General features: G+C 65.6%; 122 protein-coding genes (2 of these 122 cut by a window edge). 60 read left to right on the top strand and 62 right to left on the bottom strand.

Translation table 11 applies throughout. The features are described 5' to 3' along the window. The 10 genes from ACO056_RS07205 to ACO056_RS07160 form a co-directional block, all read right to left on the bottom strand. Positions 1-74 carry the 5' portion of an SDR family oxidoreductase gene (locus ACO056_RS07205; RefSeq protein WP_421853941.1) on the bottom strand. It extends 844 nt beyond the left edge of the window, so 74 of the gene's 918 nt are visible here — the first part of the coding sequence; its start codon is at positions 72-74; its stop codon lies off the left edge, out of view. After that, a complete protein-coding gene (locus ACO056_RS07200; protein WP_421853938.1) occupies positions 71-1543 on the bottom strand; it encodes a carotenoid oxygenase family protein in 1473 nt (490 codons plus the stop codon). Before ACO056_RS07200 ends, ACO056_RS07205 begins: the two co-directional genes overlap by 4 nt. 137 nt (positions 1544-1680) lie before the next feature. After that, entirely contained in the window at positions 1681-4194 is a 2514-nt protein-coding gene (locus ACO056_RS07195; RefSeq protein ID WP_421853935.1) for a TonB-dependent receptor, read from the bottom strand. 122 nt (positions 4195-4316) lie between these two features. Then, a complete protein-coding gene (locus ACO056_RS07190; protein WP_421853932.1) occupies positions 4317-5105 on the bottom strand; it encodes a CmcJ/NvfI family oxidoreductase in 789 nt (262 codons plus the stop codon). A 123-nt stretch (positions 5106-5228) separates the two neighbouring features. Further along, a complete protein-coding gene (locus ACO056_RS07185) occupies positions 5229-6170 on the bottom strand; it encodes a Gfo/Idh/MocA family oxidoreductase (protein WP_421853929.1) in 942 nt (313 codons plus the stop codon). Then, the gene (locus tag ACO056_RS07180) at positions 6167-7009 is read right to left on the bottom strand and encodes a class III extradiol dioxygenase subunit beta (RefSeq protein WP_421853926.1); all 843 of its coding nucleotides are present in this window, start codon (positions 7007-7009) and stop codon (positions 6167-6169) included. Before ACO056_RS07180 ends, ACO056_RS07185 begins: the two co-directional genes overlap by 4 nt. A 1-nt stretch (position 7010) precedes the next feature. After that, on the bottom strand, positions 7011-7433 hold the full coding sequence (ligA, locus tag ACO056_RS07175; protein ID WP_421853923.1) for a protocatechuate 4,5-dioxygenase subunit alpha: 423 nt from the start codon (positions 7431-7433) through the stop codon (positions 7011-7013). Further along, positions 7430-8449: an amidohydrolase family protein gene (locus ACO056_RS07170; protein ID WP_421853920.1), complete on the bottom strand. Its 1020-nt coding sequence runs from the start codon at positions 8447-8449 to the stop codon at positions 7430-7432. The genes ligA and ACO056_RS07170 overlap by 4 nt, the downstream gene beginning before the upstream one ends. Beyond that, a complete protein-coding gene (locus ACO056_RS07165) occupies positions 8446-9324 on the bottom strand; it encodes a DUF1932 domain-containing protein (RefSeq protein WP_421853917.1) in 879 nt (292 codons plus the stop codon). The genes ACO056_RS07170 and ACO056_RS07165 overlap by 4 nt, the downstream gene beginning before the upstream one ends. Before the next feature lie 62 nt (positions 9325-9386). Continuing rightward, positions 9387-10541, bottom strand: coding sequence for a LysR family transcriptional regulator (locus ACO056_RS07160; RefSeq protein WP_421855352.1), 1155 nt, complete (start codon positions 10539-10541; stop codon positions 9387-9389). A 104-nt stretch (positions 10542-10645) separates the two neighbouring features. Here ACO056_RS07160 and ligK point away from each other — a divergent pair, with 104 nt between their 5' ends. The 3 genes from ligK (at position 10646) to ACO056_RS07145 (ending at position 13393) form a co-directional block, all read left to right on the top strand. After that, entirely contained in the window at positions 10646-11320 is a 675-nt protein-coding gene (gene ligK, locus ACO056_RS07155; protein ID WP_421853914.1) for a 4-carboxy-4-hydroxy-2-oxoadipate aldolase/oxaloacetate decarboxylase, read from the top strand. Next, positions 11313-12383, top strand: a complete 1071-nt coding sequence (locus ACO056_RS07150) for a 4-oxalomesaconate tautomerase (RefSeq protein ID WP_421853911.1) — start codon at positions 11313-11315, stop codon at positions 12381-12383. The genes ligK and ACO056_RS07150 overlap by 8 nt, the downstream gene beginning before the upstream one ends. Before the next feature lie 113 nt (positions 12384-12496). After that, a complete protein-coding gene (locus tag ACO056_RS07145) occupies positions 12497-13393 on the top strand; it encodes an amidohydrolase family protein (RefSeq protein ID WP_421853908.1) in 897 nt (298 codons plus the stop codon). Here ACO056_RS07145 and ACO056_RS07140 read toward each other — a convergent pair whose 3' ends face one another. Next, positions 13394-14923: an amidase gene (locus ACO056_RS07140; RefSeq protein WP_421853905.1), complete on the bottom strand. Its 1530-nt coding sequence runs from the start codon at positions 14921-14923 to the stop codon at positions 13394-13396. Positions 14924-15108: 185 nt separating this feature from the next. Here ACO056_RS07140 and ACO056_RS07135 point away from each other — a divergent pair, with 185 nt between their 5' ends. The 3 genes from ACO056_RS07135 to ACO056_RS07125 all read left to right on the top strand — a co-directional run bounded on the left by ACO056_RS07135 (position 15109) and on the right by ACO056_RS07125 (position 17805). Then, the gene (locus ACO056_RS07135) at positions 15109-15999 is read left to right on the top strand and encodes a DUF808 domain-containing protein (RefSeq protein ID WP_421853902.1); all 891 of its coding nucleotides are present in this window, start codon (positions 15109-15111) and stop codon (positions 15997-15999) included. A gap of 166 nt (positions 16000-16165) precedes the next feature. Then, entirely contained in the window at positions 16166-17008 is an 843-nt protein-coding gene (locus ACO056_RS07130) for an enoyl-CoA hydratase/isomerase family protein (protein ID WP_421853899.1), read from the top strand. After that, on the top strand, positions 17005-17805 hold the full coding sequence (locus ACO056_RS07125) for a GDSL-type esterase/lipase family protein (RefSeq protein ID WP_421853896.1): 801 nt from the start codon (positions 17005-17007) through the stop codon (positions 17803-17805). The genes ACO056_RS07130 and ACO056_RS07125 overlap by 4 nt, the downstream gene beginning before the upstream one ends. Positions 17806-18015: 210 nt before the next feature. Here ACO056_RS07125 and ACO056_RS07120 read toward each other — a convergent pair whose 3' ends face one another. The 5 genes from ACO056_RS07120 to ACO056_RS07100 form a co-directional block, all read right to left on the bottom strand. Continuing rightward, positions 18016-18321, bottom strand: a complete 306-nt coding sequence (locus tag ACO056_RS07120; protein ID WP_421853893.1) for a hypothetical protein — start codon at positions 18319-18321, stop codon at positions 18016-18018. A gap of 342 nt (positions 18322-18663) precedes the next feature. Further along, positions 18664-20421: an N-acyl-D-amino-acid deacylase family protein gene (locus tag ACO056_RS07115; RefSeq protein WP_421853890.1), complete on the bottom strand. Its 1758-nt coding sequence runs from the start codon at positions 20419-20421 to the stop codon at positions 18664-18666. Between the two features lie 72 nt (positions 20422-20493). Then, entirely contained in the window at positions 20494-21765 is a 1272-nt protein-coding gene (locus ACO056_RS07110; protein ID WP_421853887.1) for an amidohydrolase family protein, read from the bottom strand. A gap of 40 nt (positions 21766-21805) precedes the next feature. Next, entirely contained in the window at positions 21806-23752 is a 1947-nt protein-coding gene (locus tag ACO056_RS07105) for an alpha/beta fold hydrolase (RefSeq protein WP_421853884.1), read from the bottom strand. A gap of 164 nt (positions 23753-23916) precedes the next feature. After that, positions 23917-24873, bottom strand: a complete 957-nt coding sequence (locus tag ACO056_RS07100; protein WP_421853881.1) for a hypothetical protein — start codon at positions 24871-24873, stop codon at positions 23917-23919. A gap of 100 nt (positions 24874-24973) precedes the next feature. Here ACO056_RS07100 and ACO056_RS07095 point away from each other — a divergent pair, with 100 nt between their 5' ends. Beyond that, positions 24974-25933, top strand: coding sequence for a TauD/TfdA family dioxygenase (locus tag ACO056_RS07095; protein WP_421853878.1), 960 nt, complete (start codon positions 24974-24976; stop codon positions 25931-25933). A gap of 86 nt (positions 25934-26019) precedes the next feature. Here ACO056_RS07095 and ACO056_RS07090 read toward each other — a convergent pair whose 3' ends face one another. The 3 genes from ACO056_RS07090 to ACO056_RS07080 all read right to left on the bottom strand — a co-directional run bounded on the left by ACO056_RS07090 (position 26020) and on the right by ACO056_RS07080 (position 29865). Beyond that, positions 26020-27393: a class II 3-deoxy-7-phosphoheptulonate synthase gene (locus ACO056_RS07090; protein WP_421853875.1), complete on the bottom strand. Its 1374-nt coding sequence runs from the start codon at positions 27391-27393 to the stop codon at positions 26020-26022. Positions 27394-27467: 74 nt separating this feature from the next. Continuing rightward, entirely contained in the window at positions 27468-29567 is a 2100-nt protein-coding gene (locus ACO056_RS07085) for a prolyl oligopeptidase family serine peptidase (protein ID WP_421853872.1), read from the bottom strand. Between the two features lie 70 nt (positions 29568-29637). After that, positions 29638-29865 (bottom strand): DUF4287 domain-containing protein, encoded by a 228-nt coding sequence (locus ACO056_RS07080; protein ID WP_421853869.1) that lies wholly within the window; start codon positions 29863-29865, stop codon positions 29638-29640. Between the two features lie 735 nt (positions 29866-30600). On the opposite strand from ACO056_RS07080, the gene ACO056_RS07075 reads away from it, so the two are divergent. Next, positions 30601-31635: an MBL fold metallo-hydrolase gene (locus ACO056_RS07075; protein ID WP_421853866.1), complete on the top strand. Its 1035-nt coding sequence runs from the start codon at positions 30601-30603 to the stop codon at positions 31633-31635. 255 nt (positions 31636-31890) lie between these two features. On the opposite strand, the gene ACO056_RS07070 is transcribed toward ACO056_RS07075, so the two are convergent. The 3 genes from ACO056_RS07070 to ACO056_RS07060 form a co-directional block, all read right to left on the bottom strand. Continuing rightward, positions 31891-32316, bottom strand: coding sequence for a GFA family protein (locus ACO056_RS07070; RefSeq protein WP_421853863.1), 426 nt, complete (start codon positions 32314-32316; stop codon positions 31891-31893). Next, the gene (locus tag ACO056_RS07065; RefSeq protein WP_421853860.1) at positions 32286-35234 is read right to left on the bottom strand and encodes a M16 family metallopeptidase; all 2949 of its coding nucleotides are present in this window, start codon (positions 35232-35234) and stop codon (positions 32286-32288) included. The genes ACO056_RS07070 and ACO056_RS07065 overlap by 31 nt, the downstream gene beginning before the upstream one ends. A gap of 69 nt (positions 35235-35303) precedes the next feature. Continuing rightward, positions 35304-35918, bottom strand: a complete 615-nt coding sequence (locus ACO056_RS07060) for an FKBP-type peptidyl-prolyl cis-trans isomerase (RefSeq protein ID WP_421853857.1) — start codon at positions 35916-35918, stop codon at positions 35304-35306. 145 nt (positions 35919-36063) lie between these two features. On the opposite strand from ACO056_RS07060, the gene ACO056_RS07055 reads away from it, so the two are divergent. From ACO056_RS07055 to ACO056_RS07020, 8 genes are all read left to right on the top strand, one after another. Continuing rightward, entirely contained in the window at positions 36064-36645 is a 582-nt protein-coding gene (locus tag ACO056_RS07055) for a NifU family protein (RefSeq protein WP_421853854.1), read from the top strand. A gap of 25 nt (positions 36646-36670) precedes the next feature. Continuing rightward, on the top strand, positions 36671-37261 hold the full coding sequence (locus ACO056_RS07050) for a malonic semialdehyde reductase (RefSeq protein ID WP_421853852.1): 591 nt from the start codon (positions 36671-36673) through the stop codon (positions 37259-37261). Between the two features lie 12 nt (positions 37262-37273). Then, positions 37274-37906: a tRNA (adenosine(37)-N6)-threonylcarbamoyltransferase complex dimerization subunit type 1 TsaB gene (tsaB, locus tag ACO056_RS07045; protein ID WP_421853849.1), complete on the top strand. Its 633-nt coding sequence runs from the start codon at positions 37274-37276 to the stop codon at positions 37904-37906. Between the two features lie 42 nt (positions 37907-37948). After that, positions 37949-38437, top strand: a complete 489-nt coding sequence (locus ACO056_RS07040) for a GNAT family N-acetyltransferase (RefSeq protein ID WP_421853846.1) — start codon at positions 37949-37951, stop codon at positions 38435-38437. A 176-nt stretch (positions 38438-38613) separates the two neighbouring features. Continuing rightward, positions 38614-39057 carry a MucR family transcriptional regulator gene (locus ACO056_RS07035; protein ID WP_421853843.1) on the top strand — a complete coding sequence of 148 codons (444 nt, stop codon included), beginning with the start codon at positions 38614-38616 and terminating at the stop codon, positions 39055-39057. A 163-nt stretch (positions 39058-39220) separates the two neighbouring features. Continuing rightward, a complete protein-coding gene (locus tag ACO056_RS07030) occupies positions 39221-39643 on the top strand; it encodes a Fur family transcriptional regulator (RefSeq protein ID WP_054122249.1) in 423 nt (140 codons plus the stop codon). Positions 39644-39698: 55 nt separating this feature from the next. Continuing rightward, positions 39699-40487 carry a lysophospholipid acyltransferase family protein gene (locus tag ACO056_RS07025; RefSeq protein WP_421853840.1) on the top strand — a complete coding sequence of 263 codons (789 nt, stop codon included), beginning with the start codon at positions 39699-39701 and terminating at the stop codon, positions 40485-40487. Continuing rightward, positions 40484-41173 carry a class I SAM-dependent methyltransferase gene (locus ACO056_RS07020; RefSeq protein ID WP_421853837.1) on the top strand — a complete coding sequence of 230 codons (690 nt, stop codon included), beginning with the start codon at positions 40484-40486 and terminating at the stop codon, positions 41171-41173. Before ACO056_RS07025 ends, ACO056_RS07020 begins: the two co-directional genes overlap by 4 nt. 4 nt (positions 41174-41177) lie before the next feature. Here ACO056_RS07020 and ACO056_RS07015 read toward each other — a convergent pair whose 3' ends face one another. Beyond that, positions 41178-42326 carry an L-dopachrome tautomerase-related protein gene (locus ACO056_RS07015; RefSeq protein WP_421853834.1) on the bottom strand — a complete coding sequence of 383 codons (1149 nt, stop codon included), beginning with the start codon at positions 42324-42326 and terminating at the stop codon, positions 41178-41180. 52 nt (positions 42327-42378) lie between these two features. Here ACO056_RS07015 and ACO056_RS07010 point away from each other — a divergent pair, with 52 nt between their 5' ends. Together ACO056_RS07010 and miaB are read left to right on the top strand one after the other, a co-directional pair. Then, complete coding sequence (locus ACO056_RS07010) at positions 42379-42969, top strand: TetR/AcrR family transcriptional regulator (protein WP_421853831.1); 591 nt, start codon at positions 42379-42381, stop codon at positions 42967-42969. Positions 42970-43009: 40 nt separating this feature from the next. Continuing rightward, positions 43010-44353 (top strand): tRNA (N6-isopentenyl adenosine(37)-C2)-methylthiotransferase MiaB, encoded by a 1344-nt coding sequence (gene miaB, locus ACO056_RS07005; protein ID WP_421853828.1) that lies wholly within the window; start codon positions 43010-43012, stop codon positions 44351-44353. 21 nt (positions 44354-44374) lie between these two features. On the opposite strand, the gene ACO056_RS07000 is transcribed toward miaB, so the two are convergent. Beyond that, entirely contained in the window at positions 44375-44626 is a 252-nt protein-coding gene (locus tag ACO056_RS07000; protein ID WP_421853825.1) for a hypothetical protein, read from the bottom strand. Positions 44627-44859: 233 nt separating this feature from the next. Between ACO056_RS07000 and ACO056_RS06995 the strand changes: the two genes are divergently transcribed. The 4 genes from ACO056_RS06995 (at position 44860) to ACO056_RS06980 (ending at position 48395) form a co-directional block, all read left to right on the top strand. Then, complete coding sequence (locus ACO056_RS06995) at positions 44860-45933, top strand: PhoH family protein (protein ID WP_421853822.1); 1074 nt, start codon at positions 44860-44862, stop codon at positions 45931-45933. Between the two features lie 117 nt (positions 45934-46050). After that, positions 46051-46551 (top strand): rRNA maturation RNase YbeY, encoded by a 501-nt coding sequence (gene ybeY, locus ACO056_RS06990; RefSeq protein ID WP_421853819.1) that lies wholly within the window; start codon positions 46051-46053, stop codon positions 46549-46551. Positions 46552-46571: 20 nt separating this feature from the next. Continuing rightward, positions 46572-47510 carry a hemolysin family protein gene (locus ACO056_RS06985; protein WP_421853815.1) on the top strand — a complete coding sequence of 313 codons (939 nt, stop codon included), beginning with the start codon at positions 46572-46574 and terminating at the stop codon, positions 47508-47510. A 3-nt stretch (positions 47511-47513) separates the two neighbouring features. Next, a complete protein-coding gene (locus ACO056_RS06980) occupies positions 47514-48395 on the top strand; it encodes a LysR substrate-binding domain-containing protein (protein ID WP_421853812.1) in 882 nt (293 codons plus the stop codon). 5 nt (positions 48396-48400) lie between these two features. Here the strand turns inward: ACO056_RS06980 and ACO056_RS06975 are convergent, their stop codons facing one another. From ACO056_RS06975 to ACO056_RS06960, 4 genes are all read right to left on the bottom strand, one after another. Further along, on the bottom strand, positions 48401-48583 hold the full coding sequence (locus tag ACO056_RS06975) for a hypothetical protein (RefSeq protein WP_421853809.1): 183 nt from the start codon (positions 48581-48583) through the stop codon (positions 48401-48403). After that, positions 48552-49055, bottom strand: a complete 504-nt coding sequence (locus ACO056_RS06970; RefSeq protein WP_421853806.1) for a hypothetical protein — start codon at positions 49053-49055, stop codon at positions 48552-48554. The genes ACO056_RS06975 and ACO056_RS06970 overlap by 32 nt, the downstream gene beginning before the upstream one ends. Positions 49056-49159: 104 nt before the next feature. Beyond that, positions 49160-49606, bottom strand: a complete 447-nt coding sequence (locus ACO056_RS06965) for a GNAT family N-acetyltransferase (protein WP_421853803.1) — start codon at positions 49604-49606, stop codon at positions 49160-49162. 12 nt (positions 49607-49618) lie between these two features. Beyond that, positions 49619-50074: a peptidylprolyl isomerase gene (locus ACO056_RS06960; RefSeq protein ID WP_421853800.1), complete on the bottom strand. Its 456-nt coding sequence runs from the start codon at positions 50072-50074 to the stop codon at positions 49619-49621. Between the two features lie 158 nt (positions 50075-50232). Here ACO056_RS06960 and mgtE point away from each other — a divergent pair, with 158 nt between their 5' ends. The 4 genes from mgtE to ACO056_RS06940 all read left to right on the top strand — a co-directional run bounded on the left by mgtE (position 50233) and on the right by ACO056_RS06940 (position 53788). Then, positions 50233-51639, top strand: a complete 1407-nt coding sequence (gene mgtE, locus ACO056_RS06955) for a magnesium transporter (protein ID WP_421855348.1) — start codon at positions 50233-50235, stop codon at positions 51637-51639. Between the two features lie 243 nt (positions 51640-51882). Continuing rightward, entirely contained in the window at positions 51883-52275 is a 393-nt protein-coding gene (locus tag ACO056_RS06950; RefSeq protein WP_421853797.1) for a DUF1489 family protein, read from the top strand. A 910-nt stretch (positions 52276-53185) separates the two neighbouring features. Next, positions 53186-53494: a hypothetical protein gene (locus tag ACO056_RS06945; RefSeq protein WP_421853794.1), complete on the top strand. Its 309-nt coding sequence runs from the start codon at positions 53186-53188 to the stop codon at positions 53492-53494. A gap of 3 nt (positions 53495-53497) precedes the next feature. Further along, a complete protein-coding gene (locus ACO056_RS06940) occupies positions 53498-53788 on the top strand; it encodes a hypothetical protein (protein ID WP_421853792.1) in 291 nt (96 codons plus the stop codon). 161 nt (positions 53789-53949) lie between these two features. Here the strand turns inward: ACO056_RS06940 and ACO056_RS06935 are convergent, their stop codons facing one another. Genes ACO056_RS06935 through ACO056_RS06920 form a run of 4 tightly spaced genes read right to left on the bottom strand, consistent with a single transcriptional unit; the run spans position 53950 to position 57954 of the window. Beyond that, on the bottom strand, positions 53950-54648 hold the full coding sequence (locus tag ACO056_RS06935; protein WP_421853789.1) for a DsbA family oxidoreductase: 699 nt from the start codon (positions 54646-54648) through the stop codon (positions 53950-53952). After that, positions 54645-55562 (bottom strand): NAD(+) diphosphatase, encoded by a 918-nt coding sequence (gene nudC, locus ACO056_RS06930; protein WP_421853786.1) that lies wholly within the window; start codon positions 55560-55562, stop codon positions 54645-54647. The genes ACO056_RS06935 and nudC overlap by 4 nt, the downstream gene beginning before the upstream one ends. A gap of 4 nt (positions 55563-55566) precedes the next feature. Next, positions 55567-56877: a serine hydrolase domain-containing protein gene (locus ACO056_RS06925; RefSeq protein WP_421853783.1), complete on the bottom strand. Its 1311-nt coding sequence runs from the start codon at positions 56875-56877 to the stop codon at positions 55567-55569. Between the two features lie 3 nt (positions 56878-56880). Continuing rightward, complete coding sequence (locus tag ACO056_RS06920) at positions 56881-57954, bottom strand: A/G-specific adenine glycosylase (RefSeq protein ID WP_421853780.1); 1074 nt, start codon at positions 57952-57954, stop codon at positions 56881-56883. Between the two features lie 29 nt (positions 57955-57983). Here ACO056_RS06920 and ACO056_RS06915 point away from each other — a divergent pair, with 29 nt between their 5' ends. The 6 genes from ACO056_RS06915 to ACO056_RS06890 all read left to right on the top strand — a co-directional run bounded on the left by ACO056_RS06915 (position 57984) and on the right by ACO056_RS06890 (position 64332). Then, the gene (locus ACO056_RS06915) at positions 57984-58553 is read left to right on the top strand and encodes a DUF721 domain-containing protein (protein ID WP_421855345.1); all 570 of its coding nucleotides are present in this window, start codon (positions 57984-57986) and stop codon (positions 58551-58553) included. Between the two features lie 19 nt (positions 58554-58572). Beyond that, positions 58573-59286 carry a DsbA family protein gene (locus ACO056_RS06910; RefSeq protein WP_421853777.1) on the top strand — a complete coding sequence of 238 codons (714 nt, stop codon included), beginning with the start codon at positions 58573-58575 and terminating at the stop codon, positions 59284-59286. Between the two features lie 107 nt (positions 59287-59393). Then, on the top strand, positions 59394-60164 hold the full coding sequence (locus ACO056_RS06905) for a thioredoxin domain-containing protein (RefSeq protein ID WP_421853774.1): 771 nt from the start codon (positions 59394-59396) through the stop codon (positions 60162-60164). An 80-nt stretch (positions 60165-60244) separates the two neighbouring features. Continuing rightward, the gene (locus ACO056_RS06900) at positions 60245-63727 is read left to right on the top strand and encodes a chromosome segregation SMC family protein (RefSeq protein ID WP_421855342.1); all 3483 of its coding nucleotides are present in this window, start codon (positions 60245-60247) and stop codon (positions 63725-63727) included. Positions 63728-63821: 94 nt separating this feature from the next. Beyond that, positions 63822-64094 (top strand): BrnT family toxin, encoded by a 273-nt coding sequence (locus tag ACO056_RS06895; RefSeq protein ID WP_421853771.1) that lies wholly within the window; start codon positions 63822-63824, stop codon positions 64092-64094. Then, positions 64054-64332, top strand: a complete 279-nt coding sequence (locus tag ACO056_RS06890) for a BrnA antitoxin family protein (RefSeq protein ID WP_421853768.1) — start codon at positions 64054-64056, stop codon at positions 64330-64332. Before ACO056_RS06895 ends, ACO056_RS06890 begins: the two co-directional genes overlap by 41 nt. Here ACO056_RS06890 and soxR read toward each other — a convergent pair. Beyond that, positions 64329-64787: a redox-sensitive transcriptional activator SoxR gene (soxR, locus tag ACO056_RS06885; RefSeq protein ID WP_421853766.1), complete on the bottom strand. Its 459-nt coding sequence runs from the start codon at positions 64785-64787 to the stop codon at positions 64329-64331. The genes ACO056_RS06890 and soxR overlap by 4 nt on opposite strands. A gap of 95 nt (positions 64788-64882) precedes the next feature. Between soxR and ACO056_RS06880 the strand changes: the two genes are divergently transcribed. Then, complete coding sequence (locus tag ACO056_RS06880; RefSeq protein ID WP_421855339.1) at positions 64883-65257, top strand: VOC family protein; 375 nt, start codon at positions 64883-64885, stop codon at positions 65255-65257. Here the strand turns inward: ACO056_RS06880 and ubiA are convergent. Further along, complete coding sequence (gene ubiA / locus ACO056_RS06875) at positions 65248-66168, bottom strand: 4-hydroxybenzoate octaprenyltransferase (protein ID WP_421853763.1); 921 nt, start codon at positions 66166-66168, stop codon at positions 65248-65250. The genes ACO056_RS06880 and ubiA overlap by 10 nt on opposite strands. 146 nt (positions 66169-66314) lie before the next feature. Between ubiA and ACO056_RS06870 the strand changes: the two genes are divergently transcribed. From ACO056_RS06870 to ACO056_RS06845, 6 genes are all read left to right on the top strand, one after another. Beyond that, complete coding sequence (locus ACO056_RS06870; protein WP_421853760.1) at positions 66315-67091, top strand: hypothetical protein; 777 nt, start codon at positions 66315-66317, stop codon at positions 67089-67091. A gap of 31 nt (positions 67092-67122) precedes the next feature. Further along, positions 67123-67827 carry a hypothetical protein gene (locus ACO056_RS06865; RefSeq protein WP_421853757.1) on the top strand — a complete coding sequence of 235 codons (705 nt, stop codon included), beginning with the start codon at positions 67123-67125 and terminating at the stop codon, positions 67825-67827. A 153-nt stretch (positions 67828-67980) separates the two neighbouring features. Further along, positions 67981-68727 carry a 16S rRNA (uracil(1498)-N(3))-methyltransferase gene (locus ACO056_RS06860; protein WP_421855336.1) on the top strand — a complete coding sequence of 249 codons (747 nt, stop codon included), beginning with the start codon at positions 67981-67983 and terminating at the stop codon, positions 68725-68727. Between the two features lie 63 nt (positions 68728-68790). After that, positions 68791-70176: a glutamate--cysteine ligase gene (locus ACO056_RS06855; RefSeq protein ID WP_421853754.1), complete on the top strand. Its 1386-nt coding sequence runs from the start codon at positions 68791-68793 to the stop codon at positions 70174-70176. 27 nt (positions 70177-70203) lie between these two features. Then, complete coding sequence (locus tag ACO056_RS06850; protein ID WP_421853751.1) at positions 70204-70503, top strand: putative quinol monooxygenase; 300 nt, start codon at positions 70204-70206, stop codon at positions 70501-70503. Positions 70504-70507: 4 nt separating this feature from the next. Then, on the top strand, positions 70508-70807 hold the full coding sequence (locus tag ACO056_RS06845; RefSeq protein ID WP_421853748.1) for a putative quinol monooxygenase: 300 nt from the start codon (positions 70508-70510) through the stop codon (positions 70805-70807). A gap of 82 nt (positions 70808-70889) precedes the next feature. Here ACO056_RS06845 and ACO056_RS06840 read toward each other — a convergent pair whose 3' ends face one another. Further along, positions 70890-72248 (bottom strand): methyltransferase family protein, encoded by a 1359-nt coding sequence (locus ACO056_RS06840; RefSeq protein ID WP_421853745.1) that lies wholly within the window; start codon positions 72246-72248, stop codon positions 70890-70892. A gap of 109 nt (positions 72249-72357) precedes the next feature. Here ACO056_RS06840 and ACO056_RS06835 point away from each other — a divergent pair, with 109 nt between their 5' ends. Then, positions 72358-73329 carry a c-type cytochrome gene (locus ACO056_RS06835; RefSeq protein ID WP_421853742.1) on the top strand — a complete coding sequence of 324 codons (972 nt, stop codon included), beginning with the start codon at positions 72358-72360 and terminating at the stop codon, positions 73327-73329. Here the strand turns inward: ACO056_RS06835 and ACO056_RS06830 are convergent. From ACO056_RS06830 to ACO056_RS06815, 4 genes are all read right to left on the bottom strand, one after another. Continuing rightward, positions 73313-74680: a PQQ-binding-like beta-propeller repeat protein gene (locus ACO056_RS06830; protein WP_421853739.1), complete on the bottom strand. Its 1368-nt coding sequence runs from the start codon at positions 74678-74680 to the stop codon at positions 73313-73315. The genes ACO056_RS06835 and ACO056_RS06830 overlap by 17 nt on opposite strands. A gap of 28 nt (positions 74681-74708) precedes the next feature. Then, complete coding sequence (locus ACO056_RS06825; protein ID WP_421853736.1) at positions 74709-75464, bottom strand: tetratricopeptide repeat protein; 756 nt, start codon at positions 75462-75464, stop codon at positions 74709-74711. Positions 75465-75575: 111 nt separating this feature from the next. Then, positions 75576-76742 (bottom strand): glycosyltransferase family 4 protein, encoded by a 1167-nt coding sequence (locus tag ACO056_RS06820; protein WP_421853733.1) that lies wholly within the window; start codon positions 76740-76742, stop codon positions 75576-75578. Positions 76743-76752: 10 nt separating this feature from the next. Beyond that, on the bottom strand, positions 76753-77640 hold the full coding sequence (locus ACO056_RS06815) for an alpha/beta fold hydrolase (protein ID WP_421853730.1): 888 nt from the start codon (positions 77638-77640) through the stop codon (positions 76753-76755). 79 nt (positions 77641-77719) lie between these two features. Here ACO056_RS06815 and ACO056_RS06810 point away from each other — a divergent pair, with 79 nt between their 5' ends. Further along, positions 77720-79108, top strand: a complete 1389-nt coding sequence (locus ACO056_RS06810; RefSeq protein WP_421853727.1) for a protein adenylyltransferase SelO — start codon at positions 77720-77722, stop codon at positions 79106-79108. Between the two features lie 119 nt (positions 79109-79227). Beyond that, complete coding sequence (locus ACO056_RS06805) at positions 79228-80643, top strand: succinylglutamate-semialdehyde dehydrogenase (protein ID WP_421853724.1); 1416 nt, start codon at positions 79228-79230, stop codon at positions 80641-80643. Positions 80644-80761: 118 nt separating this feature from the next. Here the strand turns inward: ACO056_RS06805 and ACO056_RS06800 are convergent, their stop codons facing one another. Further along, positions 80762-81013, bottom strand: coding sequence for a hypothetical protein (locus ACO056_RS06800; protein WP_421853721.1), 252 nt, complete (start codon positions 81011-81013; stop codon positions 80762-80764). A 109-nt stretch (positions 81014-81122) separates the two neighbouring features. Here ACO056_RS06800 and rarD point away from each other — a divergent pair, with 109 nt between their 5' ends. Then, positions 81123-82046, top strand: a complete 924-nt coding sequence (rarD, locus tag ACO056_RS06795) for an EamA family transporter RarD (protein WP_421853718.1) — start codon at positions 81123-81125, stop codon at positions 82044-82046. Here rarD and pyrC read toward each other — a convergent pair. Beyond that, complete coding sequence (gene pyrC / locus ACO056_RS06790) at positions 82023-83066, bottom strand: dihydroorotase (protein ID WP_421853715.1); 1044 nt, start codon at positions 83064-83066, stop codon at positions 82023-82025. The two genes, rarD and pyrC, sit on opposite strands and share 24 nt — an antisense overlap. A 39-nt stretch (positions 83067-83105) precedes the next feature. Here pyrC and ACO056_RS06785 point away from each other — a divergent pair, with 39 nt between their 5' ends. Further along, positions 83106-83834 (top strand): YgfZ/GcvT domain-containing protein, encoded by a 729-nt coding sequence (locus ACO056_RS06785; RefSeq protein ID WP_421853712.1) that lies wholly within the window; start codon positions 83106-83108, stop codon positions 83832-83834. A gap of 96 nt (positions 83835-83930) precedes the next feature. On the opposite strand, the gene ACO056_RS06780 is transcribed toward ACO056_RS06785, so the two are convergent. From ACO056_RS06780 to rplU, 4 genes are all read right to left on the bottom strand, one after another. Further along, positions 83931-84521 carry a TetR/AcrR family transcriptional regulator gene (locus tag ACO056_RS06780; protein ID WP_421853710.1) on the bottom strand — a complete coding sequence of 197 codons (591 nt, stop codon included), beginning with the start codon at positions 84519-84521 and terminating at the stop codon, positions 83931-83933. Positions 84522-84623: 102 nt separating this feature from the next. After that, positions 84624-85193, bottom strand: a complete 570-nt coding sequence (locus ACO056_RS06775; RefSeq protein WP_421853708.1) for a GNAT family N-acetyltransferase — start codon at positions 85191-85193, stop codon at positions 84624-84626. 225 nt (positions 85194-85418) lie between these two features. Continuing rightward, positions 85419-85688, bottom strand: coding sequence for a 50S ribosomal protein L27 (rpmA, locus tag ACO056_RS06770; protein ID WP_298164942.1), 270 nt, complete (start codon positions 85686-85688; stop codon positions 85419-85421). Positions 85689-85737: 49 nt separating this feature from the next. Next, positions 85738-86034 (bottom strand): 50S ribosomal protein L21, encoded by a 297-nt coding sequence (gene rplU / locus ACO056_RS06765; RefSeq protein WP_421853706.1) that lies wholly within the window; start codon positions 86032-86034, stop codon positions 85738-85740. A gap of 220 nt (positions 86035-86254) precedes the next feature. Here rplU and ACO056_RS06760 point away from each other — a divergent pair, with 220 nt between their 5' ends. Beyond that, positions 86255-86794: a hypothetical protein gene (locus tag ACO056_RS06760; protein WP_421853703.1), complete on the top strand. Its 540-nt coding sequence runs from the start codon at positions 86255-86257 to the stop codon at positions 86792-86794. Positions 86795-86798: 4 nt separating this feature from the next. Here ACO056_RS06760 and ACO056_RS06755 read toward each other — a convergent pair whose 3' ends face one another. The 7 genes from ACO056_RS06755 to thrC form a co-directional block, all read right to left on the bottom strand. Then, complete coding sequence (locus ACO056_RS06755) at positions 86799-87248, bottom strand: molybdenum cofactor biosynthesis protein MoaE (RefSeq protein WP_421853700.1); 450 nt, start codon at positions 87246-87248, stop codon at positions 86799-86801. Between the two features lie 210 nt (positions 87249-87458). Continuing rightward, positions 87459-87683, bottom strand: a complete 225-nt coding sequence (locus tag ACO056_RS06750) for a MoaD/ThiS family protein (protein WP_421853697.1) — start codon at positions 87681-87683, stop codon at positions 87459-87461. Positions 87684-87712: 29 nt separating this feature from the next. Continuing rightward, positions 87713-88723 carry a GTP 3',8-cyclase MoaA gene (gene moaA / locus ACO056_RS06745; RefSeq protein ID WP_421853694.1) on the bottom strand — a complete coding sequence of 337 codons (1011 nt, stop codon included), beginning with the start codon at positions 88721-88723 and terminating at the stop codon, positions 87713-87715. Continuing rightward, on the bottom strand, positions 88720-89481 hold the full coding sequence (locus ACO056_RS06740) for an SDR family oxidoreductase (protein ID WP_421853691.1): 762 nt from the start codon (positions 89479-89481) through the stop codon (positions 88720-88722). Before ACO056_RS06740 ends, moaA begins: the two co-directional genes overlap by 4 nt. A gap of 2 nt (positions 89482-89483) precedes the next feature. Next, on the bottom strand, positions 89484-89858 hold the full coding sequence (locus ACO056_RS06735) for a dihydroneopterin aldolase (protein ID WP_421853688.1): 375 nt from the start codon (positions 89856-89858) through the stop codon (positions 89484-89486). A gap of 71 nt (positions 89859-89929) precedes the next feature. After that, on the bottom strand, positions 89930-90925 hold the full coding sequence (locus tag ACO056_RS06730; protein WP_421853686.1) for an RsmD family RNA methyltransferase: 996 nt from the start codon (positions 90923-90925) through the stop codon (positions 89930-89932). A gap of 1 nt (position 90926) precedes the next feature. Further along, a complete protein-coding gene (thrC, locus tag ACO056_RS06725; RefSeq protein WP_421853683.1) occupies positions 90927-92345 on the bottom strand; it encodes a threonine synthase in 1419 nt (472 codons plus the stop codon). Positions 92346-92438: 93 nt separating this feature from the next. Between thrC and ACO056_RS06720 the strand changes: the two genes are divergently transcribed. Next, entirely contained in the window at positions 92439-92687 is a 249-nt protein-coding gene (locus ACO056_RS06720; RefSeq protein ID WP_421853680.1) for a type II toxin-antitoxin system RelE family toxin, read from the top strand. Between the two features lie 11 nt (positions 92688-92698). Beyond that, complete coding sequence (locus tag ACO056_RS06715) at positions 92699-93040, top strand: helix-turn-helix transcriptional regulator (protein ID WP_421853677.1); 342 nt, start codon at positions 92699-92701, stop codon at positions 93038-93040. Positions 93041-93043: 3 nt separating this feature from the next. On the opposite strand, the gene ACO056_RS06710 is transcribed toward ACO056_RS06715, so the two are convergent. The 8 genes from ACO056_RS06710 to coxB form a co-directional block, all read right to left on the bottom strand. Then, the gene (locus ACO056_RS06710; RefSeq protein ID WP_421853674.1) at positions 93044-93613 is read right to left on the bottom strand and encodes an SURF1 family protein; all 570 of its coding nucleotides are present in this window, start codon (positions 93611-93613) and stop codon (positions 93044-93046) included. Next, positions 93610-93984 (bottom strand): DUF983 domain-containing protein, encoded by a 375-nt coding sequence (locus ACO056_RS06705; protein WP_421853671.1) that lies wholly within the window; start codon positions 93982-93984, stop codon positions 93610-93612. Before ACO056_RS06705 ends, ACO056_RS06710 begins: the two co-directional genes overlap by 4 nt. A gap of 10 nt (positions 93985-93994) precedes the next feature. Further along, the gene (locus ACO056_RS06700; RefSeq protein ID WP_421853668.1) at positions 93995-94816 is read right to left on the bottom strand and encodes a cytochrome c oxidase subunit 3; all 822 of its coding nucleotides are present in this window, start codon (positions 94814-94816) and stop codon (positions 93995-93997) included. Positions 94817-94897: 81 nt separating this feature from the next. Next, on the bottom strand, positions 94898-95515 hold the full coding sequence (locus ACO056_RS06695; protein ID WP_421853665.1) for a cytochrome c oxidase assembly protein: 618 nt from the start codon (positions 95513-95515) through the stop codon (positions 94898-94900). Continuing rightward, a complete protein-coding gene (locus ACO056_RS06690; protein WP_421853662.1) occupies positions 95515-95715 on the bottom strand; it encodes a hypothetical protein in 201 nt (66 codons plus the stop codon). The genes ACO056_RS06695 and ACO056_RS06690 overlap by 1 nt, the downstream gene beginning before the upstream one ends. Further along, positions 95712-96635 (bottom strand): heme o synthase, encoded by a 924-nt coding sequence (locus ACO056_RS06685; protein WP_421853659.1) that lies wholly within the window; start codon positions 96633-96635, stop codon positions 95712-95714. Before ACO056_RS06685 ends, ACO056_RS06690 begins: the two co-directional genes overlap by 4 nt. A gap of 174 nt (positions 96636-96809) precedes the next feature. Continuing rightward, on the bottom strand, positions 96810-98495 hold the full coding sequence (gene ctaD / locus ACO056_RS06680) for a cytochrome c oxidase subunit I (protein WP_421853656.1): 1686 nt from the start codon (positions 98493-98495) through the stop codon (positions 96810-96812). A gap of 28 nt (positions 98496-98523) precedes the next feature. Continuing rightward, a complete protein-coding gene (gene coxB / locus ACO056_RS06675) occupies positions 98524-99579 on the bottom strand; it encodes a cytochrome c oxidase subunit II (protein WP_421853653.1) in 1056 nt (351 codons plus the stop codon). A gap of 293 nt (positions 99580-99872) precedes the next feature. Between coxB and pyrE the strand changes: the two genes are divergently transcribed. From pyrE to ACO056_RS06610, 13 genes are all read left to right on the top strand, one after another. Further along, positions 99873-100454 carry an orotate phosphoribosyltransferase gene (pyrE, locus tag ACO056_RS06670; protein ID WP_421853650.1) on the top strand — a complete coding sequence of 194 codons (582 nt, stop codon included), beginning with the start codon at positions 99873-99875 and terminating at the stop codon, positions 100452-100454. After that, positions 100454-101206 carry a pyridoxine 5'-phosphate synthase gene (locus ACO056_RS06665; protein ID WP_421853647.1) on the top strand — a complete coding sequence of 251 codons (753 nt, stop codon included), beginning with the start codon at positions 100454-100456 and terminating at the stop codon, positions 101204-101206. The genes pyrE and ACO056_RS06665 overlap by 1 nt, the downstream gene beginning before the upstream one ends. A gap of 10 nt (positions 101207-101216) precedes the next feature. Next, complete coding sequence (gene acpS / locus ACO056_RS06660) at positions 101217-101633, top strand: holo-ACP synthase (RefSeq protein WP_421853644.1); 417 nt, start codon at positions 101217-101219, stop codon at positions 101631-101633. Further along, positions 101630-102526, top strand: a complete 897-nt coding sequence (gene lepB / locus ACO056_RS06655; protein ID WP_421853641.1) for a signal peptidase I — start codon at positions 101630-101632, stop codon at positions 102524-102526. Before acpS ends, lepB begins: the two co-directional genes overlap by 4 nt. Next, positions 102523-103596, top strand: coding sequence for an AI-2E family transporter (locus ACO056_RS06650; protein WP_421853638.1), 1074 nt, complete (start codon positions 102523-102525; stop codon positions 103594-103596). Before lepB ends, ACO056_RS06650 begins: the two co-directional genes overlap by 4 nt. Positions 103597-103603: 7 nt before the next feature. Then, positions 103604-104728: a DUF3089 domain-containing protein gene (locus tag ACO056_RS06645; protein ID WP_421853636.1), complete on the top strand. Its 1125-nt coding sequence runs from the start codon at positions 103604-103606 to the stop codon at positions 104726-104728. After that, entirely contained in the window at positions 104725-105192 is a 468-nt protein-coding gene (ruvX, locus tag ACO056_RS06640; RefSeq protein ID WP_421853633.1) for a Holliday junction resolvase RuvX, read from the top strand. Before ACO056_RS06645 ends, ruvX begins: the two co-directional genes overlap by 4 nt. Before the next feature lie 56 nt (positions 105193-105248). Beyond that, positions 105249-105740 carry a PaaI family thioesterase gene (locus ACO056_RS06635; protein WP_421853630.1) on the top strand — a complete coding sequence of 164 codons (492 nt, stop codon included), beginning with the start codon at positions 105249-105251 and terminating at the stop codon, positions 105738-105740. Beyond that, a complete protein-coding gene (locus tag ACO056_RS06630; protein ID WP_421853626.1) occupies positions 105737-106138 on the top strand; it encodes a PaaI family thioesterase in 402 nt (133 codons plus the stop codon). The genes ACO056_RS06635 and ACO056_RS06630 overlap by 4 nt, the downstream gene beginning before the upstream one ends. 351 nt (positions 106139-106489) lie before the next feature. Next, on the top strand, positions 106490-106699 hold the full coding sequence (locus ACO056_RS06625; protein ID WP_067907594.1) for a cold-shock protein: 210 nt from the start codon (positions 106490-106492) through the stop codon (positions 106697-106699). Between the two features lie 92 nt (positions 106700-106791). Then, entirely contained in the window at positions 106792-106998 is a 207-nt protein-coding gene (locus ACO056_RS06620) for a hypothetical protein (protein WP_421853623.1), read from the top strand. After that, positions 106991-107236 (top strand): hypothetical protein, encoded by a 246-nt coding sequence (locus tag ACO056_RS06615; RefSeq protein ID WP_421853620.1) that lies wholly within the window; start codon positions 106991-106993, stop codon positions 107234-107236. Before ACO056_RS06620 ends, ACO056_RS06615 begins: the two co-directional genes overlap by 8 nt. A 186-nt stretch (positions 107237-107422) precedes the next feature. Beyond that, positions 107423-107893 (top strand): BLUF domain-containing protein, encoded by a 471-nt coding sequence (locus tag ACO056_RS06610; RefSeq protein WP_421853617.1) that lies wholly within the window; start codon positions 107423-107425, stop codon positions 107891-107893. Positions 107894-107928: 35 nt separating this feature from the next. On the opposite strand, the gene ACO056_RS06605 is transcribed toward ACO056_RS06610, so the two are convergent. Further along, positions 107929-108546 (bottom strand): DMP19 family protein, encoded by a 618-nt coding sequence (locus ACO056_RS06605; protein ID WP_421853614.1) that lies wholly within the window; start codon positions 108544-108546, stop codon positions 107929-107931. Between the two features lie 270 nt (positions 108547-108816). Beyond that, positions 108817-109134, bottom strand: partial view of an NAD(P)-dependent oxidoreductase gene (locus ACO056_RS06600; RefSeq protein ID WP_421853611.1) — the 3' end only. The gene runs 462 nt beyond the window's last position; 318 of the gene's 780 nt are visible here — the last part of the coding sequence; its start codon lies beyond the right edge, outside the window — the gene reads right to left on this strand; the stop codon is at positions 108817-108819.

Genomic DNA, 109134 nt, shown 5'->3' with positions numbered 1-109134 from the left:
CCCGCCGCGATCAGCCGGTCCGTCAGCCCCCGGCCATACTGGCCCGAGGCACCCGTGACGACGATCCTGCTCATGCCGCCGCCGCGTCCAGTTCGGCCTGCGGCACCCACCAGCCATGGACTTGCGGGCGCAGCCTGTGCGGAATGGCCACCTTGGCCACCGGCCCGGCGGATACGTTCCCCGCATCGATCACCCACGCCTCATGCGTGAAGGTGTTATCGCCCACTTGCTGGTCGACAATCGTCACAAGCCACCCCTCGTGTGCAGGATCGGCAGCGGGCACATGCACCGGCTCGTTGAAGCCCGCGAGCGGCGGCAGCGCCAGCGCCTGCGGCGGACCGCCCCGCATATCGAGCCGCAGCAGCAGATTGAACATCGCCCCCACCGGCCCGCCCGGCAGCGGCGGCCCCTGCAGCTCCGGGTTCATCGTCAATATCCAGCCATGCGTATAGGGCCGCCCCTGCCGCGCCGCCGGAATCACCGGGAAATCGCCGGGAGGCCCGATAATGGTCTCCGTCACTTCCCCGCCCTCGGCCTTGGGATCGACCGTCCAGCGCGTCAACGCGCCTTGCACGTCCCACGGCTGCATGTGGATGCCCGAAGGCTCGCGGATGAAGGCAAAGGCGTTGGTGGAATTGAGGCATGCATCGAAATGCAACAGGCCCGCTCCATCCTCCCACGCATTCATCATGTGGTATGAATGGACGCCCTTGGGCCCCTTGAACCAGCGCATTTCCGAAACATCGCCATAACGCGGCATCACGCCGAGCCAGGAATCGAGCTCCGGCTCATGGTGCCAGTGCTCGCCGCCTGCCTTCAGCCGCTCGAGGTCCGCCGTCGTCGGATAGATCGGAAAGAGCGCGTAGTTCTCGCTGATCGTGAAATCATGCATCATCGCGCAGTAGGGCGCATCGAACCACTGCTCTGATTTCAGCGCTCCATCCGGTCCGACCACGCAGTAGGCCACCTTGGCCGAGGCGAGCCCGTCCGCCTCGTAGCCATAGAAGAACAGTTCCTTCGTGGCGGGATCGATCCGGACGTGCGCCGTCATCGTTTCCGATTTGAGCGCCCCGCCGAAATCATAGGAGCCCAGCGTCGCCAGCGTCACCGGATCGACGCGGTAGGGCCGCCCGTCCTCCTTCGCCATCAGCAGCCGCCCCGCGTGCCAGACCGGCGTGGTATTGGCGACTGTGCGGTCCACCCCCTGCACATCGACATCGTCGGTGAACGGATTGCGATACTTGCCGAAGCGCGCATGGCCCGCTTCCTTCTCCGCCAGATAGCGCGCCGTTGTGACAAAGCGGATCGCGTAGTCCGCCGTGCCATCGGCATTGAAGGAAAGCCGGCTCACCATGCCGTCGCCCGAAAGCGTGTGATCGTTCTCGAACTTGGGCGGCCAGGCGGGATCCGGCACCGCGCAGTAGAAGCTCCCGCGCACTTCGGGCGGCAGCGCGCCTTCGATCACGAGCCCCGTCAGGCTCGTCTCCTCGCCCACCGGCGCATTGAGCCCGGTAAAATACATCGTCTGCGGAAACGCGCCCATCGGCCTCACCCCACCCTATCATTTGTTAGAATAGGTCTACCACGCGCAAAGCGGATTTCAACCGGATTCCCGCATAGCAAAAGGGCCGCCCCACCGAAGTGGAGCGGCCCCCTTGAGGCTCATCGATCGTTCGCGGATCAGAAGGTGCGCTTCAGCGTCACCGCCCAGGTACGCGGCAGGCCGGGCGCGGCCGTGATCGCACCAAAGGCGTTCTTCACGTCTTCGATCGTGTTGTAGTAGTACTTGTTGAGCACGTTCTGCACTTCGAGCGAAACCTGCCAGTCCTTGTTCTGGGTGGTGTAGGTCAGGCGCGCATTGCCGAGGAAACGCCCGTCAACCAGGTTGCTCGGCGCATTGAACGCATCGGTGAAGACCGCCGACTGGTAGGTCCCATCGAAGCGGGCGCTGACCGTGCCGGCCTTCATCGAGTAGTCGTACTGGGCGCCGAAGCTCCAGTTCCACTTCGGCGTGTAAGGCGTCACGTTGGTGATCGGCACGCCCGAGGCACCTGTGTCCTTGTACTTGAAGTGGAGGTAGCTCAGCGAGCCATCGAGCGTGAAGCCCTCGACCGGACGGATCGTGGTTTCCGCTTCGAAGCCCCAGACATCCGCCTTGCCGACGTTGGACGGCATGAGGCACGGCGAGAAGCCATGGCAGCTTGTCAGCGTCAGGATGATGTTGTTGTACTTGTTGAAGAACGCGGAGGCATTGAAGCGCAGCTTGCGATCGAACAGGTCGGTCTTGATACCCGCTTCATAGGTCCGCAGCGTTTCGGGCTGGAACGAGGTGATCTGGTTGCACGGCGCGCCAAACGGCAGCTTGGTGCAATCGCCTGCCGAAGGACCGAAGAACGGACGCGGGTTCACGCCGCCGCCCTTGTAGCCCGTCGCCACCGAGGCATAGGCGAAGACTTCCGGGCTGAACCGGTAGTCGGTCTCCACGCGCCAGTCGGTGCGCTCGCCCTTGAACTGGCCAGTCACGTTGTAAAGGCCGAGCAGCAGGCAGTTCGGCGAGTTGCCCACGCCCGTCGGGCCAGCAGTCTCCGCGCCGAGGAAGAATTCGCACGGCAGCGGCCCGGGCACCGTCCCGTCCGGGTTGGACCGGAAGTAGGTGTAGTCCTTCTTGTCCCACGTATGGCGGATGCCGCCGGTGATGCCCCAGGCATCGGTCAGGTGGAACGTGCCGTTGAAGAACAGCGCCTTCGAGGTCGAGGGCGTGCTGTCCGGACCGTGGATGAAGTCGATACCGGCATAGTTCAGGTCGACGCGCGCGTTGTACGTGCCGTTCTGGTCAAAATAGAACCCGCCCAGCGTGTACTCGATGCGCTTGTCCATCAAGCTGCCGTTGAGGCGCACTTCCTGGCTCCACGCGCGGTGGCGCAGGATATTGTCGAGCTGCGCGACTGGCACGGGCGAGCCGTCCTGATCGAAGCCGAAGCTCATCTTGTAGTGCCGATAGGACGAAATCCAGACCGCAGTCAGGTTGTCCGCCAGCTTCGCCGTAACGTTGCCCGTGATGCCCCAGCCATCGTAGGTCTGCTGGTTGGTCGCCGCATAGGGCTTGAACGGCGCCTGGCTCGTTGGCGTACGCGCGTCGAGGAAGTTGGCGTAGTTGATATAGCGCGAATCGTAGCCCGCCGGTGTCGAGGAGCAGCTGTTCTGGAACCGGGTGCTGTTGGGCACGAACGAGCAATCGAGCGGCACCGGCGCGCCGTTCTTGCCCTTGAGCCAGGGCAGGCCCTCGGGCGTCGTCCCGGCGTTACCGCCATAGAGCAGCACCTGCGCGCCTGCATCGTTGCGTTCGCGCGTATAGTCGCCCGCCACATTCACTTCGATATCGGGCGAAGCTTCCCAGCGCAGCGCAAGGCGCCCGGCCGAGAACGAACGCCCGCCCAGCGTGCCGCGTTCGATGCCGTTGCCCTGGTTGGTGTTGGCCGGCACGTTCGAAGTGGGGTGCGACAGGCCATAGTCGAGCAGCTTGACGTAGCCATCACTGTTCTTGGTCGCACCCGAAAGGCGCGCGAAGAGGTGGTCGCTGATCTTGATGTCCGCCATGCCGCGCACGTCGATGCGGTTATAGGAACCATACGTCGCCTGCAGATAGCCGCCGCCTTCGCCGGTGGGCTTCTTGCTGAACAGCTTGATCGCGCCGCCGATCGAGTTCTTGCCCGCCAGCGTGCCCTGCGGACCGCGCAGCACTTCCACGCGCTCCAGATCCATGAGGTCGAGCAGCGAGCTCGACAGCGTCGGGATATAGACGTCATCGACGTAGATGCCGACGCCCGGCTCGAGCGCGTAGTTGAAGTCGGTCTGGCCGATGCCGCGAATAAACGCGATCAGGCCGATACCGCCGCTCTGCGGCTGCGCGCGCAAGGTCACGTTCGGCGCCTGCGCGGCGATCTGCGAAATATCGGTTTGCCCGCGCGCTTCCAGCACGGCCGCATTGACCGCAGTGATCGCCAGCGGCGTATCCTGAAGCTTCTGCGCGCGGAACTGCGCGGTGACGACGATTTCCTGAGCCGCGGCGTTGTTGGCAGCGGTATCCCCCGCGGCCTGAGGTGCGGCTTCCTGCGCGAAGGCAGGCACGGAAACGATAGCTGCGGTCATGCCGAGCAGGCGTGCTACGCGCCGCGCGGCCGTCAATCTGGCCATGGTTACCCTCCCTTTGTCGTCGCCGATCTTCTCGGTCGATCAGATATGAGTCATAACAATTCCTGCGCCAGACGCAATCGCCTGAAAGTACAAACCGTATGTTTCACGCACAAACTGTTGCTTCAGCGCCACCACCACGCCGTAGCGCGCATTTCGATGCTCACCCGCGGCGGCGAATCCGCCGGACATGCGGGCAAATCGAACGCCACATGCGGCACGTGATGGGCCCGCGCCGGATCGCTGTCATGGGTCTTGAACAGGATCGCCTCGTCGGGATTCAGATCGAGGAAGGCGTGCCAGCGGTGCGCCGCATTATGCGCGACGACCAGCCCCTCGAACGACCACTCGGGCTTCCCCGGCTCGTCGAACACCGCATCCGCCGCGATCAGATCGGCGGCCCCCAGCGTCCGCGCATCGCACAGCGCGAGGGGCACGTCCTGCGGAGCCGGGGAAAGCGCACGCCATACGTTGTAGTGCGCGCAGCGGCTGAAGGGCCGTCCACCCGCCCCGGCTTCGCCAAACCGCGCCGCCGTCACATCCGAAATGTCGATATGCGCAAAGCGCGCCGGCATCGAATTGTTGAGGCTGCCCGCAAGACCCGACCGCTCCGAAAAGCGCAGCAACCCGGGTGCGCCGACATGGACGTGATCCGCCCCGGTCAACTCCTGCACCAGTTCCTCGATCTCGCGCATATGCACGCGCGCCACTTCCTCCCGGTCCCGGAAATCGCGCACCGCGCTCCGGTGGGAAACGAGCGCGAACCCCTCGCGGTCGATGGTCGTCCCCGCCGCGCGCCCATCCAGCACTGGCATCAAAACCGGCGCGATCTCCACCTCGTCGCGCTCGTGCGCGTTGGCGTAATAGCGCGGGCGGGCGAACCGGCGTCCGGAATAGGCGATCAGGGCTTCCATCGCTTCAGCCTCCTACTCTGCCCATTCCTAAACCGCTCATGCTGAGCTTGTCGAAGCATCTGACGCAGCCGCCGCGACAGCACCCTTCGACAGGCTCAGGGTGAGCGGGTCTGGGCATCAACCTCACCCGTTCAGCTGCGTCTCCAGCTCACCCAGCACCCGGTAGCAATCGAGCACCTTGCCGACCGACGAATTGGGCTCGCGCCCTTCGCGGATCGCCGCAATGAACTCGCGGTCCTGCAGCTCGATCCCGTTCATCGAAACGTCGACCTTCGAAACGTCGATCTGCTCTTCCTTACCGGTGAACAGGTCATCGTAGCGCGCCAGATAGGTCCCGGTATCGCCGATATAGCGGAAGTATGTTCCCAGCGGCCCATCGTTGTTGAACGAGAGCGAAAGCGTGCAGATCGCCCCGCTTTCACTGAGCAGCTGGATCGACATGTCCATCGCGATGCCAAGCTCTGGATGCAGCGGCCCCTGCAGCGCATTGGCCTTCACGATCCGGCCCGCCTGATAGGCAAACAGGTCCACCGTGTGCGCCGCATGGTGCCACAGCAAATGATCGGTCCACGAACGCGCTTCGCCCTTGGCGTTGATGTTGCGGCGGCGGAAGAAGTAGGTCTGCACGTCCATCTGCTGGACGGCGAACTCGCCCGCCGTGATCCTGTTGTGCACCCACTGGTGCGAAGGATTGAAGCGCCGCGTGTGGCCGACCATGCAGGTCAGCCCCGTCGCTTGGCTCTTCGCCAGCACCGCCTCGCTGTCCGCCCAGCTATCCGCCAGCGGGATTTCCACCTGCACGTGCTTGCCCGCATCCATGCAGGCAATCGCCTGGCTCGCATGCATCTGCGTCGGCGTGCACAGGATCACCGCATCGACATCGTCGCGCGCCAGTGCGTCTTCCAGTTCGGTCGAGGAATGCTTCGCGCCGTACTTCGCGGCCACCGCCGCTGCCTGTTCAGCAGTGCGCGAGATGATCGAGACGATTTCCACGCCCTCGATCTTCTTCAGGCCATCAAGGTGCTTTTCACCAAACGCGCCGGCACCGGCGAGTGCTATTCTCATGGGTTGGGCTCCAGAACGATATGACCGATGGCCGTATTGCTGCACGGGATGTGATAATGCCGGTGCAGGGTCTTGACCTTCTTGCCCAGCGCGCCGCGCATGATCAGCCACATCACCATCTCGATGCCTTCGCTGCCGGTTTCGCGCAGATACTCGATGTGCGGAATCCAGCGCGCCGCATCGTCATCGCTTTCCAGCATGTCGAGGAACGTGTTGTCCCACTCCCGGTTGAGCAGACCAGCGCGCGGGCCCTGCAACTGGTGGCTCATCCCGCCCGTACCCCAGATCTGCACGTTGAGATCCTCGGGGAAACTCGCGACCGCCCGGGCCACCGCTTCGCCCAGCGCCCAGCAGCGGTTGCCCGAAGGCACCGGGTAGGTCACCACGTTCACCGCCAGTGGCACGACCTTGCACGGCCACTTTTCCGGGCTGCCGAACATCATCGAAAGCGGCACCGTCAGCCCGTGATCGACGTCCATCTCGTTGATGATTGTCATGTCGAAGTCATCGAGGATCAGGCTCTGCGCGATGTGCCAGGCCAGATCGGCATGGCCTTCCACGTCGGGCACCTTGCGCGGGCCCCAGCCCTCGTCCGCCGGCTTGTAAAGCTCCCCGCAGCCGATCGCGAAGGTCGGCACGATCTTCATGTCGAAGGCGCTGGCATGGTCGTTGTAAACGAGGATCACCACATCCGGCTTTTCGGCCTTTTCCCATTCGCGGGTCCATTCGTAACCGGCAAAGATCGGCCCGAAATAATCGTCCCCGGTCTTGCCCTGATCGACGGCCACGCCCAGCAGCGGCACGTGACTCGAACCCACGCCAGCAGTCAAACGCGCCATTTCAGTAGCCCCCTTTGATGGAACGATTGCCGATGGGGGAGCGTCCGCCCTTCAGCATCATGTCCCGGTATTCCGGGAACGTCATGTCGGTCATCGTGCTCACCGCCTCGGCAAAGCTGAGGCCATCGGTCGAGAACAGCTTCGAGAGGAAATAGACGTTTCCGCCCATGTCCAGCAGCGCGTTGTAATCGCGCTTGAGCAGCGCGGCCTTGGCTTCCTCGGAGATCGGCCATTCATCGAGATAGGCCCGCTCGTCCGCCTTGAAACGCTCACGGTTGTCGCCCTTCATCAGGCTCATCGCGAACTGGTTGATATGATACCCCTTGCGCGCCCGCGCCGCAGTGTAGACCCGCGTGCCCGGAATATCCTCCAGCTCGGCCAGATAGGCGTGGATGTCCGCAGCAGGTTTGGCAGCTTCAGTCACTTGCCCATCTCCTTGAGCTTGGCATCGAGACGCGGATAGACACGCCGGGCATTGCCCTCGAAAATCGCGTGACGCGCTTCCTCGGTAATATCCAGCGCGTCGACATAACGCTTGGTGTCGTCGAAATAGTGCCCGGTCGTCGGATCGATCCCGCGCACCGCGCCGACCATCTCGCTGCCGAACAGGATGTTCTTGGTCTCGATCACATCGGCCAGCAGGTTGATCCCCGGCTGGTGATAGACGCAGGTATCGAAGAACACGTTGTTCATCAGGTGCCCGGAAAGGTCGGGCTTCTTGAGCATGTCCGCCAGCCCCCGGTAGCGCCCCCAGTGATAGGGCACCGCGCCGCCGCCATGCGGGATGATGAAGCGCAAGGTCGGAAACTTCGCAAAGAGGTCTCCCTCCAGCAGCTGCATGAACGCGATGGTATCCGCCGCGATATAGTACGCCCCCGTCGCGTGCTGCGCCGGATTGCACGATCCCGAAACGTGGATCATCGCCGGCACGTCCAGTTCGACCATCTTCTCGTAAAGCGGGTACCAGTATGGATCGGTCAGCGGCGGATGCTTGAAAAAGCCGCCGCCCGGATCGGGATTGAGGTTGCAGCCGATAAAGCCCAGCTCGGTCACGCAGCGCTCAAGCTCGGCAATCGAGCTGGTCAGATCCGCCTCGGGCGATTGCGGCAGCATGCACACGCCCGCAAAGGTCTCCGGAAACAGGCCGACGACCCGCGCGATCAGATCGTTGCAGGCCCGCGCCCACGGCACCGCGACCGATTGATCGCCCACATGCGGCGCCATCGCGCTCGCGCGGGGGCTGAAAATCGTCATGTCCGCCCCGCGCTCCTTGATCAGGCGCAGCTGGTTCGCCTCGATCGTCGCGCGGATCTCATCGTCGGAAATCTCAGGATAAGGGGGGCACGGCGTCCCCGCCTTGAACGCCGCCTTCTGCGCCTCACGCCATTCGTCGTGCGCCTTGGGGAGCACGGTATAGTGGCCATGGCAGTCGATGATCATCGCAACAACACTCCGTTACCCACCCCGTTCGCCCCGAGCGAAGTCGAGGGGTCTTCCGCAACACCAACCCCGTTCGTGTCGAGCGAAGTCGAGACACCAGCCATTGCGCGCTGCCGCCGCACCGTGCCGCTGGTCATCACCGGCTCCACGCCGAGCCCGATCAGCGTCTTGGCGCTCTCTTCCATCTCGGCCGCGCGCCGAAGCCCGTGCGTCGCCATGCGCTCCAGATTGTAGGCGGCGCGCGCGGCCCAGCCTTGCGCCTTCTCGCTCGCATCGAGCGAGGCCAGCACTTCGTCCGCCACCCCCGCCGCATCCGCCGCGAGCATCATCTCCGCCGTCAGCGCCTCGATGCCCTTGACCATGACCGAACGGATCATCTTGATCGCGCTGGCCCGGCCCACTTCGGCCCCCACCACGCGCACATTGGCAAAACCCGCCGAACGCAAGGCCTCTGCCGCCTCATCCGCCGCCGCGCCCGAAACCAGCAGCGGCACATTCATCCGCGCGGGGTTCACTGGCGCCAGCACTGCCACATCCACATAGCGCCCGCCCGCCGCTTCCACCGCGCGCGCCGCCGCGCGCTTGGTATCGGGCGCCACCGAATTCATGTCGCACCACAAGGCGCCCGGCTTCAGCATCGCGGCATAGTCCCGCGCCGCCGCCAGCGCCGCATCCGCCGTCACCAGTGAGAGCACGAGTGCGGCATCGCCCAACGCACACTCAGGCGCCGCGCAAGCAAGCACGCCTGCTGCCTCCATCGCCGCGCGCCGCGCCGGCAGCACATCGTAGGCGGCCGCCCCGGCTTCCCAGCCAGCAGCATCGGCAAAGGTCGATCCGGCCTCACCAAAGCCGATCAGGGCGATTGTTCTCTCCATGCGCGTCCTCCTGCGGCCGCCACGCAGGCCAAACAAATGCAATTCGCGCCCAGTCTATAAAATTATGCGAAACCTCCGTCCGCAACCTCGCGCAGCAGCGCCACGAACGAGGCCTGCGGCGCGGTCGGCCGCCAGCCCTCGCGCGTGGTTATCCCGATCCGCCGCAGCACCGGCGCGGGTGTCGGCAAAGTGGCCAGCACCCCTGCCTGCAATTCCACCGCCAGCTGCGCCGGGCTGAGCAAAGTCAGCGCGTCCGATCCCAGCAGCAATTGCCGCACCGTCAGCACCGATCCGCACTCGATCCCGACGTCCGGCGGCTCCGCCCCGGCGGCGCGCATCATCGCCTCCCAGTAGCGCCGCAGCGGCGTATCGCGCGCTGGCAGGATCCACGGAAAATCGGCCAGACGCTGCCCCATCGGCTGCGCTTCGGCCAGCAGCGGATGCCCGCTGCGCATCACCAGCTGCGGGCTGTCCTCGAACACCGGCTCCTGGCGCAAATCCTCCAGCACCACACCTTCGCGGAGCGCGCCCAGCATCAGGTCGATTTCGCCATCGCGCAGCGGCCCGGCCAGTTCGGCATGGCTCCCCTCGACCACCGCGATCCCCACCCCCGGATGGCCGGAATGAAACCGCAGGATCGTCTCCGGCAGCCACCGCGCGCGGCTCAAGGGCATCGCCCCCACCACGATCCGCCCCGCCGCCTTGCCCTGCCACGCGGCCACTTCGGCGAGGCCGCTGCGCAGCTCCGCCATGGCGAGGCCAAACCCCCGCGCCCGCCGCTCGCCCTGCGGTGTCAGCGCAGCGCGCCGCCCGCGCCGGTCGACCAGCCGCTGCCCCAGCGCCACCGAAAGATCGGCCACCGCGCGGTGGAGCGAGGCCGCCGAAAGCCCCGTCGCTTCCGCCGCCCCGGCATAGGACCCGGCGCGCGCCAGCGCCAGAAACGCGCGCACTTGCGTCCCCGTCACGCGCGGACTGCCGATCTGCGCAATCGCCGCTTCCGCGCGCGGCGCGAGCAGCCGCGCCGGCTCGGTCGGCGTCATCCCGCCCGAGCCGCGCTCGAACAGGGCGCAGCCCAGCTCCGCCTCGAGCCGCGCGATTGCCTGGGTCAGCGCGGGCTGCGTCAGGTTCACGCTGCGCGCGGCCCGCGTCACGCTGCCATGCCGCACCGTCGCGGCGAAAGCGGCATAGTGCCGGATATTGTAGGCAGGTTCGGACATGAGCTTCATTTAGCATTTCCTTATGCCCCGCGCCAAACATTGCATTGGCCCCGCGCCGCCCCCGGGCCGAAGGAAGCACAAGCCATTGCAGCAGGAGCCGGAACATGTCGGGTATCGTCGTCCAGAACATCGAGCGCGCCGATCCGGCGGTGATCGACGGCCTCGCCGCCTGCGGCGTCGCCACGGTCCACGAAGCGCAAGGCCGCACCGGCCTCCTCGCCAGCTACATGCGCCCGATCTATCGCGGCGCGCGCATCGCGGGCAGCGCCGTCACCATCAGCGCCCCTCCGGGTGATAACTGGATGATCCACGTCGCCATCGAGCAACTGCAGGCGGGCGATATCATGCTGCTTGCCCCCACCAGCCCTTGCGAAGACGGCTACTTCGGCGATCTCCTGGCAACCTCGGCCATTGCCCGCGGCTGCCGCGGCCTCGTCATCGATGCGGGCGTGCGCGATGTGCGCGATCTCACCGAGATGAACTTCCCCGTCTGGTCCAAGGCGATCTACGCGCAAGGCACGGTCAAGAACACCTTGGGCTCGGTCAACGTCCCTGTCGTCTGCGCCAACCAGTTCGTGAACCCCGGCGATGTGATCGTTGCCGATGACGACGGCGTCTGCATCGTCCCCCGCGCCAATGCCGAAGCCGTGCTCAAGGCCGCGCAGGCCCGCGAAGCCAACGAAGGCGAAAAGCGCGAAAAGCTCGCCGCCGGCATCCTCGGCCTCGACATGTACAAGATGCGCGAACGGCTCGAAAAGGAAGGCCTCAAGTATGTCTGACACAGGCATCCCCAAAGGCATACAATGCATGTGGATGCGCGGCGGCACCTCCAAGGGCGGCTACTTCCTCAAGGATGACCTCCCCGCAGACACCGCCACCCGCGATGCCTTCCTCCTCGCGATGATGGGGAGCCCCGATCCTGTCCAGATCGATGGCATGGGCGGCGCCGATCCGCTCACCAGCAAGGTCGCGGTCGTCTCGAAGTCCACCCGCGAAGGCATCGACGTCGATTACCTGTTCCTGCAGGTTTTCGTCGATCAGGCCATCGTCACCGACGCGCAGAACTGCGGCAATATCCTCGCCGGCATCGGCCCTTTCGCCATCGAACGCGGGCTCGTTCAAGCCACCGGCGATGAAACCCGCGTTTCGATCTACATGGAAAACACCGGCCAGGTCGCGGTCGCCACGGTCTGCACCCCGGGCGGACGCGTCACCTACAAGGGCGATGCGAGGATCGACGGCGTCCCCGGCAGCCACGCTCCCATCCCGCTCGAATTCCGCGATACCGCCGGTTCCTCCTGCGGCGCACTGCTCCCCACCGGCAACGCGGTCGATGTGGTCAATGGCGTGCGCGTCACCCTCATCGACAACGGCATGCCCTGCGTCGTGATGAAGGCCGAAAATCTCGGCATCACCGGCTACGAAGACCGCGACTGGCTCGACAATGCCGCCGACCTCAAGGCAAGAATCGAGGCCATCCGCCTCACCGTCGGCCCGATGATGAACCTCGGCGATGTGGCGGCCAAATCCGTCCCCAAGATGATGCTCGTCGCCCCGCCCCGGCATGGCGGCGCGGTCACCGTGCGCAGCTTCATCCCCCACCGCGCCCATGCCACCATCGGCGTGCTCGGCGCGGTCAGCGTCGCGACCGCCTGCCTCATCCCCGGCTCCCCCGCCGCAGAGGTCGCCGTGATCCCCGAAGGCAGCCGCAAGCTCCTCTCGGTCGAACACCCCACCGGCGAAATGAGCTGCGTGCTCGAAACCGACGAAACCGGCGCCGTCCGCACCGCCGCCCTCCTGCGCACGGCCCGCAAACTGATGGACGGGGTGGTGTTTGGCTGAAGCCGCGCCAGCATGCTTCGACAAGCTCAGCATGAGCGGACTTGGGGCAAGACCAAACAAGACCCGCTCGTCCTGAGCTTGTCGAAGGACCACAGCGCGACGGAAGGAACCTCATGACCAACCACGCATCTGGCCGCATCACCAGCTGGCACGCAAGCCCGTCGAAACCCCGCTACACCCCGCCCCCCGGCGCGGTCGACGCGCATTGCCATGTGTTCGGTCCGATGGCGCAGTTCCCCTTCAGCGCCAAGGCCAAGTACCTTCCCGAAGACGCCGGGCCGGACATGCTGTTTGCCCTGCGCGATCATCTCGGCTTCAGCCGCAACGTCATCGTGCAAGCGAGCTGCCACGGCACCGATAACGCCGCCACGCTTCACGCCATCGCGCAAAGCAATGGCCTCGCCCGCGGCGTCGCCGTCGTCGATCCCGCGATTTCCGAAGCCGATCTCCACGCCCTCCACGCAGGCGGCATCCGCGGCATCCGCTTCAACTTCCTCAAGCGCCTCGTCGATGATGCGCCCAAGGACAAGTTCCTCGAAGTCGCCCGGCGCCTCCCCAAGGGCTGGCACGTGGTGATCTACTTCGAGGCCGATATCCTCGAAGAACTGCGCCCCTTCATGGATGCGATCCCGGTCCCGCTCGTCATCGACCACATGGGCCGCCCGGACGTGCGCCAGGGCCCCGATGGCCCCGACATGCGCGCCTTCCGCGCCCTGCTCGATGCGCGCGAGGATATCTGGTTCAAGGCCACTTGCCCGGACCGGCTTGATGCGATCAAGGAAGGCGGCGCGGGCGATCCGTGGGATGCCTTCGCCGCCGCCGTCGCCCCGCTCGTCGCGGCCTACCCGGACCGCTGCCTCTGGGGCACGGATTGGCCGCACCCCAACATGGACACCGAAATCCCCGACGACGGCCACCTCGTCGACATGATCCCTCGCATCGCACCGACCGCAGAGCTCCGGCAAAAGCTCCTCGTCGATAACCCGATGCGCCTTTACTGGTCCGACTGATCAGGCCAGCGGCGGTTTCCTTGCAAGAATATCGCCGCTCACCGCCTCCCACGCCGCCGCCGCAGCAAGACACGCTGCATCGGCGTGGACCGGCGCGATGATCTGCAAACCCATCGGCAGCCCTGCCGCCCCAAACCCCGCCGGCACCGCCACCGCCGGGCAGCCGGTCATCGTCACCAGACAAACCGCCTTCATCCATTCGTGATAGGTGCGCATGGTCTGCCCGGCGATTTCTTTCGGATAAGTCCAGTCCGCCGGAAACGGAAACAGCTGCGCGGTCGGCATCACCCAGTAGTCATAGCGCTGGAACAGCTTGTGCACCGCCCGGCTCCACCCGCTCCGTACCGCAGACAAGGCATTGATATCGTAGGCCGAAAGCGAAAGCCCGCCCTCCACTTCCCAGACCGCCGCCTCCTTCAGCAGCGCGCGCTTTGCTGGATCGCGGTATAGCGCCAGCAGGTTGCCCCCCTGCTGCCAGTTCCGCAGCTTCACGAAGGCCTGCCACGCCTGCTCCACGGGGAAATCGGGCACCGCCTCCTCGACCACGGCGCCCATATCCTCGAAGCGCGCCAGCGCCTTGCGGCAGGTCTCCAGCACGCCGGGCTCATACGGCACCGCGCCGCCAAGATCGCCCGACCAGCCGATGCGCTTGCCCTTCATCGCCTCGGCCCCCACGGCGCGGAAACCCTCGCCGCGGCCCTCCAGCATCATCGGCTTGCGCGTGTCATAGCCCGCCTGCACCGATAGCAGCAGCGCCAGATCGGCGGCAGAACGCGCCATCGGCCCCGCCACGCCCATCGAGACCTGCCAGTCATCCGGCCCGTCCCCCGGCACCCGGCCAAGGCTGGGGCGCAGTCCGAAAACGTTGTTCCACCCCGCCGGATTGCGCAGCGAACCGCCATAGTCGCTGCCATCGGCCAGCGGCAGCAGATCGAGCGCCAGCGCCGCCGCACCGCCCCCGGTGCTGCCCCCCGCCGAGCGCGTCAGGTCCCACGGATTGCGCGTCACGCCCCACACCGGGTTGAACGTATGGCTGCCCAGCCCGAATTCCGGCGAGTTGGTCTTGCCGATAAAGATCACCCCGGCCTTGCGCAGCCGCTCGACCATCAGGCCGTCAGCCGCGGCAATCTGGTTCCGGAAAATCGGCGATCCCATCGTAAAGGGCAGGCCCGCAACCGCCGAAAGCTCCTTCACCGCATGCGGCAGCCCATGCAGCGGTCCGAGCGCTGCGCCTGCCCGCACGGCCATGTCTGCCGCTTCGGCCTGCTTCAGCAGCCCGGCCCGGTCCTGCAGCGCGATGATGGCGTTGACCTTGGGATTGAGGCGGTCGATCCGGTCGAGATAGGCCGTCATCACCTCGACCGCCGAAACCCGCCGCGCGGCAATCATCCCGGCAAGCTTGTGGCCCGGCAGCGCGGTGAGCGGCCCCGAAACTGGTGCCGCCCCGGCCCGCGCCTCGGCGAGAACGGCAGCGGATGCGGCGGCAAGCGCCAGAGCGGACCGCCGGGTAAGGCGCGGAGTATTGATCATCCCTGCATCAAAGCGCGGCTAGCCGGTGCTGGCAAGTGGGCCGCATCAATCGCTCAGCCCCCTCCTCTTCAGAGGAGGGGGTTTGGGGGTGGTGGCGGACAATACAAAACCGCGCCACCGCATCACCGCTTGCCCTTGCCCCGGCCCACCCGCTACCCTGCTGCAGTGCACCAACAGGAATTGCCATGCCCGGCGGACTAGCTGCCCTTCTCGACGATATCGCCACCATCGCCAAACTTGCCGCCGCCTCGCTCGATGATGTGGGCGCGGCTGCTGGCAAGGCGGGGATCAAGGCAGCCGGCGTCGTCGTCGATGATGCTGCCGTCACGCCGAACTACGTCACCGGCTTCACCCCCGATCGCGAACTGCCGATCATCTGGCGGATCGCCCGCGGCTCGCTGTTCAACAAGCTCGTCGTCATCACTCCGGTCATCCTCGCGCTCTCGGTGCTGCTGCCCGCCGCCATCACGCCGATCCTCATGCTCGGCGGCACATACCTGTGCTTCGAAGGCGCCGAGAAGGTGATCCACGCGCTCTCGCACAAGGAGGACCTTGCCGAGGAAGCCGAAGTTCTGGTCGAGCCCGGCCACGAGGACACCATGATCAAGGGCGCGATCCGCACCGATTTCATCCTCTCGGGCGAGATCATGGTCATCGCGCTGGGCGAAGTCTCGGCCGAGGGCATCGCCCTGCGCGCAGCCGCGCTGGTGGTGGTCGCCATCGCGATCACCGCCGCAGTCTACGGCGTTGTCGGCCTGATCGTGAAGATGGACGATATCGGCCTCAACCTCGCGCAGCGCAGAAACGGCGCCACCCGCGCGCTGGGCCGCGGCCTCGTCCGCGCCATGCCCAAAGTGCTCTCCGCCCTGGCCATGATCGGCACCGCGGCGATGCTGTGGGTTGGCGGCCAGATCATCGTGCACAGCGCCGGCGTGCACCCCGCCGAATGGCTCGGCCTTGACCACGGCTTCATCGCATGGCTCGCCGATGTCGCCATCTGCGGCCTGATCGGCCTTGCTCTCGGCTCGGTCATCGCCGGCGCGCTGCATCTGGCAAAGCCCGCAAAGGCGAGCTGACAGCAAAGCTCCTCCCCATTTTTCCCTGAGTTTATCGAAGGGGCAAACGGGGAGGTGGCCCGCGTAGCGGGTCGGAGGGGCAAAGACGCTGCAACCAGCCCCCCAAGGCCGCCCATTGCACACCCCCCGATCCCCACTATGCTCCCCGCTCGAGAGGAGCCAAATCATGGCCTACGACACCTACAAGCTGCTCCGCATCCAGCAGGAGGGCGCGCTCGTCACCGCCGTGGTCGATGCGCCGCCGATCAATGTCATCACCGCAGACCTGTTCGGCGAACTCGCCGCGCTCGCCATCGAACTCGAAGCCGATCCCACCGCACTCGTCTTCGTCCTCAAGAGCGCCGATCCCGATTTCTTCCTCGCTCATTTCGATGTCGCACTGCTCGTCGCCATGGCCGATGCGCCCACGCCCCCCACCGGCGATCTCAACACCTACCACGACATGTGTGGCCGCTTTCAGCGCATGGACAAAGTCACCATCGCCCAGATCGAGGGCCGCGTCGGCGGCGGCGGGGCCGAGCTCTCGATGAGCTTCGACATGCGCTTCGGCGTGCTCGGCAAGACGGTGATCAACCAGATGGAAGTGCCCATCGGCATCCTCCCCGGCGGCACCGGCACCCAGCGCCTCCCCCGCCTGATCGGCCGCGCCCGCGCGGTGGAAGTGATCCTCGGCGCCATGGATCTCGATGCCGAAACCGCCGAAAAGTGGGGCTGGCTCAACCGTGCGCTCCCCGCAGACCAGATCGACGCGCACGTCAGCACGCTCGCGCGCCGTATCGCCAGCTTCCCGCCCGAAGCCGTGCGCCTCGCCAAGCAATCGATCGAGGCCTCTGCCCTTCCGCTCGACGAAGGCTGCCGCAACGAATCCGGCCTGTTCCAGACCCTCCTGTTCAGCGACACCGCGCGAAAACAGATGCGCCGCTTCCTCGAACTCGGCGGACAGACGCGGGAGGCGGAACTGCGAGTAGCGGAGCTGAGCGCAGAAGTGGCGGGAGGACCTGCGGGATGAAGACCCGTTCGCTTCTGACCTCGGCGCTGGCGCTTGGTCTCGCGCTCTGCCCCGCCTCTGCCGCGCTGGCGCAGGCACCGCAGCACTTTGTCGCCGAAACGCCCACAGCGCGGGTCGATTACTGGCAGGTGCGCGCAGCCGATATCGCGCGGCAATTGGCGACGCCGGAGAGCCTGAAGCCCATCCGCCTCGTATTCGTGGGGGATTCGATCACGGACTTCTGGCACCTCGATGCCAACCCCTGGTTCCCCGGCAAGTTCTGCGGCCGCGCCGTGTGGGACGAGACATTCGGCGGCACGAACCCGGCATGGGCCGCGCTCAACCTCGGTGTTTCGGGCGATCGGATCGAGCATGTGCTGCACCGCCTCCAGCCCGCAGAGCAGGGCGGCGAAGGCTGGCTGGACCGCGCGGACTTGCAGCCAGATCGCGTCTTCGTGCTGCTCGGCATCAACAACTCGTTCGATGCGGAAAAGCCCGCGGTCGAAAGCATTGTGCGCGGCGTTTCGGCCACGCTCGCCCGCATCCGCGAGCGCAAACCGAATGCCCAGATCGTCGTCCAGTCACTGCTGCCCACCGACGATCCGGCAAAGAACCGCGATCTGGTCCAGCCCGTCAATGCGGCGCTGGTTGCAATCGCCGCAAACGGCGCCAACATGCGCTACCTCGATCTCTATTCCGGCTTTGTGGACGCCGCAGGCACCCAGCGCCGCGAACTGTTCAACGACAGCCTGCACCCCAGTCAGACTGGCTACCGCGTGTGGCGCGACCGGGTCGTGGCGTTTCTGAAGGCCGACTAGCCCCTGATAACTTTATTCCGTCACCCCGTGCTCGACACGGGGTTGGGCTTTTCTTCCGGCGAAGCGACAGAAAACAAAAGCCTAACCGCGCGCGGAAGCAGTTTGCCTCCGACAGGCACCAGCCCTCCCCATTTTCACGAAGTGCAAATGGGGAGGTGGCCCGCCGAAGGCGGGTCGGAGGGGTGAGGACGCTGCAACCCGCACCGCGCCTCAGAATCTCAACTTGAAATGCACCATCGCCCGCTGTGACGAAAATCCGCCGACATTCGCGTTGTCAGCCGTGACGGCGATGCTCATCCTGTCGTTAAGCCTGACTTCGGCGCGCGGCAGGATCGTCGCTTGCTCCACCGACAAGTCCCGGTAGCGATAGCGTACATTTGCATCGGGCCGCGCACAGACGACAATCTCGCCGTCCACCGGCTGCGGATTGCATCGGCGGGAAATGCCCAGATCAATCTTCGCCGGCAGGTTTGACGCAAGCGATGGCAGGGCCTCCGCCAGAACGAGCAGTTCCATTGCATGCTCCCAAGCTGACAGACCCTCGCGCATTCGCAACCGAACACAGCCGCCAGCAAATGTCCGGGTATCCTGACACTTAAAGCGCCCCACGCAAGCCCTCTTCCTTCAGCAATCCAGGGGCAGGACGTCATCCGCGGTCCACCCCATAAATAACAGACGCGTCTGTTATTTAAAAAGCGCTGTCCTACAGCAAGCCAGCTGCGGCATGATCCCCGAATGCCCCGCGAATCCCACGCAATTCCGTCATTTCCGGCCCTCCAAAGGCAAGACGGGAGGAGCCGCAAGGGGCGTGACACTTTCCGCCATGGACTGTGTCAACTGTGTCAACTTGCCGCCCCGTCAGCTCCGCACCAGCCGACCCGGCCGCGCGCCGGTGTCGGCATCGTTTTCGCGGATCATCACCCCGTTGCAGAAGGTCGCGGCATAGCCCTTCACCGGCTGCATCAGCCGCGTCCCGCCCGCCGGCAGATCATGATGCGCAACATGGGGCGAGACGGTGAGGGCATCGTAGTCGATCACATTGATGTCCGCCCGCTTGCCCACTTGCAGCAAACCGCGATCACCAAAGCCATAGAGCGCAGCATTGCGGGCGGTCTGCTTGTGGACGAGGAATTCGAGCGGCAGCACAGGCCCGCTCCTGCGGTCGCGGGTCCAATAGCTCAGCTGCGTCGTCGGCATCGTCGCATCGCAGATGAGCGTGACATGCGCGCCCGCATCGCTGAGGCCGGTCACGGTATCTGGATGGCGCAGCATTTCTTCCAGCACGGCAAGGCTCTTGGGCTGGTTGTCGCGCGTCAGCGCCTGAAAGCTACGGCCCTCGTCTTCCAGCATCGCGTCATAGAGATATTCCAGCGCATCGCGCCCTTCCGCCTTGGCCTTCGCACCGATCGAGGCGGACTTTTCGGCCTCGAGATTGATCGGCTCGGTCAACGGATAAAGGCTCGCCGCGCCCCGGCGGAACAGGCCGTAGACGTTCTGCATCGAACCCGGCGCTTCATGCGGAACATCGCGTTCCGAGAGAATCTGCCGCTTGATCTCGGGATCGCGCATCGCTTTCACCCGCTCGGCCAGCGGCAGGTGCGCGAGGCGTTCGAGGTAAGTCGGCCGGCGCATGAAGGCGTGATAGCTGCTGAGCCCGTGGATGAACCCGATGATCCGCGAGGGCACTTGCGGGAAAAGGTGCGCCCCGCCTTCGTTGGCCTCCCGGCAGCGGTCCAGCATCTGCCGCCACAGATCGGGCGCATATTCGCGGATCTCGACCAGCGTGAACGTCAGCGGGCGCCCGCTTTCCTCCGAGATGCGGCGGAACAGTTCCAGTTCCGCCAGCGGTTCGCTGCGTTCGCCGCCCAGCGCCTCGAGCTTGCCGACAGTGCCCGCCGGGATCGCCTCGATCACTCCCTTGCCGAGCTTCCTGAACCGGCGGGCAATGGCGAGCAATTCTTCCTCCGGCGCGAACGTGCCCGGCACCGGCTCGCCCCACAGCGCGCGGTGGCCGATAGTGCGCGAGGTGGAAAAGCCGACCGCGCCCGCCGCGACGGCTTCTTCGACCAGATCGGCCATCCGCTCGATTTCTTCCGGCGTCGCGTCCTCGTTGGTCCGCCCGCGCTCACCCATCGCGTAGTAGCGCACCGCGCCGTGGGCGATCTGTGCGCCCACATCGATCGCGTACGAACGGGAGGCGATATAATCCATGTATTCGGGGAAGCTCTCCCAGCGCCCCCACTCGATCCCTTCGTAGAGCGCGGTGCCGGGGATATCCTCCACCCCCTCCATCAGCTCAATCAGTTCCTTCTCCTGCCCCGGCCGCACCGGCGCGAAACCGACGCCGCAATTGCCCATGACCACAGTGGTCACGCCGTTGTGCGAAGAAGGCGCGAGCTCGTCGTCCCAGCTGACCTGGCCATCGTAATGCGTGTGAATGTCGACCCAGCCGGGCGTGATGATATGCCCCTCGGCATCGATCTCGCGCAGTGCAGTGCCCGAGACTTTCGCGCCGACTTCAGTGATCACCCCGTCCTTGAACGCGATGTCGCCGATAAACGGCGCGGCGCCCGAACCATCGACGATCTTGCCGCCGCGGATGATCACGTCATGCATCAGGCTTTTCCCTCCAGCGTGTTTCCAGCGAGGATAGGGCAAAGCGGCGCGCGGCGCGCCCAGCAAAAGTGCTCAGCGCACCACTTCGCCGCCCTTCATCACATGGGCGACCCGCGTCAGCACCGCGATATCGGCGGTGGGATCGCCCGGCACCGCGATCATGTCGGCAAAGTGGCCGGGCGAAAGCGCGCCGACGTCCTTGCTCCAGCCCATCAGGTCCGCCGCGCTGGTGGTGGCGGCCTGGATCGCCTGCATCGGCGTCATCCCGAAGCGCACCATGTAGGCGAACTGCCGCGCGTTTTCGCCGTGCGGATAGACCCCTGCGTCAGTCCCGAACGAGAGCCGAACGCCCGCCTTGACCGCCTTGCGGAAGGCCTCGCGCTGCGCCTCGGTCGTCTCGTCATTCTTGCGCAGGTAGTTCTCGGGCCAGTGCTCGCGGCGGCCGACATCGGCGATGTAGTCGCCGTTGTAGACGTCCATGTCGAGCCAGACGCCTCTGGCCTTGGCGAGCGCGATGCCTTCGTCGTCGATCAGGCTGGCATGCTCGATCGCGCGGACCCCGGCGCGGATCGCGGCCTTGATCCCGCCCGCGCCGTGGGCATGGGCCGTCACCCACGAATGCCGCGCCGCCGCGACTTCGACCGCCGCGCGCATCTCGTCCTCGGTGAGTTCCTGCTGGCCCGCCTCGGTGCCGCTTGCCAGCACCGCGCCGGTCGCGATCAGCTTGATCGAATCCGCGCCGTGCTGGAACAGGTAGTTGACCTTGGCGCGCGTATCGGCGGCATCGGTCACCACGCCCGCGCGCATATCATCGGGAACGCGCACCTCCGGCGAAAAGCCGGTCACTTCCCCGCCGCCGCCCGGCACGGTGATATACGCGCCCACCGCCTGCATGCGCGGGCCGATCACATCGCCGCGATTGATCGCATCGCGCAGTTCGACATCGGCAAAGGCGCGGAACGAACCGACATCGTGCACCGTGGTGAACCCCGCCATCAGCGTGGTGCGGGCATTGCGTGCGCCGATATAGGCGATCTCCATCGGCGAATGGAGCAGCGGCTCTGCCACGTTGGAAGTCTGCCCGGTATCGGCAAGGTGGACGTGGCAATCGATCAGGCCGGGCAGGACGGTGAAGGCGGACCAATCGACCAGCTTCGACCCATCAGGTACCGGGCCATCAGGCAGAACTGCCGCGACCCGGCCATCCTCCACCCGCAACAACCGCGCACCCAGCACCGCACCCGCTTCCGGATCGACGAGGTGCCCGGCGCGAACATAAAGCGTTTCGGCATGGGCGGGCATGGCGGCAAGGCCAAGCGCAGCGGCGATAAGAGCACGGATCATGGATAGCATCCTGCCCCATCCGCGCGGAGATGGCGAGTGCTCAGGGCGCGGGGTTGTACATGGTCAGGAAGGCTTCCAGCTTGTCGAGCCAGAGCTGCTGATTGGCATCGCTCGAAAAGCCGTGCCCTTCGCCCTTCAACGTGATGAATTCAAAAGGCTTTCCCGCCTTAGCCAGCGCATCAGCATAGAGCTTGGACTGCTTGTAGGGCACGCGCTGGTCGGCATCGCCGTGCACGATCAGCAGCGGCACCTTCAGCTTGTCGATCGCAAAAAGCGGCGAGACGGTGGTGAGATCGAAGGTCTCTTCACCCTGCACCGTCCGGCGCCAGTCCTTGCGGTAGCGCTTCGAGATCTTGAACGCGATCTGGTACTTGAGCTGGCGCTTCAGGTCCGAAATTCCGGCAAAGCTGGCCGCGCAGCGATAGCGCTCAGGATTGCGCACCGCCCCCCACAGCGCCGCATAGCCGCCATAGGAACTGCCGACGATGCACACCCGCTTCGGATCGATGGTGCCCTGCTTCGCCAGCCAGTCCATCCCGTCATCGAGATCGTCCTGCATGGCCCGGCCCCACTGGCCCTCGCCCTTTTCGTAGAACGCCTTGCCATAACCGCCCGAGCCGCGAAACTCTGGCTGAAGCACCGCATAGCCGCGGTTGGCGAGGAACTGCACCTCGACATCGTAGGTGCCGTCGTCGCGCACATCATAGGGGCCGCCATGAGGCAAGATCACCAGCGGCAGGCCCTTCGCCTCGCGGCCCCTCGGCAGCGTCAGGTAGGCCGGAATATCAAGGCCGTCGCGCGTCTTGTAGGTGGTATAGCGCGTCATGGTCAGCTGGGCGGGCTTCAACTTGTCGTTGGCCTCCGCGAAGAGCTGCATGATCCCCGCGTCCCGGTCGAAGACGTAATAGCGCCCTGGATCGTTGGACCCACCGATATGGACGAGCATGCGCCCGCGGTCGCGCGTGTAGCTGACTATGGTCGCCATCCGGTCGCCGACCGCCCCCTTCACCGCATTGTCGATGGCTTCCTGCACCTTGCCGAGATCTGCATCGAACCAGTGCGCGCGCGGGCGGTCGTCGGTGTACCAGGCAGCATAGAGATTGGCGCCATCAAGCTGCGTGTCGAAATCGTCGATATCGACACCCGGCGCCTCGAACACCATCTCGCCGCGCTTGCGCGTGGCGAAGTTGAAGCGCCACAGCGCGTAGCGCCCGGTCTTCTCGTTGATCATCATCCGGTAGCCCTCGTCGCTACCCTGATAGATGCGGAACGCATCGAACCCGGCCTCGTCGTCGTTGTTGTCGGCCCGCACGACAGTGCGGAAACCCTCGCCATCCTTGGCGCGGTAGATCATTTTCCAGCTGCTGTCGCCGAACAGGAAGCCAGCGCGCACCACGCCCTTGTCGTCGGAATACCAGTCCCAAACTCCGGGGCGCGGCGCGACGACCTGCTTCGCCTTGTTGTTGGCAAGATCGATCGTGGAAACGCTAGGGTAGTCGAAGATCGTTTGCTGGAAGGCGAGGAGGATCGACTTGCCCTCGGGATCGACCCACAGCACGTCGTCGCCGGTAAGCCCCTCGGTCTTGCCGCCGATAAAGCGCTGTTCACCGGTGGCGAGGTCGTAGACGAGCAGCCGCGTCTGCCAGGCATCGTCGCCATCCCAGTTCACCGTTTTGCCCACGCTGAACAGCACCCGATCGTTGCCGGTCCAGCGAAACCAGTTGAAATCGAGCGAATCGCCGGGATTGAGCAGCTTGGATGCGCCGGTATCCGGCGTGAAGATGCTCAGCAGCTTCTTCCCCTTCATGGTCACGTAGGCCGCAATCCGCTTGCCATCGGGCGAAAGCCGCGGTGAGGAAAGAAAGGGCAACCGGGACAGGATCGCAGTCGGGATCTTGTCCGGCGGACCAGCCTGGGGCGTGGCCATGGCAGCTGGTGCAGCGGGAGGCACATCGGCGGCCATCGCGGACAGGGGTGCCAGCGCCATCAGACCCGCCACCAGCCGGCGCAACGCGCAATGCCCCCAGCTTGCGTGAACCAACTCCGCCTTCATGACGCCCCCGCCTTCCAGTATCGATACGCAAGGCTAGGGCTTGCCCTTGGACGGCTCAAGCCCGGACTTCATCGAAATCGACCATAATGATTGGTTTCTTACAGCGTGGCAGCTGCGATCTGCGCTTCCAGTGCGGCGAGATCGGGCACGCGCCGCTGCGCCTGCAGCCGCACTTCGGCAAGCTCGGCGCCCAGCTCCCTCAGCAGGGCGGCGCGCCGCTCCAGCCGGGCGGCATTGTCGAAGGCCTGACCAGGGCGCTTGGAATAGGTGCTGAACAAGGGCCCTGCCGTCACCTCGGCGATGCGTAACGGGTTCGCTTCTCGGCCCAGCTGCGGCGCCAGCGCAGCCAGCGTCGCACCCGGCTCTGCATAGAACCGCTCGGCATCGAGCGTGCGGGCATTGGGCATCATGGCGAGCGCGGCGGCAAAGGCGCGCATCTGCCACAGCCACAGCGCAGCAAGGCAGGCCGCGTCGCTGGCATCGGGGGATGCACCCGCAAAGCGCCCCGCAATATCGCGCACCCACCCGCGATGCTGCGGGCTGCGCAGGACGGCGAGCGCGTAGTCCTCGAGGCCCAGATAGAGAAAGACCGCTGGCGCCGACGGATCAGCCGCGACAATCGCAGGCAGCAGCGCGTTGACCGGCACATTGGCCTTGATGAGCGTCGGCTCCTCCCCGCCGTACCGCCGCCCGAGCATGGCGAGCACCAGCTGCAACCGCGCGGGATCCGGGGCGAGCGCGAGTTGGCGCAGCGCCATCGGTTCACGCAGCACGAGGCCGGAGGACATCGCCTCCACCGCGCGGGCAAGGAGGGTGGAACCGCAATGAGCGACATGAAAGATCCACGCAGCGGTGCGTGGCGGCGGAGCGGCCTCCGCCAGCCTTGCCACCGGGATCAGCATGGCGCCCTCGCTCGCCGGCGAGATCCGCGCATCGAGAAAGATCGAGCGCGCATAGGCCTCCCGGTCCATCGGCACGATCACCGCGTCCGTCCCCTCGAAGGAATGGAGATAGTGATCGGGCGAAGCGGTGATTTCGGCGGGCGTCAGCGACATGGGGGCAGCATAGCGGGGTTTGGCCCGGCAAGGAAAGGCGAGCACACACTGCGCCCCTTCCGCTTGCGGGAGGGGTCGGGGGTGGGTTAGGCCGCAAACAATGGCCTTGATCGACCCTCCTATGCCCGGTCGCCCTTATGCGGTGATCGCGCCGTCCGGCAATGAAGCGCTGGATACCCTCGATCCGGCGCTGGTTGAGGCGGCCTACAAGGAGCACGGTGCGCTGCTGCTGCGCGGCTTCGGCGTAGGCCTCGAAGCCTTCCGCCGCTTTGCCCGCAGCCTTTGCGCCACCGCCGTGATCAACGAAACGCCGGGCCGCGCCGTGCTCGATGCGGCGCAGGCCATCCAGGGCGTCGATGGCGGAACCAACGCCTTTGCGCTTCACCCCGAACTTGCGCGGGAGCCGTGGAAGCCCGATGCCGCGCTGTTCGGCTGCCTCAGCCCGCCCGGAACCGGCGGTGAGACCACGCTGTGCGACGGGATCGCGCTGGCCGCTGCGCTCCCGAAGCATGTGCGCGCCGGGCTCATGGGGCGGCGACTGGTCCACGTGATGGGCGTCTGGCCCGAATTGCTGCGCTTCTGGTTCGGCACCGAAACGCCGAGCGATGCGCTGCTGGCGAACCCGCCGCGCCCGGTGCCCTATCGCTTCTTCCGGTTTCCCGATGGCCGGATCGCGCGCGAGTTTTCGAGGCCTGCGCTGCACCAGCCGATGTTCGCCCCCGGCACCGCTTTCGGCAGCTTCCTCCTCTTCGCGCGTTTCAACAACGGGCGCGGCACCTTTCCGCTGCTCGACGATCTGACCCCCGTGCCGGAAGACTGGCTGCAGGCCATTCACGCCACCGGCGAGGCACTGACTGCCGAAGTACGCTGGCAGGCGGGCGATGTGCTTGTGCTGGACAACACGCGCTTCCTCCACGGCCGCCGCGCGATCACGGACGCGGCCGAGCGGACCATCGCGACTTTCTTCGGGTATTTGCGCTTTGCAGTGCCCGATACGGAGGAAATGCCGGATGCGCCCTGGCGGCAGGGGGATTTCAGGCCCCCGCTGCCGCCGGTCTAGAAAACCCCTCCGTCAGCCCTCACGGGCTGCCACCTCCCCATTTGCCCCTTCGACAAGCTCAGGGGAAAATGGGGATGATTTGGAAATCAGGCCGCTTCGGCCTTGCGCTCCGCACGCTCCGCGTTGAGTGCATCGGCCAGCAGGAACGCGAGCTCGATCGACTGCGCGGCATTGAGGCGCGGGTCGCAGTGGGTGTGATAGCGGTCCGCAAGGCTGTCCTGCGTGATCGCGATGGCGCCGCCGGTGCATTCGGTCACGTCCTGCCCGGTCATCTCGATGTGGATGCCGCCGGCGTGGGTGCCTTCCGCGCGGTGGACGGCGAAGAAGCCCTTCACTTCGCTGAGGATGCGGTCGAACGGACGCGTCTTGTAGCCGTTGTCCGCCTTGATCACGTTGCCGTGCATCGGATCGCAGCTCCAAACCACCGGGTGCCCTTCGCGCGCAACGGCGCGGACAAGCGCGGGAAGCCCCGCCTCGACCTTGTCGTGCCCGAAGCGGCTGATCAGCGTCATCCGGCCCGGCTCGCGGCCGGGGTTCAGGGTATCGAGCATGCGCAGCAGTGCGTCCGGCGTCAGGCTCGGCCCGCACTTCATGCCGATGGGATTGCCCACGCCGCGCAGGAACTCGACATGCGCCGAGCCTTCGAAACGCGTGCGATCACCGATCCACAGCATGTGTGCGCTGGTATCGTACCACTGGCCGGTGAGCGAATCCTGCCGCGTCATCGCCTGCTCGTACTGGAGCAGCAGCGCTTCGTGGCTGGTGTAGAACGTGGTGCCCTGCAGCTGCGGCACGGTGCTCGGGTTGACCCCGCAGGCCTCCATGAAGTCGAGCGCTTCGCCGATCTTGTCCGCCATTTCGCTGAACTTGGACGCCCACGGGCTCTTGCCGATATGATCCAGCGTCCACTGGTGGACTTGCCGCAGGTTGGCATAGCCACCGGTCGAGAACGCGCGCAGCAGATTGAGCGTGGCGGCAGCCTGCGAATAGGCGCGCAGCATCCGCTCCGGATCGGGGATGCGGCTTTCGGGCGTGAATTCGATGCCGTTGATGTTGTCGCCCAGATAGCTCGGCAGCTCGACCCCGCCGATGCTCTCGACCGGCGAGGAGCGCGGCTTGGCGAACTGGCCGGCCATGCGGCCCACCTTCACCACCGGCTGCTTGCCCGCGAAGGTCAGCACGACCGCCATCTGCAGCAACACGCGGAACGTATCGCGGATGTTGTTCGGGTGGAATTCGGCAAAGCTTTCGGCGCAATCGCCGCCCTGGAGCAGAAAACCCTTGCCGGCAGCGACTTCGGCGAGATCAGCCTTGAGCGCGCGCGCCTCGCCCGCGAAGACCAGCGGGGGAAAACGGGTCAGCGTTTCCTCGACCGCGGCGAGCTTCGCCGCATCGGGATAAGTGGGCAGGTGCTTGGCCTCTGCCGCGCGCCAACTGTTCGCATTCCAATTGCTTGCCACGGTACTCGCTTTCCTCAGGAACGCGCGCGTTTAGCGGTACCGGGCCGGAAATGCAAAGGTTTGGCGGCGGCGCCCTACTTCCGGTCCATCAGGCGGCGCTGGAAGTAGACCATCTCGAGCGCGGTGGTCATCGCGCTTTCCTTGAGATTGGCCCCTGCACCGTGCCCTCCGGCGGTGGTCTCGTAGTAGAGGTAGGGCAGGCCATATTCCTTCATCCGCGCGGCAAACTTGCGCGCCTGCACCGGGCCCACGCGGTCGTCCTTGGTCGTCGTCCAGATCAGCGTTTCAGGGTAAGGGGCGCCGCGCTTGAGGTTCGAGTAAGGCGAGGTCTTGAGCCAGAAAGCCTTCTCGTCCGGGTTTGCCATCGTGCCATATTCACCGACCCATGAAGCGCCAGCGGAAAGCTTTTCGTAGCGCAGCATATCGAGCAGCGGGATCTGTATGCTGACCGCGCCGAACAGCTCGGGCCGCTGGGTCAGCTCGACCCCCATAAGCAGCCCGCCGTTAGAGCCGCCATAAATCCCGAGCTCGCGGGGGCTGGTGATCTTGCGCGCGATGAGATTTTCGGCAACCGCGGCGAAATCATCATAGATCACCTGGCGCTTCGTCTTGAGCCCCGCCTCGTGCCACGCCGGGCCAAACTCGCCGCCGCCGCGGATATTGGCAACGACATAAGCGCCGCCGCGCTCCAGCCAGAGCTTGCCGGTCACGCCGCTATAGTGGGGCGTATAGGCGACCTGAAACCCGCCATAGGCCGTCATCAGCGTGGGTGTCGTGCCGGTGAGCGGCATATCGGCGCGGTGGGTGATGAAGTAGGGGATCTTCGTCCCGTCCCTGGAAGTCGCCTCGAACTGCTCGGTCACCAGCCCGTCTGCCGCGAAACGCGCCGGGGTCTGCTTGATCTGCACGGCGGTGCCGCTGGCGACGTCGACCTTCCAGAGCGCGGTGGGCATAAGGTAGCTCTGCACCGAGACATAGGCGGTGTTGGAAGCGCGGTCGCTCGATACCATGCTGACCGCGGCGTTGTCGGGCAAAGGCAGCACGCTCTGCTGCCAGCCGCCCGCGCTGCGGGTGAAGCGCATCGCCCGGCCGCGCACGTTGTCATAAACCGCCGCCAGCACATGATCGCGGGTGACCGTCACTTCATCGGCATCGACCGACTGGCGCGGGCCGGGCGCGAAGATCAGTTCCGGCAGAGCCTTGCCTGCGGGATCGACCGCGACGAGCGAGCCGGCGGGGATTGGCGGGCTGCCTGCGGGAGCCCAGTCCTCGTTGACCTGAAAGATCAGGCGCCCCTGCGTGAAGCCGGTCACCGTGCTCTTGCGCGGCACCGCGATGGGCGTGGTGCCTTGCGGCGTGACGCGGAAAAACTCCGCTTCGAAGAAAGTAACACCGCGCATAATGACGACTTCGCTGTGGCCCGCGCCATCGGTGAACGTGCGGGGGATGACGAAGACATCGTCCGGCTTGCCGCGAAACACCTCGGTCGCCGCTGTCAGCGGCTCACCGCGACGCACGCGCTTGACCACGAAGGGATAGCCGCTCGCGGTCATCGTGCCCGCACCCCAGTCGCGCGCGGCGATGAGGCTGTCTGGCGTTTCCCATGAAACGCCCTGCTTCGACTTGGGCAGGGCAAAGCCGCCGGGCACGAAGCTGCGGCTCGCGAGATCGAACTCGCGCAAGGTGTTCGCGTCCTCACCGCCATCGGACAGCGCGACGAGGCAGCGCTTCTCGGCAAGGGGCTCGCAATCCGCACCGGCCCACACCCAGTTGGCCTTCTCCGCCGCCGAAAGCGCATCGAGATCGAGCAGCGTCTGCCACGCGGGTTCGGGCTTTTCGTAGTCCGCCGGTGTGGTCATCCGCCACACGCCGTGGACGTGCGCAGCATCCTGCCAGAGATTGGTGATCTGCCCGCCGATCAGGCGCGGCATCGCGATGCGATCGGTCGCCTCGGCGATCTTGAGCGCATCGGCATAGAACCCGGCAAAGTGCGGATCGGCCTTGAGCACGGCCAGCGAGCGGGCATTCTCCGCCTCGACCCAGGCCATGGCGCGGGGGGAATTGACATCCTCCAGCCAGATATAGGGATCGCTCGGCTCAACCAAGGGCTGCGCCGATGCCGTGGTCGCAAGGCCGGCAAGGCATGCCGCAGCCAAGTGGGAAAGACGGCGCATTCTGATACTCCTGACGTGTCATCCGGGTGAGCCTATCGGTCTGACAGTCCGGGTCAAGCGGGTCCGATGCTTACTCCGCATCCTCCGCCAAGGTATGCGCTACCAGCGCGTTGGCATGGCCATGGCCCATGGCGTGCTGCGTCTTCAGCATGGCGACAAGCTCCATATGCCGCGCGGGATATTGAGCGCGGACAATCGCTTTCCATTCTGCGATCGGGCGCCCGTACGTCTTCTCGATCGAGGGGAAGTAGGAGGCGGGACCTTTGACAGGCTCAGCGGGCTTGGGGGGCGTGCTCATGGGCCGGATTGAACGCTGCGCGCAGCACGAGGTCAAGCCAGAGTTGGCGCAATGGGCGGCGCGAGCGGGGTGACAGGATCTGGTTAGGTCTTATGTGGGCGCCGAACGTCAGGAAAGGGCCTTAGCGGGCGCTTCGAAGCGACATGTTGAATGCACTTGGCAGTCAGCTTCGGCCCGGGTTCCGCCAAAAGCGGAAATTCGCTTAATGACGGAGGCTTGGACGATCGATCCGCTCAGTGGGCATCGCTAATCAGCGACGAGATGCAGGATGGTTTTGGCAGCTGCTTTGAGGCGAGGACGTGATCACATGCATGAACCTCTGGATATTTGCCATTCGTGACCCCGACAAAGGGGCAAGGTCGGACTACTTCGACCAGGCCGTAAACTCATAAGCCGCGCCATTTGGGCGTCCCGCAGGGATTGGGCCAAAACGGCCCATCGCTGCGTCGGAGAGGCTTGAGATATCGACATATCGCCGCGCCTTCCACCCTCGCATTGAGCCGTTTTGCATCCAACTTCGATGGCGCGGTCTATGAGTTTTGGGCATAATCCGCAGGTTTGATATTACGTTCGCGGCGGGCCGTTATGATTGATAATCATAGCATATTGCGACAGTTAAAAGCTTTCCGTGGCACAGGGAATAGTATCTCCGCGTGTTCTGGAATAAAACCGCAGTATTGCCCAGCCAATAACCATGACTCGAGGTCGAACTACGATTTGGACGGAAGGAAAAGTATGATCTTTGAGCAGATTGCAACCGGCGGATGTCAATCCTATTTGGTCGGATGCGAAACGACAGGCGCCGCTGTTCTGATCGATCCGGAGCAACATCAGATCGACCGCTACGTCGGCCTTGCTCATCAGAAGGGTGTGCATGTTCGTTATATCATCGACACCCACACCCACGCAGATCACTTTTCCGCCAGCCGGGACCTGGGGAAGGCGTTATCCGCACCGATTGTGATGTACCGGACCAGCCCCGCACCCCACGCCGAACTGCGTTTGGATGACGGCGACATGCTGATGGTTGGCAATCTTCGCCTTAAGGCCTTGCATACGCCGGGTCACACCCAGGACTCCATGTGTCTTGTCATGGACGACCGCGTGTTCACCGGAGACACGCTCCTGATCGGCGGCACCGGGCGAACCGACCTGCCCACAGGGGACCCACACGCCCTGTTCGACAGCCTGTTCCAGAAGCTGCTCAAGCTGCCCGCCGAAACTCTGGTCTACCCAGCGCACGACTACAAGGGCCGGACCCATTCCACGATCGGCACCGAAATCGCTGAAAACCCGAGGTTGCAGAAAACCGACCGTCATGCATTCGTGGACATGATGCAGCACCTCAACCTCGCCGCTCCGACCCACCTTACAGAGGCGCTGCGCACGAACATGACCGGTGGCAAGTCGGTTGCGCAACTGCTTTCGGAAGCCGGGGGTAAGGTTCCCTTCATGTCGCTCGCCGAACTCTGCGAAAGGATCGGCGGCAATAGCCGTGACCTGGTCATTCTTGACGTTCGCGAGCGGGACGCGTTCATGAACGCGCATATTCCAGGCGCGCACAATTTGCCTCGGGGCCAGCTTGAACTCAAGATCAATGCTGAGCTGCCAGATCCGACTGTGCGAATCGTGACTTGCTGCGAATTTGGCAAAATCTCGACTCTGGCGGCCGCGACCTTGCGGGAGCTCGGGTTTAACCGGGTAACGGCGCTGGATGGTGGTATGAAGGCATGGAAGGACGCAGGGTATCCGGTAGACAGTGCAGGCTAACCCGAAACACCCTTTCGGGCGTCGAAGGCCTTGGAACCAGGCACAGCAAAATGCTGGCCGAAGAGCTTCAAACGTCAGATGCGGCACACACATCTGCCCAGCAGCTATCGCGGGTCGAACGGCAGCTTCTGCTGCGAGCTGCCATCTAGCGGAAGTGGTACGAACGTCCGGCTCTGGTCGCGTCCAGATCCAGGCTTCAATCTCCCAACCGCCAAAGCCGCCGTCAACGTCAGGCTGAAAGCTGCCCGCGCTTCGCTAGTTCCAGTGCTCCACATCTTCGCCGGTCACGCCCGTCCACGGATGCATGCGCGTCTCGAACACCGAGAAACGCGGCGGCGGAAAGGTCGGGTCGGCAAAGGCGCCGACGGGCACCGCGGTGAGATCGGGCATGGAGGCCGAAACGAAGGTCACGGTCGCCCCGCAGGTAGGGCAGAAGCGGAAGGTTGCGGGCTTGCCGCTGGTCCCGGTACGCACCCATTCGTGGAACGCGCCGCTCAGCTCCACCTGATCCAGCGGCCAACGCGCCTGCACTGCAAACGCGCTGCCGCTGCGCTTCTGGCATTCGAGGCAGTGGCAGACCGAGATGCGCACCGGCTCGCCCGTGCAGGTCGCGGTCAGGGCGCCGCACCGGCACGTGGCGATGCGAAGGGTCACTTGCCCGGCACGATCCGCAGCCGCCATGCCTTGTCCGGCACCAGATAGCGCCGCGCCAGCGCCTGCAGGCGCTCCGGCGTGATCTGGCTGTAATCGGACAGGATCGAGCGGATCTGGGTGAACTTGTCCGGATCGAGCGCGCCGCCTTCAAGCTGGTACATGTAGAACCCGTTGCCAGTGCTGGCGCGGGTGATCAGCTGCTTCATCGGCTCGGTCACGCGGGCGAGCTCGTCCGGCGTTGCGGGCGAGGCGGCAAGATCGGCGGCAATCTTGTCGGTCGCGGCGAAGAAGGCCGTTAGATCGCCCGGGCGCAGCTGGCTGGTCGCCGCGAGATAGCCGCCCGAGGGCAGATCGAGCGGCCAGTTCGACGAGACCTGCGGCGCATAGCTCGCACCGATCTTCTCGCGCATGGCATCGAACAGGCGGTTATTGAACACTTGCGCGAGCAGTTCGAGCTGGCGCGATTCGTGGACGCCGGCGTTGCCGCCGCCCGTCGGCCATGCGACCATCGCCGCCGCCGTATTGGCATCGCCGTGGTGGGTCAGCGTCAGTGGATCGCCGACCGGTTCGGGTACTTTGGGCGCGAAGCCGGTGCTGGGCAGCGGGGTCCGCGCAGGCAATGCACCGAACGTGCGCTCAAGCGCAGCGATAGTTTCGTCGCGGTTGAAATCGCCGAAGATGTCTACCTCGATCGGCCCTTGCTTGAGCAGCGCCGACCACACACGGCGGAAGCCTTCGGGGCTGGCCTTGGCGATTTCCGCCGGATTGGGAACGGCATAGCGCGGGTCGCCGTCCTTGAGCAGCCAGCCGATATCGCGCTGGAGCACCGAAGCGGCCGAGGCGTTGGTCGATTCGTACGCCAGCCGCGCCGCCGCCTGTGCGCGCACGACCGGATTGGCATCCCAGCGCGGCATCGCGAGCTTGGCGGCAAACAGGTAGAGCTGATCGGCAAGGTCCGCGGGCCGCGTATCGGCCGAGAACTTGAAGGTGGTATCGTCGATATCGAAATCGAGGCTGAGCTTGCGGCCGGTCGCCAGCCGGTCAAGGTCCTCGCGCCCGACATTGCCGAAACCGCTGTCCATCAAGGCCGTCTCGCCGAGCGAGGCATAGACCGCATCCTTGGGATCGATCACGGCATAGCCGCCGCCGAAGTGGACGCGCACGATCACGCGGCCCGGTTCGGCTTCGTTGGACCACAGCAGGGCCTTCACCCCGTTCGAAAGCTCGATCCGCTCGATACCGAGCAGGCCCGTGCCTTCGGCATTGGCGAGCGTGCCGGGCTGGCCGATGGCGGGCAGGTCCTTGAAGCTCAGCGAACTCGCGGCGAGGCGGCTGCCCGAGGACGGCGCAACTGGCGCCAGCAGCACAGCGCGCAAGTCCGCTTCGGTTCCGTCGGAGGCTTTGGGGGTGATCAGCACCGAGCGGATAACCGTACCCTTGAACAGCGCCTGCGTGTGTTGGAGCACCGCGGCAGGCGTGAACAGCGGGATCGACGAGCGGAAAATGCTGTAGACCGTATCGGGATTGGCGACCGTCTCGCGGATGTCGACCGCATCGGTGATATCGTCGGCCACCTTGGAGCCGGCGAGCGTTTCCTGCGTTTCGACCGGCACCTTGAAGGCCACATCGAACTCGGCCACTTCGCGCGCGATTTCCTCCTCGGTGGGGGGCGTGGCGAGCGCATCGGCGATCACCGCGCGGACATCCTTGGCGGCCGCCTTCCAGTCGTCGGTAAGCGGGGTCACCGTCACCAGTGTCGCGTCGGCGGAGCGGCTGATGCGCTGCTGCTCGACCGAAGCGGCAAGAAAGCTGCCCCCGGCGCGCGCGCGGCCTTCGAGGCGGCGATTGATGATCGCAATTCCGAGCCGATCGATCATCAGCCCCTGATTGTAGACGATCGTATCGTGCACCTGATGCCACGGGCGGAGCACGGCGTAATTGAACACGCGCGGCAGATCGGGTTCGACCATGACCTTGGCTTCGCCCACCGGATTGGCGGGATCGCCCCCGACAGGCGGCTTGGGTGCGCCGAAATCAGGAAGCGGCGGGCGTTTGCCCCGAGGGAAACTTGTGCCCTTCCATGTGCCGAACCACAGCTTGATGCGGGCGATCAGCGCCTGCGGATCGGCATCGCCGGCGACCACGATCACGGCATTGTCGGGCCGGTACCACGCATCGTGGAACGCCTTGACCTTGGCCGGGGTTGCCGCATTCAGCGTTTCTTCGGTACCGATGGGGGAACGGCTGCCAAGCGGCTGCCCCGCAAAGAACACGGCGCGCGTGCCATCGAGAATGCGCGCCTGCGGGCCGGAACGTTCGCGCATTTCCGCGAGCACGATCGGCACTTCAGTCTTCACGCCGACATCGGTGAAGATTGGCGCGGTGATCATGCCCGAAAGCAGGCGGAACGTCTCATCGAGCTTGGCGGGCGAGATATCGGGAATATCGAGCTTGTAGACGGTCTGCGTCGGGCTCGTCTCGGCATTGGTATCGCTGCCGAAGGTGGCGCCCAGCCGCTGCCAGGCGGGAATGGCCTCACCCGATTTGAGGTACTTCGAATCGCGGAAGGTAAGATGCTCGATCAGGTGGGCGTAGCCGCGCTGCGGATCGGTTTCGTAGAGCGAGCCCGCGTCGATCAGCATGCGCACCGAAATCTGGCCCGGCGGCACGCCATTGTGGCGTACGGCATAGCGCAGGCCATTGGGCAGAACGCCGAAGATCCACGCCTTGTCCTGCGGCACGTCGCTGCCGCGATAGAGCCACGGGCTCGCGGCGGTCGGCGCCCTGGGCGCAGACGCGCGGGCTGCCGCCACCTTGGCCGTGGCCTTGGCCGGCGCTTCTGCCAGAGCCGGTGACGAAACACCGAGCAGACCGACAAGAACGGCAGAAATTACGGGAGCGAGAGCGCGGGGCGTACGCAGGGCGAAACGGGACAGAAAAGCCATACCCGCTGTATAGGGCGGCAAGAAATGAAGGACCAGTGAATTGGTCCCCCATCGCTTGCCGCCGGCAGATCAATTCTTCGGCTTGTCCGCGGCCGGAGCAGCGGGGTCCGCACCAGGCTGCTGCGCCGCCTGCTTCTGCACTTCCGCACGCATCGCGGCGATTTCCGCTTCGGTCTTGAAATCGACCAGTTCGACCTGAAACACGAGGTCCGCATTGGCCGGGATCGGCCCGGTGGCCTTGTCGCCATAGCCGAGCGTAGCCGGGATACAGAAGCGCCAGATGCTGCCCTTGCTCATCAGTTGCAGGCCCTCGGAAAAGCCCTTGATCACGCCGCCCGCCGGGAAGGCCTGCGATGCGTTCTGATCGAACACGGTGCCATTGTCGGCGAGGTAGCCGATGTAGTTGACGAGCACGTAGTCCGATGCGCCGGGCTTTGCACCGGTCGCATCCTTGAGCAGGCGGGTGCCAAGGCCCGAGGCGGTCTTGGCGCTGCACGTGCGCTGCGCGGCCGGAACCACAGGGTTCAGCGGCACGGGGAGGATCTCGGCAGAGGGTGCGGGCGCCGGCGCGGGCTTGGCGGCCTGCGCTTCGGCCAGCGCCGGAATGGCAGCGCCGAGCGCGACTGATGCCGCGAATGACAGGGAAAGGGCGATTCGGCGAAGGCCGTAGTGCGTGTTGCTCATCTGCGGCGCCTTAAACCAGCGTTGTGGCACCTGCCAGCGCAGAACACCGCTTCAGCGCCCGGCGCGCCGATCAACGAGCCGAATGCCTGATTTTCGGGCGCATTCGCCCCTTGACCCCCATCCAAGGCGGCCTACATGCTGGGACATGTTCATAGAAACCGAAACCACCCCGAACCCCGCCACGCTCAAGTTCCTGCCGGGCGAAATCGTCATGGCCTCCGGCACGCGCGAGTTCACCTCGCCCGAAGCGGCGGCGGCATCCCCGCTGGCCGAAGCGCTGTTCGCGCTGGGCGACGTCACGGGCGTGCTTTACGGACGCGATTTCATTGCAGTGACGATTGCGCCGGGCTCCGAATGGGCGCCGCTCAAGCCGCAAGTGCTCGCCTTGCTGCTCGATCATTTCGTGGCGCAGGCGCCGCTGTTCACCTCGGCGGCTGCGGACTTCGCGGTTCCCGGCGAGGCGGACGACGACACCGATTACGGCGATGATCCGGCTGATGCCGAGATCGTGGAGCAGATCAAGGACCTCATCGAAACGCGCGTGCGCCCGGCTGTGGCGAACGACGGCGGCGACATCATCTACCGCGGCTTCCGCAAAGGCGTGGTCTACCTCAAGATGCAGGGTGCCTGCTCGGGCTGCCCGTCCTCGACCGCCACGCTCAAGCACGGCATCGAATCGCTGCTCAAGCACTATGTGCCCGAAGTCAGCGAAGTCCGCGCTGCCTGATCCGATCCCGCCAAGGTTCTCCCAGATGTCCCACACGCTCGACGACGCCGCGCTTGATCAGGTGTTCCGCACCGCCCGCACCTATAACGGCTACCTCGACAAGCCGGTGAGCGAGGCTCAACTCCACGCGATCTGGGACCTGATGAAGATGGGGCCGACTTCGGCCAACCAGATGCCCGCGCGGCTGATCTGGTGCGTCAGCCAGGAAGCCAAGGAAAAGCTCGCCGCCTGCGCCGGTGGCACCAATCCCGACAAGATCCGCAAGGCCCCGGTCAGCGTGATCATCGGTATGGATATCGATTTCCACGAGCAGCTGCCGTGGCTCTTCCCCCACGCCGATGCGAAGAGCTGGTTCGAAGGCAGCGAAGCCGCGCGCGAGGTTTCGGCCATGCGCAATTCCTCGCTGCAGGGAGCCTATTTCATCATCGCCGCGCGGATGGTCGGGCTCGATACCGGGCCGATGTCGGGCTTCAGCAATGCCGCGGTCGACGAGGCCTTCTTTGCAGGCACGCGCATCCGCTCGAACTTCATCTCGACGCTGGGCTACGGCGATCCGGCGACGATCTTCGCGCGCAGCCCCCGGCCCGATTTCGCCACGTTCAACACGCTGGCCTGAGGCGGAACGCACTTGCGCCGGTTGGTGATCGACAGCGCGACCGAAGCCTGTTCGGTGGCCCTGTTCGAATATGAAGCGTTCGAGGATGGCAAGATGATGGCCGGCTCCCACGCCATGCTGGGGCGCGGCCATGCCGAACAGCTTGTGCCGATGATCGCTGCGCTGCCCGGCAAGGGACGCGCCGATACCATTGCGGTCAACGCCGGCCCCGGCAGCTTCACCGGCATCCGCGTTGGCCTTGCTGCCGCCCGCGCGCTGGCGCTTGCCTGGCAGGTACCGATCGAGGGTTACGCGTCCCTCGCCCTGGTCGCGGCCATGGGCCGCGCCGCGCATCCCGGACAGGCGATCGATGTGGCGATGAGCGGTGGACACGGCGAGTGGTTCTTCCAGCCCTTTGCGGCAGACGGCACCGCCCTTGCCGAACCCGCATCGCTGCTGCCGCAGGCTGCGGCGGAAGTTTCGCGAGGCAGCATCGTCGTGGGAAGCCAGGCTGAAGCCCTCGCCGCGCGGCGGAGTGACGCGCCAGATGCCTACCCCCTCTGGCCCGATGCGCGCGCCTTTGCGTTGCTGGGCCGCGATGCCCTGCGCCCCGATCCCGCCCCAAGCTATGGCCGCGCGCCCGATGCCCGGCTTCCTGCGGCGTGACCGCCGGCCGCGTGATGGCGGCGGTCTGAAGTCGGCTCGGCCATGAGCATCAGCCCACCCGAGCACGGCGATGATGTCGACCGGATCATGGAAGTCATGGCCGGCGCCTTTGCCCCGGAATATGGCGAGGCGTGGAACCGGCGGCAGGTATCGGATTCGCTACTGCTCGGCGGAACCGGTTACTGCCTGATCGGCGCCGAGGGTTCGCTTGATCCCGTGCCGGAAGAACCAGCCGCAGGATTTGCGCTGACACGTTCGATATTCGACGAGCAGGAGCTGCTCCTCTTCGCAGTACTGCCCCGCTACCGCGGCAGAGGTCTGGGCGCCGCGTTGCTGACCGAGGTGATTGCGCGCGCAAGGAACCAAGGCATCCGCCGACTGTTTCTGGAGATGCGGCGGAATAATCCAGCAGGCAAGTTATACACAGGATTTGGTTTCAGGACGATCGGCATAAGACCGGGATACTATCGCATGGCAGACGGAGAGCGTTTGGACGCACTCAGTCAGGAACTGCACCTGTCGGACAATTAAGCAGAATTACGGTCTTCTTCTGTCATTCGTGAAAAATCGGACAGAAAACATCGATCCTGGACCGAAATGGTTGTATCCCCGATACACAAGCCTATATGCAATGTGGTCTACTCATGGTCAGTAAGAGCCTTGACTGGGCAAAAAAGAAGATAAACACGGCAGAAGGTAAGGGTACAATGAGTGAAATCGATAACGATATGCGGGAAACGTTGATCACGTTGACATCGGACATCGTCGCCGCCCACGTGAGCAACAACAGCGTTGCAGTGAATGACCTGCCGGTGCTGATCGGCAACGTCTACACCGCGCTCGCTGGCCTCAATCCCGCGCAACCGGCAGCAGAACCGGCCCCTGAACCTGCGGTTTCGATCCGCGCTTCGGTCAAGAACGATCACATCGTCTGCCTCGAAGACGGCAAGAAGCTGAAGATGCTCAAGCGCCATCTGATGACGCGCTACAACATGACCCCGGATCAGTATCGCACCCGCTGGAATCTGCCGGCCGACTACCCGATGGTCGCCCCGGCCTATGCCGAAAAGCGCCGCGAACTGGCCAAGAAGATCGGCCTCGGCCGCAAGCCCGCGCCCAAGCGCGGTCGCCCTGCCAAGGCGGCGAGCTAAGCCGCTTTTGACCGGCGAGGCCCCCAGGTTTTTGCGCGGGGCCTCGCCGCGTTCACTTTTCCCCGATCCGGGCTTGCTCTCGCCCGTAAATCGACAGCGCGCCGGTTGAAGAATTGGCGCAGCAAACTATGCTGCACGCAACCTAACCGGATGGGCCGCAAGCTTGCACCAGGCAATCGACATCGAAGCGCTTTGCGCGGAACGGGGTCTCAGGATCACCGAACAACGCCGCGTGATCGCGCAGGTGCTGTCGGAGAGCGATGACCATCCCGATGTCGAGAAGCTGCACGAACGCGCGTCGGCCCGTGATCCGCGCATTTCCATCGCAACAGTCTACCGCACTGTCCGCCTCTTCGAAGAAGCCGGCATTCTGGATCGCCACGATTTCGGCGATGGCCGCGCCCGCTATGAAGCGACGCCCGAGGCGCACCACGATCATCTGATCGATGTCGAGACCGGCAAGGTCATCGAATTCGTCGATCCCGAACTGGAAGCGTTGCAGCGCCAGATCGCCGAACGGCTTGGCTATCGCCTCGTCGACCACCGCATGGAGCTCTATGGTGTCAAGTCTGATCGCGAGGCGTAAGGCCCGCCGCAAGGTAGGGCCGGAGCGCGGCGCACCCATCACCTGGATGGGCTGGATGCGGATTTGCCTGCGCGGCGTCGCGCTCGTGCTGCTCATGCTGATCTGCGTGCCCATGCACTATCTCTATCGCGTCGTGCATTATGGCTCGCCCTTCCCGAAGCTGTTCCTGTTCATGGCAGCACGCGTGATCGGTGCGCGCGTGCGCGTTCACGGCGTGCCGCTGAAGCGCGACGTGTTCTATATTTCGAACCACCTCTCCTGGGTCGATATCCTCGCGCTCGGCGGGGCCAGCGGCACGGCATTCGTCGCCAAGGCGGAACTTTCGCAGGCACCGGTGGTGGGCTGGCTGGCGCGGATCAACCGCACGGTGTTCGTAAGCCGCGAAGACCGCATGGGCGTGGCAGATCAGATCAACCGCCTCAAGGAAGCGCTGGCTGACAACTGGTCGATCACCGTGTTCCCCGAAGGCACCTGCACCGATGGCAAGTCGCTGCTCCCCTTCAAGACCTCGATGCTGCGCGTGCTGGAGCCGCCGCCGCCGGGCGTGATGGTGCAGCCGGTGGTGCTCGATTATGGCCGGGTGGCCGAGTGGATCGGCTGGATCGGCACCGAGGACGGTGTCTCCAACGGCAAGCGCATCCTCTCGCGGCGTGGTTCGTTCCGCCTCGAAGTCCATTTCCTCGAACCGTTCGATCCGCAGGGCCTTGCCGGTCGCAAGGCCATCGCCGCGGAGGCGCGCCGCCGGATCGAGCCGGCGCTTGAAGCGGCGCTTGGCGAATCGCTGCGGCCCTTCGCTTTCGACGTCGCACCGGTGCGCTACGAAGCCTCGAAAAGCGCGGCATGAAGCTCAAGCTCAAGCCCGCCATCGCGCGGCGTCCGCGCGCCATGATGGGCAAGCTGGCGAGCGCGGTGCGCAGCAAGATCGAGATGGAGAAGATCCGCCGCCGGGGCGGCCCCGCAAGGATCCGGAAAGGCCCGCCGGAGGCTCTGCTGGGCCTGCGCCGCTTCGTTGCCAATCCGCGCCAGTTCGGCGGTTTTGTCAGCGGTCCCGCGCTTGCTGCCACCATCACGCGTGAGATCGATCCCGCCGCAGGCCCGGTGCTGGAACTCGGCCCCGGCACCGGTGTCTTCACCCGCGCCCTGCTCGCGCGCGGCGTGCCGGAACACAATCTGATCCTCGTCGAGGCTGATCCGATGCTCGCCGCGCGGCTGCGCCTGGCTTTCCCGCAAGCGCTGGTGCTGGCCTGCAAGGCCGGCAGCGCCACCCCGGAAATGCTGGGAGGCCTCCGCCCCGCAGCCGTGGTAAGCGGACTGCCGCTGCTCAACTTCCCCGGCCGCGAGGTGGAACGCATCCTCGCCGCGGCGTTCAGCTTTTGCACCGCCGATGCCGCGATCTATCAGTTCACCTACGGCCCCAAATGCCCGGTGCGCGAGGAGATCATGGCCCGCATGGAGCTTTCGGCGCAGCGCACCGCACGCGTCTGGCGCAATGTGCCACCGGCCTCGGTCTACCGGATCACGCGGGACTGATTGCTCACTGACCTGCTGGCGCGGCCCCGTCAGCCGGGAAGCGGAAGAGGTAATAGGGCGCCTTCGCGCGCATGTGGGCCTTCGATTGCATCATCACGTCGGGGATGTCGCTGTCCGCCACGTAGATCATGTTGTTCGGCCCGAAGCTCAGGCCATCGGGCCAGCGCATTTTTGGATGCCCTGCCAGCGCGGTGAGCTTGCGGTCTGGCCCAAGCTTCCACACGATCCCGTCCTCGATCCCGGTAAGGTAGATATCGCCCTCGTTGTCGATGGTGAGGCCGTCCGCTTGCGGGCGCTCGGCATAGGGCTCGACCCGGGCGGCCAATTCGGCGGGCGAGAGGCTTTCGTTGTTGAGGTCCGCCACCCGCACGCGCGATAGCATCTTGCCCGACATCGGCCCGATGTAGAGCCAGGTTCCCTGCCGATCGAGCGCGATCGGGTCGAACCCCGGGTGGAACCAGAACAAGCTGTTGCCCAGCGGCTGCATCAGCCGCCCTTGCGCCCGCACGGCATAAGGTCCGGGCATGATCGCCGGATGGCTATCGAGCAGGCGGCGCGCTTTGCCGGTTTCGCTGTCGACCACGATCAGCCCCGGATGGCCGCTGAACACGCCGATATCGGCGATGTAGATCATCCGGCCTGCGGCATCGATCTGCATGTCCTGCACGTAAGATCCCAGCCCCGCGACCGAGCGCGGCAGCCAGATCTGTTTGATCGGCGTGTTGGTACCAAGATCAACGGCAACCAGCCGCGCGCCGAATACGCCGTGCTCGCCGTGGTCGATGCTCCACAGGCGGTTCCTGCTATCGATACGGATGTTGAACACCGCGCCGTAGGACGGCCTATCGCGGTCGCCGCGCTGCATTTCGAGGTTCGGATAAGGCACCGGCTTGCCGTTCACCAGTTCGAGCACCTTGATCGCGGGGTGCCCTTCGGCGTGGTAGGTAAAGAACACCCGGCCCGAAGCCGAAACTGCGATGTTCCCCGGCGGCTCGGGCAAAGTGGCGATCAATTCGGCCTGAAGGCGCGGTTTGGGATCACCGATGCGCGGGAACGGCTGCCCGGTGCCGCCATAGTTCGCGTAGAACCACACAACGAAGGCAGCGAGAATGACGCCGATTACGGCAGCGACGCGCAGGAGAATCCGGACCATCGGGCAGCAATCCTGTTTGCAGGGGCTCGAATCTTACGATATGAACGGTTTTATGCCTAATCGTTCAAATACGCAAGCAGAGCTCAGTCCGGTCCGCGCCATGCGCCGCGAACGGCTGCTCGATGCAGCCGAAGCCCTGTTCGTGGCGCAAGGCTTCCGCGCGACTTCGATCGAGGGGATTGCCGAAGTGGCGGGCATGTCGAAAGTCACGCTCTATGGCTACTTCCGCGACAAGGAGGCGGTGTTCGTGGCGGTCGCCGAACGGCTTGCCGATACGATGGAAGAGGCCGTCCAGACCGCGCTGGCAGCAGAGGCCCCCTTCCCCACCCCGCTGGCTGCCGCACTCATCGCCAAGCACCGGATCGTGCTGAACCGCGTGCAGCGCTCGGCCTTCGCGAGCGAGCTGTTTCAGGCCAAGGCCGCCCACGTCACCCGGCGCTTCGCCGCGCTCGATGATGCCATCGTGACCGGACTGACCGAGGCACTGGTGCGTCAGGGACTGGAGCGTGCGTTCGCCGAGGAGACAGCGCAGCTGCTGTTCTATGCGGCAAACGGCATCGCCAATCGCGCGTCCGATGCAGATATTCTCACCACCCGGATCAGCCGACTCGTGCGCGCGGTGGTCGCCGACCTCGGCGCCTAGCCCCTTCTATCCCGCAGCATAATCGCGTAAGCGCCGCCAGATGTCCGCCACTCCGCCCCCCCGCACCTTCCACGTCAAGAGCTTCGGCTGCCAGATGAACGTCTATGACGGCGAGCGCATGGCCGAACTGCTCACCGCCGAAGGCATGCGCGAGGCAGATGAGCGCGAGGCAGCGGATCTCGTGGTGCTCAACACCTGCCACATCCGCGAGAAGGCGACCGAGAAAGTCTATTCTGACATCGGCCGCATCGTGAAGGATGGCCGCGAGCATGGGGCCGTTCCGCTGATCGCGGTAGCGGGCTGCGTGGCGCAGGCCGAGGGCGAGGAAATCATGACCCGGGCGCCGTCGGTGCGCGTCGTCGTCGGCCCGCAAGCCTATCATCGCCTACCTGCCATGGTCGCCGAGGCCGCTGCCGGCGGCCGCGCGACGGAAACCGACATGCCCGCCGAAGCCAAGTTCGCGGCGCTCCCCAAGCGCCGCAAGGTGGGCGCGAGCGCCTTCCTCACCGTGCAGGAAGGCTGCGACAAGTTCTGCACATACTGCGTCGTCCCCTATACCCGCGGTGCCGAACTCTCGCGCCCCTACGCCGATCTCGTCAGCGAGGCGCGCGCGCTTGTCGAAGGCGGCGCGCGCGAGATCACGCTGCTGGGCCAAAACGTGAATGCCTGGGCGGGTGAAGATGACAAGGGCCGCCCTGTCGGCCTCGCGGGCCTCGCCGAAGAGTTGGGGCGGATCGAAGAGCTTGCTCGCATCCGCTACACCACCAGCCACCCGGCGGACATGGACGATGCGCTGATCGAGGCGCATGGGCGCAATCCCAAGCTGATGCCGTTCCTCCACCTGCCGGTGCAATCGGGCAGCGACCGCGTGCTGAAAGCGATGAACCGCAGCCACACTGCGGAAAGCTACTTGCGCATTCTGGAACGCGTCCGCGCGGCACGGCCTGATATCGCGCTGTCGGGCGATTTCATCGTCGGCTTCCCCGGTGAGACCGAGGCCGAGTTCGGGGATACGCTGCGGATCATCGCCGAGGCCCGCTATGCGCAGGCGTTCAGCTTCAAGTTTTCCGCCCGCCCCGGCACCCCCGCCGCGACGATGGACGGCCAGATCGCGCCCGATGTGATGGACGAGCGGCTCCAGCGGCTGCAAGTAGCGCTCCAGCGGGACAGCCTCGCGTTCAACAAGGCGAGCGTGGGTAAACGCTGCGCGGTGCTCGTCGAACGCAAGGGCCGCCACGCCGGGCAATGGCTCGGCAAGTCACCCTGGCTGCAATCGGTGCACTTCACCGGGGATGCGGCGCTTGGTGATCTGGTCGAGGTCGATCTGGTCGAGGCCGGGCCGAACTCGCTCAGCGGCCGGTTGGTGGCGCGCGCCGCCGCCTGAGCGGCGGCGCGGCTTCACAATTCAACGGTAGTAGTGGTGGCGATGCCAGGCCCGGGCGTGCGCGCGATCGCGGTGGAGCTCGCGGCGATCATGGCGGAGTTCATGGCGATCACGGCGGACTTCGCGCCGCTCTTCGCGCACTTCATGGCGATCGCGGACGACCTCGCGGTGGATGGCATGCGGCCCTGCATGTCCCTCGGCGGGGTAGCCATGGGCCTGAGCGAGAGCAGGGGTCAGCGCGAGGAACGCGGCGGCCAGCAGAAACTTGCGCATGGGATTCTCCTTCAAACGGGATCGCTTGCCTGCGACCACACATAGACAATGCCCTCCGCAGACTGAACCGGCCGGGAACAGCGCTTTAAGGCGTGCGTCATTTTGGTCGCAGTTTGTCGCAAGGTTGCCCCCGTCTGCAACAAGGCAGTGCAAATGATGCGATTTCCGCCCTGCCTGTCTTGCGCCTGTCGCATCGGTGCCTAATCTCGCATCAGCAAACCTGAAAGGAGCGCATGGCCCGCAAGTTCTCCCGTTCGCATGAAGAGGCTCCCCGCAGCGATTGGCCGGGTGCCGTCCGAAACGATCCGCATCGCGGCGAAGCGTCTCGCAACGACAATCCGCGACGCGCCCGGATCGAGATTGCGTTCGAGGAGCAGACCGTACTCGGCGCGCTGTTCGGCCAGTTCGATCAGAATCTGGTGCAAATCGAGAACCGGCTGGGCGTCTATATCTCTGCGCGCGGCAACAAGGCGGTGATCGAAGGGCCGGACGATGCCGTCGCCCGCGCGCGTGATGTGCTCAAAGGCATGCACCAGCGGCTACTTTCCGGGCACGAGGTGGATGCCGGCGCAGTCGAGTCGCTGATCATGATGTCGAACGAGCCGACGCTCGAAGGCATCATCACCGGCGCTCCCGATGGCGCTCCGCCGATCATGATCCGCACGCGCAAGAAGACCATCGTTCCGCGTTCGGCCACCCAGATCGAATATATGCGCGCGCTGGTGCGCGATGACTTGATCTTCGCGCTCGGCCCGGCCGGCACCGGCAAGACCTACCTCGCGGTAGCGCAGGCCGTCGCGCAGCTCATCAGCGGCAGCGTGCAGCGCCTGATCCTCTCGCGCCCGGCGGTCGAAGCGGGCGAACGGCTCGGCTTCCTCCCCGGCGACATGAAGGAGAAGGTCGATCCCTATCTCCGCCCGATCTACGACGCGCTCTATGATTGCATGCCGCCCGAACAGGTCGAGCGGCGCCTCGCCTCGGGCGAAATCGAGATCGCGCCGATCGCCTTCATGCGCGGGCGCACCCTGGCCGATGCTTTCGTCATTCTCGACGAAGCGCAGAACACCACGCCGATGCAGATGAAGATGTTCCTCACCCGCTTCGGCCAGAACAGCCGCATGGTGATCTGCGGCGATCCCAAGCAGACCGACCTGCCCGGCGGCCCCGCCGCCAGCGGACTCAACGATGCGGTGCAGCGGCTGGAAGGCGTCGACGGCATCGGCATGGTGCGCTTCAACGTGGCGGACGTGGTGCGCCACCCGATTGTGGGGCGGATCGTCGAGGCCTACGAGGGCAAGGACGGGTGAGCGGCAGCGCCAACATCCTTCGACAAGCTCAGGATGAGCGGGGTTTGGGTTTGACGACTTTAAGAAAAGACCGCTCGTGCTGAGCCTGTCGAAGCACCTCGCGCGGCGTCGGCCCCGATGACCGCCCCCACCCTCGAACTCGATATCGACTCCGTCTGGCCCGCCGCGACCGACTGGGAAGCCCTCGCCGCGCGCGCTGCTGAGGCGGCCGGTGCGGTCGCGCCCGAACTGGCGCACGATCACCTGCTCGTCAGCCTCGTCATGGCCGATGACGAGGAAGTCCACGCGCTCAACAAGCAGTGGCGCGCGAAGGACAAGCCGACCAACGTGCTGTCCTTCCCGATGCTCTCCCGCGAGGAAGTGCTGGCAGCCGCCGCCGCGCCGGACGCGCCGGGGATGCTCGGTGATCTGATCCTCGCCCACGGCGTCTGCGTGCGCGAAGCGGCGGACAAGGGCATCGCGGTGGAAGCACATGCGGCGCACCTCATCGTCCACGGCCTGCTCCATCTGGCCGGCTACGACCACGAGACCGGCGAGGAAGACGCCGCCGAAATGGAGGCGCTCGAGACAAAGGCGCTTGCGCTGATGGGCCTAGCCGACCCATATGCGACGCTTTAGCAGCACAGGAGTTCGGCGCAGTGCCTGAAGTGGGCGGGTCCGCCGGCGAAAGCCGGTCGGGCGAAGGAGACAGTAGCGGCGCGTTGTGGCGCGCGCTCAAGGCATTCTTCAGGGGGCCGGATCAGGACCAGTCACTGCGTGCGCAGATCGAAGAAGCGATCGAGGAGCACGAAGGCGAGGCTGGCGGCGCAAACAGCGCAAATGGCGATCTCCTCCCGCTTGAGCGCCAGATGCTCAAGAACCTGCTCCATTTCAGCGAGAACGATGCCGACGACGTCGCCATCCCGCGCGGCGAAATCGTGGCGATCCCGGCTGCCGCAACCTTCGAGGAAGTGATCGCCGCCTTTGCCGAGCATGGCCACAGCCGCCTGCCGGTTTACGGCGATTCGCTCGACGAGGTCGTCGGCATGCTCCACGTGAAGGACTTGTTCCCGATCGTTGCGGGCATGGCGCTCTCGGGCAAGCCGGCGCCGAAGGACTGGACCGGCCTGATGCGCCAGCCGCTGTTCGTGCCGCAGGCACGCGGCGCGCTCGATGTGCTGGCCGACATGCGATCGAGCCGCACGCACCTCGCCATCGTGATCGACGAGTATTCCGGCACCGACGGGATCATTACCATCGAGGATCTCGTCGAGGAAATCGTCGGCGAGATCGAGGACGAGCACGACGATGCGCCGAAGGAACTGCTGCGCCCGATCGACGAGCTGACCTGGGATGCCGATGCCCGCGCCGAGCTCGACGATGTAGGCGAGCGAATCGATCCACGGCTTGCGCTGGTCGACGAGGACGTGGATACTCTGGGCGGCCTCGCGGTCGTGCTGGCAGGTGAAGTACCACCGGTCGGCCGCGTGCTGGAACATGACAGTGGGTGGCGGATCGAGGTGACGGCAGGGGACGAGCGAAGGCTTACCCGGCTGCGGCTCCATGCGCCCGTGCCCGAGAAGCCCGAGGAAGACTGAAGTTTGATTCGCCGCCTGCCCCCCCTGCGCTCACTCGAGGCGTTTATCCGCGTCGTGCGCACAGGCTCGGCCAAGACGGCGGCGGCCGAGCTCGCGCTCAGCCCCTCCGCACTCTCGCGCCGGCTTGGTGCGCTGGAGGAATTCATCGGCAAGCCGGTGTTCGAGCGCAAGCACCAGCTCCTCAAGCTGACCGAAGAGGGCCAGCAGCTGTATGACGCCGTCGCCCCGCTGATCGACGAGATGGCGGACCGCATCGACCGGCTGATCGACACCGGGCAGGTCCTGCGCCTCCGCCTCGGCGTGTTGCCGCTGTTCGGCAGCCAGCGCCTGTTTCCGCGCCTCGGCGAACTCAGGAAACTGCATCCGCAGCTGCACATCGATATCGACAGCTCGGCCGCAGCGGAAACCAAGCTGGGCGATACGATCGATGCCGCGATCATTCTGTCCGAAGGGCCGGACGGCTCGCTTCATTCGGTCCGGCTCGATCACAACCGCGTCTACGCCATCGCCACGCCCGAGATCGTGGCCGAACTGGGCCCCCGGCCCGATCTGGCCAAGCTCGGCAAGCAGACCTTCCTTGTTCACAACGATCTGCCGATGAGCTTCGAGGCGTGGAAGCGCACGCTGCATCTCGAAGCGCTGCAGCCCGCCGCGATCGACCATTTCGATTCCGGCCAGCTGATTCTGGAAGCGGCGGCGCAGGGCCTCGGCATCGCGATCATGCACGATGATCACTACAAGCGCAGCCACGATCCGCGCGTGGCGCGGCTCTACGATATCGAGGTCGACAGCCCCTATTCCTACTGGTTCGTCTGCCGCCCCCGCGCCCTGCAATCACGCCCCGTGCGGCTGTTCCACGACTGGATGATCAAGGCCGGGCTCTGACCGTCTTACCAATCCCCGCCAAGCTTCTCGATCTCGGCCAGCAGCGCGCGCTTGGACGCCGTGCGGCGCTTGCCGCTGTTGCGCGGAACCTCGACGTCGCCAATCTCTGCCCGCCGCGCTGCGAGGCGGGTGGACATGGCCTCGAGCGTTGTCGCCTCAGTCTTGGTCTGCAAGGTCTTGAAGGCCATACTCGCCTGCCGTTTCTTCGCGGATACGTCTATCCATATAGTCGAGGTCGAGCCCCAAACAAAGGCTGAACACCGCCTGGGCCTGCCCAAGCATTTCGGATGCGGCGCCCGAAGCATATTGCCCCATTCTATCCGCAATAATGTCCTCGGCCCCGATAACCGCTACTGCTCCATCAGCGCCGAACTCGATAACGCGCACCATGGTCCGATCAGCCATGCCATCGAGCAGGATGTCGCTGACGACCTCAAAGCCGAGCGCGAGTTCGGGGTGGATCCAGCCTCGCGTTGCCTTCCCCGCACCGGAGGGGCGAACAAAGCCACGCTTCTGCATGGCATCTTCCAGGACATCCTGCCGACCGCAGGACAGATCGAAATCGCCGGTGGTGATCGCGCCGCCCGTATAAATCTCGACTGCACCGCCGCCGACCAGGATCGGAGGGCGGTAGCCGGCTCCATCGAGATCGGCGCTCACGCGCGCCAACAGGCGCAGGGCAGCTTCGAACTGGGGCCGGTACATAGGCGGCAGAGTGCCCGCAGGCCCGGGACTTGTCGAGCAGGACGAATGCTGAGGCGCGCCTAAAGCACCACCCGGTACTGCACGAAGCCCGAACGTTCCGCGACTTTGTCGTAGAGCGCCATCGCGTCGGTGTTGCTCTCGTGCGTCAGCCAGTAGAGCCTTGAAGCGCCGGCTGCTTCCGCCTCGCTGCGGACATGGGCGATCAGCATCCGGCCCACCCCGCCGCCGCGCACGTCCTCATCGACGTAGAGGTCCTGCAGGTAGCAGTAGGGCCCCGCAGTCCAGGTCGAGCGGTGGAATATCCAGTGGACGAGGCCGATGGCCCGCTCGCCAGCCCAAGCGATGGCGGCGTGCATCGGCTCTGCAGGATCGTGGAGCCTTGCCCAGGTCAGTTCACTGACGCTCTGCGCGATGTCCACTTTGTAGAAGCGCTGGTAGCCCTGCCACAGGCGATCCCATGCGGCGCGGTCGGCGCCGGTGGGATGCCTGATGACAGTGTCCACCACGAACGGGCGCCTTCAGGCCGCGACGATGGCCGCCTTCTGGATCACGCCGGGCTTTGCCGGCGGCTCGCCCTTGGGCAGCGCGTCGACATGGTCCATGCCGCTCTCGACCTCGCCCCACACGGTGTACTGCTTGTCGAGGAAGCGTGCATCGTCGAAGCAGATGAAGAACTGGCTGTTGGCCGAGTGCGGATAGCTGGTGCGGGCCATCGAGCAGACGCCGCGCACGTGCGGCGCGTCGCTGAATTCGGCCTTGAGATCGGGCTTGGAAGAGCCGCCCATGCCGGTGCCTTGCGGGCAACCGCCCTGCGCCATGAAGCCGGGGATCACACGGTGGAACTTCACGCCGTCGTAGAAGCCTTCGCCCACCAGTTCCTTGATGCGTTCGACATGGCCGGGTGCCAGATCGGGCCGCAGCTTGATCACAACATCGCCGCTATCGAGCGTAAGAACCAGTTTTTCGTCTGCCATGGTCATCTAATTCCTTCTGTCTTGCCTCGGCATATAATCGCTCGCCCGCCAAAGTATACCTCTAGAGGTTGCTTTTGCCTGCCCCATGCGTATCGCCTGCCAGCATGGCGATTGGCGAAGACCTGCACGACTCCGATCAGGCGGATGGCGGCTCCGTGATGACGGAGACGGCGGTGATCGCCGAGCCTGCGCGCAACGCAGAGAGCCTCGACGACGCGGACAATACGCTCCGCCCCTCGTTCATCCGCCGCGTCACCGAAGCGCTCGATGCGGATGATCAGGAGACCGTCTACAACCTCGTCGAGCCGCTCCACCCGGCCGACGTGGCCGACTTGTTCGAGCTGATCGGCCCCGACTACCGCGTCGATCTGGCCCGCGCGATCAACGACTTGCTCGGCAGCGAGGTGATCGCCGAGCTTAACGACTACGTCCGCGACGATCTCGTCGAGGACCTCGATCCCGATGAAGTCGCCGAACTCGCCGGCGACATGGAGACCGACGACGCCGTCGCCCTGATCCAGGATCTCGACGAGGAGGACCAGCAGGCCGTCCTCGCCGAGATGGAGCCGGAAGACCGCGCCGCGATCGAGAGCGCGCTGGCCTATCCGGAAGATTCCGCCGGCCGCATGATGAGCCGCGACGTGATCGCGGTGCCCGAACACCTGACCGTCGGCGATCTGATCGACTTCCTGCGCGAAGACCAGGACCTCGCGACCGAGTTCTGGGAAGTGTTCATCGTCGATCACAAGCACCACCCGGTCGGCACCTGCGCGCTTTCGTGGATCCTGCGCACCCCGCGCAGCATTGCGCTGTCCGATGTGATGAAGCGCGACCAGACACTGATCCCGGTGACGATGGACCAGGAAGAGGTCGCGCTGCGCTTCCAGAAGTACGCGCTGATTTCCGCCGCGGTGGTCGACGAAAGCGGCCGCCTTGTCGGCCAGATCACCGTGGACGACGTCGTCCACATCATCCAGGAAGAAGCGAGCGAGGACATCCTGCGCCTTTCGGGTGCGGGCGACGGCGATATCAACGAGCCGATCCACCTCACCGTGCGCACGCGCCTTTCGTGGCTCGTGGTCAATCTCGGCACGGCGATCATCGCCTCCTCGGTCGTCGGCATGTTCCAGGGCGCGATTGCCAAGCTGGCGCTGCTTGCCGTGCTGATGCCGATCGTTTCGGGCATGGGCGGCAACGCGGGGACGCAGACGCTCGCGGTGGTGGTGCGCGCGATTGCCACCAACCAGCTGACGAGTTCCAACACCGTGCGCATGATCCTGCGCGAACTGCGCATCGCGCTGGCCAATGGTCTTTCGCTCGGCGTCCTGATCGGCAGCGGCACCGCGCTGCTGTTCCAGAACCCCTTGCTCGGCGGCGTGATCGGCACGGCGATGGTGATCAACAATCTCGTGGCGGGCCTCGCCGGTATTCTGGTGCCCGTCTCGCTCGACCGGCTGAAAGTCGATCCGGCGGTCTCCTCCGCCGTGTTCGTGACGATGGCGACCGACGTGATGGGCTTCTTCTCGTTCCTCGGCCTTGCCGTGCTCAGTGGCCTCGCGAGCTGAGGCCCCGCCCCAACGGGTCGCTCGACTCTGCGCGGGGCGCGGGCCAAAACAGACGAAGCGCCTCAGCATCATATGCTCCATGACAACCCTCATCATCCCCCACCCCGCCCGTCCTGAGCTTGTCGAAGGACCGCTCTTTTCCTTTTGCGCCCACGGCCCGTCGCAGGAAGAAAGACAGTGCTTCGACAAGCTCAGCATGGACGGGGTTTGGGACGGGCGGTTTGCCAGATCGGAAAGTCCTTCATGCCTCTCCACATGACCAAGGTCGCCTTCGGGGCCTCCTCGTTCGAGGACCTGCACGGCTGGTTCAAGACCCGCCGCGAGTCTGCGCGGCTCACCACGCGCTATCTGCCCAAGCGCCACGAAGAGATGATCGGCGGCTCGGTCTACTGGATCCTCAAGCACCAGCTCGTCGCGCGCAGCGAGATCCTCGGCTTCGAGGAAGCTGCCGACGGTCGCACCGAAATCGTGATCTCGACGCACCTCGTCGACGTGCACCCCAAGCCCAAGCGCGCGCACCAGGGCTGGCGCTATCTGGAAGAAGCCGACGCCCCCGCCGACTTGGCGGACGGCGAAAGCGCCGAGCTGCTGCCGCCGAGCCTTGCGGGTGAACTGGCGAAGCTGGGGCTGGCCTGACGTTTCACCTGAGCGGAGCCTGCCGGGAGGGGGCTGGTGGCGGCAAGTTGACACAGTTGACACAGTCCAGAGCGAAAACTGCAAGGCCCAGGCGCTGCCTTTCCAGACAGGCGGTGAAAGCCGGACGTGGCGGATTTGTGGGGATTCGGATGCCATTCCCAGCTTATGCCGAAAGGTGGCAGCTGTAGGACAGCGCTTTATAAATAACAGACGCGTCTGTTATTTATTCGAGATTGACTGCGGGGGTGTGGGAATCACCTGATGTGTCAATGGAACGCCATCATCGTACAACCTCGTCGGCCCGTGCTCGACACGGGGTTGGGCTTTTTGCCGCCAAAACAAGCCAAGGCCCGTGTCAAGCACGGGCCGACGAGAGAGGGTTTGGGGATTTAGTAAAGTGTCACCGTAATCCTCTCCGTTTGCGCCAAATTGGTCTTGATTGGGGATTGATTTTCGCTGTTTTGTTCTATATTTGTTCACGCCAATCCAGTCGAGTGGTTCCGTTTCCAGGCTTCGGCTCAGCTCTAGGAGATCCTCCCGGGAGGCAGCTTTTAGCATTGCCGGTGCAACAGCCAGCAGCCGACTGCTGTCGAAGGATGCGGGCGCTGTTGCGCTTGGTGGCGTTGCGCGCGCCTACGGCGCCCGATAAAATGTGCTGGCATTCCCCTCGAATTTTCCTCTATGGGACACCATCTATTAATCAGGAAGCGCTAGTCTGCGATTTCTGACTCATGGGAACTTACGACGATGGGCACCGTTCTACCATATGGCTTTGCCGCAGCTTTTGCTTGCCGCGCATGCCTTATGCCCATGCGCGCGCCAGCCTGAAATCTGTGCGTAAGCGTGTTTGCGCTTGCCTATAATCGAAAATTTGTAAGAGTGCGCGTGCCGCACTCCGGAAGGAAGTGATATGTCGGAAAAAGATCTGAAGGCTTTTGAGGCCCATATCGCCAATCTGCGAATCGAGGTGTCTAAAGACGCAGACGGCCTTCTGACCGTTTGCTCGTCGTCTGAACCACTCTTTTGCTACGATGTTCATGACGAAGATGGGGTGAATGCGCTCGTTATCGACACGCTCGCATCCTATGGTAGGCACTTCTTTGGTCTTGATGACCTAAAGATCGGAACCAAGGTTTCACCCGTAGGAAAGCTCTCTGTGCCAGTTGAATCTGCCGAGCCCTTTTCAACGATTGAACCGGTTCTCGATCTGGTCGCTTGAACAATGCCTTGGGCGCGCATCCCGGCGGATAAGCTGATTCACCTCCCGCTATTCGGGATCGACATCATTGCCGATGATGGCGATTTCGTTTGGATGCGCGGCCCATCTGGCCGAATGCGAGTGAACAAACTGATGCCTCGCATTTGGTTTGAGAGCGTAGAAGACGCTATGCAGGCAGGTGCGGTAGGCATTCGGATTCACAGTGAAGCTGATCGCAGTGAATTAAAGGAACTCGAAGAAAGATTAGCAAAGGAGGCCGATGCCTCCGAAGAAAGCCAAAGCGGTGAACGCTAAAGGATAGACAAGAAATCAGAATAAGCGCGGGGCTGCGAAAACACAGCTCACTTGCACAAACCTTTGTCCTGACTGCGCCAAGCAGGAGTGATCAGTATGCAAGGGCGATAGCCTTTGCCCGTCCTTCGACAAGCTCAGGATGAGCGAGAGGCCTCTTTCCCCTACCCCGCAGCCGCCAGCGCCGCTTCCTTCGCCACGACCCGCCGCAGCATGTTGGCGTAGGTCGCTGGATCCTGTGCGCCGGGGATCATGTATTTGCCGTTGATGATCATCGCGGGGACGCCGCTGATATTCCAGTCCCACGCCTGCTGTTCGCCGGCCTCGACGATGGCGTCGATCTCGGGATCGTTCAGCGCGGCGGCGGCTTCGGTGCGGTCGATACCGACGGAGGCGGCGATGTCGGTCAACACGGCGGGGTCGTTCATCCGGCGGCGCTGCTGGAAGTGGGCGTCGAACAGGGCGCGCTTGAGTTTGACCTGCAGGTCCGGGCCGTGATCGCGCAGCACGGCGACGAGCAGGCGGTGCGCGAGGCGTGTGTTCCACATCATCGCCGGGGGCGGATCGCCTTCTCCGGTGTAGTGGAAGGAATAGCCCGCCGCTTCGGCGGCCTGCGCCATCCGCCCGCGCGCGTCGGCGGCCTGATCGGGGGTGCGGCCGTACTTGCGCTGGATATGCGCGGCGCTTTCCTCGCCCGCTTCGGGCATATCAGGATTGAGCTCGAAGGGATGGAAGCGGACGGTGGCACTCACTTCATCCTGCATTCCCGCCAGCGCGGTTTCGAGCTGGTTGTGGCCGATCACGCACCACGGGCACATGACATCGGACCAGATATCGACGGTTACGGGTACTGGCTCACTCATTGCTCGATCCACCATTTGAGGAGGTGATGGGCCACCGCGAACGGCGGCGGGGCGATGAAGGCCCCTTGGTCAATTGCGTCTTCGGTGCCGGTCTTCAGGGCTTCCATCGCATAGACCACCTCGTCACGCGTGAACCAGCGCGCGTCGTCGAGCTCGGTCTTGTCGATGGTGATGGCGGGATCATCGGCATAGGCGTGGCAGCCGATCATCAGCGAGGAGGGAAACGGCCAAGGCTGGCAGGCGACATAGCGCACATCGCGCACGCGCACACCGGCTTCCTCGAACACTTCGCGCGCCACGGCTTCCTCGATCGATTCGCCCGGCTCGACAAAGCCCGCCAGCGCCGAATAGCGGCGCGGGGGGAAGCGCGGCTGGCGGCCCAGCAGCAGCTGGCCCTCCCATTCGACCGACATGATGGTGACGGGATCGACGCGCGGGAAGTGCTCCGCCTTGCAATCCATGTTGGTGCACTTGCGCTGCCAGCCGCCCTTGCCGAGCTTGGTGGTATAGCCGCAGCGCGCGCAGAAGCGGTGGCGGGCGTGCCAATCGACCAGCGCGCGGGCACCGCCATAAGTGGCTAGATCGCCCGCCGGGAGCGAGGCCATCGCGCCCCACAGGCGGGGATTGGCCGGGCCGGGATTGCCCTTGAGCGTGGGGGCAACCGCCGCAAAGCAGGCGCGGCCCTCGCCATCGAGGCCGAGGAACACCAGCTCATCCTCCGGCGCGGCATCGGCCAGCGTGCCCCACACCAGCGTGCCTTCGTCGCCGATCACGGGATCGAGCCCGTCGAGCCGCAGCAGGCGCGCGCGCCAGTTCATCAGTTCGGCCAGCTTGCTCTCATCGGCGCGGATGTGGTCGGCACGGTCAATTCCCCCGCCGGTGAACGCAATCGGGGGATCGGGTCTGTAGAGCATCAGGTTACGCCGCCTTCTTCATGGCCGAGACATCGCTGAGCACCGCCTTGGGGAACTCCTCCTGGATCGGCAGCGCCATCGAGGGCATGAACTGCACGAACATCCCCGCGCGCAGGCCCACGCGGGTGTTGACGAAGCCTGTGGTGCCCGCCGCGCCCGACCAGCCGTATGTGCCGGCGTCTGCGCCCAGCCCGACCCGTCCGCCAGCGCCGAAGCCTGCGTTTTCGATCCACGAGCCAGCAAGATCCACGGTCTGCGGCAGCAGGTTGCTGGTGCCAAGCCGCACCGCCGCCTCGCTCATCACCCGCGTTCCGCCGATCTGGCCGCCGCCAGCCAGCATCATCAGGAAGCGATCATAGTCGCGCGGACTGCTGACAAGGCCCGCCCCGCCGAAGGGGAAGGCAGGCGGATCGAGGTAGATCGACGTTGCACCGGGATCGAGCGGGTCGGTCTTGCCATCGTGCAGGAGGTAATTGGTGGTGAGCCGTGGCGCCTGCGCGGCGCTGACCTGCCAGACCGTGCTTGTCATCCCGCAGGGGCCGAACAAGTGCTCGGCCAGGAAGGCATCGAACGTTTGCCCGGAGACAACCTCGATCAGGCGGCCGACGAGATCGAGGCCAACCGAGTAGCTGAACTTCGTGCCCGGCTCATAGACCAGCGGCATTTCGGCGAGCCTGTCTGCGAACAGGGCAAGAGTGGGCGCTGTGGCCACGCCGCCAAAGGGCGGTATGGCGAGCCTGGTTGCGCGCGCGGGCACCAGCCCGGCGGCCTCGTAGGCCTCCTTGATCGGCCCCTTCTGGATGATCGTATAGCCGAGGCCGGCGGTGTGCGTCAGCAAGTGGCGCAGGGTGATCGCCGTCTGCGCGGGCTTCAGATCGGTGATCGAGCCGTCCGGCGTCACCTGCACCTGCATCCTGGCGAACCGGGGGAGGAAATCGCTGATCGGCTGGTCGAGCCCGATTCTGCCCGCGTCCACCAGCATCATCGCCGCCATGCCGGTGATCGGCTTGGTCATCGAATAGATCCGGTAGAGGCTATCGAGATCGACCGGAACGGCCGAATCGAACGCCAGCGTGCCGCGCGCGATCTGCGCCGGGGCCGCGCTGCCCCAACCGAGCGCCACGACCGCGCCGGGAAGCCGGCCAGAGGCGACATAATCGCACACCAGATTGGTCACCGCCGGGTACATCTGCTCGGTGGAAGCCTGCGCGAGGAGGCGCCCGGGCAGCATGGCCGAACCGGCGAGGCCAGCACCAAGCCAGCCCGCAGACCGCAGCAGGGAGCGCCGGGAAAGCTGAAGCGTTTGATCTTGCATGAACTACCTGTTTGCGAGCGCCAGGCGGGCGGCCTTGGCAAAAACCGTGGGCAGCCCTGCCGCCTCGACTGCGTCGACCGGCCAGAACTCTCCCGGCGGCAGACTAGCGCAATCGGCGCTGCGGCAAAGCATCAATTGCAGTTCGAGATCGAAATGCGTGAAACCATGGCGGATCATGCCGGCGGTGCGCCATTCCCCGGCGATCGGCGGCGTGCCATGCCCATCGGCCCTGGCCGACCAGCCATCATCAGGCAGCGCGCGCATCCCGCCGAGCATCCCCTTGCCCTCGCGCTGCACCAGCAGCACAGCGCCGCCCCGCTCGATCCAGAAGGCGGTGCCGGTGCGGGTCGGCTTGGCCTGCTTCGCGGCCTTGACCGGATAGGATTCCGCCGTGCCGGCCGCGCGCGCCGCGCAATGATCGGCCAGTGGGCAAAGCAGACAGCGCGGCCCGCGCACCGTGCAGATCGAGGAGCCGAGGTCCATCATCGCCTGCGCAAAATCGCCCGCGCGGGTGTCCGGCGTGATCGTATCTGTCGCGGCGCGGATCGCGGCGCGCGCGCCGGGCAGCGGCTCGCCAATCGCGAATAGGCGCGAAACCACCCGCTCGACATTGGCATCGACGACGACTGCGCGCTCTCCGAAGGCAATCGCCGCGACGGCCGCGGCGGTGTAGGCTCCCAGCCCGGGCAGTTCGCGCAGCCCTTCCTCGTCGCGCGGGAAACCGCCCCTCCGCGCCACTTCGCGTGCGCAGGCCAGCAAGTTGCGCGCCCGGGCATAATATCCCAGCCCCGCCCACGCGGCCATGACATCGGCATCCGCCGCTGCCGCCAGCGCTTCCACGGTGGGCCAGAGTTCGAGGAACCTGGCGTAGTAAGCCCGCACCGCCGCCACGGTCGTCTGCTGGAGCATGACTTCGGAAAGCCACACACGGTAGGGATCCGGCGCCGCTTCGCTTCCAGCGCCACCCGGCGGCGTCCGCCACGGCAGACGCCGCGCATTCACGTCATACCAAGAGAGCAGGGCCGCCCCGACGGCCCCTGCATCACCGATCTGAACGCTCTCGCCACTGGCCTGCATGGCGCGGCTATGGCATGGCGGCGGCGACAATGGAACGCGATCCGCCCCCACCTCCCAAAAGCGCCAAAAAGGCAGCCACGCCGCCCGCCGCGCCGCGCACTTATGAACGCCCGCGCGGCGGAGAGGCGCGGGCCATCGCCGATCTCATGCCCACGATCGGGCGTACCGCCTTCCGCCGCTTCGGTTTCGTGCAGAGCTCGGTCGTCTCGCGCTGGGGCGAGATCGTCGGCGCTGCGCATGCCCGCCACTGCGCGCCCGAATCGATCCGGTTCCCGCCCGGCGAAAAGGCGGACGGTATTCTCCAACTGGTGGTCACGCCCGCGCATGCCCCGCTGATCCAGCACGTGATCCCCGAGATCATGGAGCGCGTGAACCAGTTCTTCGGCTATCGCGCGGTTGCGCGGATCAAGCTGCGGCAAGGCGCCGTTCAGCCGCCGGCCTCCACTGATGCGCAGCGTCCGCTGCGCACCGCACCGCCCTCGCTCAAGCCGATTCCGATGGAACTGGGTGACAGCCTGCGCGATATCGGCGATCCGGAACTGCGGACAGTGCTGGAATCGCTGGCGCGCAGCCTCGGCGATGCGGATGGGGCGACGTAAACGGGAAGCAAGACTGACGATGCACAAGATGATGAAGACCCTGGGCCTCCTCTTCGCCGCACTGTGCGGCGCGGCGCTGCTGACCGCCGCAAGCAAGCCCGCACCGCCTGCGCCCAAGCTCAACTGGAACAACGTCGTCGTCCGCACCCCGCTCGATAGCCACCTGCTTGGCAATCCGAACGCGCCGGTAAAGCTCGTCGAATATATCAGCTACACCTGCCCGCACTGCGCGCATTTCGAAGAGGAATCCGATGCCCAGCTGCGCATCGGCTTCGTCGCCACGGGCAAGGGCTCGATCGAGGTGCGCAGCTACGTGCGCGATCCGATCGACCTGACGGTCGCTCTGCTGACCCACTGCGGCCCTGCCTCGAAGTTCTTCGGCAACCACAGCGCCTTCCTGCGCCACCAGACGACCTGGATGGCCCCGCTCGCCAGCCTGACCGATGCGCAGAAGGCGCGCTGGTCGAACACCGATTTCGCGGCGCGGACACGCGCCATCGCGAGCGACCTCGGCTTCTACTCGCTGATGGAAGCGCGCGGCTATGATCGCCCCGAAGTCGATCGCTGCCTTGGCGACAAGGCGCTCGCCGAACGCCTCGCCAAGAGCACCAAGGACGCAAGCGAGAAGGACTTCGTTACCGGCACCCCCAGCTTCGTGCTCAATGGCGTGCCGCTGAGCGGGACTTACTCCTGGGCCGTGCTCAAGCCGCAGATCGAAGCGCGCCTGCGCTAAGGCGCGATAATCCCCGGCGCACTGCGCGCGCCACTTCATTCCCGCCGGCCAATCGGCTAGCACCATTCCGTCTGTTTTCTTTCACGAGCGAAGCGAACCCCGATCCCATGCAGACCAAGCTCTTCACGCCCGGCCGCCTTCTCCTTGCGCTGATCGCGCTTCCGCTTGCGCTCGGCCTCACCGCCTGCGGCAAGAAGGATGACGCAGGCTCCGGTGCCGCGACAGTCGCCGCCGGTGCACCGCTCAATGCCGTGCCGCCGCCAGCTGGCAAGGCCTGGTCCGATGTCGTCTCGGTCACGCCCGAAGGCGGCTACGTGATGGGCAACCCCAATGCGCCGATCAAAGTGATCGAGTTCGGCTCGCTCACCTGCCCGCACTGCGCCGAGTTCGAGGAAAAGGGCTACCCGCACCTTCGCGACGACTATGTCGCCAAGGGCACCGTCAGCCTCGAATTCCGCAACTTCGTGCGCGATCCCTACGATACCACGATGGCCATGCTGGTGCGCTGCGGCTCGCCGGACAGCTTCTTCGCGCTGACCGAGCAGGTCTACACCAACCAGAAGGCGATCTTCGACCAGCTCCAGCCGGTCGGCCCGAAGCTTCAGGCCGCCAACCTGCCGCCAGACCAGATCTTCAAGGCCATCGGCGAACAGGGCGGACTGATCGATTTCTTCGCCGCGCGCGGCATTGCCAAGGACCAGGGCGCGCAGTGCCTCGCCAAGTCTGACGCCGCGACCAAGCTCGCCAACGACACTTCCAAGGCGGGCGATACCTACAACGTGACCGGTACGCCGACCTTCATCGTCAACGGCAAGAATGTCGAAGTGGCGACGTGGGACGCGCTCGAGCCCATCCTGAAGCAGGCCGGCGCGCGTTGATTGGCAGGAACTGACCTGATCCATGCGGGGCGGGGGCGCATCGCATGGCTGACGGGGGCGGCGCTGCCAGCCGCGTTCCCATGCAGTTCACGCGCCTGAAGCTCTCGGGCTTCAAGAGTTTCGTCGAACCTGCCGAGCTCCGGATCGAACCTGGTCTTACCGGCGTGGTCGGCCCCAACGGCTGCGGCAAGTCCAACCTGCTCGAAGCGATCCGCTGGGTCATGGGCGAAGGCTCCGCTCGCAGCATGCGCGGCGGCGGCATGGAAGACGTGATCTTCGCCGGCACCGCCAGCCGCCCCGCGCGCGATTTTGCCGAAGTCCTGCTCAATGCCGAGACGGACCCCTCCGGCCCCTTCGGCGGCGAACTCGAAGTCGTCCGCCGGATCGAGCGCGGCGCAGGTAGCGCCTACCGCGTCAACGGACGCGACGTACGCGCGAGGGACGTTGCGCTGGTCTTTGCCGATGCTGCCACCGGCGCGCACAGCCCCGCGCTCGTCAGCCAGGGCCGCATCGCTGCCGTAATTGCCGCGCGCCCCGCCGAGCGCCGCGCAATGCTGGAGGAAGCGGCGGGCATCGCCGGCCTACACGTCCGCCGCAAGGACGCCGAAAGCAAGCTGCGCGCCACCGAGACCAACCTCGCCCGGCTCGACGACTTGATCCTCACGCTGGAGGCGCAAGTCGGCACACTGCGGCGGCAGGCCCGCGCGGCGGAGCGCTACAAGCAGCTCTCCGAACGCATCCGCGTGGCAGAAGCGCGGCTGATCTTCGCGCGCTGGCGCGATGCCGCCGCTGCGGCCGAGGCAGCCCGCGCTGCTGCCAGCCGCGCCGAAGACGCGGTCACCGCCGCGCAAGGCGCCGCTCGCACCGCGCAGGAAACCCAGCACGCCGCCGCTGCCGCCCAGAGCGCCGCGCGCGATGCGCTGTTCGATCGCCGGCAGGACGCCGCCGCGCAAGGCCAGCGCATTGCCGCGCTCACCGCGCAGGCCGAAGCTGCCGCCCAGCGCCTTGCCGATATCGACCGGCAGATCCGCCGCATCGAGGACGAACGCGGCGAGGCCGACCGCCTCACCCGCGATGCCGCCGAAGCGCTGACCCGGCTCGAAACCGATCTTGCCGCTGCCGAGACCGCACTCGCGGCGCAAAGCGGTGAAGGTCCTGCGCTCAAGTCAGCCGAAGCCGCTGCCGAGCAGGCCGCACGCGCTGCTGAACTCGCGCTGGCCGCGATGGTTGCCGAGCAGGCCGGGATCGAGGCCGAGTGGCGCGTCGCCGAGGCCGCGCTCACCGCCGCCCGCCAGCGCCTTACTCGCCTCGATGGCGAAGACGCGCGCCTCGCCGCGACACTGCGGGCGCTGGAAGCCGAACCCGATCCGGCAGAGGCCATGGCCGCCGCCGAAGCCCGCCGCGCAGAAGCTGCTGCATCGCTCGCGGAAGTGGGCACGGCGCGCGAACGCCTGACCGGCGAGCGTGAGCGCCTGAACGCGGCGCGCGAAAGCCTTGCCGCCGCGCGCGAGGCCACAGCGTCCGAACTTGCCGCGGCGCGCGCCGATCTCGTCGGCCTCGAACGCGAATCCGCCGCGCTCGCCCGCGACAAGGCTGCGCGCGAGGCTGCTGCGGCACGCACCGGCAAAGGCCCCAGCGCGCTTGGAGCCGCGCGTGCCGCCCCGGGCTATGAGCGCGCGCTGGCCGCCGTGCTTGGCCGCGATGCCGCTGCCCCGCTGGGCGCAGCACCTGCTGGCGATGGCCGGTTCTGGACGGGTGCCGATGCCCCCGCTCCGCGCACCGATGCGCTGATCCACCACGTAACGAAGTGCCCGCCCGAACTCGCCGCGCGCCTCGCCCTCGTGCGCGTCGCCGATGTGGATCAAGGCGAACCTCTCTCCCCCGGCGAATGGCTGGTGACCCGCGACGGCCACTTGCGCCGCTGGGACGGCTTCATCGCGCGCGGCGAGGGCGGCGCAGAAGCCGCCATCCTCGCCGCCGAGAACCGCCTTGCCGAACTGGAAGCCGCGCTTCCCCAACACCGCAAGGCCGCCGAAGCCGCCGAGGCCGCCAGCAACGCGGCGCAAGCCGAACTTGCACGGGCACAGGCCGAGCTTGCCCGATTGCAGACTGAACTCACCGCCAGCGAACGCGCGCTTGCCGCCGCTGCGGACGCCGAACGCGGCGCCTTGCGCGCGCTCGATCAGGCTGAGGCGGCGCGGGCCCGGCTCGCCGCCCGCCGCGCCGAGATCGACCGCGCCGCCGGCGATCTTGCCGCCCAGCGCCAGTCCGCCGAAACCGATCTGGCCGAAGCCGAAGCCCGCCGCGCCGCACTTCCCGATCCCGCCACCGGGCGGGCCGCCGTGGAAGCCGAGCGCCAGAAGAACGACCGCGCCCGCGCCGCCTACCAGTCGGCAATGGCGGCCGTTGCGGCGCATGGCCAATCGGTCGCGGTCGGCAAGGAGCGGCTCACGGCCCTGCGCGGCGACATCCGCGGCTGGCAGGCCCGCGCGGGTGACGCCGCCCGGCGGCTCGCCGCCATGGCCGGACAAGCCGAAGACCTTGCCGAAGAGCGCGCCATCGTTGCCGCCAAGCCCCCCGCTCTCGCGCGCGATCTGGCAGAAGCCGAAGCCTTGCGCCTACGCTATGCCGCCGCGCTCGCCGAAGCCGAAACCACGCTTGCACGCAGCGAGACCGAGGCTCGCACCGCCGAGACGGCGCTCGCCGCCGCGAGCGAAGCGCTCGCCACCGCGCGCGAGGCCCGCGCCGCACTGGCCGCCAGGGCCGAAAACGAGGACCAGCGCCGCCAGGAAATGGCCGGTATCGCGGGCGAGCGCTTCCAGTGCCCGCCGCCGCTCCTTCCGGAACGCATCGGCTTTCCCGGCAGCGACGTTTCCGCCGCGCCCGAGGAATCCGCCGCGCATGATCGCCTTATCGCCGAGCGCGAGCGCTTGGGGCCGGTCAACCTCGTCGCCGCAACCGAGCTGACCGAAGCCGAAGCCCAGCACATCGCCGTCGTCACCGAACAGGCCGAGTTGGCCGAGGCCGTCAACCGCCTGCGCGGCTCGATCGGCGCGCTCAACCGCGAAGGCCGCGAACGCCTGCGCGCCGCGTTCGAGGCCGTCGACGCCCACTTCCGCCGCCTCTTCGCACGCCTCTTCGGCGGCGGCGAAGCGCATCTCGCGCTCGTCGACAGCGACGATCCGCTCGAAGCCGGGCTCGAGATCTTCGCCCAGCCGCCGGGCAAGCGCCTGCAATCGCTGACCCTGCTCTCCGGCGGCGAACAGGCGCTCACCGCCGTCGCGCTGATCTTCGGCCTGTTCCTCACCAACCCCGCGCCGATCTGCGTGCTCGACGAAGTCGACGCCCCGCTCGACGATGCCAACATCGAGCGCTTCTGCGACCTGCTCGACGCCATGGCCGCCGAGACCACCACGCGCTACCTCATCGTCACCCACAACGCCGTCACGATGAGCCGAATGCACCGCCTGTTCGGCGTGACGATGGTGGAGCGCGGCGTCTCGCGGCTCGTCAGTGTCGATCTGGGAGGGGCGGAGAGTTTGCTGGCGAGCGCCGGGGCTTGACAAATCTTGTAGTTACTTTAATTAGGTTACTGTCGATGACTAGTCAGCCCTTCGACGCTCAGTCTTGGCAAGACGTGTTGCAGATGGGTTGACCATGGAAATCACATACGATGAGGCCAAGCGCCAATGGACGCTGCTCGAACGAGAGCTTGATTTCGTTGATGTTGCCAAAGTGCTCGATGGGCCGCTTTTGACCCTGCACGATGATCGATTTGCGTACCCCGAACCGAGGTATCAGACGTACGGCCTGTTGAACGAACGTATGGTCATGTTCGCCTGGACCGAAACCGAGCGGGGTATCCGCGTCATTTCAATGAGACGGTGCAATGAACGAGAACAGCGCAGATTTGCCCACCGATTGGGATGATGACGATCTGCCGGAATGGACGGAGGATCAGTTCCAGCGTGCTGCCCTGTATGTCGGGGGTAAGCTGGTTAGGGCGGCCAACGGCACACTTACCCGGCCCGGCCGCCCTGTGTCGGAAAACCCCAAGAAGCAGGTAACGCTTCGGCTTGATCCGGATGTGGTTGAAAAGTTTCGCGCCACCGGCAAAGGCTGGCAGTCACGCATCAACGCCGAACTGCGCAAGGCGCTCGGGATTTAATCCAGCACAAACCGCGGCCCTGGCCCGGCCGCCGCTGCGCGGTCTCCCTTGTTGTAGAGCTGGCAGCGATCGAGGCTGAGGCAGCCACAGCCGATGCATTCGTCGAGCTTGTTGCGCGTGCGCGTCAGCAGCTGGATGCGGGAATCGATCTCGCCGCGCAAGGACCGGCTGATCCGCTGCCAATCGAGCACCGTCGGCGTGCGGCCATGGGGCAGCGAGGCCAGCTCGCGCTCGATCTCCGCAAGCCCCAAGCCGAGCCGCTGCGCGATGAGGATGAAGCTCAACCGGCGGATGTCGGACCGCAGGAACCGGCGCTGGTTGCCCCCGGTGCGGACCGAGGCGATCAGGCCGCGATCCTCGTAGTAGCGGATGGCCGATACGGCGAGCCCGGTGCGCTGTGCTACCATGCCGATCGGCACCAGATCGTTGCGGCCTTTGGCCGATTTGGCGAGCATTGCGAATCCCCGGAAAAATCCCTTGACCTCAAGTCAACTTGAGGTTGCATAACCACGAGCGCGTAGAAGGTCCACTAGGGAGTTTTGCTATGACCATGCCCGCTGCACGCCTCGAACACGTCAACATCCGCGTGAGCGATCCCGATCGCACCGCCGCATTTCTCACTCGCTTGTGCGGCTGGCACGAACGCTGGCGCGGGCCCTCGGCGCTCGGCGGCTGGACCATCCATCTTGGCGCCGACATCGATTATATCGGCCTCTATCAGGGTGATAATCCGCTTCCCGGCAAGTTTGCCAAAGGCCAGCCGCTCAATCATATCGGCCTTCTTGTCGATGATCTGGATGCTGCGGAGCGTGTGGTGATCGAGGCCGGGCTCGAGCCGTTCAATCACGGGGACTACGAGCCGGGCCGCCGGTTCTATGTCTTCGATTGGGACGGGATCGAGTGGGAACTGGTCAGTTATAGCTGACTGGCCGCCCCCACCACGAAGCATGCCGCCGCCATCAGCGCGCCCGCGAATCGGTTCGAACGGAACCGCGCGAGCGCGCTGTCTCCATCCGCCGTATCGAGCGTGATCGCCTGCCACGCGAAATGCAGCGCAACCGGCAGCAACGCGAACAGCGCCACCGGATCGGGCCGCACGAGCCACACCGCGCCCGCCCAGCACGCCGCTGCCATGGCATAGAGCCCGATCACTCCGGCGCGCACATGGGCGCCGAACGACAGCGCCGAGGAGCCGATGCCGACCATGGCGTCATCCTCGCGGTCCTGCAGCGCGTAGATCGTGTCATAGGCCATGCACCAGGCCCAGCACCCGGCGTAGAGCGCGGCCAGCGGCGCCAGCCGGGTAAACCCCGTCACCTCGATCCACCCCACCGGTGCGCCCCAGGTAAACACGAGGCCAAGCCACGCTTGCGGCCACCCGGTGATCCGCTTCATGAAGGGATAGGCCGCAACCAGCCCTAAGCTGCCGAGCGCCACCAGCTGCGCTTCCCAGCGCAGTTGCAGCAGGACCACAAGGCCCACCCCGCACAGTGCGCAGAGCCAGGTCCAGGCGACTTTCTTGGAAATCGCCCCACTGGCGATCGGCCGCGCCGCCGTGCGCGCGACGCGGGCATCGAGATCGGCATCGACGATATCGTTATAGACGCAGCCCGCCCCGCGCATGGCGATGGCGCCGAGCAGAAGCCACAGGATCATGCCCCAGCGCCCGGTCCCTCCGGCAAGGAACAGGCCCCAGGCGCAGGGCCAGAACAGCAGCCACCACCCGATCGGCCGATCAAACCGCGCAAGCAGCGCCAGATCGCGCGCGGTAGGCGGAAGCAGGGCCACCAGCCCCTTGTGCTCGCTATCGGGAACGATCTGCGCTGCCGGCTCCATGCCGGTTCTCTGCGCCGGAATGCAGCGCGGGGCAAGATCGCCAGTTCAGCCCGAAGTGGACACAAAATAGCGGCGGGACGCAATTTTCCCACCCGGCAAACCCTGTTAGCGCGGTGCATCGCAATATGCCGGGGGGCAGCCAGACCATGCACGTGCATCCGCCCAAGCCGCTCCACGGCTGGAAGGAATTCCTGAACGAGATCTTCGTGATCGTCGTCGGCGTGCTGATCGCGCTGGGGCTGGAGCAGGTTGTCGAGGAATGGCACTGGCAGCACAAGGTGCATGATGGCGAGGAACGCCTGAAAGCTGAGGCGCAGGATAATTTCGCCGCCGCAATTTACCAGATTATTGTGGCGCCCTGCATCGACCAATCGATCGAGGCGCTTGAGCAGCGGGTATTGGACAGCGGCGAGCGGCTGAACCCCGCCCCGCTTGTCCCCGATCGCGGGGAAATCTCCGCCGTAGGGCTTCAGGGAAGTGTCCTTAACACCGTCATGACGACAGTGGACGGGTCCGCCTGGAAATCCCTGGTTGCAGACGGCACCATCCAGCACATGAGCGTGCAGGAGCAGCGTCGGCTTGCCGATCTTTACAGTCAGGTGTCGCGTAATGAAGTGAGACTTTCGAACATGCCGCTGGGAGAGTTGGCAAAGCCGCTCCCATTGGACCCAGGCACGCGTCATGCGTTGATTGCGGATCTGGAGGCGGTACGCACCGCGCTGCACGGCAGAATCGTATCGGCGGGGTATATTGCGGGCGATATTCGCAATCTCGGCTGGATGCCGCCACCGGCGCAATTGGATTTCATGCTGCGGGGTGTTGGGGACAGCCAACTCGCCCGATGCCAGACGGCCGGGCGCGCAGCGGTCGACTGGCGCAAAGTGCTGGCCGCGCAGCCAACGTTCGAAAAGCAGGGCCTGTGAGCGCCCGGCGGGCCTGAGAGAGGAGCTACCCATGCACATCCACCCGCCCAAGCCGCTCCACGGCTGGAAGGAATTCCTCAACGAGATCTTCGTGATCGTCATCGGCGTGCTGATCGCGCTGGGCTTCGAACAGGTCGTCGAGCAGTGGCACTGGCACCACGAGATTGCCGATGCGCGCGAGACGCTCCGCACCGAAGTCGCCCGCGATTTGCTGGCGATGCAGATTGCTATTGATAATCAGCAATGCCGCGATGCGAACTGGGGTGAATTGCAGCGCCGCGTGAAGGTAAACGACCCTGCCGGCGTCCTTGCTCTGGTAGCTCTATGGCCGAAGCTGCAAGGCCAGTCGATTACGCTCGACAGTACACATTGGGAACTGGCCAACAACAGCGGCTTGCTGGCACACATGCCTACGCAAGAAAAACAGGCACTTGCCAATGCTTTTGGCATTTTCGGCATTGAAGAGCGTTTTCAGAGAAACCGCGCTGATCTTATTTTGGAGGCGATCAGCAAGGCCTCGGTGTTTGAGGGAAGTACAAATTCCCGGGAGTCACTGCTCGAAAAAATTGCCCTGCTTCGCAAAGTTTCAGGGCGGGCAGATAATTATCCAAATGAGATCACCGAGATCAGGAAGAAAACCGGCATCGAACCGGCCACCCCCGATGAGGTCAAGCGCGAGAGCGGGTTGATCATAAGGCCCTGCGTCCGTTTCGATCAGATCGCCAAGGCCAGTTGAGGGGGAACCACCACCATGCACATCCGCCCGCCCAAGCCGCTCCATGGCTGGAAGGCGACGGTACCAGAGCATAGATTGTGCGCGCGTTCTTGCCTCTGACACCGCTGGCGCAGCACCGCCGAGCGCACTAAGCCAGCGGACATGTCCACCCACCTGCCCGCCACCCCTGCCTGGCCGCCCAAGTCCGCGCCCCGCCTGTTTGTCCCCGGCCCCTTGGCCGATGGCGCACATGTGCCGCTCGAAGGAGGGCAGGCGCATTATCTCGGCAAGGTGATGCGGGTGACGCCCGGCGATGCGGTGATCCTGTGTGATGACCTAACCGGCGAATGGCTCGCCGAAGTGAGCGCGGCGGGCAAGCGCGATGTCACGCTCAGCGTGGTGCGCCGCCTGCGCGAGCGCGAGGGCGTGCCCGATTTCTGGCTCTGCGCCGCGCTGACCAAGAAGGCTGCATTCGATCTCGTGCTGGAGAAGGCGACCGAACTGGGCGTCGCGGAACTGAAGCCGGTGCTGACCCGGCGCTGCGTGGCTGACAAGCTCAACCCCGAACGCGCGCGCACGATCATGACCGAGGCGGCCGAGCAATGCGCGCGCACCGCGCTGCCGGCGCTCGATGAGCCGGTGAAGCTGGATGCGCTGCTGCGCGATTGGCCCGAGGGGCGGCGCCTTTATTTCGCCGACGAGGAAGGCGGCGCGCCTGCGGCTGCCGCCTTTGCCGCGCATGATGGCCCTGCCGCCCTGCTTGTCGGCCCCGAAGGCGGCTTCGACGATGCCGAGCGCGCGGCGATCCGCGCCCATCCCGCGGCGCATGCCATCACGCTCGGCCCAAGGATTCTCCGTGCCGAAACAGCGGCCATCGCCGCCACCGCGCTCTGGATGGGTACGCGGGGTGATTGGGGATGACGCATAAGTCGTATCCGTGTTTTCGGCTGGCGCAGCGCCGCGCGGCGCACTAACGAAACGCGCATGAGCACGAGACAAGTTTCGAATCGCAACGATCCGATCATCGAGAGCCGTGACCAGCTCGTCGAGCCTATGGCAAAAGGCGAAAAGCCGCGCGAGGCGTGGCGCATTGGTACCGAGCACGAAAAGTTCGTCTATCGCACCGCCGACCATGCCGCGCCCAGCTATAGCGAACCCGGCGGGATCCGCGACCTGCTGCTCGCGCTGCAGGACTACGGCTGGACGACGATCGAGGAAGACAGCGACACCGGCCCCAACGTCATCGCGATGGGCGGCCCGGACGGCGCCGTCAGCCTCGAACCCGCAGGCCAGCTCGAACTTTCGGGCGCGCCGCTTGAAAACCTGCACGAGACCTGTGCTGAAACCGGCCGCCACCTCGCCCAGGTCAAGACCATCGGCGACAAGCTCGGCCTCGCCTACCTCGGCATGGGGCTGTGGCCCGACAAGACGCGCGAAGAACTGCCGATCATGCCCAAGGGCCGCTATGACATCATGCTGCGGCACATGCCGCGCGTGGGCACCATGGGCCTCGACATGATGCTGCGCACCTGCACCATCCAGACCAACCTCGACTATTCGAGCGAGGCGGACATGGTGCAGAAGTTCCGCGTTTCGCTGGCGCTCCAGCCGCTTGCCACTGCGCTGTTCGCCAATTCGCCGTTCCTCGAAGGCAAGCCCAATGGCTTCCTTTCCTATCGCAGCCACATCTGGTCGGATACCGATCCGGCGCGTACCGGCATGCTGCCATTCGTGTTCGACGAAGGCTTCGGCTACGAGCGCTATGTCGACTACATGCTCGACGTGCCGATGTACTTCGTGTTCCGTAACGGGCGCTATATCGATGCTGCCGGCCAGTCGTTCCGCGATTTTCTCGAGGGCAAGCTGCCGGCGCTGCCGGGCGAAAAGCCGACCCGCTCGGACTGGATCGACCACCTTTCCACCGCCTTCCCGGAAGTGCGCCTCAAGAGCTTCCTCGAAATGCGCGGCGCCGACGGCGGGCCATGGAACCGGATCTGCGCGCTGCCTGCGCTGTGGGTGGGCCTGCTCTATGATCAGACCGCGCTCGATGCGGCGTGGGATCTGGTCAAGGACTGGGACATGGACGGCCGCGAGAAGCTGCGAGCCAGCGTGCCCAAGCTCGGGCTCGATGCCCCGCTACCGGGCGGCGGAACCTTGCGCGATATCGCCGCCGAAGTGCTCGCCATCGCGCGCAGCGGCCTTGCGGCGCGCGGGCGTCTCAACGGTGCGGGCGATAACGAGACCGGCTACCTCCACCCGCTCGACGAGATTGTCAGCACGGGCAAGACCCCGGCCGAACGCCTGCTTGACCTCTATCACGGGGCCTGGGGCGGCAAGGTCGATCCGATCTACGAAGCAAAAAGCTTCTGAGACCAGAACATAAGCGGGAGAGAGACAATGATCATCGTGATGGGCAAGCTGCGCATTGACGCCGACGCCATAGAGGCCGCGCTGCCGGCAGCGCGCAAGGTTGTTGCCGCGACGCAAGCGGAAGACGGCTGCCTCCAGTACGACTATTCGCGCGACATCAGCGATCCCGAGATCTTCCACATCACCGAGCGCTGGACGAGCCGCGAAGCGCTGGGCGCGCATCTCAAGACCCCGCACGTCGCCGAATGGATCGGGGTTTTGCAGACGCTGACGATGAAGGAACGCCATATCCGGCTCTACGATACGGATGAAGGCGAGGATCTCTGAAGCCATGATCGTCATCATGGGCACGTTCCGGGTGGCGGCAGAGCATATCGATGCGCTGCTTCCACTCGCCCGCACGGTGGCCGAGGCGACCCGCGCCGAACAGGGCTGCATCCAGTATGGCTATGCGCAGGATATCGACGATCCCGCGCTGTTCCATGTCGCCGAACGCTGGACGGACCGCGCGGCGCTGGCAGCACACGCCAGATCAGCCCACATGGCCGAATGGGTGAAGGCGCGCGCGGGGCTGGGCTTCCACGACCGCGTGATCCGGCTTTACGAGACGGACGACGGCGAGCCGATCTGAGCGTTTGAGTAGGGGCGCCCCCTAAATTCCTCGCCATTGCGAGCGTAGCGAAGCAATGACGAGGGAATGGGGAAGAGCCGCCCTACTCCGCCGGATGCGCCGCGCCGATGGCTGGCGGCTCCACCCGCGGACGACCGCGTGTCAGCATCCGGACGATGCGGTTCAGGTTGCCCGTCACCAGCCCGTGCTCGCTCATCCAGGCGTGGTATTCGCGGTACTTGGCGTCCTCGGCCAGCAAGTGCGCTTCCTCGGTCTTGGCGCGCCAGAAATAAACTGCGCTGACAAGGCCCAGGATCACCGTGTTGCGGATCGCATCGACCATTGAATGCGTGGTCGTCAGGAACGGCAGCGTCGAAAGCCACCAGAAGGTGTTCTTGGAAAGATAGGCCGGGTGCCGCGTGAAGGCATAGGGACCGTTGGTCAGCACACCGCGATAAGTCAGGTTGGAAAAGCGCAAACCAAAGGCGACCGTGGCCCAGGCATAGATGCCCGTCAGCACCACCATCGCTGCCACCCAGATCCACTGGAGCACCGGCATGCCCTGCAGCCAGAAGGTCCATTCCGCGCCGCCCGAACGGTAATCGAGCACCCCGCCACCGCCCATCAGAATGAACGGCGGATAGCAGATCAGCGCCGCCACCCAGCCGCCGAGAAACGGGTTGGCGCTGCGGATCTGCGCATCGAGCGGCTTCATCGTCAGGAGATAGCCGACCATGGCGATCTGCACGTCGACCAGGAACATCGTCTCGATCAGCGCATTGCCGAGCGCGAGCGGATCGCCGAGCACCGCGCTGTAGTTCATCTGCACGACGTTGCCGAAGCCGCCGGGGATGATCGAGAACATGAAGGCGCAGAAAAAGCCCTTCACCGCCCAGGCGCGCCAATGGTGCGCTACCTCGGCCTTGTCATAAGTCTCGCGCCCGATCAGCATCGCGCCGAAATGCCACGCGCCATCGCGCGGATTGACCAGCACCCGGTCGAGCCACAGCACATAAGGGATCGTCCCGATGAACAGCAGCGGAGCGAGCCCCGAAATCACGTCCATCGCGAACAGGTACTGCCCGCGCCAGTACCAGCGGCAGAGGCAATAGACGAAGCCGAGCAGCGACCATGTCGCCCACAGGCCCGCAACCTTGGTGATCGAGATATCGATGACATCGCGCAAGGGGCGCGGATTGGCCCAATCGATCCCTGTCGAGGCGCGCAGGTGCACCTTGTCGACCAGCAGCGACCATGCGACCATCGGCAGGCCCGAAAACAGCATCGCTGCCAGCGCGGCATTGGGCCCGGCGAGCGGCGCATGCGGACCGGGCAGTGCCAGCGCATCGGCGATTCCCGCCCAGTTGCGGCAGACGATCACCCACAGCGCGAGGCCCGCAAGGCCGGACAAGCCGACTCCGGCGGAAACGTCGCTGGGAGGCCTCGATGCAGGAGCGTTCATGACGCTTTCGTCTAGCGCGCAAGGGTGCAGAAAAGGTGAATACGCGGCACTTGTTCGAAATCTGCGCAAGCCCTAGCCTTGAGGAAGGCATTGCAATGGAGGGCTAAATATGCGGCAGATGTGGCGACCCTTGTTATTGGGCGCAGGGCTGCTGCTGCCCGTAACGGGCTTTGCCTCCGTAGCGGATCGGGCACTCGAATGGGCGTTTCCGCCGCCCGGTGAGCAGCCCGTGCGCGGCACTGAGGTGCATTCCCTGCCCGGCTCCGCACTGCAGCTGACCTGGGCGCAGGTCCACACCCGCAGCCATGTGCCGGACTGGTATCCGGCCGGCCATCCCGCTGCGCCCGAAGCGGTGCTCGTGAACCGTGACGCCAAGGAATATGCCTGCGGCTACTGCCATCTCGCCACCGGGCAGGGACGGCCCGAAAACGCAGGGATCGCCGGCCTGCCGCGCGCCTATATCCTCGAACAGGTCGCCGCGTTCCGCGATGGCACACGCGGCGGCGCCGATCCGGATTTCTATCCGGTCGAAGCGATGCGCGGCGTCGCCCACGCGGTGCGCGAGGACGATCTCGCCGCCGCGGCAGACTATTTCTCGGCGCTGCCGCGCACACCGGCGGCAAAGGTAATCGAGGCCAGCACGATCCGCCGCGTGATCGGAACCGGCTTCAGCTATGCGCCCGCACCCGGTGGCGGCACCGAACCGCTGGGCCAGCGCATCATCGAGATGCCTGAGGATGTCGAACGGTTCGAGCTGCGCGATCCCACCGTGCGCTATACCGCGTGGGTGCCGAAAGGGTCGATCGCGCGGGGGCAGCGCCTCGCCGCACGTTGGGGCCCGTCAGGCGCTTATGCCTGCGCCGGTTGCCACGGCACCGGTTATCGCGGCGCGGGCGCGGTGCCGCCGCTGGCCGGCAAGTCGCCCACCGGGATCGTTCGCCAGCTGGCGGCGTTCCGCATCGGCGCGCGCCATGGCGGACAGGCGGACCTCATGCGGCCGGTTGCGGCGGAGATGACCGCCGGCGACATGATCGCGCTGGCGGCCTTCCTCGCCGCCCAGCCGGTCAGCGCAGCGCCGTGATGTGCCCGCTATCGTCAAGCACGTAGATCATCCCGCCCGCGACGACCGGCGCCAGCGTGACAGGCGCGCCGAGCTTGGCGTGGCGCTTCACGGCACCATCGGTGACCGATGCGGCCATGAGCTCGCCATCCGAGTTCGCCATCCACAAGTGATCGCCCGCCAGCACCGGGCCGGTCCAGAAGATCGGGCCCTTCTTCTTCTTGACGCTGTGATAGGGCTTCATCTGCGCGATCCAGCGCACCTTGCCGGTGGCCTTGGCGATGCACAGCAGCTTCGACTCGTCGGTCAGCGTAAAGATCCAGTCGCCCGCCACTGCCGGCGTTGAAATCCCCGCGAGGTTGAGTTCCCACGCGCGCTGGCCCGTTACCAGTTCATAGGCGGCCATGCGCCCACCCTGGCCCAGTGCATAGACGCGGCCGTGCTCGATGATCGGATCGGCGTCGATGTCGGTCAGCGTCGAGACCGACGTCGCGATGCTGGTGCGCGCGAGCGCGTCCGACCACAGCTGGCGGCCGTTCTCGTAGCGGTAGGCGACCAGTTCGCCCGAGCTGTAGCCCGCGACGATCGTGCCCTGCCCGGCCGCCGCTGCCGCCACGCCGAACACGCCGGTCTGCGCGACCGAACCGGATTCGCTCCACAGCTGCGTGCCATCCGCCACGTTGAGCGCGATGATCTGGTTGTCCTGCGTCATCACATAGACGCCGCCGAAAGCGATCGTCGGGCTGCCGCGCAGGGGGCCTGCGGGCTTCACGCGCCACAGCACCTTGCCGCTCGCCGCCTCGAGCGCGGCCACTTCGCCGAGCCCGGTGGTGATGAACACCTTGCCATCGTTGTAGGCCGCGCCGCCGCCGAACACCGAGGCATTGGCTTCGGGCAGACGGAAAGCCGCCTTCCAGTCCTCGCGCCCGGTCGCTGCGTCAAACGCGCGGACCATGCCTTCGGTGTCCATCACATAGAGCTTGCCGCCCCCGATGACCGGCGCTGCCGCGAGGCGCTGCTTGGGGCTCGATCCGGCGATACGCACCGTCCACACCTTGTGCGGATCCTGCGCCAGCGCGAGGTGCCCATAGGACTTGGACGCGGTGCCGCCTGCCTGCTCCCAATCGGTATTGGCCTCGGCCACCGGCAGCACGACATCAAGCGCCGCCATGCCATCGTCCACCTTGGTGCCCGCCTCGATCCGCGAAAGGATCGGGATGCGATTGCCCACCGTCGGCGTCGACTTGGTCTTGCTCTTGGTCAGCCCGCAGCCACCAAGCGCCAGCGCCACAACGACCACCGCAGAAACGGCAATGCGCCGGATCGCCAAAGGCCGGCTGGCCAAAACTTGGCTGTGACGTGCTCCGGTCATATCCTCAAATCCCATCCCTGCCGTCACATCATTGTCCTTCACTGCCGCTCACGGCGGCGGCCGGGTTGTCCACGGCATCGACGCCGAGCTGACCGGCAAGCTGCCGGGTCCGCCGGCGCAGCGTGTCGGGCACGGCCTTGTCCTTGGCGATCGAGGCGAGCAGCGCGCCCGCCGCCTCGGTCTTGTTTTGCTTGAGATAGGCCAGCGCGACGAGTTCGCCCGCGCTGCCGAACCACGGCTTGCCCGGAATGGCGAGCGGCTTCAGCCGGTCGATCACCGTCTGCGGCGCGAGCTTGTCGAAGTTCGTCGAAACCTCACGCACCGTAGCGAGATCGCGGTAGGGGCCGGGCAGCGCGCCATCGGCTGCGACTGCCGCAAACATCTTCGCCGCATCGGCCGCCTTGCCCGCCTGTTCGGCAATGCCTGCCTCGGTGATCTGCACCGCCGCGCGGTAGCCGGGGCTCCCGTCCTTCGCCAGCGGGTCCATGCCCTGCTTCGCGGTCTGGTTGCGGCCCGCCTGAAGCGCGTCAAGCGCGGTCACGAATGTCTCGCTCTGCTTGTCACGCACGTTGGCCGAATGGTCGTTGTACCACAGCCAGCCGCCCAGCCCGACAAGGCTGCCGACCACCAGCGCAATGATCGGCCACCCCCGAGTGGTCAGCAATGTGCGCAGTTGATCCTCGCGCAGCGCATCATCCACTTCGCGCAGGAACGTTTCCTGCGATGCGGCATCCTTGCTGTTGGCAGGCAGGTTGCCCTGGGGGCTTTTCGGAGTCAGAGCCAAGGCTACGCTTTCAGGTCACTGTGTTAACGAATGCGGCTGTTTAGCAGGGGGGCCTGCCAATTCAACCGGTTTGACGCTGGCACAGTATCTGCCGGATCATGTCCCGCAGCTTTACGGAAAGGCGGGCAGCCCCAGCGCGGCCGCATAGACCGCGGCGTGCTCCCGCGCCATCACCCCCTCGTCGAACGCCTCGCGCGCACGGATCTGGTTGGCCGCGCCCACCCGTCGGCGCAGCGTCTCGTCCGCCGCCAGTTGCAGCAAGGCCGACCCGAGCGCGTTTTCGTCGCCCGGCTCCGTGATGAACGGCACGTTCTCGGGCGCGACGATATCGGCCACATCGCCCACCGCCGGGCTCGCCACCGCAAGGCCCGAGGCCATTGCCTCGACCACCGAAAGCGGAAACTGCTCGCTATCCGAGGAGAGCGCGAAGAGATCGAACAGGGCAGTCGCTTCCGCCGGGTTGGCCACAAAACCGGGCAGGTGGACGCGGTGCCCGATCTCCAGCCGCAGCGCCTCGGCGAGGATCGCCTCGCGCTCGGGCCCCTCGCCCACGATCACCAGCTGCCATTCCTCCGGCAGCGCGCGGAATGCGCGCACGAGGCGAGGCAGCGCCTTGACCGGGCGCAGGCCGGCGAGCGTGCCTACCCACTTTTCCCCCGGCCGCTTGATCACGCGCGGCAGCGCATCGGGCTTTACGCGCCGGGCCTTGGCGGGATCGTAGTCCTTGACCGGGATGCCATTGCCGATGCGGTGCACCCTTGCCAGCGGCTGGTGCCACACATCAAGCGCCACGCGCTCAAGCTGGCGCGAAGGCACGATCAGCGCGCTCGCCCGGGCGAGCGCGACGCGGCGATACCAGTTGCGGGTCGCCTTCAGCCTCTGCGCCTCATCGGCGTTGAAGCCATCCTCGTGGTGGATCAGCGGCGCGAGCCCCAGCGTGGGCGCGAACAGTGCGTGCGCCATCGCCGCATCCATCGCGCCCCAATTGTAGGTGAGGATGAGGTCGAAGCCCTGCATCGCCCGCGCGAGGGTCTGCAGGCGGCGCACCCCGAACCGGCCCTGCAGCGGCGGAAAGCCGAACGGGAAATGGACGGGCAGCCCCGGATTGATCTGCGCCCGCGCGCCCAGCGCCCCCGGCTGCGCAGAGACGATGCTGTGGTCCACCGCCTTGCCGAAACGGTTGATCAGGCTGGTGCTGCGCCGCTCCTTGCCGCCTGCATCGAATGTCGAATGCAGGTGGAGAAGATGGAGCCGCTTGCCGGGCGCCCTGGTGCTCATCGCTTCGCGATCACACCGCGCGGGCGAGCAGCCGCGTGATCGCGGCGATCGATTCGTCTTCGTCGAGCGTGGGCGCGTGGCCAATGCCGGGCACGGTGACAAGTTCGGCCGCGGCGCTGCGCACCGCCATCCGCGCGGCCACTTCGGCGGAGAGTATGTCCGAATGCGCTCCACGCAGCACCAGCAGCGGCCGGCGCGCAACCGCTTCGTACATGCCCCACATCACCTCGGGCGCGGGCGCCGGACCGTTCTCTGCCTCAAACGGTTCGGCAATGTTCATATCGTAGTCGTAGACGATGCGCCCGCCGGTACCGATCACCATGCAGCGCTTGGCCATGCGCAGCCAATCAGGCAGTTCCCAGGCCGGATAGATGGCGCGGCTCGCTTCCTGCAGCGCCCACGCGGCGTGGACCCAGGTTTCGTAGCTGCGCCCTTGCCCGACATATTCGCGAATGCGGGCGAGACCGGCAGGTTCGATCTGGGGCCCCACGTCGTTGATGACCGCCGCAGCGATCCGTGCCGGGTTCGCCGCTGCCAGCATCATCGTCATCAGCCCGCCAAGCGAAGTGCCGATCGCGACGAACCGCTCGATGCCCTCCTCCGCCAGCAGCACTTCGACATCGGCAACATAGTTCACCGGGGTGTAGGTCATCGGATCGCGCGCATAATCGCTGTCGCCCCGGCCGCGCATGTCCGGGCAGATCACGCGCCAGTCCCCGGCCAGCCGATCGGCCAGCGCTTCGAAATCGCGGGCATTGCGGGTGAGCCCGGGCAAGCACAGGATCGGGGGCCGCTCACTGCTTCCCGCATAATCGCGGAAGTGCAGTTTCAGGCCGTCGCCGCTTGTCCAGCTGCGATCTTCCCAGCGCTTTTCCCCGCTTTTCAGCGCCTCTGCCATCTCGTTGACTGCCTGAACTCCGCACAAAAACAAAAGGGGCGCGCTTGCACGCCGCCCGCTTGCCCTCCACTATCGCGCGATGCAGCCAAGCCCGCAAGACGCGATCTACCGCCCATCTCCCCGCATCCTCGATCTGGCACGCTGGATCGGCGATCCGGTCGCCCCGGCAGACTTTCCCGAAACCAGACTACGCTTCCGCAACCAGCGCGCCGCGGCCGAAGTGGGGCTTGCCGCGCTGACCGACGCGGAATGGATCAGCCACATGGGCCGCTTCACGCCGCTCCCCGGCAACCTGCCCCAGCCACTGGCGCTGCGCTATCACGGCCACCAGTTCCAGGTCTACAACCCCGATCTCGGCGATGGGCGCGGCTTCCTCTACGCGCAGATGCTCGATGGCAACGGCCGCCTCATGGATCTTGGCACCAAGGGTTCGGGCCAGACGCCGTGGAGCCGGCAGGGCGACGGACGCCTCACCCTCAAAGGCGCGATGCGCGAAATCCTTGCGACCGAAATGCTCGGCGCGCTCGGTGTCAACACCAGCCGCACATTCTCGGTGATCGAAACCGGCGAAGCTCTCTGGCGCGGCGACGAGCCTTCGCCCACCCGCTCGGCGGTGATGGTGCGCATGAGCCACGGCCACATCCGCATCGGCACGTTCCAGCGCCTTGCCGCGCTGGGTGAGGCGGACAACATGGCTGCGCTGGTTGGCTATTGCCTCGGCAACTTTCCGGGGCCGGCGGGGCCGGAGGATGCCAGCCCGGCCGCGCGGCTGCTGCAGCAGGTGGTCGAGCGCATGGCCGACATGGCGGCAAGCTACGTCGCCAGCGGCTTCGTCCACGGCGTGCTCAACACCGACAACATGAACGTGACCGGCGAAAGCTTCGACTACGGCCCGTGGCGCTGGCTGCCGCGCTGGGACCCCGCGTTCACCGCTGCCTATTTCGACAGCAGCGGGCTCTATGCCTTCGGTCGGCAGGTGCAGGCGATCCACTGGAACTGCGGGCAACTCGCCGTCGCGCTGCGCACGCTGGAGGAAGCGCCGCCGCTGATCGCCGCACTCAACACGTTCGAGGATCACTACCGCGCCGCCATGGCCCGCCGCTGGTGCTGGCGGCTCGGCCTGGCGCCGCGCGGGATCGAAGAGGACACCGCGCTGATCGGCCTTTGCGAGCAGGCGATGGCCGAAAGCGGCGAAGGGCCGGACGCGTTCTTTTTCCGCCACCGGGGCGGCCGGGGACAGGCCCAGGGCGCGCTGGGCGAAGCGCTTGCCGCCTATGAACCGGCTCCCGATACGCATCCCTACTGGGACGATCCCGCCCCGCAATCCATGCTCATCGAGGAAGTCGAGGCGATCTGGGCACCGATTGCCGAGAGCGACGATTGGTCGCTGCTCGAAACCAAGATCGCCGCCTTGCGCCGCATGGGCGAAGCGCATGGCGCGCCCCCGCGCCCTGCCGGACACGATTGAACGCACGGTTTTCACGCCGCAGGGTTTCTTGTTTGGTTACCACTGGCGTGCCATAGGCCCCACACGCAAGCGGCTTCGCGCCGCTCCAGAGGCAAGGTAGAGGAAGGCCCCGCGCACCCGTGTCCACCGGCGAACTCGTCTCGTTCGAACCAGCAACGGGTTCGGAACTGTGGCGCGGCCGGATCGGCGACGCCGAGGACGTGATCGCACGCGCGCGCCGCGCCTGGCCGGCCTGGGCCGCGCAGCCCCTCTCCACCCGCATCGAACTGCTGCGCCGCTTTGCCAACGAAGTGCGCAAGGAAGCCGAAAAGCTCGCCGATCTGATCGCCCGCGAAACCGGCAAGCCGCTGTGGGAAGCGCGCGGCGAAGTCGACGCCGTAGTCGACAAGGTTGAAGCTTCGGTGCGCGCCTATGCCGAGCGGACCGCACAGCGCAAGCTCGACAGCGCGCTTAATGGCACCTCGGCGGTCCGCCACAAACCGCATGGCGTGCTGGCCGTCATCAGCCCCTACAACATGCCGGCGCTGCTACCCGCCGCGCAGATCGTGCCCGCGCTGATCGCCGGCAATGTCGTGGTGTTCAAGCCTTCGGAGAAAGCCCCCGCAACCGGCGATCTCCTCGCCCGCTGCTTCCACCGCGCCGGGATTTCGGCGGCCGTGATGCAAGTCTTGTTCGGCGGGCCCGAGCAGGGCCAGGCGCTTGCGGTGCATGACGGGGTGGACGGCGTGCTGTTCACCGGCTCTGCCCATGCCGGCGTTTCGATCAACCGCAAGCTCGCGTCGAATCCGGGCAAGCTCGTCGCGCTCGAACTGGGCGGCAACAATCCGGTGGTGGTGTGGGACACGCCCAAGATCGTCGATGCCGCCGCCATCGTCGTGCAATCAGCCTTCGCCAGTGCCGGGCAGCGCTGCTCCTCGGCGCGGCGGCTCATCGTCAAGTCGACGATGTATGACGCCGTCATCACCGAAGTCCGCCGCCTCACCGAACGGCTGATCGTCGGCGCGCCGTTCGATACGCCGACGCCGTTCATGGGCCCGGTGATCGACAATGTCGCCGCCGACGGCCTGACCGAGAGCTTCGTCTACCTCCTCTCCAACGGCGGCCGCGCGATCAAGCACATGGCGCGCCTGCGCGATGATCTGCCCTTCGTCAGCCCCGCGATCATCGACGTGACCAAGATCGAGGAACGGCCCGATGTCGAGCTGTTCGGCCCGCTGCTGCAGGTCATCGCGGTCGACGATTTCGACGAGGCCATCGCCGAGGCCAACAACACCCGCTTCGGCCTCACCGCCTCGCTGATTGGCGGATCGCCGCAGGAATACAACCGCTTCTGGGCCAATATCCGCGCCGGGATCGTCAACTGGAACCGCCCGACCATCGGCGAAGCGGCGGCGGCACCATTCGGCGGCGTCGGGCTATCGGGCAACAACCGCCCGGGCGGCTACTACACAGCCGATTCGTGCGCCTATCCGGTATCGTCCGCCGAAATGGAACAACCGCGCGCCACCATCGGCGTGGGCCTGCGCGACAGCTAAGGGCCGCGCGCAAGACTCAAGCCCCGCTCATGCCGAGCTTGTCGAAGCATCATGCGCAGCACCCGCGCCAACACCCTTCGACAAGCTCAGGGTGAGCGGAAATGAGATCCTTGCCGCTTCAGTTCTTCGGATCGGGCAGAGGCAGCGCCGGATCGGCAGGCCCGGCCGGGATCGCAGCCATGTTGCGATTGTTGGCCTGCGAAAGATCGGGATCGACCAGCAACTGCCCTTCGATCGCCGCCGTCATCACCGGATCGTGCGCGGGGCCTTCCTCCGCACCGCGCGTGCGCGGAGCTTCTGCCGCGCAGCCGGCAAGACCGGCGAGCAGCACGGCCATGAGCAGCGGACGAAAGGCGGGGCGACACCACATCAGCCTCCTCCCTGCACCGCGCATGGTTAAGTCCGCGTCAACGATGAAGCGCGCCCTCATGCCATTTTGATGCTTGGTCGTGCAGGTAAGCCCTGCCATGGCGCGCGGCATGACCTCCCCGCAGCCCCTTGGCGCCTCATCCCGCCAGAACGGTGCCGTCGCCGCCATCGCGACCTATACGTTCTGGGGCGTCATGCCGATCTACTTCAAGCTGCTCGGCACCGTGCCCGCGCCCGAACTGCTGGCCTGGCGGATCATCTGGAGCATGCCGATCTGCCTTGCGATCATCGCCGTGCAGCGCCAGAACGCCGCCCTGGCCGCCGCGCTGCGGGACCGCGCCGTGGTGCTGCGGCTCATGACCAGCGCGCTGCTCACCTGCACCAATTCGCTGATCTTCTTCATCGCCGTCGTCACCGGCCACGTGCTTGCCACCAGCCTCGGCTACTACATCATGCCGCTCGTCAACGTGCTGATCGGCACGGTTTTCCTGCACGAAAAGCTCAGCCGGACCCAGTGGAGCGCAGTCGCCCTGGCCGCCACCGGCATTGGCCTCCTCGCGTTCGGCGAGCTCGACATGCTGCTCGTTTCCCTCGCGCTTGGCGTGACGTATGCGCTCTACGGCTTCGTCCGCAAGGTAACCCCGGTCGGCGCGCTGGAGGGGGTGACGATCGAGACTGGGGTGAGCCTCATTCCCGCGCTCGCCGTGGCCGGATGGTACGCGGTGGCCGGTGGCGGCTCCAGCATCGCCATCAGCTGGCAGACGACGGGGCTGCTGATGATCGGCGGCCTGTTCACCGCGATCCCGCTGCTGCTGTTCGGCTATGCGGCGCGGCGACTCACGCTTTCGGCCATGGGCTTTGCCCAGTTCATCACGCCCAGCATCGGCTTCCTGCTCGGCCACTTCCTCTATGGCGAACCGCTCGATGCGGCGCGTACGGGTTGCTTCTTGCTGATCTGGGCGGCACTCGCGTTATTCACCTTGGACATGTTCCATCAGGCGCGCCTCAACTCACACACGAAATTTCCAGCCTAGCGTTTCCCCGGCGTGGAAGGGCACGACCATCGTTTCACCCACGTCGATCTCGTCCGGCACCGTCACTGGCGCGCGCTCCAGCGTTACCGTGCCTTCGTTCAGCGGCAGGCGGTAGAAGCGCGGCCCGTGCTCGCTGGCAAAGCCCTCGAACTTGTCCAGCGCGCCTTCCTCCTCGAACACCTTGATATAGCTTTCGAGCGCAAACGGCGCGTTGAAGATCCCGGCGCAGCCGCAGGCCGCTTCCTTGAGGTGCTTCGCATGCGGCGCGCTATCGGTGCCAAGGAAGAACTGCGCGCTGCCCGATATCGCCGCCGCCCGCAGCGCCAGCCGGTGATGCTCGCGCTTGGCCACCGGCAGGCAATAAGCATGCGGGCGAATGCCGCCGACGAGCATGGCATTGCGGTTGATATGGAGATGCTGCGGCGTGATCGTGGCGGCAAGGTTAGGCCCTGCGCTCTCGACGAACTGCACCGCTTCCGCGGTCGTGACGTGCTCGAACACGACACGCAGGCCCGGCAGCGCCTTGACCAGCGGGATCAGCGTCCGCTCGATGAACACTGCCTCGCGGTCGAAGATATCGACATGGCTGTCCGTAACCTCACCGTGGATGAGGAGCGGCATGCCGATCTTCTCCATCCGCGCCAGCACGGGCATGATGTTCGCCACATCGGTCACACCATGCGCAGAGCCTGTGGTCGCGTGCGCCGGATAGAGCTTGGCCGCCACGAACACGCCAGCCGCTTGGCCGCGTTCGACTTCATCGGGATCGGTATGGTCGGTGAGGTAAAGCGTCATCAGCGGCGTGAAGTCCGCGCCTTCCGGAAGCGCCGCCACGATGCGGTCGCGGTAGGCCGAAACCCCTGCAACATCGGTCATCGGCGGTGAGAGGTTGGGCATCACGATCGCCCGCGCAAATTGCCGCGCGGTGTGCGGAGCCACCCCCGCCAGCAGCGCACCATCGCGCAAGTGGACGTGCCAGTCATCGGGGCGGCGGATCGTGATCGAGTCAGGTGTCGTCATGCCCTTCCCCTTAGGCCGCACCGTGCCTATCTGTCACGCATGAGCGCACCCCGTCTGACAACTCGCACCGTGGTGCGCCTCTCCCCGCTGGACGACAGCGAGGACGTGGCTGCCTTCCTTCAGGGCCTCGTGACGAACGATGTGAAGGGCCCCCTCCCCGTCTGGGCCGGACTGCTGAGCCCGCAGGGCAAGGCGCTGTTCGATTTCATCGTATGGGGTGATGGAGCGGATCTGCTCCTCGATTGCGAAGCCGCCGCCGCCACCGCCCTCATCAAGCGCCTCTCGCTCTACCGCCTGCGCCGCCGCATCGCGATTGCCGAGGACCCCGCGCTCGGCGTCTACTGGCAGGCCGAGGGCGAACCGACCGATCCGCGCCTGCCCGCACTCGGCCACCGCTGGATCGCGCCGATCAGCACCGATGACACTGCGGCGGACGACGCATGGCGAGCGCACCGTCTTGCCCACGGCGTGCCCGAAGGCCTCGCCGAACTCGGCAGCGAACAAACGCTCTGGCTCGAAACCAATGCCGCCGAGCTCGGCGGGGTCAGCTTCACCAAGGGCTGCTATGTCGGGCAGGAAAATACCGCGCGGATGAACTGGCGGCAGAAAGTGAACCGGCGGCTGGTGGTCGTGCCGCTGGGCCAGTCCGACCCTGCTCGCCAGCGCGCGGCCTATCCGGAACTCGGGCTGGCGGTCGATCACCGCCGCGTCGAGGATATCAGCCCCGAAGCCGCGCCGGCGTGGATGGACCTGGCTAAAGAGTTCTGAAATCCCCAAGGCCGCTCATGCTGAGCTTGTCGAAGCATCACGCCCGGCCGTCGCGCCAGCACCCTTCGGCAAGCTCAGGATGAGCGGAGTGGGCTTCTAGCCCGCCTGCGTGATCTTGCCGTTTTCGGCGGTCGCCTTCTCAAGCAGCGTCGCCGCATAGTCGCGCGCCGCCGTGCGCGGCAGCTCGAGCGCCTGGCTCAGCGGTCCGCCCATCTGGGCATCCCCCAGCGCCATGAGCACGAGCGTCAGCGTAGTGCCGCGCATGGTGTCCGAGCCGAACTCGTTGAGCTCCACCACCAGATCGTGAATCACATCGACGATGGGATCGAGCGCATCCTCGTTGCCCGTAAGCAGCATCCACGAGGCAAGCGCGCCCGCCCCCTCGCGATCAAAGGCATCGAAGGTCAGGTCGACCACATCGCGCGGGGAGCCGACGCCCGACCGGCTGGCGATCACCGCCTCACGGATCACCACGCAGATCGTTTCGGCGAGATGGCGTGCAAGTTCCTTCTGCAGGCCGGAGGCCGAGCCGAAGTGGTGCAGCAGATTGGCATGAGTGCGGCCGATCCGTCCCGCCACGGCCTTGAGCGTGACAGCCTGCGGACCGGTCTCGATCAGCAGGGCCCGTGCGGCTTCGAGGGCGGCAATACGGCTTTCTTCGGGACTGAGACGCTTGCGAACTGACATTGTGCGGGCCAATTTCCCCCTTGCGGCACGCACTTACCCCCGCGCGCCATGGCCCCAATGCCTAGAACTCCGGCGCGCTTGGGGCAAGAGGGACGCGGGCCATCAGGCTGCGCGTCGCATCGTCTCCTGATCGTCACCGCCGCCATCGCCATTTCCCGCCTCACCGAGGTGGATCTGGTAGACGACGCTCGTCACCACGCTTCCGCGGCCTTCGCTGCGGCGCGGGCGGTGCTCGCCGGTGGGTGCGAAGCCCAGCTTGCGCAGCACCCGACCCGATGCGGGATTGTCGAGGAAATGGCTCGCCTCGATCCGGTCATGGCCAAGCGCGCGCGCCACGCTGAGCACGGCCCGCGCGGCCTCGGTCGCATAGCCGCGGCCCCAATGATCGCGTGCGACCCAGTAGCCGAGCTCGACCGCCCCATGCTCGCCCGGCGCGATTCCCGCGCAGCCGATGATCCGCGCGCCTTCGGCGCCGGGCAGGGTGACCAGAAAGTCCGGATGGCGCGCATCCTGCGGCCGATTGACGAACCAGCGCGCGTCATCCGCCCGGTAGGGCCAGGGCGCGCGGGCCAGATTGCGCACCACTGCCGCATCATCGATCGCGGCGTGCAGCTCGGCCCAGTCCTCGGGCCAGGCGGGGCGCAGGAACAGTCTTTCACTGCGAATGAACATGCCTTGTCTCCTCATCCGCCCCTCGATTGCCCTCGGCTGCTAACCAAAGGAAATGACAGGCATATTGCGATCAGCCGGGGCTTGCGCGGTTAATGCGCCAAGCTGTGCCATGGGTGAGGGAGACATAAAAAAAAGGGAGACGGGTTGGCCCCTCTCCCTCGTTAAGCCGGCACCTTGGTGCCGGCGGGGGCCATCCCATGCGGATGGCCCGATTTGACCATCCGGTTATTCAGCGGCCTCGGCCATCATGTCCACCGAGACGTACTTGCGACCAAGCTTGCCCGAGTGGAAACGCACGCGGCCTTCGGCGAGCGCGAAGAGGGTGTGATCCTTGCCAATGCCGACATTGGCGCCCGGGTACACCTTGGTGCCGCGCTGGCGAATGATGATGTTGCCGCCGATCACGTGCTGATCGCCGAACTTCTTGACGCCGAGGCGGCGGCCAGCCGAATCGCGACCGTTGCGCGAGGAGCCGCCAGCTTTCTTGTGTGCCATGTCAGATTACTCCGAATTCTTGCCGAAGGGCCGCGATCAGGCCCAGAAATCAGGCGACGCTGAGGATGCGCAGCAGGGTCATCTGCTGGCGGTGGCCGTTCTTGCGGCGATAGTTGTGCCGACGGCGCTTCTTGAACACGATCACCTTCTCGGACTTCGCCTGCGCGATGATCTCGGCCGAAACGGTCACGCCCTTGGCATCCGCGAGCACGCCTTCGTTCCCCGCGAGGAGGACGTCGGTCAGCGTGATCGTTTCACCGGCTTCACCCGCCAGCTTTTCGACCGCGATCTTGTCTCCGGCGGCAACCCGGTACTGCTTGCCGCCCGTGCGCACGATTGCGAACATGGTTCCTGCTATCCGTTTCAAGTGTCTGGCCGCCCGATGAGCTGCGAATCGCAGCCATCAACCGGCATGGCCGAATCTCCGCACGATTGCGGAGGCCCGGAAAGAGTGGCGCGGTTAATCGAATGGGGGCGCCCTGTCAACGCCGCAGCGCTCGAAATGACGCGAACGCGCGCAGCAGGCCCCGCTTCCCCGCTCCGGCAAAAGACTCTATGGCCGAGGCATGGCCCGCCTGTCCATCCGCATCATCGCTCCGCTCGCCGCCCTGCTCGCACTATCGGCCTGCAATGCAGAGCGCTCGCGTTTCCCCTCGCTCGCGATCCGCCCGGCCGAGCGCGCCTATGGGACCGGCCAGCCCGTCGCGCCAACGCCCAGCCTGCCGCTCACCACGCAGCTTCCCGGCGGCACCGATCTCGCTGCCCGCGTCACGGCCCTGGGCGATGCGGCCCGCGCAGCCCATGGCCGCTTTCTCGAGCGACAGGGCCCGGCAACCCGGCTGATCGAGGCGGCCAAGGGCGCCGCCCCCGGCACCGAAGCCTGGAGCAACGCCGCGATCGCGCTCGCCGGGCTGACGTCGGCGCGCGGCGAGGGCATGCTGGCGCTGTCCGATCTCGACCGCCTGCTCATCGCCGCAACCGAAAAGGCCGCCACCGGGCCGGACGACGATTTCAAGCTCGTAGATCCCACCCACCGCGATATCGCGGCCCTGCTTGCCGAGGAAGATCGCACCATCGCCGCGTTGAGCGGCGCGCTCGGCGGCTAGGCCGCTACCAGCGCGCGAGATCGCGGTGATCGTCCGCGCGGGGCTCGATCCAGCGCCAGCCGTTCGCCGTCTTTTCGCGCTTCCAGAACCAGCTCTGGCTCTTGAGGTGATCCATCGCGAAATCGGCCGCGGCAAACGCATCGCGCCGATGCCGCGCTGCTGCCGCCACCAGCACGATCGGATCGCCAGGGTGCATCATCCCATGGCGGTGGATGATCAGCAGCCCGTCCAGTGCCCAGCGCGCGCGAGTCGCTGTCGCCAGCGCTTCCATGCCCGGCAGCGTCATCGCGGCGTAGTGCTTGAGCTCCAGTGCTTCGACCGCATTCGGCCCGCCCTCGGCACGCACCTGCCCCACAAAGCTGACGATCCCGCCCGCCTCGGGGTGTGCGGCGGTAAACGCGGCAAGCTCGCCCGCCGCGGAAAAGGCTTCGCCGAGGAGGCGAACGTCGGCCATTTTACGCCATCCCTTTACGGGGGTTGCGCCAACCTCCGTTCGTGTCGAGCCCCTCGACAAGCTCGGGATAAACTGCGGGGCGAAGCCCCGAAGTCGAGACACCAAGCGCGGCATCAGGTGTCTCGACTTCCGGCCCTGATGGCCGGAAGTTTATCCCGAGCGAAGACGAGGGGCTCGACACGAACGGGATGGGATTCAGGACCAAGGTGATCACCCGCCACTGACCGGCGGCAGGAACGCAAGCTCATCGCCCTCTGCCAGCACCACGCCGCCGCCATCACCCAGCAGTGCGCCGTTCAAGGCCATGCGCACCCGCTCGCCCAGCAGTTCCACCGCCAGCGCGGGATCGAGTGCGGCGAGCACGTGTTCGAGCGGACCAGGGCTGACCGCCAGTTCGCCCATGCCGGCGATGTCTTCCAGCCGGCCCAGGAACACCAGTCTTGCTCGGCCCAATTCGGACAACGTCAGCCGCCCGTCATCGACATGTGGCGTGCCAATGCGGGTGCCGCCCCGGGCTGGTCGATCACGAAGCCATGGCGTTCGGGCTTCTCGCCCATCGCGCGGGCAAAGGCGTCGGCCAGCGCGGTTTCCGGGTCGTCGGAGCGCAGCGCGGCGCGCAGGTCCACCTTGCCCTCGCCGCCAAGGCACATGAACAGCTGGCCCGTCGCGGTGACACGTACGCGATTGCAGCCCTCGCAGAAATTGCCCGTGAGCGGCGTGATGAAGCCCAGCCGCCCGCCCGTCTCGGCAATATCGACATAGCGCGCGGGGCCGCCGGTGCGCGCATCGCTCGGAGTCAGCGTCCAGCGCGCTTCGAGATCGCGACGCACCGCATCCAGCGGCAGGTAATGATCGAACCGGTCGCCCTCGACCTCGCCCAGCGGCATGACCTCGATCAGCGTAACCGAATGCCCCTCGCCATGCGCCCAGGCGATCAGTTCCGGCAGTTCGTGCTCGTTGATGCCCTTCAGCGCCACGGCGTTGAGCTTCACCCTGATTCCCGCCGCCTTGGCCGCGGCAAGGCCTTCGAGCACCTGGGGCAAGCTGTCACGCCGGGTCAGCTCAGCAAATTTCGCACGGTCCAGCGTATCGAGCGAGACGTTGATGCGCTTCACCCCTGCCGCTGCCAGATCGTCGGCAAATTCCGCGAGGCGCGTGCCGTTGGTGGTGAGGGTCAGTTCATCCAGACTGCCATCTTCGATCTTCCGCCCCAGCGCGCGGACCAGCTGCATCATGTCGCGCCGCACCAGCGGCTCGCCGCCGGTCAGCCGGATCTTGCGCACGCCGCGCGCGATGAAGGCGAGCGCCACTTCGTGCAGCTCTTCCAGCGTCAGCACCTCGGCGCGCGGCAGAAAGGTCATGCGCTCGGGCATGCAGTAGGAACAGCGCAAGTCGCAGCGGTCTGTGAGCGAGAGCCGCAGATAGGTGATGCGGCGCGCGAAGCGGTCAACCAAGGGTGCGACTGGAGTGTTCATGTCTCCAGATATACGAAGTCTCGCGCAAAAGATTCAAGGTGCGCGCCCCCATCAACAAAAATAGTCTGCCCGGTGACGGCGCGCGCTCCGGCAAGGAACAACACTGCCTCGGCGATCTCGTCCGGGCTGGCGAGCCGTTCCAGCGGCATCAGCGCGGTGAGGCGCTGCCACTGCTCGTCGCTGTAATCCGGGGTCGGCAAGGTCAGCCCCGGCGCGACCGCATTGACCCGCACGCGCGGCGCAAGGCTGCGCGCCAGCGTACGCACCGCCGCATGGAGCGCTTGCTTTGATAGCGTATAGCTCAGCTGATCGGGCACCGGATTGAGCACGCGCTGATCAACGATGTGCACGACCGCCGCTTCACCATCCGCGAGTTCAGCCAGAGCGCGCGTCAGCAGAACCGGCGCGGCGAGGTTCACCGCCAGATGCTCGTCGAGCATCGCAGCGGTCACGGTGGCAACCGTATCCTCGCGAAACAGCGCCGCGCAATTGACGAGCAGGCTCGGCGCGCGCCCCGCCAGTGCCATGGCTTGGGCCGGCAGGCGCGTGACCGCTTGCGCATCGGCAAGGTCCGCCGCGAGCGGATGGACGGCCGCGCCTAGCTGTGCGAGCTCCCCGGCAAAGCCTTGATCGAAGGTCGCGGCGCTATGCGCATGCAGCGCCAGATCCCATCCGGCCTCGGCCAAGCGGCGCGCAATCGCCGCGCCGATGCGCCGCCAGCCGCCGGTGATCACAGCAAGCGGCCGGGTATCTGCCATCGTCAATCGCGCCGATGCCGGGTCAGCGTCATGCCGATCTCCTCGCCGTGCTCGCTGATGGCGAGCTTGACGATCTTGACCGTGATGCGTGTGACCCGCTTGTCCTGCAGGAACAGAGTCTCGCAGATGTGGTCCGCTACCGATTCGATCAGCTGAAAATGGACGCCCTGCGGCAGGCCTTCGGTCGCCGCGTGCTTCAGGTCCATATAGTTCTTGCTCGCCGTCAGCGGGCAATCGGGCGTGTAGCGATCCTGCGCGGTGAGCGCCGCCGAGATCGAGATGCGCAGCGGCTGCGGCCTCCCGGTCTCCTCGGAATAGATCCCGGTGAGCACATCGCTTTCGATGTTGGCGACTTCAAGGATAAGGCTGTCATTCACGGGCCGCGCCTCTGGCACCCCGCCGCCCCCTTGTCCAGTGCCGGTGCTCTCGTGGCGTGCCCCAGATTTTCTTATGTTTCAGGATTGGACCAGCGCGCGAAGATCGCCGTGGGCAGGATCCGCCCGCCTTCGCCTTCCTCGGCGAGCGCCAGTTCGCCGTGCTCGACCGTGCCGGGCAGCCCCGCCAGCGCCTCCGCCAGCAGCCCGCCGATGGCGAGCGAAGACATGCGCACGGCATAGACGGTGAGGAACAGGAACCGGCTCTGCGCGTCCAGCAGCCGCGCACAATCGGCGATCAGCGTTGGCAGGTTCTCCTCCAGCCGCCAGACCTCGCCATCCGGCCCGCGCCCGAACTTGGGCGGATCGAGGATGATCCCGTCATAGCGCTTGCCCCGCCGCACCTCGCGCGCGGCAAACTTGGCCGCGTCGTCGACGATCCAGCGCACCGGCCGATCTTCCAGCCCCGCCACCGCCGCATTGGCCCGCGCCTGCGCAACCGCCTTCTTCGAGGCATCGACATGCGTGACCGGCCCGAAGCGCGAAAGCGCCATCGTGCCGACCCCGGTATAGCCGAACATGTTGAGCGTGCTCATTCCTCCCCCTTGGGGGAGGGGGACCACCGCAGGTGGTGGAGGGGCACTCTCGCGCACGCCCGAGGGTGCCCCTCCACCATGCTTCGCATGGTCCCCCTCCTCGTGCCGGGGAGGAACGAGCCGCTCCCCCATCCAGTCCCACACCGGGGCCATGTCCGGAAAGAACCCGAGGTGTCGAAACGGCGTGCACTGCGCGATAAAGCCGATCCCGCGCCAATCGAGCGGCCAACCTTCACGCGGCACCGGCTTCGCATAAGTCCAGCGCCCGCCGCCATCTTCGTCGGAACCCGGCACAAACTCGCCGTTCGCGTCCCAGACCGCCACGCGCGGGGCCCACATCGCCTGCGGTTCCGGCCGGATGAAGCGATAGGGGCCATAGCGCTCGAGCTTGCGCCCGTCGCCGCTGTCGATCAGGCCGAACTGGTCCCAGCCCGCCCCGACCATGAGCTTCGCCTGAAGATCGAGCGCGGCCACCTCAGCCTGCCCCCAAAGTGTCCCTGGGCGTGGCGCGCTCGGCAATCCAAGCGGCGACGGTATCGTAGTCGCCCGGCAGGCGGGTATAGGCCTCCTCGCGCTCGAACAGGTCGCCCACCCGCGCCGGGAGGCTTGGCCGCACACCCGTCGCGCGCTCCACCGCATCGCCGAACTTGGCGGGATGCGCGGTCGCCAGCGTCACCACCGGAACATCGGCGGCAAGCCCGCCTGCCACCCGGGCTGCATGCAAGCCGATCGCCGTATGCGGATCGAGCACTTCACCGCAGGATTCGTAAGCCCAGCGCATCGCCTTTGCCATTTCGGCGGCATCGGCCCGTGTGCTGGTGAACAACGCGGCGGCGCTTTCCCGCTGCGCATTGGTCAGCTGCATCGCCTTCGTGCCCTCGAACTGCTTCATCTGCGCCATGATCGCCGCACCGTCGCGCCCGCCCGCATCATAAAGCAGGCGCTCGAAGTTGGAGGACACCTGAATGTCCATCGAAGGCGCAGCGGTCGGCGTCACCGTCCCCGCCGAATAGTCGCCGCTTGAAAGCGCGCGGTGGAGAATGTCATTGATGTTGGTCGCGACGATCAGCCGCTCGATCGGCAGGCCCATCTGCGCGGCGACATAGCCTGCGAACACGTCACCGAAATTGCCCGTCGGCACGCTGAAGGCCACCTTGCGCGCAGGCGCACCCAGCTGCAGCGCCGCAGCGAAGTAGTAGACCACCTGCGCCATCAGCCGAGCCCAGTTGATCGAATTGACCGCCGCGATGCCGAAGCGGCTGGTCATTGCGCCGTCGTTGAACATGCGCTTCACCATCGCCTGCGCATCGTCGAAGCTGCCATCAATGGCGATGTTGTGCACATTGGGCGCGAGCACGGTCGTCATCTGGCGCCGCTGCACATCAGAGACGCGGCCATGCGGGTGGATCATGAAGATATCGACCTTGGCGCGGCCCGCCACGGCATCGATGGCCGCCGAACCGGTATCGCCCGAGGTCGCACCGACAATGGTCAGGTGATCGTCACGCCGCCCAAGAAATTCCTCGAACAGCAGCCCGAGCAGCTGCAGCGCCACATCCTTGAACGCCAGCGTCGGCCCGTGGAACAGCTCGAGCAGCCACTGCCGCTCATCGAGCTGCACCAGCGGCGTAACGGCGGCATGGGAAAACCGGCCATAGGCCTCGCGCGTCAGCTCCAGCAGGCGCTCCGGCGCGATGCTTGTCCCCACGAAGGGCTGCATGACCTTGGCCGCCAGCTCCGCATAGGGCAGGCCCGCCATCGCGGCGATCTCATGCGTGGTGAAAGTCGGCCAGCGCTCGGGCACATAGAGCCCGCCGTCAGATGCGAGGCCGGCGAGGGTGACACCCTCGAAATCGAGCGAGGGCGCCTGGCCCCGGGTGCTGACGTACTTCATGGGCCTGCCGGTTAGCGGGCGGGGGCCGGACGCGCAAGGATTTGGGGAGGGGTGACGCTTGACCAGATAGTATCTCTGAGATACATGTAGCGGGTGAAGGAGATCACATACACCCGCGCCGCGATCAAGGTGTTGAGGGCGATGCCCCGAAATGTGGCCGACCGGATTGTTGCGAAAGTGGAAGACTATGCCGCTGATCCGGCATCGCAGGCCAACAATGTCACCGCCTTGAAGGGGCGCGAAGGAATTCGGCTCCGGGTTGGAGACTGGCGGGTTATCATGCGGGACGGCATTGTGCTGGCGGTTCTGGAGATCGGTCCGCGCGGCGACATTTATCGGTGATGGAGGCAGGCATGGGCGAAATGATCACGATCCCGCTGGAAGACTACCAGCGCCTGCGAGCAGCAGAAGGCGAGTTGGCGGACTTGCGCGCCTATGACCGAGCAGTGGCCGCGCTGGAAACCGGTGAGGATGAACTGGTGCCGGCAGACTATGCCAAGCGCCTGATTGCGGGCGAGGCCCCGCTCAAGGTGTGGCGCGAACTGCGCGGGATCACCCAGACCGAACTGGCGGGGATAGCGGGGATAGGCCGCGTGCAGATAGTCAACATGGAAAAGGGCGTGCGCGGCGGTTCGGTGGCAACGATGAAAAAGCTGGCCGATGCGCTGCGTGTGACGATTGACGATCTCGTCTGACGATTACCCCCCCCGCATCCGCTTGCGCAGCGCCAGCGCATAAATCACCAGCGCCAAGCCCGCGAACAGGAACCACTGCACCGCATAAGCGAGGTGGTTGTTGGGAATGTCACGCGGATCGGGCTTGGCGTTGGCCTGCAGGCCAGCAAGCGGCGGATCGGCGACAACAATGACCTCGTCACCGCGCGGCAAGTAGGTGCCGGTGACAATCCCGCCGCTCCAGCGGACGCTTGCCGGGTTCGCAGACCACCCGAGCACCACCCGGGCATGTCCGCCATCAGGCACAGTGCAGACCGCAACTTGCGCCCACCCGGACTGGCCTTGCGCGTTGCGGCCGGCTTGCGGCGCGGTATCGCCGGTACTCCGGCAATCGAGGCGCAGGTGGGTGTAGCCGAGCGGAGCGATGTCGTCGTTCGGCCAGGGGTGCACACCCTTGTCTGAACGGGCCGCCTCGTACCGCGCGAGCATCGCTTCCTTCTGCTTGAGCCGATCTAGCTGCCAGAGGCCGAGGTGGATCATGTAGGCCACCGCCAGCAGCACCAGCAGCGTCGGCACAATCGGAATACGCTTCACGCCAAAACTCCCGCCGCGCGCAGCCGCGCGATCAGCAAGGCCGCCTTCATCAGCCGCATCGCGCCGATGATCACGCCCGACACCACGACCACCATCAAACCCAGCATCAGCCACAAGGGCGGACGCACCGCATCATCCAGTTTCAGCGCGCCGGTGATCAGCAGCGCCGTCAGCGGCAGCAGCACGAAATAGAGCCCCCGCCCGCGCGGTTCGTAATTCGCAAACGCCAGCCCGCAGGCCCGGCAAGCCGGCGCAAACGCGGCCGGCGCATCCCACAGGCTCCGCGCGCGGCAGCGAGGGCACAAACCGAAAAGGGCAGCGCGGAGATGTCCGCCCTGCCCTTTCGCGTTCTGGCTTTCGCCTGAAGTCACTGGAACCCGATCACTCGATCGGCGCGCCCCAGCCGCCCCACACGTAGATGGCGACGAAGAGGAACAGCCACACGACGTCGACGAAGTGCCAGTACCATGCAGCCGCTTCGAAGCCGAAGTGCTGACGCGGGGTGAAGTGGCCCTTGTAGGCGCGCGCCTGGCACACCGCGAGGAAGATGGTGCCGACGATCACGTGGAAGCCGTGGAAGCCGGTCGCCATGTAGAACGCCGAACCGTAAGTGTTCTGGCCGAAGCCGAACGGGGCGTGCATGTATTCATAGGCCTGGATCGAGCTGAACAGCAGGCCGAGCACGATGGTCGCCCAGAGGCCCTGCTTGAGGCCTTCACGGTTGCCGTGGATCAGTTCGTGGTGCGCCCAGGTCAGCGTCGTGCCGGAGCACAGCAGGATCAGCGTGTTGAGCAGCGGCAGGTCGAAGGGGTTCATCACCGCTTCGATGCCCTTGGGCGGCCACACGCCGCCGACGACGTCGACGAGCTTGTTGGGGAACAGCGAGAAATCGAAGAAGGCCCAGAACCAGCCGACGAAGAACATCACTTCCGAAGCGATGAACAGGATCATGCCGTAGCGCTGGTGGAGTTGCACGACCGGCGTGTGATCGCCCGCATGCGCTTCCTTGATCACCTTGCCCCACCACGAGAACATGGTGAGCGCAACGCCGAACACGCCGAGCATCAGCGCGATCTTGCCGCCCGGCAGGCCGTGCATGGCAAAAACGCCGCCACTCGTCATCGTGAGCGCGGAAAGCGCGCCGACGAGGGGCCAGATGTCCGGCGGCAAAATGTGGTAATCGTGGTTCTTGGTGCCGGCCATGTTAGTCTCTTCAACCCCCGTCATCTTGGGACTTGCCGCATCGCCGCCCGCAGGCCCGATTCAGCTTGTTTGCAAACGCCTTTATCGAGGCCTTGCGGCGCGGTCCAGAGGCTTTGCACCCTGTTTTTCAGGGGCGGCCGTAGCGCTGTCGGCAGCTTCGAGGAAGGTGTAGGACAGCGTGATCTCCGGCACATCCTTGGCATTGGGATCATTGAGCATATCGGGATCGACATAGTAGAGCACCGGCATGCGCACTTCCTCGCCGGGCTTCAACGTCTGATCATTGAAGCAGAAGCACTGGATCTTGTGGAAATAGGCGCCGGTTTGCTCGGGCGTCACATTATAGACGGCGCGGCCGGTGATGGTGCGATTCGAGGTATTCTTGGCGTAGAAGAATGCCATCTTGCGCTCACCGATATGGCCGGACTGCGTCACTTGCTCGGGGCGGAACTGCCACGGCATGCCCTTTATCACGTTGCCATCGAAGCGGATCGTGATCGGGCGCCCGGTGGCCTTCACCGCCGCAGCCTGGGCTGCCGTCGCGCGCAGGGTCGTGCCATTAAAGCCCGTCGCCTGGCAGAAGATTCGGTAGAGCGGCACGGACGCATAACCGAGGCCCAGCATGGCGAGTGCGCCGCCTGCGGCAATCGCGCCAACCCTGCGATTGCGCCGACTGCCGGGGTCAAGCGTCACAGCCATCAGGAATGCTCCGTTTGCAGGGTACCTTCGGCCGGGGCGTGCTCCGGCTTTTGCGCGATCTTCACGATCGAGATCGCGAAGAACAGGATCACGAGAAACCCGAGGATCAGGGCCATGACCCTGTTGCGCTCACGCTGGCGCGCGCGCAGCGCATCGGTTTCGGCAGCGGTCAACGGGCGGGTTTCAGGAAGCTGGATCATGCTTGCAGACCAAGGATTGTCGCGTAGCGGTCAGCAACCAGCATCGCGAACAGGATGAACAGATAGAAGATCGAATAGGCGAACAAGCGCTTCTCCGGCTTCATGCCATCGCCGGGGGTCGACGTGCGCAGGCCCACCTTGAACGACAGCCACAGGAACATCCCGCTGAGCAGGAACGCAGACAGGCCGTAAACCATACCCGTGCCGCCGATGAACCAGGGCGTCATGGAAAGCGGCAGCAGCGCGGCAGCGTATGCCAGAATTTGCCACCGGGTGGAGCGTTCGCCCGCCACGACCGGCATCATCGGGATGCCCGCCTTGGAGTAGTCGATCTGCACAAACAGGGCGAGTGCCCAGAAGTGCGGCGGTGTCCACATGAAGATGATGAGGAACAGCAGCACCGGCATCCACGTGATGTGTCCGGTCACCGCGATCCATCCGATCAGCGGCGGAAAGGCCCCCGCCCCGCCGCCGATCACGATGTTCTGCGGCGTGCGTGGCTTGAGCCAGACGGTGTAGAGATAGGCATAGTAGAAGATCGAGAAGGCGAGGATTCCGGCTGCGAGCCAGCTGATCGCAAGCCCCATCGTCATCACCGAGACGCCTGAAAGCGCAAAGCCGAAGTCGCGCGCCGATGTGCGGTCCATGCGGCCGCCGGGGATCGGGCGGCCAGCGGTGCGCTTCATCACGGCATCGAGATCGGCTTCCCACCACTGGTTGAGCGCCGCAGCGCCGCCAGCGCCGACCGCGATGCACAGGATCGCGGTGAAGGCCAGCACAGGGTGAATCGTGCCGGGCGCTGCCAGCATGCCGCACACGGCGGTGAAGATGACAAGCCGCATCACGCCCGGCTTGGTCAGCGCGAAGAAGTCGCGCCAGTCAGCGGGCATGATCAAAGCCTGAGGGTTCGCGATGGTCATGATGGGCGGCCTATAGGCCTGCATTCCGTGAAGGGAAAGCGAAACGGCACCGCGCTTTGGGGCTAAGCGACGGGCCGTTGACGGAGCGGGGGGCAGGCCAAAACGCAAAAGGGCCCCGGATTGCTCCGGAGCCCCTCTGTGTCTGCAGCCCCCCGGTTCAACCGGGGTACCCGATCAGTGCGAGTGCGCGTCCTCGATTACCGGGAGCGTCTCGAACTGGTGGAACGGCGGCGGGCTGGAGAGCGTCCACTCAAGCGTGGTCGCGCCTTCACCCCAGTAGTTGCCGACGGCCTTCTTACCGAAGGCGAGCGAGTAGCCAATGTTGATGAAGAACACGACCATCGAGGTTGCCATCACGGCGTAGCCATAGCTGGCGATCGTGTTCCAGTACTCGAACGCCGGGGCGTAGTCCGGATAGCGGCGCGGCATGCCCTGCACCCCGAGGAAGTGCATCGGGAAGAAGATCATGTTCACGCCGACGAAGAAGATCCAGAAGTGCACGTGGCTGAGGAACTCGCTGTGCATCCGGCCGCTCATCTTCGGGAACCAGTAGTAGAACCCGGCAAAGAGCGAAGTGACCGCACCCAGCGACAGCACGTAGTGGAAGTGCGCCACGACGTAGTAGGTGTCCTGGAGGTTGTCGTCGATGCCGCCGTTGGCGAGCACCACGCCGGTCACGCCGCCGACGGTGAAGAGGAAGATGAAGCCGATCGCCCACACGAGCGGCGACTTGAACTCGAGGCTGCCGCCCCACATCGTCGCGATCCACGAGAAGATCTTGATGCCGGTGGGCACCGCGATGACCATGGTGGCGGCGGTGAAGTACATCTTCGTGTTCACGTCGAGGCCGGTGGTGTACATGTGGTGCGCCCACACGATGAAGCCCACCGCACCGATCGCGACCATGGCGTAGGCCATGCCCAGGTAGCCGAACACCGGCTTCTTCGAGAAGGTCGAGATGATCTGGCTGATGATGCCGAAGCCCGGCAGGATCATGATGTACACTTCGGGGTGGCCGAAGAACCAGAACAGGTGCTGGTACAGGATCGGGTCACCGCCGCCAGCCGGGTTGAAGAACGTCGTACCGAAGTTGCGGTCGGTCAGCAGCATGGTGATCGCGGCGGCCAGAACCGGCAGCGACAGCAGCAGCAGGAACGCGGTGACGAGCATCGACCACACGAACAGCGGCATCTTGTGCAGGGTCATGCCCGGCGCGCGCATGTTGAAGATGGTGGTGATGAAGTTGATCGCGCCGAGGATCGAGCCCGCACCGGCAAGGTGGAGCGAGAAGATCGCGAAGTCGACCGCAGGACCGACCGAACCGGTGGTCGAGAGCGGTGCGTAGACCGTCCAGCCTGTGCCGGCACCCATGCCGGTACCACCGGGCATGAAGGCGGAGATCATCAGCGAGCAGAAGCCCGAAACGGTCAGCCAGAACGAGATGTTGTTCATCCGCGGGAAGGCCATGTCCGGCGCGCCGATCATGAGCGGCACGAACCAGTTGCCGAAGCCGCCGATCAGGGCGGGCATGACCATGAAGAACACCATGATCAGGCCGTGCGCCGTGATCAGCACGTTCCACATGTGGAGCGTGGCGTTGAAATCCTGGTCGTTGCCGCCGAGGAAGTGAGTCCACCAGCCAAGGTACTGGATGCCCGGATGCGCGAGTTCGGCGCGCATGATGCCCGAAACGCCGCCACCGATGATCCCCGCGAAAATCGCGAAGATCAAGTAGAGCGTTCCGATGTCCTTGTGGTTGGTCGACATGAACCAGCGCGCGAAGAACGCGGGCTTGTGATCATGATCGTGTGCTTCGTCGTGGTGGGCGTCGAAGCCTTCGTTGGCTGGTATGCTGGCCATGGTGGTCTAACCTTGTCCTCGAAATCGGTTACGCAGCGGGCGTGGTCTTGGCAGGCGCAGCCGCCGCCGTGGTGGTGGCACCGGCCGCCGGAGCGCCGACCGTACCGCCTTGGGTCTTCACCCACGCTTCGAACTTGGCGCGCGGCAGAGCCTCGACCACGATCGGCATGTAGCCATGGCGGGCGCCGCACAGTTCGGAGCACTGGCCATAATAGACGCCAGGCTTGTTGATGAAGAGCACCTTCTCGTTGATCCGGCCCGGCACAGCGTCGAGCTTGAACCACAGCGAGGGCACGCCGAACGAGTGGATCACGTCCGAACCGGTTGTCTGCAGGCGGATCGGCTCACCGGCGGGGACGACCATGCGGTTGTCGACCGCAAGCTGCGGCTGCTCACCGCGCTTGATCGCCTCGGCATCGGGCAGAATGTTCGAGATCACCTCGAAGCCGCCGTTGTCGGGATAGGTATAGCCCCAGTACCACTGGTAGCCGGTGACCTTGACCGTCAGCGCACCTTTCGGTGCGGGCGCATACTGGTGCGCGAGCAGGCGGATCGAGGGCACCGCGATCACGACGAGGATGAGGACCGGAATGACCGTCCAGATGATCTCGATCGTGGTGTTGTGGCTGGTCTTGGAAGCGACCGGGTTGGCGCGGCGATTGAAGCGCACCATCACCAGCAGCAGGAGCAGGAGCACGAAGAGCACGATCACGGTGATCACCGGCATCAGCAGGTAATCATGCATCGCGAGGGCTTCCTGCCCGTTCGGCGAATACTGGTCCTGGAAGGTCCAGCCCTTGGCGACCGGCTGGCCGACGCCGGGAACCGGCTTCATCGGGGTGTAGGAACCCTTGTCGACCGGGGCCGCAGCCGCGGCGGCTGCCGGGGCAGCGCTGGAAGCAGGAGCCGGTGCGACCGCAACCGGGGCAGCAGGAGCCGGAGCAGCAGGAGCCGGAGCAGCAGCCGCTGCAGGCGCCGGAGCGGCCGCAGCCGCCATGGCCTGGGGCGCGAATGCAAGCGCGGCCGCAAGGCTGATCGTCCGGATCGCGCCCGTCACGGCGCGGGCAACATGGGAAAGACTCATGATATACGGCTCTCGATTTTTTGCTTCTGCGCCGGGCGTTTGCCCCGACACTCCACACCCCAATTTCCTAAAATCAAGGGCGCCTATACGCGCGGTCGCCGCAAGCCTCAAGCGCCTGAACGTATATTTTTGGGGCAATCGGGTTTGCCCTAAAGCTCTAAGGAGCAAGCGAATAACGGGAATCACCCGGTCATGACCCAAGTCCGGCATAGCGCCGCGCCCCCGCCTTCGCTATGGACCCACCCCTGACGCACCGCCCGCGGGCCCCTGTGCCCGCCCACGATGAGACAACCATGCTCGAAGACGAGATCCTTTCCGAATTCCGCGCCAGCGAGGCCCTGCTCGAAGGGCACTTCCTGCTCTCTTCGGGCCGCCACAGCGCGCACTATCTGCAATGCGCCCGCGTACTCATGGACCCGATGCGCGCCTCGCGCCTTGCCGCGGCCCTCGCCGCGACTCTGCCGCGCGACTTGCGTCAGCAGATCGGCAAGGTCATCTCCCCCGCAATGGGCGGTGTGATCATCGGCCACGAAATGGGCCGCGCGCTCGGCGTCGAGGCGATGTTCGTCGAGCGCCCGACCGGGACCTTCGAACTGCGCCGGGGCTTTTCGCTCAAGGCGGGCGAGAAGGTGCTGATGGTCGAGGACGTCGTCACCACCGGCCTTTCCAGCCGCGAGGCGATTACAGCGATCGAGGCGGCGGGCGGCATTGTTGTGGCCGGTGCGGCGCTGGTCGATCGCTCGGCGGGCGCGGCGGACCTCGGCGTGCCGTTCTATCCGCTCGTCAGCCTGAGCTTCCCGACATACGCGCCCGACGAGCTTCCGCCCGAACTCGCCGCGACTCAGGCGATCAAGCCCGGGAGCCGCGCCGCCTGATGAGCCTTCATGCTCCCACGCGCCTGCGGCCCCGATTGCGGTTGGGCGTCAACATCGATCACGTCGCCACGATCCGTAACGCACGCGGCGGCGATCATCCCGATCCGGTGCGCGCGGCGCAGATCGTCGCCGAAGTCGGCGGCGACGGCATCACCGCGCACCTGCGCGAAGATCGCCGCCACATCCGCGACGAGGATATTGCCCGCATCCAGGCCGCGACCAGCCTGCCGCTCAACTTCGAAATGGCCGCGACCGAGGAAATGGTCGCCTTCGCGCTCCGCCACAAACCCCACGCCGCCTGCATCGTCCCCGAACGGCGCGAGGAGCGCACCACCGAGGGCGGGCTTGACGCCGCCGGTCAGCACAATCGCCTTGCTCCCATCGTCACGCGGCTTGCGGATGCCGGTATCCGCGTCAGCCTGTTCGTCGCGCCCGAGCCGCGCCAGATCGAGGCCGCGATGAAGCTCGGGGCGCCGGTGGTCGAGCTGCACACCGGCGAGTACGCTCACGCGACAGGGGAAGCCCGCGCGGTGGAATTGCGCCGCATTGCGGATATGGCCGCGCTTGCCGCCAAGAATGGCATCGAGCCGCACGCCGGGCACGGCCTTACGTATGAAAACGTCAGCGCCATCGCCGCGATTCCGCAGCTCGCCGAACTCAACATCGGCCACTACCTGATCGGCGAGGCGATCTTCACCGGCCTTGCTCCCGCAGTGCTCCGGATGCGCGAGCTGATGGACGCGGCGCGGTGAGGAGTGAGCGGTGATCATCGGCATGGGCTCCGATCTCTGCAATATCGAGCGGATCCAGGCCTCGCTGGACCGCTTTGGCGAGCGCTTTGAGAGGCGCGTGTTCACCCCGCTCGAGCAGGCCAAGGCTGCGCGCCGGCCCTATACCAAGGCGGGCACACTGGCGAAGCGCTTCGCCGCCAAGGAAGCCTATTCCAAGGCCGTCGGCACCGGGTTCAAGGCGGGCGTGTTCATGAAGGACATTGGCGTCGTCAACGCGCCTTCCGGCGCCCCCACGCTTGCCCTCACCGGCGGCGCGGCGGCGCGACTTGCCGCCATCACCCCGCCGGGCCACGAGGCGGTGGTTCACCTCACGCTGACCGATGATCACCCCTGGGCGCAGGCCTTCGTCGTGATCGAGGCGCGTCCCCTTCCTGCAGGTGCTGTTTGAGCGACGTTCCCGAGACCGTATCCACCCCCGAAGCCGAGCCTGCCGAGAGCAAGTCTGCGGAGCCCGCGGGCACCAACTGGCTCGCCGAAATGCGCGGGCTGCTGCTTATGCTGCTGGCGGTGATCGGCTTCCACAGCTTCTTCGCCAAGCCCTTCTACATCCCCTCGATCTCGATGATGCCGAACCTGCTCGTGGGCGATCAGCTGGTCGTCTCGAAGTATCCCTATGGCTGGTCGTGGGTTTCGGCCTCGATGCATTTCCTGCCGCGTTCGAAGACGCGCATCCTCCCCGCGACTCCGGCCTACGGCGATATCGTCATCGTTGTCCCGCCAGACCGCGACGAGGACTACATCAAGCGCGTCGTCGCGCTTCCCGGAGACCGGATCGCGGTGGTGAACGGCCAGATCATCCTCAACGGCAAGCCCGTGCCGCAAGTGGCCGAAGCCCCGCTCGAGCTGCCGGTCGATCCCAACCAGCCCTGCGATCCCGATGATTTCCCCGGCCTTCGCTACCGCGCGGCAAACGGCAAGCAATACTGTGAGCTGCCCATCTTCCGCGAAACCCTGCCCAACGGCGCGACTTACCGGATTATCGACCACCGCCAGCAGCCGCTCGACAACTATCCCGAAACGCGTGTCCCGGCAGGCTATGCCTTCCTCATGGGCGATAACCGCGATCATTCTGCCGACAGCCGCGCGCCGGTGATCGAGAAGGGTCTTGGCGGGCCGGTCCCGCTTGCCGATATCGGCGGGCGCGCGGAATTCATCACGTATTCGCTCAATGGCACCGAAACGTGGAATCCGCTGACATGGTACGGCGCCTTGCGGGGCAGCCGCGCTTCGCTCAGACTGCGCCCGATGATCCTGCCGCAAGGGGCCCAGACCAAGCCATGAGCGACGAACCGAACAAGCCCCCGCGCAGCCGCGGCGCCGGTCCTACCGATATCCAGGATGATATCGTCCGGCAGGAAGCCAAACGCGCCGCGGTGTGGATCGGGATGGCCGCGCTGGCCGTGCTGGTCGTCTATCTCGCGCATCCGCTGCTGGTGATCTTCGGCGGCTTCGTCTTCGCCATGCTGATCGATGGCGGCCAGCGGCTGCTCGCCCGTGTGCTCCCGATCGGACGGACCTGGCGCGTGGCCATCGTCCTTCTGCTGACGGCCGGGTTCCTCGCATGGGTGGTCGAATTTGCCGGCAGCCAGATCATGACTCAGGCCTCCGAAATGCCGCCGCTCGTCACCCGGCAGGCCCAGCGCGCGCTCGATTGGGCCAGCGCGCATGGCCTCACCATGGGCCGCAGCGATGTCAGCAGTCTGCTCCAGCAACTGCTCGGCGGCGTCGGCCAGGTCACGCAGGCTTTGGGCGGCTTGTTCGGGGGCGTCACCACGCTGCTGATCATGATGATCCTGGGCATCTACTTCGTGCTCGAGCCCGATCTCTACCAGCGCGGCCTGGCCTGGCTGCTGCCCGCGGAAAGCCGCGAATACTTTCACGGCACCACGCACCGCATGGGCCGCACGCTGCGCATGCTGCTGGCCGGCCGCATGCTCGGCATGGTAATCGAAGGTGTCTGCACCTGGATCGCGCTTGCGGTCTACGGCGTGCCGATGGCGGCGCTGCTCGGGCTGCTCACCGGCCTGCTTGTCTTCCTTCCCAACATCGGCGCACCCATCTCGGGCCTGCTGATGATCCTTGTCGGCTTTTCCGGCGGCACGGCGATGGGGATTTACTGCATCGTGGTCTATGTCGTGGTGCAGACTGTCGATGGCAACGTGATCGTGCCGATGGTCGCCAAGCGCACCGCAGATCTGGCCCCGGCGCTCGTGCTCGGCGCGCAGCTCATTTTCGGGGTGTTGTTCGGCATCCTCGGCCTCGCGCTCGCCGATCCGCTGGTGGTCATGCTCAAGATCGCGCTCGAGCGGCAGGCCGAACACAATACCCGCCGCGACGAAGCTACGGAGTAGGCACGCGATGGCCCGCAAGTTCCTCTATTTCGTCGCGCTGCTGATCGTCCTCGTCATCGCAGGGTTGCTGGCCCTGCGCATCTGGTCGGCCGAACTCACCCGCTTCGCGTTCGTGCCCCGCGTCCCGTTCGAAGTGCAGCAGCCCTTGCGCGCAGGCATTTATGACGATCCGGCGATGTGGGTCTCGCGCCCCGGCACCAAGGACGATCCCGCGCAATACCGGCCCGAAGGCACCCCTGCCGTGCCGCAAGGCAAGGCCTATGTGTTCTTCATCCACCCGACCAGCTACCTCGCCCGCGATCACTGGAACGGCCCGATCAACGACAAGGACACCCGCTACCGCACCGCTTTGTTCGTGCGCGGCATCGCAAGCGCCTTCAATGGCGAGGCAGCCGTCTTCGTCCCCTACTACCGCCAGGCGGCGTTCGGCAGCTTCCTCGTCAACCAGCCCGAAACGATCAAGGCCCGGGATGTCGCTTATGGCGACGTGCGCGCCGCCTTCCACGCCTTCCTCGCGGCCATACCCGCCGATGCGCCGATCGTGCTCGCGGGCCACAGCCAGGGCGCGTTGCACCTCATGCATCTCCTCAGCGACGAGGTGAAGGACACGCCCATCGCCAGCCGCATCGTCGCGGCCTACGTGATCGGCTGGCCGATCTCGCCCGCGCACGATCTGCCGCAGACCGGCATGCCCGCCTGCACCGCGCCCGGGCAGACCGGCTGCGCGCTCAGCTGGATGAGCTTCGCCGAGCCGCCCGATGCGCAGCTCATGCTCGCTACCTACCGCGCCGAACCCGGGCTGGACGGCAAGCCCAAGGGCACCGAGCCTGTGCTCTGCACCAATCCGCTGAACGGAGGCAGCGCGCCTTCCGCGCCGGGCACGGCCAATCTCGGCACCATGGTCCCTTCGATGGATCTCACCACCGGCAAGCTGGCGGACCTGCACATTCCGGCGCGCTGCGACGCGAAAAGCGGCCTGCTGATGATCGGCGATGCCCCCGATCTTGGCCCCTATGTGCTGCCCGGCAACAACTACCACGTCTATGACGTACCGCTGTTCTGGCGCAACGTTCGCGCCGACGTCGCGCGCCGCGCCGACGCCTGGCTCGCGCAGCACAAGCCGGCCCGGTGATCACCACCAGTGCGGCAGACCTGCGCGGCGCCCTGCCCGAAGGCGGTGCGCTCATGGGCCTCGATCCCGGCACCAAGACCATCGGCGTCGCGCTCTGCGATACGGACTGGCGCTTCGCCACCGCCGGGCAGACGATCCGCCGCCGCAAGTTCAGCCAGGACAAGGCCGAGCTCGCCGCGCTGATCGCCGCGCGCAAGGTCAGGGGCCTCGTCATCGGCCTCCCGCTTCACATGGACGGCAGCGAAAGCCCGCGCAGCCAGGCCGCCCGCGCGATGGCGCGCAACCTTGCCGATCTGGATTTGCCGATCCTGCTGTGGGACGAACGCTGGACCACGCAGGCCGCCGAGCGCGCGATGATCGAGCAGGACTTCAGCCGCGCGCGCCGCGCCGAGCGCATCGATTCGCACGCCGCCGCGCTCATCCTGCAAGGCGCCATCGATGCCATGGTCGGCGCAGCGTTCTGATCCTGCGCGACAAATGATGGTTGTCAGCCCCGCCCCGCACCGGCACTACGCTTGCCATGAGCAAGGATGAAAAGGCCGCCGGCCTCATGAAGACCATCATGCCGGAAGGGTTCACGTTCGATCCCGAACGCGGCGCCCGCTGGTTCACCCGCGCGGGCCACACCGGCTTCCTCGGCATGGAATACCACGATCACGGCGATGACTGGATCGAGCTCGCCCTCCCCTGGCGCGAGGATCTCGTCGGCGTCGAGGAGACCGGCGTGCTTGCCTCGGGCCCGATCATCAGCTTGCTCGACAACGCCACCTCGATGTCGGTGTGGACGCGGCAGGGCACCTTCAATCCGCAAGTCACGCTTGATCTGCGGATCGACTACGTGCGCGCCGCGACCCCGGGCAAGACGGTGATCGCGCGCGCCGAATGCTATCAGGTGCGCCGTTCAATGGCCTTCGTGCGCGGCATTGCCCACGATGGCGATATCACCGATCCGGTCGCGCACACCGCCGGCATCTTCATGCTGGTCAGCAGCGAAGGGTGGTCGAAGCCATGAACGACTTTCACTTGCCGCCCTATGCCCGCACCATGGGCATGGCAGTCGATCACGTCGAAGACGGCGCCCCCGTCATCGCGATGGATTTTGCCGAACGCGTGCAGGGCCGCCCCGGCTTCCTCCACGGCGGCGCGATCGGCGGCCTGCTCGAAATGGCCGCCCACGCCGCGCTGCGCGCCGAGCTTGACCGGCAGGGCAGCGACTCCCGGATCAAGCCGGTCAATATCAGCATCGAATACTTGCGCGGCGGCGTGCAGGAACGCACTTTCGCGCGCGGCGAAGTCATCCGCGCCGGCCGCCGCGTGGCCAACGTGCGGGTCGAGGCCTGGCAGGGGGACCGGGGCAAGCTGGTCGCGAGCAGTTGGATGAATTTCCTGCTGGCGCCGCCGAAGGCCTGATCCCACTCCCCCTGACCATCGTCGCACATATGCGCCGCGAAGCAATCCAACTTGCAATTTTTTTATAAGCGTTTATAAGAAAATTGCCTCTCGTCGATTGCGACGGATCTGGATGCTGCTTTGCCAGCGCCTCTTCCCTTACATGATGCATGGCTTTTTTGCCGGTATTTGCCGGCCTACCAATGCTGCTCTCGTTGAAGTGAGACGGGCATCGACGTTCTGATTTGAGTTGCTGGAACCCCGGTTCCCACATCTCCGACTCCCTCGATTTCCTTTCAAGTGACGACCAGACGCACGACCCCGTCGGCATTCGCGCCGGCGGTTACTCCCGTTTCTTGAAAGGAAGCGACCATGACTATCGGAACCGTAAAATTCTTCAACGAAGACAAGGGCTATGGCTTCATCCAGCCGGATGACGGCGGCAAGGACAGCTTCGTCCACATCTCCGCCGTGCAGGCCGCTGGCCTCGCCACGCTGAGCAAGGACCAGCGCGTCAGCTATGACGTCGAGACCGGCCGCAATGGCAAGGAATCGGCGATCAATCTCGCCAGCGCGAACTGATCGAGGCGCGCCTGCAGCACCCTGTTCACAGGAAGCTGCGGGCGCCTTCCTTCCGCGCGCCTGCCCTGCCCCTCTGTCCGGAGTCGATGTTGATGGCGTTGTCCTACGAATTTCTCATCGAACGCGCCGAACAGGCGGCCAAGGAAGCATCGGGCGCCATGCTCGATAACGTGCGCGACCGTGCGCTGCGGTCCGAAAAGGCCTGGCGCGCCATGGCCGACCAGCTCCGCGAAGTTGCCAACAACCGCGAAATCGCCCGACTCGAGCGACTTGCCGTACCCCCCATGACAAGTGCCTGAGCAGGCCTCTCACCTGATCGAGGCGCTCGAGGCTTCTGACGTTTCCGCGATCAACGGAATTGTCGCCCTCGCCAACATCCTGCACAAGCGCGGCCTGCTCAGCAGCGCCGAAGCTTCCGCCATGTACCAGAGCATGAGCCTTCCGCTCGGCCTGGCGCGCAACGCTGAAAACCCGGCCGTGCAGGAACTCCAGCTCAATCTCGACCGCCTCTTCGCGCAGGTCGTCGCACCGGATTAGGCGCGCCCGCGCACGATCGGGTCCTCGCAGGACAGTCTGCGCGCCTCCAAATCGTGAAGCACCTGGATTGCCACTCGCCCCGCCAAAGGGGGGGTGAGCCGTGCCTTACGCGGGCGGGCAAGATGCGCTAACCTCACGCCGACCTATCGACCGGCACAGATGCCCGGTGCAAAACAAGGCTCACCCATGTTCGATGAAATCGGTTTTCCAAGAGACCCCGACTTGGAATACGACGCGCCCATGCTGGAGACATTCGTCTATTGCAGCCGCGCCGCCGAAGGGATCGACGACAGCGCAGTCGACCAGATCATCGCCTTCTCGCAGGCCAGAAATGTTGATCGCGGGATTACCGGGGTGCTGGTGTTCGGCAGCGGCATCTTCTTCCAATGGGTCGAGGGGCCGCCCGCCGAGGTGCAAACCCTGATCACGGGCCTCTATGGCGACGCACGCCATTTCGATATCGTCCAGCTCGACCGGAGCGTCGACATGCGCGACCGCATCTATCCCGGCTGGGAAATGGAACGGGTCGAAGCAGGCGACATCCGCGCCGTGCTGCAGGACGCGCTCGACGACGCCGAGGATGAAAACACCATCGCAGCCCTGAACCGCATTCTCGCGCATCTCGATTCGGGGCCGCTGGCCTCGCTTGGCGCTTGATGTCTGGTAGCGTCCCAGTTGCGGACGATTACATATCAGTCTGGGAGAACTTTAAACGGAGTGACTAAGCCATGATCCTCGGCATAGGCGGACAAACGATCGACGAGGCCATCGGGGTCAGCACAGAACAGTTTGTCCAGTTTCTCCAATTCTTGGGAGTTGAATCTATCAGTTTTAGGCGCTGAAAATTCTTTAGATTCCGAATACATAATGCGCCAGCGATCCTCTTGACTCGCCGGTGGAGCAAGAGGCCCGAATATCAATTGAGCCGCTTCTTGGACTATTTTGAGTGTCGAAAAAGCTTGAATCTCCTGCAGACCTCTGACCGCTTGAATATAATATCCGCCTGACATATTTGAAAAATATTGATCAAAACCGCCGTTGTATATCTCACCTTCTAGCAGGGACATCGAGAAATATTTTATCTCTTCAAATGACCAATCTTTCAAATCCTGATCGTGAGAACTGCGTTTTACAAGCGAAATCCAAAGCTCTCTAAACGGATCATATTGTTTTTGACGCTCATAATAAGCGCGTGATGCCTCCATGCTTTTTCGTATGCCTTGCTTGCAGGCCATACACTTACCGCCCGTAGACTCGGCAGTCGTTGGTAAAATAAGGGCACCGCACTCGATGCAAGGCAGCTTTTGCATTGGCCATATCTGCACCAACTGGGAATACTGCGCAATGTCCGCTAGCCACCAAAACTCGTCATTCCCGAGCCGGGGATCTCGACTTCGCTCAACACGAACGGAGAGTGTTGGAATTAGGCCATCCCCAAAACCCGTCCATCCTGAGCATGTTGAAGGACTGTTTTCTTTTGTGGACAAGCGCTTGGCCCAAAGCCAGGAACAGCCCTCCGACAAGCTCAGAGTAGGCGGGGTTGGGGGGAGCGGGGTGCATCTATTGCAGCCGAGCGGGCCTCAAGGCCCCTCGATCACCACCACGATCCCGCCCTCCGGCTCCGCCCCGCCCGGCGCAAGCCGCGCCGCATCCGCGCGCACCCGCGCCAGCACCGCAGCAGGCACATCGGGCCCCGCCACTACCGCATCTGCCTGCCCCAGCAGCCGCGCCTCTCGCAACGTGAGGTCATCCGGATCAGCCGAGCGCAGCGTGATCGTGAACCGCCCGGCCGCGCCATCCGCGCCGCCCGCCAGCCATGCCGCTACATCCTGCGCATCCGCGCCGCGCAAGGGATCAAGTGCACCGCCGTCTTCCAGCGCCGCATCGAGCGCGCGGCG

The sequence above is a fragment of the Novosphingobium sp. genome (assembly GCF_965228995.1).
Taxonomy (GTDB): domain Bacteria; phylum Pseudomonadota; class Alphaproteobacteria; order Sphingomonadales; family Sphingomonadaceae; genus Novosphingobium.
This window is presented reverse-complemented; position numbering and strand designations above follow the sequence as displayed.

Excerpts from the sequence above, each read along its gene's own strand:
- miaB (WP_421853828.1), top strand. The coding sequence starts at position 43,010 with ATGTCCGCCACTCCGCCCCCCCGCACCTTCCACGTCAAGAGCTTCGGC.
- mgtE (WP_421855348.1), top strand. The coding sequence starts at position 50,233 with ATGACGGAGACGGCGGTGATCGCCGAGCCTGCGCGCAACGCAGAGAGC.
- ACO056_RS06775 (WP_421853708.1), bottom strand. The coding sequence starts at position 85,193 with ATGTTCATTCGCAGTGAAAGACTGTTCCTGCGCCCCGCCTGGCCCGAG.
- ACO056_RS07115 (WP_421853890.1), bottom strand. The coding sequence starts at position 20,421 with ATGCATGACGTGATCATCCGCGGCGGCAAGATCGTCGATGGTTCGGGC.
- ACO056_RS07075 (WP_421853866.1), top strand. The coding sequence starts at position 30,601 with ATGATCTTTGAGCAGATTGCAACCGGCGGATGTCAATCCTATTTGGTC.
- ACO056_RS07140 (WP_421853905.1), bottom strand. The coding sequence starts at position 14,923 with ATGATCAATACTCCGCGCCTTACCCGGCGGTCCGCTCTGGCGCTTGCC.
- ACO056_RS06625 (WP_067907594.1), top strand. The coding sequence starts at position 106,490 with ATGACTATCGGAACCGTAAAATTCTTCAACGAAGACAAGGGCTATGGC.
- soxR (WP_421853766.1), bottom strand. The coding sequence starts at position 64,787 with ATGCTCGCCAAATCGGCCAAAGGCCGCAACGATCTGGTGCCGATCGGC.
- ACO056_RS07020 (WP_421853837.1), top strand. The coding sequence starts at position 40,484 with ATGAAGCTCAAGCTCAAGCCCGCCATCGCGCGGCGTCCGCGCGCCATG.
- ACO056_RS07200 (WP_421853938.1), bottom strand. The coding sequence starts at position 1,543 with ATGGGCGCGTTTCCGCAGACGATGTATTTTACCGGGCTCAATGCGCCG.
- ACO056_RS06610 (WP_421853617.1), top strand. The coding sequence starts at position 107,423 with ATGTTCGATGAAATCGGTTTTCCAAGAGACCCCGACTTGGAATACGAC.
- ACO056_RS07195 (WP_421853935.1), bottom strand. The coding sequence starts at position 4,194 with ATGGCCAGATTGACGGCCGCGCGGCGCGTAGCACGCCTGCTCGGCATG.
- ACO056_RS07060 (WP_421853857.1), bottom strand. The coding sequence starts at position 35,918 with ATGAGCAACACGCACTACGGCCTTCGCCGAATCGCCCTTTCCCTGTCA.
- coxB (WP_421853653.1), bottom strand. The coding sequence starts at position 99,579 with ATGAGTCTTTCCCATGTTGCCCGCGCCGTGACGGGCGCGATCCGGACG.
- ACO056_RS06975 (WP_421853809.1), bottom strand. The coding sequence starts at position 48,583 with ATGGCCTTCAAGACCTTGCAGACCAAGACTGAGGCGACAACGCTCGAG.
- ACO056_RS06605 (WP_421853614.1), bottom strand. The coding sequence starts at position 108,546 with ATGCAAAAGCTGCCTTGCATCGAGTGCGGTGCCCTTATTTTACCAACG.
- ACO056_RS07025 (WP_421853840.1), top strand. The coding sequence starts at position 39,699 with ATGCGGATTTGCCTGCGCGGCGTCGCGCTCGTGCTGCTCATGCTGATC.
- ACO056_RS06820 (WP_421853733.1), bottom strand. The coding sequence starts at position 76,742 with ATGAGCACCAGGGCGCCCGGCAAGCGGCTCCATCTTCTCCACCTGCAT.
- ACO056_RS06910 (WP_421853777.1), top strand. The coding sequence starts at position 58,573 with ATGCACAAGATGATGAAGACCCTGGGCCTCCTCTTCGCCGCACTGTGC.
- ACO056_RS07055 (WP_421853854.1), top strand. The coding sequence starts at position 36,064 with ATGTTCATAGAAACCGAAACCACCCCGAACCCCGCCACGCTCAAGTTC.
- thrC (WP_421853683.1), bottom strand. The coding sequence starts at position 92,345 with ATGAAGTACGTCAGCACCCGGGGCCAGGCGCCCTCGCTCGATTTCGAG.
- ACO056_RS06835 (WP_421853742.1), top strand. The coding sequence starts at position 72,358 with ATGCGGCAGATGTGGCGACCCTTGTTATTGGGCGCAGGGCTGCTGCTG.
- ACO056_RS06645 (WP_421853636.1), top strand. The coding sequence starts at position 103,604 with ATGGCCCGCAAGTTCCTCTATTTCGTCGCGCTGCTGATCGTCCTCGTC.
- ACO056_RS07085 (WP_421853872.1), bottom strand. The coding sequence starts at position 29,567 with ATGCGCCGTCTTTCCCACTTGGCTGCGGCATGCCTTGCCGGCCTTGCG.
- ACO056_RS07010 (WP_421853831.1), top strand. The coding sequence starts at position 42,379 with ATGCCTAATCGTTCAAATACGCAAGCAGAGCTCAGTCCGGTCCGCGCC.
- ACO056_RS07185 (WP_421853929.1), bottom strand. The coding sequence starts at position 6,170 with ATGAGAATAGCACTCGCCGGTGCCGGCGCGTTTGGTGAAAAGCACCTT.
- ACO056_RS06845 (WP_421853748.1), top strand. The coding sequence starts at position 70,508 with ATGATCGTCATCATGGGCACGTTCCGGGTGGCGGCAGAGCATATCGAT.
- ACO056_RS06925 (WP_421853783.1), bottom strand. The coding sequence starts at position 56,877 with ATGCAAGATCAAACGCTTCAGCTTTCCCGGCGCTCCCTGCTGCGGTCT.
- ACO056_RS07015 (WP_421853834.1), bottom strand. The coding sequence starts at position 42,326 with ATGGTCCGGATTCTCCTGCGCGTCGCTGCCGTAATCGGCGTCATTCTC.
- ACO056_RS06715 (WP_421853677.1), top strand. The coding sequence starts at position 92,699 with ATGGGCGAAATGATCACGATCCCGCTGGAAGACTACCAGCGCCTGCGA.
- ACO056_RS07110 (WP_421853887.1), bottom strand. The coding sequence starts at position 21,765 with ATGATCCGTGCTCTTATCGCCGCTGCGCTTGGCCTTGCCGCCATGCCC.
- ACO056_RS06920 (WP_421853780.1), bottom strand. The coding sequence starts at position 57,954 with ATGCAGGCCAGTGGCGAGAGCGTTCAGATCGGTGATGCAGGGGCCGTC.
- ACO056_RS07035 (WP_421853843.1), top strand. The coding sequence starts at position 38,614 with ATGAGTGAAATCGATAACGATATGCGGGAAACGTTGATCACGTTGACA.
- ACO056_RS06950 (WP_421853797.1), top strand. The coding sequence starts at position 51,883 with ATGCCTCTCCACATGACCAAGGTCGCCTTCGGGGCCTCCTCGTTCGAG.
- ACO056_RS06635 (WP_421853630.1), top strand. The coding sequence starts at position 105,249 with ATGAGCAAGGATGAAAAGGCCGCCGGCCTCATGAAGACCATCATGCCG.
- pyrC (WP_421853715.1), bottom strand. The coding sequence starts at position 83,066 with ATGACGACACCTGACTCGATCACGATCCGCCGCCCCGATGACTGGCAC.
- ACO056_RS06800 (WP_421853721.1), bottom strand. The coding sequence starts at position 81,013 with ATGTGGTGTCGCCCCGCCTTTCGTCCGCTGCTCATGGCCGTGCTGCTC.
- ACO056_RS07050 (WP_421853852.1), top strand. The coding sequence starts at position 36,671 with ATGTCCCACACGCTCGACGACGCCGCGCTTGATCAGGTGTTCCGCACC.
- ACO056_RS06830 (WP_421853739.1), bottom strand. The coding sequence starts at position 74,680 with ATGACCGGAGCACGTCACAGCCAAGTTTTGGCCAGCCGGCCTTTGGCG.
- ACO056_RS07065 (WP_421853860.1), bottom strand. The coding sequence starts at position 35,234 with ATGGCTTTTCTGTCCCGTTTCGCCCTGCGTACGCCCCGCGCTCTCGCT.
- ACO056_RS07080 (WP_421853869.1), bottom strand. The coding sequence starts at position 29,865 with ATGAGCACGCCCCCCAAGCCCGCTGAGCCTGTCAAAGGTCCCGCCTCC.
- ACO056_RS06840 (WP_421853745.1), bottom strand. The coding sequence starts at position 72,248 with ATGAACGCTCCTGCATCGAGGCCTCCCAGCGACGTTTCCGCCGGAGTC.
- ACO056_RS06755 (WP_421853700.1), bottom strand. The coding sequence starts at position 87,248 with ATGGCCGACGTTCGCCTCCTCGGCGAAGCCTTTTCCGCGGCGGGCGAG.
- ACO056_RS07160 (WP_421855352.1), bottom strand. The coding sequence starts at position 10,541 with ATGTCCGAACCTGCCTACAATATCCGGCACTATGCCGCTTTCGCCGCG.
- ACO056_RS06650 (WP_421853638.1), top strand. The coding sequence starts at position 102,523 with ATGAGCGACGAACCGAACAAGCCCCCGCGCAGCCGCGGCGCCGGTCCT.
- ybeY (WP_421853819.1), top strand. The coding sequence starts at position 46,051 with ATGACCGCCCCCACCCTCGAACTCGATATCGACTCCGTCTGGCCCGCC.
- ACO056_RS06665 (WP_421853647.1), top strand. The coding sequence starts at position 100,454 with ATGAGCCTTCATGCTCCCACGCGCCTGCGGCCCCGATTGCGGTTGGGC.
- ACO056_RS06995 (WP_421853822.1), top strand. The coding sequence starts at position 44,860 with ATGGCCCGCAAGTTCTCCCGTTCGCATGAAGAGGCTCCCCGCAGCGAT.
- ACO056_RS06855 (WP_421853754.1), top strand. The coding sequence starts at position 68,791 with ATGAGCACGAGACAAGTTTCGAATCGCAACGATCCGATCATCGAGAGC.
- rpmA (WP_298164942.1), bottom strand. The coding sequence starts at position 85,688 with ATGGCACACAAGAAAGCTGGCGGCTCCTCGCGCAACGGTCGCGATTCG.
- ACO056_RS06760 (WP_421853703.1), top strand. The coding sequence starts at position 86,255 with ATGGCCCGCCTGTCCATCCGCATCATCGCTCCGCTCGCCGCCCTGCTC.
- ACO056_RS06870 (WP_421853760.1), top strand. The coding sequence starts at position 66,315 with ATGCACGTGCATCCGCCCAAGCCGCTCCACGGCTGGAAGGAATTCCTG.
- ACO056_RS06915 (WP_421855345.1), top strand. The coding sequence starts at position 57,984 with ATGGAACGCGATCCGCCCCCACCTCCCAAAAGCGCCAAAAAGGCAGCC.
- ACO056_RS06895 (WP_421853771.1), top strand. The coding sequence starts at position 63,822 with ATGGAAATCACATACGATGAGGCCAAGCGCCAATGGACGCTGCTCGAA.
- ACO056_RS06810 (WP_421853727.1), top strand. The coding sequence starts at position 77,720 with ATGCAGCCAAGCCCGCAAGACGCGATCTACCGCCCATCTCCCCGCATC.
- ACO056_RS06945 (WP_421853794.1), top strand. The coding sequence starts at position 53,186 with ATGTCGGAAAAAGATCTGAAGGCTTTTGAGGCCCATATCGCCAATCTG.
- ACO056_RS06940 (WP_421853792.1), top strand. The coding sequence starts at position 53,498 with ATGCCTTGGGCGCGCATCCCGGCGGATAAGCTGATTCACCTCCCGCTA.
- ACO056_RS07145 (WP_421853908.1), top strand. The coding sequence starts at position 12,497 with ATGACCAACCACGCATCTGGCCGCATCACCAGCTGGCACGCAAGCCCG.
- ACO056_RS06865 (WP_421853757.1), top strand. The coding sequence starts at position 67,123 with ATGCACATCCACCCGCCCAAGCCGCTCCACGGCTGGAAGGAATTCCTC.
- ACO056_RS07105 (WP_421853884.1), bottom strand. The coding sequence starts at position 23,752 with ATGGCGCTGGCACCCCTGTCCGCGATGGCCGCCGATGTGCCTCCCGCT.
- ACO056_RS06850 (WP_421853751.1), top strand. The coding sequence starts at position 70,204 with ATGATCATCGTGATGGGCAAGCTGCGCATTGACGCCGACGCCATAGAG.
- ACO056_RS06785 (WP_421853712.1), top strand. The coding sequence starts at position 83,106 with ATGAGCGCACCCCGTCTGACAACTCGCACCGTGGTGCGCCTCTCCCCG.
- ACO056_RS06880 (WP_421855339.1), top strand. The coding sequence starts at position 64,883 with ATGCCCGCTGCACGCCTCGAACACGTCAACATCCGCGTGAGCGATCCC.
- rplU (WP_421853706.1), bottom strand. The coding sequence starts at position 86,034 with ATGTTCGCAATCGTGCGCACGGGCGGCAAGCAGTACCGGGTTGCCGCC.
- ACO056_RS07100 (WP_421853881.1), bottom strand. The coding sequence starts at position 24,873 with ATGTCGCTGACGCCCGCCGAAATCACCGCTTCGCCCGATCACTATCTC.
- ACO056_RS07190 (WP_421853932.1), bottom strand. The coding sequence starts at position 5,105 with ATGGAAGCCCTGATCGCCTATTCCGGACGCCGGTTCGCCCGCCCGCGC.
- nudC (WP_421853786.1), bottom strand. The coding sequence starts at position 55,562 with ATGCTCTACAGACCCGATCCCCCGATTGCGTTCACCGGCGGGGGAATT.
- ACO056_RS07180 (WP_421853926.1), bottom strand. The coding sequence starts at position 7,009 with ATGGCGCGTTTGACTGCTGGCGTGGGTTCGAGTCACGTGCCGCTGCTG.
- ACO056_RS07170 (WP_421853920.1), bottom strand. The coding sequence starts at position 8,449 with ATGATCATCGACTGCCATGGCCACTATACCGTGCTCCCCAAGGCGCAC.
- ACO056_RS07165 (WP_421853917.1), bottom strand. The coding sequence starts at position 9,324 with ATGGAGAGAACAATCGCCCTGATCGGCTTTGGTGAGGCCGGATCGACC.
- ACO056_RS07130 (WP_421853899.1), top strand. The coding sequence starts at position 16,166 with ATGGCCTACGACACCTACAAGCTGCTCCGCATCCAGCAGGAGGGCGCG.
- ubiA (WP_421853763.1), bottom strand. The coding sequence starts at position 66,168 with ATGGAGCCGGCAGCGCAGATCGTTCCCGATAGCGAGCACAAGGGGCTG.
- ACO056_RS07040 (WP_421853846.1), top strand. The coding sequence starts at position 37,949 with ATGAGCATCAGCCCACCCGAGCACGGCGATGATGTCGACCGGATCATG.
- ACO056_RS07095 (WP_421853878.1), top strand. The coding sequence starts at position 24,974 with ATGGCCTTGATCGACCCTCCTATGCCCGGTCGCCCTTATGCGGTGATC.
- moaA (WP_421853694.1), bottom strand. The coding sequence starts at position 88,723 with ATGAACACTCCAGTCGCACCCTTGGTTGACCGCTTCGCGCGCCGCATC.
- ACO056_RS06620 (WP_421853623.1), top strand. The coding sequence starts at position 106,792 with ATGGCGTTGTCCTACGAATTTCTCATCGAACGCGCCGAACAGGCGGCC.
- ACO056_RS07070 (WP_421853863.1), bottom strand. The coding sequence starts at position 32,316 with ATGGCGGCTGCGGATCGTGCCGGGCAAGTGACCCTTCGCATCGCCACG.
- rarD (WP_421853718.1), top strand. The coding sequence starts at position 81,123 with ATGACCTCCCCGCAGCCCCTTGGCGCCTCATCCCGCCAGAACGGTGCC.
- ACO056_RS06690 (WP_421853662.1), bottom strand. The coding sequence starts at position 95,715 with ATGATCCAGCTTCCTGAAACCCGCCCGTTGACCGCTGCCGAAACCGAT.
- ACO056_RS07150 (WP_421853911.1), top strand. The coding sequence starts at position 11,313 with ATGTCTGACACAGGCATCCCCAAAGGCATACAATGCATGTGGATGCGC.
- ACO056_RS06900 (WP_421855342.1), top strand. The coding sequence starts at position 60,245 with ATGCAGTTCACGCGCCTGAAGCTCTCGGGCTTCAAGAGTTTCGTCGAA.
- ligK (WP_421853914.1), top strand. The coding sequence starts at position 10,646 with ATGTCGGGTATCGTCGTCCAGAACATCGAGCGCGCCGATCCGGCGGTG.
- ACO056_RS07120 (WP_421853893.1), bottom strand. The coding sequence starts at position 18,321 with ATGGAACTGCTCGTTCTGGCGGAGGCCCTGCCATCGCTTGCGTCAAAC.
- ACO056_RS06935 (WP_421853789.1), bottom strand. The coding sequence starts at position 54,648 with ATGAGTGAGCCAGTACCCGTAACCGTCGATATCTGGTCCGATGTCATG.
- ACO056_RS06890 (WP_421853768.1), top strand. The coding sequence starts at position 64,054 with ATGAACGAGAACAGCGCAGATTTGCCCACCGATTGGGATGATGACGAT.
- ACO056_RS07000 (WP_421853825.1), bottom strand. The coding sequence starts at position 44,626 with ATGCGCAAGTTTCTGCTGGCCGCCGCGTTCCTCGCGCTGACCCCTGCT.
- ACO056_RS06740 (WP_421853691.1), bottom strand. The coding sequence starts at position 89,481 with ATGGCAGATACCCGGCCGCTTGCTGTGATCACCGGCGGCTGGCGGCGC.
- ACO056_RS07125 (WP_421853896.1), top strand. The coding sequence starts at position 17,005 with ATGAAGACCCGTTCGCTTCTGACCTCGGCGCTGGCGCTTGGTCTCGCG.
- ACO056_RS06695 (WP_421853665.1), bottom strand. The coding sequence starts at position 95,515 with ATGGCTGTGACGCTTGACCCCGGCAGTCGGCGCAATCGCAGGGTTGGC.
- ctaD (WP_421853656.1), bottom strand. The coding sequence starts at position 98,495 with ATGGCCAGCATACCAGCCAACGAAGGCTTCGACGCCCACCACGACGAA.
- ACO056_RS06780 (WP_421853710.1), bottom strand. The coding sequence starts at position 84,521 with ATGTCAGTTCGCAAGCGTCTCAGTCCCGAAGAAAGCCGTATTGCCGCC.
- ACO056_RS06815 (WP_421853730.1), bottom strand. The coding sequence starts at position 77,640 with ATGGCAGAGGCGCTGAAAAGCGGGGAAAAGCGCTGGGAAGATCGCAGC.
- pyrE (WP_421853650.1), top strand. The coding sequence starts at position 99,873 with ATGCTCGAAGACGAGATCCTTTCCGAATTCCGCGCCAGCGAGGCCCTG.
- ACO056_RS07135 (WP_421853902.1), top strand. The coding sequence starts at position 15,109 with ATGCCCGGCGGACTAGCTGCCCTTCTCGACGATATCGCCACCATCGCC.
- ACO056_RS06630 (WP_421853626.1), top strand. The coding sequence starts at position 105,737 with ATGAACGACTTTCACTTGCCGCCCTATGCCCGCACCATGGGCATGGCA.
- ACO056_RS06685 (WP_421853659.1), bottom strand. The coding sequence starts at position 96,635 with ATGACCATCGCGAACCCTCAGGCTTTGATCATGCCCGCTGACTGGCGC.
- ACO056_RS06700 (WP_421853668.1), bottom strand. The coding sequence starts at position 94,816 with ATGGCCGGCACCAAGAACCACGATTACCACATTTTGCCGCCGGACATC.
- ACO056_RS06960 (WP_421853800.1), bottom strand. The coding sequence starts at position 50,074 with ATGGCAGACGAAAAACTGGTTCTTACGCTCGATAGCGGCGATGTTGTG.
- ACO056_RS06905 (WP_421853774.1), top strand. The coding sequence starts at position 59,394 with ATGCAGACCAAGCTCTTCACGCCCGGCCGCCTTCTCCTTGCGCTGATC.